118 protein-coding genes and 2 riboswitches (2 of these 120 cut by a window edge) are annotated in these 115,343 nt (G+C 34.0%); of the genes, 25 read left to right on the top strand and 93 right to left on the bottom strand.

From position 1 onward, the window contains the following. The 3 genes from argJ to O1A01_RS12765 form a co-directional block, all read right to left on the bottom strand. Positions 1–746, bottom strand: partial view of a bifunctional glutamate N-acetyltransferase/amino-acid acetyltransferase ArgJ gene (gene argJ, locus O1A01_RS12775; protein WP_066418860.1) — the 5' portion only. Its footprint begins 493 nt before the window's first position; the window shows 746 of its 1,239 coding nt (coding positions 1–746); the start codon lies at positions 744–746; the stop codon falls past the left edge of the window. A gap of 41 nt (positions 747–787) precedes the next feature. Then, complete coding sequence (gene argC / locus O1A01_RS12770; RefSeq protein ID WP_270066354.1) at positions 788–1,825, bottom strand: N-acetyl-gamma-glutamyl-phosphate reductase; 1,038 nt, start codon at positions 1,823–1,825, stop codon at positions 788–790. A 300-nt stretch (positions 1,826–2,125) separates the two neighbouring features. Continuing rightward, a complete protein-coding gene (locus O1A01_RS12765; protein ID WP_066418855.1) occupies positions 2,126–3,985 on the bottom strand; it encodes a flippase-like domain-containing protein in 1,860 nt (619 codons plus the stop codon). A 128-nt stretch (positions 3,986–4,113) separates the two neighbouring features. Between O1A01_RS12765 and O1A01_RS12760 the strand changes: the two genes are divergently transcribed. Next, positions 4,114–4,587 carry an Hsp20/alpha crystallin family protein gene (locus O1A01_RS12760; RefSeq protein ID WP_066418853.1) on the top strand — a complete coding sequence of 158 codons (474 nt, stop codon included), beginning with the start codon at positions 4,114–4,116 and terminating at the stop codon, positions 4,585–4,587. Between the two features lie 45 nt (positions 4,588–4,632). On the opposite strand, the gene O1A01_RS12755 is transcribed toward O1A01_RS12760, so the two are convergent. After that, positions 4,633–4,782: a hypothetical protein gene (locus O1A01_RS12755; RefSeq protein ID WP_169714879.1), complete on the bottom strand. Its 150-nt coding sequence runs from the start codon at positions 4,780–4,782 to the stop codon at positions 4,633–4,635. A 169-nt stretch (positions 4,783–4,951) separates the two neighbouring features. Between O1A01_RS12755 and O1A01_RS12750 the strand changes: the two genes are divergently transcribed. After that, positions 4,952–5,146, top strand: a complete 195-nt coding sequence (locus O1A01_RS12750; RefSeq protein ID WP_066418851.1) for a hypothetical protein — start codon at positions 4,952–4,954, stop codon at positions 5,144–5,146. Beyond that, positions 5,139–5,393, top strand: coding sequence for a sporulation protein (locus O1A01_RS12745; protein WP_270066353.1), 255 nt, complete (start codon positions 5,139–5,141; stop codon positions 5,391–5,393). The genes O1A01_RS12750 and O1A01_RS12745 overlap by 8 nt, the downstream gene beginning before the upstream one ends. A 462-nt stretch (positions 5,394–5,855) precedes the next feature. On the opposite strand, the gene O1A01_RS12740 is transcribed toward O1A01_RS12745, so the two are convergent. Further along, complete coding sequence (locus tag O1A01_RS12740) at positions 5,856–6,332, bottom strand: YppG family protein (protein WP_066413740.1); 477 nt, start codon at positions 6,330–6,332, stop codon at positions 5,856–5,858. Positions 6,333–6,511: 179 nt separating this feature from the next. Here O1A01_RS12740 and yppF point away from each other — a divergent pair, with 179 nt between their 5' ends. Beyond that, the gene (yppF, locus tag O1A01_RS12735) at positions 6,512–6,712 is read left to right on the top strand and encodes a YppF family protein (RefSeq protein ID WP_066413737.1); all 201 of its coding nucleotides are present in this window, start codon (positions 6,512–6,514) and stop codon (positions 6,710–6,712) included. A 94-nt stretch (positions 6,713–6,806) separates the two neighbouring features. Continuing rightward, positions 6,807–6,971 (top strand): hypothetical protein, encoded by a 165-nt coding sequence (locus O1A01_RS12730; RefSeq protein WP_157076609.1) that lies wholly within the window; start codon positions 6,807–6,809, stop codon positions 6,969–6,971. A gap of 43 nt (positions 6,972–7,014) precedes the next feature. On the opposite strand, the gene O1A01_RS12725 is transcribed toward O1A01_RS12730, so the two are convergent. The 3 genes from O1A01_RS12725 to O1A01_RS12715 form a co-directional block, all read right to left on the bottom strand. Beyond that, complete coding sequence (locus O1A01_RS12725; RefSeq protein WP_066413733.1) at positions 7,015–7,383, bottom strand: YppE family protein; 369 nt, start codon at positions 7,381–7,383, stop codon at positions 7,015–7,017. A gap of 41 nt (positions 7,384–7,424) precedes the next feature. Continuing rightward, on the bottom strand, positions 7,425–7,670 hold the full coding sequence (locus O1A01_RS12720; RefSeq protein WP_066413729.1) for a hypothetical protein: 246 nt from the start codon (positions 7,668–7,670) through the stop codon (positions 7,425–7,427). A gap of 461 nt (positions 7,671–8,131) precedes the next feature. Further along, positions 8,132–9,154: a DUF2515 family protein gene (locus O1A01_RS12715; RefSeq protein WP_084380286.1), complete on the bottom strand. Its 1,023-nt coding sequence runs from the start codon at positions 9,152–9,154 to the stop codon at positions 8,132–8,134. A gap of 73 nt (positions 9,155–9,227) precedes the next feature. On the opposite strand from O1A01_RS12715, the gene recU reads away from it, so the two are divergent. Further along, positions 9,228–9,836: a Holliday junction resolvase RecU gene (recU, locus tag O1A01_RS12710; RefSeq protein WP_066413726.1), complete on the top strand. Its 609-nt coding sequence runs from the start codon at positions 9,228–9,230 to the stop codon at positions 9,834–9,836. A gap of 35 nt (positions 9,837–9,871) precedes the next feature. Then, a complete protein-coding gene (locus O1A01_RS12705) occupies positions 9,872–12,454 on the top strand; it encodes a PBP1A family penicillin-binding protein (protein WP_066413724.1) in 2,583 nt (860 codons plus the stop codon). Between the two features lie 28 nt (positions 12,455–12,482). On the opposite strand, the gene O1A01_RS12700 is transcribed toward O1A01_RS12705, so the two are convergent. The 11 genes from O1A01_RS12700 to O1A01_RS12650 all read right to left on the bottom strand — a co-directional run bounded on the left by O1A01_RS12700 (position 12,483) and on the right by O1A01_RS12650 (position 25,462). Next, a complete protein-coding gene (locus O1A01_RS12700; RefSeq protein ID WP_066413721.1) occupies positions 12,483–12,989 on the bottom strand; it encodes a YpoC family protein in 507 nt (168 codons plus the stop codon). Next, a complete protein-coding gene (gene nth, locus O1A01_RS12695) occupies positions 12,990–13,643 on the bottom strand; it encodes an endonuclease III (RefSeq protein WP_066413718.1) in 654 nt (217 codons plus the stop codon). It lies immediately after the preceding gene. Positions 13,644–13,666: 23 nt separating this feature from the next. Next, positions 13,667–14,374 carry a DnaD domain-containing protein gene (locus O1A01_RS12690; RefSeq protein WP_066413716.1) on the bottom strand — a complete coding sequence of 236 codons (708 nt, stop codon included), beginning with the start codon at positions 14,372–14,374 and terminating at the stop codon, positions 13,667–13,669. A gap of 141 nt (positions 14,375–14,515) precedes the next feature. After that, positions 14,516–15,811: an asparagine--tRNA ligase gene (asnS, locus tag O1A01_RS12685; RefSeq protein ID WP_213083730.1), complete on the bottom strand. Its 1,296-nt coding sequence runs from the start codon at positions 15,809–15,811 to the stop codon at positions 14,516–14,518. A 202-nt stretch (positions 15,812–16,013) separates the two neighbouring features. After that, positions 16,014–17,198: a pyridoxal phosphate-dependent aminotransferase gene (locus O1A01_RS12680; protein ID WP_066413711.1), complete on the bottom strand. Its 1,185-nt coding sequence runs from the start codon at positions 17,196–17,198 to the stop codon at positions 16,014–16,016. 45 nt (positions 17,199–17,243) lie between these two features. Further along, positions 17,244–17,717, bottom strand: a complete 474-nt coding sequence (locus O1A01_RS12675) for a cell wall elongation regulator TseB-like domain-containing protein (RefSeq protein WP_066413708.1) — start codon at positions 17,715–17,717, stop codon at positions 17,244–17,246. A 14-nt stretch (positions 17,718–17,731) separates the two neighbouring features. Beyond that, on the bottom strand, positions 17,732–17,902 hold the full coding sequence (locus O1A01_RS12670; RefSeq protein WP_084380284.1) for a YpmA family protein: 171 nt from the start codon (positions 17,900–17,902) through the stop codon (positions 17,732–17,734). Positions 17,903–18,138: 236 nt separating this feature from the next. Then, positions 18,139–18,975 carry a ComEC/Rec2 family competence protein gene (locus O1A01_RS12665; protein ID WP_157076608.1) on the bottom strand — a complete coding sequence of 279 codons (837 nt, stop codon included), beginning with the start codon at positions 18,973–18,975 and terminating at the stop codon, positions 18,139–18,141. A 25-nt stretch (positions 18,976–19,000) separates the two neighbouring features. Continuing rightward, entirely contained in the window at positions 19,001–21,544 is a 2,544-nt protein-coding gene (locus tag O1A01_RS12660) for an exonuclease domain-containing protein (RefSeq protein ID WP_066413703.1), read from the bottom strand. 305 nt (positions 21,545–21,849) lie between these two features. Then, positions 21,850–23,658, bottom strand: coding sequence for an ABC transporter ATP-binding protein (locus O1A01_RS12655; RefSeq protein WP_066413757.1), 1,809 nt, complete (start codon positions 23,656–23,658; stop codon positions 21,850–21,852). Between the two features lie 49 nt (positions 23,659–23,707). Next, positions 23,708–25,462 carry an ABC transporter ATP-binding protein gene (locus O1A01_RS12650; protein WP_066413701.1) on the bottom strand — a complete coding sequence of 585 codons (1,755 nt, stop codon included), beginning with the start codon at positions 25,460–25,462 and terminating at the stop codon, positions 23,708–23,710. A gap of 474 nt (positions 25,463–25,936) precedes the next feature. On the opposite strand from O1A01_RS12650, the gene O1A01_RS12645 reads away from it, so the two are divergent. Further along, positions 25,937–26,773, top strand: coding sequence for a mechanosensitive ion channel family protein (locus O1A01_RS12645; RefSeq protein ID WP_270066352.1), 837 nt, complete (start codon positions 25,937–25,939; stop codon positions 26,771–26,773). A gap of 61 nt (positions 26,774–26,834) precedes the next feature. On the opposite strand, the gene O1A01_RS12640 is transcribed toward O1A01_RS12645, so the two are convergent. From O1A01_RS12640 to O1A01_RS12620, 5 genes are all read right to left on the bottom strand, one after another. Beyond that, entirely contained in the window at positions 26,835–27,080 is a 246-nt protein-coding gene (locus tag O1A01_RS12640) for a YkuS family protein (protein WP_066413695.1), read from the bottom strand. A gap of 75 nt (positions 27,081–27,155) precedes the next feature. Next, complete coding sequence (locus tag O1A01_RS12635; RefSeq protein WP_066413694.1) at positions 27,156–28,277, bottom strand: N-acetyldiaminopimelate deacetylase; 1,122 nt, start codon at positions 28,275–28,277, stop codon at positions 27,156–27,158. Positions 28,278–28,341: 64 nt separating this feature from the next. Continuing rightward, complete coding sequence (gene dapD, locus O1A01_RS12630; protein ID WP_066413692.1) at positions 28,342–29,052, bottom strand: 2,3,4,5-tetrahydropyridine-2,6-dicarboxylate N-acetyltransferase; 711 nt, start codon at positions 29,050–29,052, stop codon at positions 28,342–28,344. Between the two features lie 88 nt (positions 29,053–29,140). After that, positions 29,141–29,971, bottom strand: coding sequence for a DUF368 domain-containing protein (locus O1A01_RS12625; RefSeq protein ID WP_270066351.1), 831 nt, complete (start codon positions 29,969–29,971; stop codon positions 29,141–29,143). A gap of 86 nt (positions 29,972–30,057) precedes the next feature. Then, on the bottom strand, positions 30,058–30,939 hold the full coding sequence (locus O1A01_RS12620) for a transcriptional regulator CcpC (RefSeq protein WP_066413687.1): 882 nt from the start codon (positions 30,937–30,939) through the stop codon (positions 30,058–30,060). 100 nt (positions 30,940–31,039) lie between these two features. Here O1A01_RS12620 and O1A01_RS12615 point away from each other — a divergent pair, with 100 nt between their 5' ends. Together O1A01_RS12615 and O1A01_RS12610 are read left to right on the top strand one after the other, a co-directional pair. After that, a complete protein-coding gene (locus O1A01_RS12615) occupies positions 31,040–31,774 on the top strand; it encodes a sulfite exporter TauE/SafE family protein (RefSeq protein WP_084380282.1) in 735 nt (244 codons plus the stop codon). A 36-nt stretch (positions 31,775–31,810) separates the two neighbouring features. Then, positions 31,811–32,176 carry a VOC family protein gene (locus O1A01_RS12610; protein ID WP_084380280.1) on the top strand — a complete coding sequence of 122 codons (366 nt, stop codon included), beginning with the start codon at positions 31,811–31,813 and terminating at the stop codon, positions 32,174–32,176. Positions 32,177–32,288: 112 nt separating this feature from the next. On the opposite strand, the gene O1A01_RS12605 is transcribed toward O1A01_RS12610, so the two are convergent. The 11 genes from O1A01_RS12605 to fadH form a co-directional block, all read right to left on the bottom strand. Further along, entirely contained in the window at positions 32,289–33,797 is a 1,509-nt protein-coding gene (locus O1A01_RS12605; RefSeq protein WP_066413752.1) for an MDR family MFS transporter, read from the bottom strand. A 254-nt stretch (positions 33,798–34,051) separates the two neighbouring features. Beyond that, positions 34,052–34,495, bottom strand: coding sequence for a cyclic-di-AMP-binding protein CbpB (gene cbpB, locus O1A01_RS12600; protein ID WP_066413683.1), 444 nt, complete (start codon positions 34,493–34,495; stop codon positions 34,052–34,054). Positions 34,496–34,616: 121 nt separating this feature from the next. Beyond that, on the bottom strand, positions 34,617–35,186 hold the full coding sequence (locus tag O1A01_RS12595; RefSeq protein WP_412766286.1) for a ribonuclease H-like YkuK family protein: 570 nt from the start codon (positions 35,184–35,186) through the stop codon (positions 34,617–34,619). 123 nt (positions 35,187–35,309) lie between these two features. Then, positions 35,310–35,453 carry a hypothetical protein gene (locus O1A01_RS12590; RefSeq protein ID WP_169714861.1) on the bottom strand — a complete coding sequence of 48 codons (144 nt, stop codon included), beginning with the start codon at positions 35,451–35,453 and terminating at the stop codon, positions 35,310–35,312. Positions 35,454–35,467: 14 nt separating this feature from the next. Continuing rightward, positions 35,468–35,857: a YueI family protein gene (locus O1A01_RS12585; RefSeq protein ID WP_270066350.1), complete on the bottom strand. Its 390-nt coding sequence runs from the start codon at positions 35,855–35,857 to the stop codon at positions 35,468–35,470. Between the two features lie 15 nt (positions 35,858–35,872). After that, positions 35,873–36,109 carry a YkuJ family protein gene (locus O1A01_RS12580; protein WP_066413677.1) on the bottom strand — a complete coding sequence of 79 codons (237 nt, stop codon included), beginning with the start codon at positions 36,107–36,109 and terminating at the stop codon, positions 35,873–35,875. Between the two features lie 481 nt (positions 36,110–36,590). Beyond that, positions 36,591–37,256: a DUF3993 domain-containing protein gene (locus O1A01_RS12575; RefSeq protein WP_066413675.1), complete on the bottom strand. Its 666-nt coding sequence runs from the start codon at positions 37,254–37,256 to the stop codon at positions 36,591–36,593. A gap of 172 nt (positions 37,257–37,428) precedes the next feature. Further along, positions 37,429–37,671, bottom strand: a complete 243-nt coding sequence (locus O1A01_RS12570) for a hypothetical protein (RefSeq protein ID WP_066413673.1) — start codon at positions 37,669–37,671, stop codon at positions 37,429–37,431. Between the two features lie 66 nt (positions 37,672–37,737). Continuing rightward, the gene (locus O1A01_RS12565) at positions 37,738–38,946 is read right to left on the bottom strand and encodes an EAL domain-containing protein (protein WP_066413671.1); all 1,209 of its coding nucleotides are present in this window, start codon (positions 38,944–38,946) and stop codon (positions 37,738–37,740) included. Between the two features lie 82 nt (positions 38,947–39,028). Beyond that, complete coding sequence (locus O1A01_RS12560; protein WP_066413664.1) at positions 39,029–39,622, bottom strand: LysM peptidoglycan-binding domain-containing protein; 594 nt, start codon at positions 39,620–39,622, stop codon at positions 39,029–39,031. 105 nt (positions 39,623–39,727) lie between these two features. Then, positions 39,728–40,486, bottom strand: coding sequence for a 2,4-dienoyl-CoA reductase (gene fadH / locus O1A01_RS12555; RefSeq protein ID WP_066413662.1), 759 nt, complete (start codon positions 40,484–40,486; stop codon positions 39,728–39,730). A 136-nt stretch (positions 40,487–40,622) separates the two neighbouring features. Between fadH and O1A01_RS12550 the strand changes: the two genes are divergently transcribed. The 3 genes from O1A01_RS12550 (at position 40,623) to O1A01_RS12540 (ending at position 42,372) form a co-directional block, all read left to right on the top strand. Beyond that, on the top strand, positions 40,623–41,501 hold the full coding sequence (locus O1A01_RS12550) for a metallophosphoesterase (protein ID WP_084380276.1): 879 nt from the start codon (positions 40,623–40,625) through the stop codon (positions 41,499–41,501). 144 nt (positions 41,502–41,645) lie between these two features. Further along, positions 41,646–41,855: a hypothetical protein gene (locus O1A01_RS12545; protein WP_157076607.1), complete on the top strand. Its 210-nt coding sequence runs from the start codon at positions 41,646–41,648 to the stop codon at positions 41,853–41,855. A gap of 37 nt (positions 41,856–41,892) precedes the next feature. Beyond that, positions 41,893–42,372 carry a YkyB family protein gene (locus O1A01_RS12540; protein ID WP_066413660.1) on the top strand — a complete coding sequence of 160 codons (480 nt, stop codon included), beginning with the start codon at positions 41,893–41,895 and terminating at the stop codon, positions 42,370–42,372. A gap of 118 nt (positions 42,373–42,490) precedes the next feature. Here O1A01_RS12540 and O1A01_RS12535 read toward each other — a convergent pair whose 3' ends face one another. From O1A01_RS12535 to O1A01_RS12450, 18 genes are all read right to left on the bottom strand, one after another. Then, positions 42,491–43,387: a chemotaxis protein gene (locus tag O1A01_RS12535; protein ID WP_270066349.1), complete on the bottom strand. Its 897-nt coding sequence runs from the start codon at positions 43,385–43,387 to the stop codon at positions 42,491–42,493. A gap of 201 nt (positions 43,388–43,588) precedes the next feature. Beyond that, positions 43,589–44,242, bottom strand: a complete 654-nt coding sequence (locus tag O1A01_RS12530) for a glycoside hydrolase domain-containing protein (RefSeq protein ID WP_066413652.1) — start codon at positions 44,240–44,242, stop codon at positions 43,589–43,591. 204 nt (positions 44,243–44,446) lie between these two features. Next, positions 44,447–46,156, bottom strand: coding sequence for an alpha,alpha-phosphotrehalase (gene treC / locus O1A01_RS12525; RefSeq protein ID WP_066413651.1), 1,710 nt, complete (start codon positions 46,154–46,156; stop codon positions 44,447–44,449). Between the two features lie 36 nt (positions 46,157–46,192). After that, the gene (gene treP / locus O1A01_RS12520; RefSeq protein WP_270066409.1) at positions 46,193–47,596 is read right to left on the bottom strand and encodes a PTS system trehalose-specific EIIBC component; all 1,404 of its coding nucleotides are present in this window, start codon (positions 47,594–47,596) and stop codon (positions 46,193–46,195) included. A 27-nt stretch (positions 47,597–47,623) separates the two neighbouring features. Then, complete coding sequence (locus O1A01_RS12515) at positions 47,624–48,133, bottom strand: PTS sugar transporter subunit IIA (RefSeq protein ID WP_270066348.1); 510 nt, start codon at positions 48,131–48,133, stop codon at positions 47,624–47,626. Between the two features lie 214 nt (positions 48,134–48,347). Continuing rightward, positions 48,348–50,570, bottom strand: coding sequence for a poly(ethylene terephthalate) hydrolase family protein (locus tag O1A01_RS12510; protein ID WP_270066347.1), 2,223 nt, complete (start codon positions 50,568–50,570; stop codon positions 48,348–48,350). A gap of 230 nt (positions 50,571–50,800) precedes the next feature. Beyond that, positions 50,801–52,015: an EAL domain-containing protein gene (locus O1A01_RS12505; protein WP_270066346.1), complete on the bottom strand. Its 1,215-nt coding sequence runs from the start codon at positions 52,013–52,015 to the stop codon at positions 50,801–50,803. Between the two features lie 242 nt (positions 52,016–52,257). After that, positions 52,258–52,701, bottom strand: coding sequence for a PNPOx family protein (locus O1A01_RS12500; RefSeq protein WP_066413638.1), 444 nt, complete (start codon positions 52,699–52,701; stop codon positions 52,258–52,260). A gap of 105 nt (positions 52,702–52,806) precedes the next feature. Further along, positions 52,807–54,012 carry a D-alanyl-D-alanine carboxypeptidase family protein gene (locus tag O1A01_RS12495; protein WP_066413636.1) on the bottom strand — a complete coding sequence of 402 codons (1,206 nt, stop codon included), beginning with the start codon at positions 54,010–54,012 and terminating at the stop codon, positions 52,807–52,809. 190 nt (positions 54,013–54,202) lie between these two features. Beyond that, a complete protein-coding gene (locus O1A01_RS12490; protein ID WP_066413634.1) occupies positions 54,203–54,946 on the bottom strand; it encodes a polymer-forming cytoskeletal protein in 744 nt (247 codons plus the stop codon). A 200-nt stretch (positions 54,947–55,146) separates the two neighbouring features. Next, entirely contained in the window at positions 55,147–55,695 is a 549-nt protein-coding gene (locus tag O1A01_RS12485) for a GNAT family N-acetyltransferase (RefSeq protein WP_066413631.1), read from the bottom strand. A gap of 7 nt (positions 55,696–55,702) precedes the next feature. Continuing rightward, positions 55,703–56,044, bottom strand: coding sequence for a hypothetical protein (locus O1A01_RS12480; protein ID WP_066413628.1), 342 nt, complete (start codon positions 56,042–56,044; stop codon positions 55,703–55,705). A gap of 147 nt (positions 56,045–56,191) precedes the next feature. After that, positions 56,192–56,719 carry a FixH family protein gene (locus O1A01_RS12475; RefSeq protein ID WP_066413625.1) on the bottom strand — a complete coding sequence of 176 codons (528 nt, stop codon included), beginning with the start codon at positions 56,717–56,719 and terminating at the stop codon, positions 56,192–56,194. A 17-nt stretch (positions 56,720–56,736) separates the two neighbouring features. After that, the gene (locus O1A01_RS12470) at positions 56,737–58,143 is read right to left on the bottom strand and encodes a sensor histidine kinase (protein WP_066413623.1); all 1,407 of its coding nucleotides are present in this window, start codon (positions 58,141–58,143) and stop codon (positions 56,737–56,739) included. Continuing rightward, on the bottom strand, positions 58,140–58,811 hold the full coding sequence (locus tag O1A01_RS12465; protein WP_066413615.1) for a response regulator transcription factor: 672 nt from the start codon (positions 58,809–58,811) through the stop codon (positions 58,140–58,142). The genes O1A01_RS12470 and O1A01_RS12465 overlap by 4 nt, the downstream gene beginning before the upstream one ends. After that, positions 58,808–59,761, bottom strand: a complete 954-nt coding sequence (locus O1A01_RS12460) for a YncE family protein (protein WP_270066345.1) — start codon at positions 59,759–59,761, stop codon at positions 58,808–58,810. The genes O1A01_RS12465 and O1A01_RS12460 overlap by 4 nt, the downstream gene beginning before the upstream one ends. 223 nt (positions 59,762–59,984) lie before the next feature. Continuing rightward, positions 59,985–60,617 (bottom strand): NUDIX hydrolase, encoded by a 633-nt coding sequence (locus tag O1A01_RS12455; protein ID WP_270066344.1) that lies wholly within the window; start codon positions 60,615–60,617, stop codon positions 59,985–59,987. Further along, positions 60,607–61,101 carry an NUDIX hydrolase gene (locus O1A01_RS12450; RefSeq protein ID WP_066413611.1) on the bottom strand — a complete coding sequence of 165 codons (495 nt, stop codon included), beginning with the start codon at positions 61,099–61,101 and terminating at the stop codon, positions 60,607–60,609. The genes O1A01_RS12455 and O1A01_RS12450 overlap by 11 nt, the downstream gene beginning before the upstream one ends. Before the next feature lie 134 nt (positions 61,102–61,235). Between O1A01_RS12450 and O1A01_RS12445 the strand changes: the two genes are divergently transcribed. Further along, the gene (locus O1A01_RS12445) at positions 61,236–62,081 is read left to right on the top strand and encodes a hypothetical protein (RefSeq protein WP_270066343.1); all 846 of its coding nucleotides are present in this window, start codon (positions 61,236–61,238) and stop codon (positions 62,079–62,081) included. 16 nt (positions 62,082–62,097) lie between these two features. On the opposite strand, the gene O1A01_RS12440 is transcribed toward O1A01_RS12445, so the two are convergent. The 9 genes from O1A01_RS12440 to O1A01_RS12400 all read right to left on the bottom strand — a co-directional run bounded on the left by O1A01_RS12440 (position 62,098) and on the right by O1A01_RS12400 (position 69,044). After that, positions 62,098–62,634 carry a GNAT family N-acetyltransferase gene (locus O1A01_RS12440; RefSeq protein ID WP_270066342.1) on the bottom strand — a complete coding sequence of 179 codons (537 nt, stop codon included), beginning with the start codon at positions 62,632–62,634 and terminating at the stop codon, positions 62,098–62,100. A gap of 13 nt (positions 62,635–62,647) precedes the next feature. Further along, on the bottom strand, positions 62,648–63,037 hold the full coding sequence (locus tag O1A01_RS12435) for a hypothetical protein (RefSeq protein ID WP_066413605.1): 390 nt from the start codon (positions 63,035–63,037) through the stop codon (positions 62,648–62,650). A 198-nt stretch (positions 63,038–63,235) separates the two neighbouring features. After that, the gene (locus tag O1A01_RS12430) at positions 63,236–63,796 is read right to left on the bottom strand and encodes a hypothetical protein (RefSeq protein WP_270066341.1); all 561 of its coding nucleotides are present in this window, start codon (positions 63,794–63,796) and stop codon (positions 63,236–63,238) included. A 100-nt stretch (positions 63,797–63,896) separates the two neighbouring features. Further along, positions 63,897–65,186: a glycoside hydrolase family 18 protein gene (locus tag O1A01_RS12425; RefSeq protein WP_174522358.1), complete on the bottom strand. Its 1,290-nt coding sequence runs from the start codon at positions 65,184–65,186 to the stop codon at positions 63,897–63,899. Positions 65,187–65,366: 180 nt separating this feature from the next. Then, positions 65,367–65,915, bottom strand: a complete 549-nt coding sequence (locus O1A01_RS12420; protein ID WP_157729280.1) for a YdcF family protein — start codon at positions 65,913–65,915, stop codon at positions 65,367–65,369. A gap of 136 nt (positions 65,916–66,051) precedes the next feature. Continuing rightward, a complete protein-coding gene (locus tag O1A01_RS12415) occupies positions 66,052–66,564 on the bottom strand; it encodes a hypothetical protein (RefSeq protein WP_066413596.1) in 513 nt (170 codons plus the stop codon). A 134-nt stretch (positions 66,565–66,698) separates the two neighbouring features. Continuing rightward, positions 66,699–67,409, bottom strand: coding sequence for an N-acetylmuramoyl-L-alanine amidase (locus O1A01_RS12410; protein ID WP_066413595.1), 711 nt, complete (start codon positions 67,407–67,409; stop codon positions 66,699–66,701). Positions 67,410–67,539: 130 nt separating this feature from the next. Further along, a complete protein-coding gene (locus O1A01_RS12405; RefSeq protein ID WP_084380270.1) occupies positions 67,540–67,656 on the bottom strand; it encodes a YjcZ family sporulation protein in 117 nt (38 codons plus the stop codon). Positions 67,657–67,811: 155 nt separating this feature from the next. After that, the gene (locus tag O1A01_RS12400) at positions 67,812–69,044 is read right to left on the bottom strand and encodes an aminopeptidase (RefSeq protein ID WP_270066340.1); all 1,233 of its coding nucleotides are present in this window, start codon (positions 69,042–69,044) and stop codon (positions 67,812–67,814) included. A gap of 193 nt (positions 69,045–69,237) precedes the next feature. On the opposite strand from O1A01_RS12400, the gene O1A01_RS12395 reads away from it, so the two are divergent. Then, on the top strand, positions 69,238–70,167 hold the full coding sequence (locus tag O1A01_RS12395) for an ABC transporter ATP-binding protein (protein ID WP_066413589.1): 930 nt from the start codon (positions 69,238–69,240) through the stop codon (positions 70,165–70,167). Further along, complete coding sequence (locus tag O1A01_RS12390; protein WP_066413587.1) at positions 70,160–71,404, top strand: ABC transporter permease; 1,245 nt, start codon at positions 70,160–70,162, stop codon at positions 71,402–71,404. The genes O1A01_RS12395 and O1A01_RS12390 overlap by 8 nt, the downstream gene beginning before the upstream one ends. A gap of 724 nt (positions 71,405–72,128) precedes the next feature. Here the strand turns inward: O1A01_RS12390 and O1A01_RS12385 are convergent. Then, positions 72,129–72,926 (bottom strand): hypothetical protein, encoded by a 798-nt coding sequence (locus O1A01_RS12385; protein ID WP_270066339.1) that lies wholly within the window; start codon positions 72,924–72,926, stop codon positions 72,129–72,131. 146 nt (positions 72,927–73,072) lie between these two features. Here O1A01_RS12385 and O1A01_RS12380 point away from each other — a divergent pair, with 146 nt between their 5' ends. Beyond that, positions 73,073–73,210, top strand: coding sequence for a hypothetical protein (locus O1A01_RS12380; protein WP_157076644.1), 138 nt, complete (start codon positions 73,073–73,075; stop codon positions 73,208–73,210). A 74-nt stretch (positions 73,211–73,284) separates the two neighbouring features. Here the strand turns inward: O1A01_RS12380 and htpG are convergent, their stop codons facing one another. The 4 genes from htpG to O1A01_RS12360 all read right to left on the bottom strand — a co-directional run bounded on the left by htpG (position 73,285) and on the right by O1A01_RS12360 (position 79,304). Next, on the bottom strand, positions 73,285–75,165 hold the full coding sequence (gene htpG / locus O1A01_RS12375; RefSeq protein WP_066415764.1) for a molecular chaperone HtpG: 1,881 nt from the start codon (positions 75,163–75,165) through the stop codon (positions 73,285–73,287). A 243-nt stretch (positions 75,166–75,408) separates the two neighbouring features. After that, complete coding sequence (gene metX / locus O1A01_RS12370) at positions 75,409–76,479, bottom strand: homoserine O-acetyltransferase MetX (RefSeq protein ID WP_066415766.1); 1,071 nt, start codon at positions 76,477–76,479, stop codon at positions 75,409–75,411. Further along, a complete protein-coding gene (locus tag O1A01_RS12365) occupies positions 76,463–77,791 on the bottom strand; it encodes an O-acetylhomoserine aminocarboxypropyltransferase/cysteine synthase family protein (RefSeq protein ID WP_066415769.1) in 1,329 nt (442 codons plus the stop codon). Before O1A01_RS12365 ends, metX begins: the two co-directional genes overlap by 17 nt. A 120-nt stretch (positions 77,792–77,911) precedes the next feature. Continuing rightward, positions 77,912–78,017: riboswitch (SAM riboswitch) on the bottom strand. A gap of 121 nt (positions 78,018–78,138) precedes the next feature. After that, positions 78,139–78,244, bottom strand: a riboswitch (SAM riboswitch). Positions 78,245–78,356: 112 nt separating this feature from the next. Next, the gene (locus O1A01_RS12360) at positions 78,357–79,304 is read right to left on the bottom strand and encodes a hypothetical protein (protein ID WP_066415771.1); all 948 of its coding nucleotides are present in this window, start codon (positions 79,302–79,304) and stop codon (positions 78,357–78,359) included. Between the two features lie 225 nt (positions 79,305–79,529). Between O1A01_RS12360 and O1A01_RS12355 the strand changes: the two genes are divergently transcribed. Then, positions 79,530–79,721 carry a hypothetical protein gene (locus O1A01_RS12355; RefSeq protein ID WP_066415773.1) on the top strand — a complete coding sequence of 64 codons (192 nt, stop codon included), beginning with the start codon at positions 79,530–79,532 and terminating at the stop codon, positions 79,719–79,721. Positions 79,722–79,775: 54 nt separating this feature from the next. On the opposite strand, the gene O1A01_RS12350 is transcribed toward O1A01_RS12355, so the two are convergent. Next, positions 79,776–80,822, bottom strand: coding sequence for an ATP synthase beta subunit C-terminal domain-containing protein (locus tag O1A01_RS12350; protein WP_066415774.1), 1,047 nt, complete (start codon positions 80,820–80,822; stop codon positions 79,776–79,778). A gap of 228 nt (positions 80,823–81,050) precedes the next feature. On the opposite strand from O1A01_RS12350, the gene O1A01_RS12345 reads away from it, so the two are divergent. Beyond that, positions 81,051–81,383, top strand: coding sequence for a YckD family protein (locus O1A01_RS12345; protein ID WP_066415777.1), 333 nt, complete (start codon positions 81,051–81,053; stop codon positions 81,381–81,383). 59 nt (positions 81,384–81,442) lie between these two features. On the opposite strand, the gene O1A01_RS12340 is transcribed toward O1A01_RS12345, so the two are convergent. From O1A01_RS12340 to O1A01_RS12310, 7 genes are all read right to left on the bottom strand, one after another. Continuing rightward, positions 81,443–82,075 carry a response regulator transcription factor gene (locus O1A01_RS12340; RefSeq protein ID WP_066415780.1) on the bottom strand — a complete coding sequence of 211 codons (633 nt, stop codon included), beginning with the start codon at positions 82,073–82,075 and terminating at the stop codon, positions 81,443–81,445. Next, positions 82,068–83,108: a sensor histidine kinase gene (locus tag O1A01_RS12335; protein ID WP_066415782.1), complete on the bottom strand. Its 1,041-nt coding sequence runs from the start codon at positions 83,106–83,108 to the stop codon at positions 82,068–82,070. The genes O1A01_RS12340 and O1A01_RS12335 overlap by 8 nt, the downstream gene beginning before the upstream one ends. Further along, positions 83,105–83,821: a cell wall-active antibiotics response protein LiaF gene (liaF, locus tag O1A01_RS12330; RefSeq protein ID WP_235858116.1), complete on the bottom strand. Its 717-nt coding sequence runs from the start codon at positions 83,819–83,821 to the stop codon at positions 83,105–83,107. The genes O1A01_RS12335 and liaF overlap by 4 nt, the downstream gene beginning before the upstream one ends. 126 nt (positions 83,822–83,947) lie before the next feature. Next, positions 83,948–84,598 (bottom strand): PspA/IM30 family protein, encoded by a 651-nt coding sequence (locus tag O1A01_RS12325; RefSeq protein WP_066415785.1) that lies wholly within the window; start codon positions 84,596–84,598, stop codon positions 83,948–83,950. 14 nt (positions 84,599–84,612) lie between these two features. Beyond that, positions 84,613–84,966, bottom strand: coding sequence for a lmo0954 family membrane protein (locus O1A01_RS12320; RefSeq protein WP_066415788.1), 354 nt, complete (start codon positions 84,964–84,966; stop codon positions 84,613–84,615). A 208-nt stretch (positions 84,967–85,174) separates the two neighbouring features. Continuing rightward, entirely contained in the window at positions 85,175–85,702 is a 528-nt protein-coding gene (locus tag O1A01_RS12315; RefSeq protein ID WP_270066338.1) for a DUF6944 family repetitive protein, read from the bottom strand. Between the two features lie 369 nt (positions 85,703–86,071). Further along, positions 86,072–86,863 (bottom strand): RDD family protein, encoded by a 792-nt coding sequence (locus O1A01_RS12310; RefSeq protein WP_066415797.1) that lies wholly within the window; start codon positions 86,861–86,863, stop codon positions 86,072–86,074. A 119-nt stretch (positions 86,864–86,982) separates the two neighbouring features. On the opposite strand from O1A01_RS12310, the gene O1A01_RS12305 reads away from it, so the two are divergent. Continuing rightward, on the top strand, positions 86,983–87,969 hold the full coding sequence (locus O1A01_RS12305) for a stage II sporulation protein M (RefSeq protein ID WP_066415800.1): 987 nt from the start codon (positions 86,983–86,985) through the stop codon (positions 87,967–87,969). Here the strand turns inward: O1A01_RS12305 and O1A01_RS12300 are convergent. From O1A01_RS12300 to O1A01_RS12280, 5 genes are read right to left on the bottom strand one after another with little or no spacing between them, the layout of a single operon-like run. Beyond that, positions 87,936–89,303 (bottom strand): DUF58 domain-containing protein, encoded by a 1,368-nt coding sequence (locus tag O1A01_RS12300; RefSeq protein ID WP_443081805.1) that lies wholly within the window; start codon positions 89,301–89,303, stop codon positions 87,936–87,938. The two genes, O1A01_RS12305 and O1A01_RS12300, sit on opposite strands and share 34 nt — an antisense overlap. Beyond that, positions 89,245–90,180, bottom strand: a complete 936-nt coding sequence (locus O1A01_RS12295) for an AAA family ATPase (RefSeq protein ID WP_066415803.1) — start codon at positions 90,178–90,180, stop codon at positions 89,245–89,247. The genes O1A01_RS12300 and O1A01_RS12295 overlap by 59 nt, the downstream gene beginning before the upstream one ends. After that, on the bottom strand, positions 90,177–91,307 hold the full coding sequence (locus O1A01_RS12290) for a DUF4350 domain-containing protein (RefSeq protein WP_066415805.1): 1,131 nt from the start codon (positions 91,305–91,307) through the stop codon (positions 90,177–90,179). Before O1A01_RS12290 ends, O1A01_RS12295 begins: the two co-directional genes overlap by 4 nt. A 13-nt stretch (positions 91,308–91,320) precedes the next feature. Beyond that, the gene (locus tag O1A01_RS12285; RefSeq protein ID WP_066415807.1) at positions 91,321–91,932 is read right to left on the bottom strand and encodes a DUF4129 domain-containing protein; all 612 of its coding nucleotides are present in this window, start codon (positions 91,930–91,932) and stop codon (positions 91,321–91,323) included. Between the two features lie 35 nt (positions 91,933–91,967). Beyond that, positions 91,968–92,879 (bottom strand): DUF7847 domain-containing protein, encoded by a 912-nt coding sequence (locus O1A01_RS12280; RefSeq protein ID WP_066415809.1) that lies wholly within the window; start codon positions 92,877–92,879, stop codon positions 91,968–91,970. A 177-nt stretch (positions 92,880–93,056) separates the two neighbouring features. On the opposite strand from O1A01_RS12280, the gene O1A01_RS12275 reads away from it, so the two are divergent. After that, complete coding sequence (locus O1A01_RS12275; protein WP_066415810.1) at positions 93,057–93,446, top strand: VOC family protein; 390 nt, start codon at positions 93,057–93,059, stop codon at positions 93,444–93,446. A gap of 97 nt (positions 93,447–93,543) precedes the next feature. Continuing rightward, complete coding sequence (locus O1A01_RS12270; protein ID WP_066415812.1) at positions 93,544–93,723, top strand: H-type small acid-soluble spore protein; 180 nt, start codon at positions 93,544–93,546, stop codon at positions 93,721–93,723. Between the two features lie 9 nt (positions 93,724–93,732). Here O1A01_RS12270 and O1A01_RS12265 read toward each other — a convergent pair whose 3' ends face one another. The 8 genes from O1A01_RS12265 to O1A01_RS12230 form a co-directional block, all read right to left on the bottom strand. Then, positions 93,733–94,251 carry a mismatch-specific DNA-glycosylase gene (locus O1A01_RS12265; RefSeq protein WP_094366111.1) on the bottom strand — a complete coding sequence of 173 codons (519 nt, stop codon included), beginning with the start codon at positions 94,249–94,251 and terminating at the stop codon, positions 93,733–93,735. A 3-nt stretch (positions 94,252–94,254) separates the two neighbouring features. Then, a complete protein-coding gene (locus O1A01_RS12260) occupies positions 94,255–94,542 on the bottom strand; it encodes a hypothetical protein (protein WP_066415814.1) in 288 nt (95 codons plus the stop codon). A gap of 124 nt (positions 94,543–94,666) precedes the next feature. Further along, positions 94,667–96,538: a PTS fructose transporter subunit IIABC gene (locus tag O1A01_RS12255; RefSeq protein ID WP_066415823.1), complete on the bottom strand. Its 1,872-nt coding sequence runs from the start codon at positions 96,536–96,538 to the stop codon at positions 94,667–94,669. Further along, on the bottom strand, positions 96,535–97,467 hold the full coding sequence (gene pfkB, locus O1A01_RS12250) for a 1-phosphofructokinase (protein WP_066415824.1): 933 nt from the start codon (positions 97,465–97,467) through the stop codon (positions 96,535–96,537). Before pfkB ends, O1A01_RS12255 begins: the two co-directional genes overlap by 4 nt. Further along, the gene (locus tag O1A01_RS12245) at positions 97,464–98,216 is read right to left on the bottom strand and encodes a DeoR/GlpR family DNA-binding transcription regulator (RefSeq protein ID WP_066415877.1); all 753 of its coding nucleotides are present in this window, start codon (positions 98,214–98,216) and stop codon (positions 97,464–97,466) included. Before O1A01_RS12245 ends, pfkB begins: the two co-directional genes overlap by 4 nt. 206 nt (positions 98,217–98,422) lie before the next feature. Beyond that, the gene (locus tag O1A01_RS12240) at positions 98,423–98,707 is read right to left on the bottom strand and encodes a hypothetical protein (RefSeq protein WP_066415826.1); all 285 of its coding nucleotides are present in this window, start codon (positions 98,705–98,707) and stop codon (positions 98,423–98,425) included. 530 nt (positions 98,708–99,237) lie between these two features. Then, complete coding sequence (locus O1A01_RS12235; RefSeq protein ID WP_066415828.1) at positions 99,238–99,969, bottom strand: YwaF family protein; 732 nt, start codon at positions 99,967–99,969, stop codon at positions 99,238–99,240. Between the two features lie 32 nt (positions 99,970–100,001). Beyond that, positions 100,002–100,388, bottom strand: coding sequence for a thiol-disulfide oxidoreductase DCC family protein (locus O1A01_RS12230; RefSeq protein ID WP_066415831.1), 387 nt, complete (start codon positions 100,386–100,388; stop codon positions 100,002–100,004). Between the two features lie 631 nt (positions 100,389–101,019). Here O1A01_RS12230 and O1A01_RS12225 point away from each other — a divergent pair. Further along, a complete protein-coding gene (locus tag O1A01_RS12225) occupies positions 101,020–101,817 on the top strand; it encodes an alpha/beta fold hydrolase (protein WP_066415832.1) in 798 nt (265 codons plus the stop codon). Positions 101,818–101,865: 48 nt separating this feature from the next. Here the strand turns inward: O1A01_RS12225 and rsgA are convergent, their stop codons facing one another. The 4 genes from rsgA to O1A01_RS12205 all read right to left on the bottom strand — a co-directional run bounded on the left by rsgA (position 101,866) and on the right by O1A01_RS12205 (position 113,068). Beyond that, positions 101,866–102,924, bottom strand: coding sequence for a ribosome small subunit-dependent GTPase A (gene rsgA, locus O1A01_RS12220; protein WP_066415833.1), 1,059 nt, complete (start codon positions 102,922–102,924; stop codon positions 101,866–101,868). 292 nt (positions 102,925–103,216) lie between these two features. Beyond that, positions 103,217–103,648: a hypothetical protein gene (locus tag O1A01_RS12215; RefSeq protein ID WP_066415834.1), complete on the bottom strand. Its 432-nt coding sequence runs from the start codon at positions 103,646–103,648 to the stop codon at positions 103,217–103,219. Next, positions 103,629–103,850 (bottom strand): helix-turn-helix transcriptional regulator, encoded by a 222-nt coding sequence (locus tag O1A01_RS12210; RefSeq protein ID WP_066415835.1) that lies wholly within the window; start codon positions 103,848–103,850, stop codon positions 103,629–103,631. The genes O1A01_RS12215 and O1A01_RS12210 overlap by 20 nt, the downstream gene beginning before the upstream one ends. 110 nt (positions 103,851–103,960) lie before the next feature. Next, positions 103,961–113,068 carry a carboxypeptidase regulatory-like domain-containing protein gene (locus O1A01_RS12205; RefSeq protein WP_270066337.1) on the bottom strand — a complete coding sequence of 3,036 codons (9,108 nt, stop codon included), beginning with the start codon at positions 113,066–113,068 and terminating at the stop codon, positions 103,961–103,963. Positions 113,069–113,346: 278 nt separating this feature from the next. Here O1A01_RS12205 and O1A01_RS12200 point away from each other — a divergent pair, with 278 nt between their 5' ends. After that, positions 113,347–114,375, top strand: a complete 1,029-nt coding sequence (locus O1A01_RS12200) for an NAD-dependent epimerase/dehydratase family protein (protein ID WP_270066336.1) — start codon at positions 113,347–113,349, stop codon at positions 114,373–114,375. Positions 114,376–114,495: 120 nt separating this feature from the next. After that, the gene (locus O1A01_RS12195; RefSeq protein WP_270066335.1) at positions 114,496–115,185 is read left to right on the top strand and encodes a muramidase family protein; all 690 of its coding nucleotides are present in this window, start codon (positions 114,496–114,498) and stop codon (positions 115,183–115,185) included. 97 nt (positions 115,186–115,282) lie between these two features. On the opposite strand, the gene O1A01_RS12190 is transcribed toward O1A01_RS12195, so the two are convergent. Then, positions 115,283–115,343 carry the final stretch of a PAS domain-containing sensor histidine kinase gene (locus O1A01_RS12190; RefSeq protein WP_270066334.1) on the bottom strand. The gene runs 1,367 nt beyond the window's last position, so only the last 61 of its 1,428 coding nucleotides appear in the window; the start codon falls outside the window, past its right edge; the stop codon is at positions 115,283–115,285.

Raw genomic sequence — 115,343 nt, 5'->3', positions numbered from 1 at the left:
CCTGCCAACCCATTTGCTAATAAAACAACGGTATCATTTGTACTCGTGTCTCCATCTACCGTAATCATGTTAAACGAGTCGTTCGTTACTGTTTTTAAACAATACTGTAGTGCTTCTTGACTAATATTTGCGTCCGTTGTGATGAAACCTAACATTGTAGCCATATTTGGTTTAATCATGCCAGATCCTTTTGCCGCTCCACCAATCGTAATAATATGGCCATTAATTTCGACCTGCACACACGCACTTTTTCTAAAAGTATCTGTTGTTAGTATTGCTTTTTCAAAGTTCTCAACACTGCTATCATTTTCAGCAATTTCAATTCTATTAATTCCTTCATTTAGTTTCTCCATGTTTAACTGTTCACCAATTACACCTGTTGATAAAACTACAACATCTTCTGGAGTTGAACCGATTTTATTCGCATACCATTCTCTCATTATGTATGCGTTTTTTAGTCCTGTTTCACCAGTACAAGCATTTGCATTTCCTGAGTTCACGATAACACCTTGGATAAACCCATTTTGTTGAATGCTATCTTGGGTAACTTTTAACGGAGCCGCTTGAAAGACGTTTGTCGTATATACTGCTGCAGCCTTGGCTGGTACAACCGAATAGAGCCAAGCTAGGTCATGTCGTTTTCTTTTTAAACCACAGTGTAACCCTCCGACTATATATCCTTTAGGGCTTGCAATGTTTCCATTTTCGATTTTTGTAATGGCTGTTGAAGCTTCTGTATTAATCATCTGTTTTTTCCTCCATATTCAAATTCACACAATCTATAAAACTATGGAAATAACGGCGTAGTTTGTAGCCCTGTCTTTTCATCCCATCCATACATGACATTCAAATTTTGTATCGCCTGCCCAGCTGCACCTTTTACAACGTTATCTATTACTGCAACAATTATTAGCTTATTCGTTCTTTCATCTACTGTAATACCGATGTCACAGAAATTTGAACCTGTCACTTCTTTTGTAGCTGGCCAGGTTCCACCTTTACGTATACGAACGAAATAATCATCTTTATAGTAATCTTCGTATAGTGAGATTACTTTACTCTCATTGATTGGCTCCTTCAAATTCGCATACATCGTGCACATAATTCCTCTCGTCATTGGCACTAAATGAGTAGAAAAAGTAACCGTAATATTTTCGTTTCCAATTTGTGATACGATTTGTTCTATCTCTGGAATATGCTGATGTTTTCCTAATTTATAAGCTTTTACATTTTCATTGATTTCACTATAATGCGTTGTAGCGGATGTTTTTCTACCAGCACCGGATATACCAGATTTACCATCAATGACAATGGAATTACCATCGATCAATTTATGTTGTAATGCTGGAATTAAACCGAGTAATGTTGCTGTCGGATAACATCCTGGGTTCGCGACCAATGTTGCTTCTTTAATCAATTCTCTATTTAATTCTGTTAAACCGTATATAGCTTTGTCTAAAGCAAAAGGTGGTGCTGGTGTATTTTTATACCATTCCTCGTATAAAGAACCATCCTGTAATCTTAAGTCGCCTGATAAATCAATTATTTTTATTCCTGCTTCGATATATTGAGGTATTAATTCCTTTGAAACGCCAGACGGTGTGGCAAAAAATAATACATCTATATTTTCTTTCACATCTTCTATGTTTAACTCTGAAATATTCATTTCAAGTATTCCTTGTAAATGTGGGTATTGTTCTACGATAGAATTTCCATTAGATGAATGTGATGCTAAAAGTTTAATTTCAACGTATGGATGGTTTACTAAGTAACGAATAAGCTCTACTCCACCGTAACCATTTGCTCCAACAATTCCAATTTTCATAATTCACCATCCCCTTTTCTTTGTATTATTATAATTATTAATTCATAAAAATACAACATTTAATTGTTATAAAACTGAAAAAATATGAGTTTTCATAAAAAGAAGATGTATAAAGCTATTGATCGTTTTATTTAAGCATTGTACTTAAGTGGTTAATTTCTTTAACTAAGTATTTTTTTCTAATAGTACATAATCATCTAATAGTACATAATCATCTAATAGTACATAATCATCTAATAGTACATAATCATCTAATAGTACATAATCATAAAAAAATACAAGCATTTCTGCTTGTATTTTTTATGAATTATACTTTTTTATTGCTTTTATATATAATTTTGCTACAAATACAGGTATTTCTTTAGGAAATCCGTAATTTTCTATTATATAGAAGTTTTCCTTCTGGATCCATTCCATTTCAGTTTTTGGAATTTGTACGTAAATAATTTTATAACCGTATAAATCAATATTTTTTTGAAAGGTTAGTAAGCTAGTTCTATCAATATTATTGCTTTCCTTCATATTTATTAATATTTTATCCATCCATTTTTCATAGTACCAGTAACTTCTCTTCTCTCTATGGATATACATGGCACCTTTTGGCAGAAAGTAAGTTTTTTTAGTCTTTGATTTCGTGAAACGGTATTTTTCACCCTTCCAAAATAAGCTTATGTATGCTAATGCAATAGAAAGTACAACGCCAATCACAATATCTACCATTAGCTCTGTCATTTGAAGTGAAAACAATTCTTGAAACCTACTCGGAACGTACCGTTTAATAATTGGTATTTGTAAAACACCCACTCCTACATATAAGCTTGAAAGAAAAAATACAATAACGCCATCTACTATTCCTTTACCAAGAGTATAAGGGCTACTCTTTCGGTAAAATTGATTTTTAGAAGTTCTTAATAAAAGGGCGGCGATTAATAAAATAACCGATTCCCCAAACTGAAATCCTTTCGAAAAGCTAAATATTACGCCAATAAGTAAAATGATACTAGTAGCGTAATATGCTCTCTTTACTTGGTCATACAACGAACGTGCTAATACAAGTAATAAAATCCCTATTATAATAGAAACTTGCTGGGAGACTTGCATCACTTGCAAGGATAGAAACTGATCTGCCCATTTTAACCGATGAACGATGGCAGGTGCTACCGGAAAGACAAGGAGAAGCATTCCTACTATTAAAACGAAAACAACAGATATACGGTACGCGCTTTTTTCAAAGCTTTCTTTACTAGGAATAAATAGACCCCATCGTTTTTCCTTTTGCATAAAGTAGCCTAATATAATAGAACTAAAGATAAACGGAAGAAAGTAATATACTATTCGATACAATAAAAGTAATGCAACCGTACGTTCTTCCGTAACCCCAAAATGGGATAACCCTACTAACATGACAAAATCAAAGGCACCTAGACCTCCTGGCACCGTACTAATTACACCAACTGTTGCTGCTAATATGAATAAAAGTAGTAATATACTTATATTCATATTGATATGTAATGAATACGCTACTAGAGTAAAGAGAATTGCAGCTACTATCCATTCTAATAACGAAACGGTAATTAATTTTATTTGTGTGCGGAAATGGACCTTTTTTGTCCAAATACTTCCAATCAATAGCAGCGGTGCAAAGATACACATTAAGGAAAGGGGTATTTTTAAAACCGGATATGTCTCTAACATAAACGGTTTTTTCCACTCCGTAACTAGGACAAAATACGCTAATAAAGATAACCCAGTTAACATAAACGGAAGAATTACAGTTGCCCACTTTAATAGTTGCGATAACTTATCTACTCGCTCTCGATAAAAAAATGTACGTAATCCTACCCCAGCAAATCCACCAAAGCCAAAAAAATTTGCATATGAATTAAAAGCAAATGATTTTATAAGGTAATGTTTTGGTTTTATATTTAATTCTCTTACTATAATCACATCATAAAATATCATTGTACATACAGCTAAAATACCGAAAAGCACAAGACACAAAAAGGAGAATAAACCTATCTCCTGTATTTTATAAATGGCAAGTTCAAAGTCAATTTTTGAAAAAAGCCTTTTTGCCTCCATATAAACAAATAATAGCACTGTAATTGGAAAAAACACTTTCCAAACTTTATAAATATATGTGTTTTTTAGAACATTCATAATTTTTCTTCCTCTAAAGGTTGTTTTGTTTCAAAAGTACCATATAAAAGGAAATGTGACTATTGTTTTTTTATCTTCACTAATGCCTACCCTTAAACATATACATAATATCGGAAGGAGTGAAAGGAATGGAGCAAAAGGATAAGAAGGAGCTACAAGCTAAAAAACAAGGAGAACCTGTTATTAGAGACATATTAAAAAGTATGGACGATTTTTTTACACATTCACCTCTAAAAAATATTGTGAAACAAATGGATGAATTTTTTACAAATGCTTTGCAAGAAAATACACTATCAATAGAAACTACAGAAACAGATAATGAATTTCTTATATTTTGTAAGCTTCCTGGGGTAAAGAAAGATCAAATAACGATTGAAACATTTGATAAATATGTCACAATAACTGTAAAACATGAAGAAATTAGTGAAATGAAAAAAGACCATCACCTTTTAAATAAAAGCATTTCATACAAACATGCATCTAGAACTATTCCCGTTCCCCCATATGTAAAAACACATCAATTAAAAGCAAACTATCAAGATGGTTTACTTAAAATAATCATACCTAAAAAACAAAGAAGGAAATACGAAATTGAAGGATAAGGATGTAACGATGGTTCCCCATCATTTACATCCTTTTTTAATTCATTAGTTTTTATGATTATGTGTACCGTATTTTGGGTTTTCTTCGGGCGTTGGGTCATTTTGTATACTTGTTAACTCTTTACCCATCTCTGTTTGGTGTTTATTATATGGATATTTATTTTTTCGTTCTCGATTATCATTTTTATTAGTCATTTTCTAACCTCCTTTTTTATAATCATTATATTTTTCTTACTTTCCATTAATATTAGTATAGAAATTTTTTACTTCTTACCCTTTATTTATTATTTTCTTTTTACATAGGAACTATAAAAAATACTTACGTTAATAACGTGTAGAAAAATTTCTGTGGAGGTGGAATTCGTTGAAGAAAGAAAAAGGAAAGCGACTCTATGTGGAACCTTCTAGTTCCCCATCCATTACAATTAAAACGAACCTTGATGATAGTACAGGGATTCAAGATAATCCTTATTACACATCATCTATGAATCATGAGGAAGCTGAAAAGTTTGAAGAGTACTTTTTTGAAGATAAAAGAAAAGGTGAATATCATGAATAAACCTTTAGCTTACTTAAGAGAAGTATTAAGTAATTATACGAATGAAGGTCAACATTACCCGTCTCAGTTATTAAGTAAAATTGCAAACAATCACTATAACACGGAACGGGATTTTGTATTAGACTTATCCGAACAAGAAATACAATATTTAAATTCAATCTTACCAAATGAACTATCTCACGCGATGGAAAGCGAAGACTTCCCCCGTGTACAACAACTAAATGAAGTTTATGAACTTTTATTTTAGTTAAGGTAGAAACTCTTAAAGCGATATGCAAGAAAAGCAGCTAAGGTACAGATACTAACTTTCAATGTACAGAACCGAGAGTGGAACGGAGCGGAAGACACTTGACTCCAGCGGGATGTAGAGGGAAGGTCGAGACCCCACAGGCGAAGTCGAGGAGGCTCGACTCCACGAAAAGCGTAAGCGCATCGATCTGGCCCGTACAAACTGGAGCAGTCCGGTAGGAGATAAAGGAAACACAACGAAACGTTAGTTGAGTTGATGTTGACTTATCGTACGGACGGACTGGGAAGTTTGATAGGGCCAATGCGCTGGAGCTAGACATCTCCCCGCGGAAAGCAAGTGTCTGCAGCGAAGTGAAACGGATTAACTTAAGCCGTATAACAACATTCAATGTTGTATAAAAGATATTTTCAGAGTAGACCTAAGAAATTAAAAAATGAAGATGCAAAATCTGCATCTTCTTTACGCTTTAAATGTACTTGTAATTCCTTTAATTAAACCATTCAACTGATTAACAGTATTCATCATCTGTCCCGCAGTATCCATCATTTTTTTCATATCTAAACTTCCATCTTGCCCTTTAAATTGATTTAAAAAAGTGGAAAATTGCTTTTGTTGTTGTTGAAACTGTTGTTGCGTTTGAATCGGATACGGATTCATAAAGCCGAAAGAATTAGCTCCCCAATTTTGTTGGTCCACTTGCCCTGATTGCATAGAATATGGCCCGGCAAAAGGTGAGTCCGTATATTGTTGTCCTTGAGACTGAAATGGAAATGACATTTGATTAAACATCCCCCACCCACCACTGCTTTGCGGATTAAATGGAGTAAACATCTGTGGATTATTAGGAACATACTGATTCCAATCGTTCATCCACCCCATCTGCCGATTGTACGCATATAAATGTCTAGGTGTTCTCCTATAGTGTCCCCTAAACATTTTTACACCTCCTCAATATATCTCTATCTATATTCAACTTATGACAAATACCCAAAAAGGTGCAGTCTCCAACAACTCCAAGTTTGTCCTAATTTGTCGCAATTTAACTCCATTTTTCATCTATTTCCTATATTCTTCTCATGTTATGATAAAAGTAACATAGGAATGGGAGGGGTACGATGGTATTAGAAGACTTAAGAAAACGTTTTATGAATGGTAAGAGTTATGAACCTATGAATGTGAATGAGTTGCTCGATTATGCACGACAGCTTTATTTAAAAAATGAATTAACCATTACTCAATACCGTAAAGTCATCAAAGAACTTGAAAATAAAGGTGCCTATTTTCCGACTATTGAAGCGGAAGTTGAAATTTCTTAAATCTTCTTTCCATTATTGCCAATTTCTTATCAAAATGAAAAAGGTGTATGTCGAGAACAATAAAAGAGTATTAATCCTTTAAGGAGGTATTCTTTTGAGTAGAGGAAAAGCATACAATCATAAGAAAAAAGGACATGCATCTTTGTCTAGCGCACAACCTGCTGAGAAAAAGGTTTTTGAAAAAGTAGAATATGCAATTGAGCCAGTAGCTAGTGAAGGTGATAGACCTGTTACAGTTAAAGTTGAAAAAGAAAGATAATTTATCGTTTTCTTCGTAATACTTTGTAAAAAATGGGAAAAGACTATTTTGTCTCTTCCCATTTTTTTATAATATCTTCTAAAATGTACGTTATGGATTGGCACATATCAAAAAAACGCTTTTTGCTAGTATTTTTAAAAAAACATTGAACAGCAATTAAATTTATATTTTCTGCAGTTGCATCAATTTGATTAGCATGTATATATTTTGGACCATTTTCTATAATCCATTTTTTCGTTTCTCTCACCCATTCTTCTGTACAGGAGTGAATACGATCCGCTTCTGGTTTAACAGTTGTAAAAAAATCATATTCCTCTTCTCTTTCTCTTGTCTTCCAAAACTGTTGTTGCATTCCGTCCACATCTTTTAATAGTTGTTGTGAAAGGGCCTTTGCATTAACTAACTCTGGCATGTTTTCTCACCTCATTACAACATAATAACATAAATCTTATATTATGTTGAAAGAAGCGTCTCTCTAAATTGATAAGTCTTTCGCGATTTATTTGTCTCGTGCTTCAATACTCGTTCTATTTCATCTAATGTACAATGTAATCGACTTATTTGATCTCTCATAACTGCTTCCATTTCTTCCCTTTCTGTATCGGTAGCTGTTTTTTTTACGAATTCTATATGTTCTATATCATGTAATAACTTGTCCAATACTTTTATAGATTCTTCTTTTGAAACTAATTTTGTCATCGTACTTCCCTCCAAAATAAATGTTTATATATACATTCAACGAATAAAAATGTTCCCCTTCACACTTGACAAAACTAGAATTAATTCGGCAAAGAAAATCCTTTTTTGCGCGTTTTCCATCATTTTTCGCATCATATAAAAAATATTTAAGTACATTCTAAGTAATGGAGGTGTTAACAAATGTCAAAAACAAAAAACAATAAACAAAAAAATGGGAAACAACGTAAACAGGAAAATCCTCCTGAGCAGTTAGATAAAAAATTAGGCGGGCCTAACCGTCCAGCAGAGTAACTTAATGAAAAAAAGGCGTTCTCTCGTTGATTGGAGAACGCTTACTTTTTTTACATAAATATACTTATTATTTCATAATAACTACTTTGAAAATGACTAGTTGTTCATATTCATATTTAAACCACGGCAAATGGATTGGTTTTAGTTTTACAAATAAAGTAGCCGTCTAATTACTCCTTCTTTAATACCCAATGGTTAAGTGCAATAAGACCATGCATTTGATGCTGTTTATGAAGGAACCACTTTGTTATCTCGTTAATTTCCTCTTTTGAGATTCCTCTCCCCCACTTTTTTACTTTCTTTTCGTTTTTACATAGCCAATCTTCATCTATTAGCTTTTCGTGTTGAATGATTGGGTAACATGATCTTAAAAATGGAGTCTCCCTTGTAAAACGTGGATGAATAAATTTTTCATAATCATACCTAGAACCTGTATGTTCGTTTTTTTTTGAAAAATGATAAAAAGAGTGATAATGTTCTTCTGAAAATAAAATAGCTGCAAGGCGCTTTCCTAGATTTATCCGATTATCTATTTTCTCAAAACCATGCACAGACGATCCGTATAATTTCCCTTGTAATGTTGGGAAGATAACACAACTAAAATGTCCAAGCTCTTGTAGTTTGTAAGGAAGTGATTTAAAGACTTTTTTGTGAAATACTTTATTTTCGATAACTGGTTGTTGAATCATATTTTGTTCATTAATAATAAGTGAATACATTATTCGTTCATAATCTCTATATTCCCAAAACATATTCCATTCATATTCCATGAAAACAGATACATTAAAGGCTTTTAATAAGTGAAACATTGGCTTATTTAACTTTTTGGAAAGTTCGTAAATTAATAGTTGTGGATATGCATCTTGAAAGATGATCCAATTTGCTCTTTCAAACGTTAAAAAGAACAATCTCCTTACCTCAAGTTCTAATGCAAGTACATACCATTTATTCCATAAATCAGTCATATTCCATCCTGCATTCCTTGAGACCATACTTGCTAAAAATGCCCATTTAATTTCCTTGTTATTTTCATAAAACATTGCGTAAGCATTTGTCCTAGCCACATTATCGACATTATATTTTACTGTATTTTTTCTTATTTCAATGATAAACTTATTGTCTTGATAGGAGTATTTTTTTAAGCTACGTCTTTTTAAAATTGGTTGATATTGGGAAGAGCGTCTCTTAAACAACACTTCATCCTCCTTGGAAGAAGAAAAATAATAATAGATTTAACGGTTAGGTTTTGCTAATAGGGGGAATTTTATGAATATAAGATATCCAAGTGGTAAGGTATATAATGGAAATGGAAATAATAAAAATAAACGTAATACAAAATTAAGTTCAATACAATATGGAAATCGCGGAATGACGTTGGAAGAAGATTTAGATATTACAAATAAATTTTACTTACAAGAAAATATAGCTGTTATACATAAAAAACCTACACCTATACAAATCGTATCAGTAGATTATCCACAGCGAAGCGCAGCAGTTATTAAAGAAGCTTACTTTAAAATAGCATCTACAACTGACTATAACGGTGTTTATCGTGGGAAATATATTGACTTTGAAGCTAAAGAGACGAAAAACAAAACTTCTTTCCCACTATCTAACTTTCATGACCACCAGATTAAACATATGAGACAAGTTGTGAAACAAAATGGGATTTGTTTCGTCATATTAATGTTCACTCTTTTACAGGAGGTATACTTATTACCAGCTGAAAAGTTATTTGAATACTGGGACAGAAAAAACAACGGTGGAAGGAAATCTATAACGAGGGAAGAGATTATGGAACATGGATATGAAATTCCTATCGGTTACCAACCTCGAATTGATTACATTAAACATGTAGACGAACACTTTTGTTGATTGTCTACTTATCGAGGAGAAAGGCAGGTTATACTATGAGCGAACAATATAAATCAAGAGAACAACGTAGAAAAGCTTTAGAAGAAAAGAAAAACAAAAAAAATGGTAAAAAAAGCGCTAAAGGTTTAGTTAAAAAGACATTTTTAGCACTTGTTTTAGTAGGTCTAATCGGATTGTTAATCGGAATTGGTACTTTTGCTTATTTCGTTAAAGATACTCCTCCACTAGACGAGACGTTATTAAAAGTTCCCGTTCCATCCAAAGTAATGGATAAAAACGGTGAACTAGCTGCTGAAATTGGTGGTAATGAAGCTCGTGATTACGTAAATTATGATGATATACCCCAGCTTGTTATTGACGCATTTTTAGCGACAGAGGATGTTCGGTTCTTTGAACATAACGGTATTGACTACCGTCGTTTAGGCGGTGCAGTATTAGCGAACGTATCTAGAGGTTTTGGAGCTGAAGGTGGTAGTACCATTACACAACAGCTCGTAAAACTAAGTTTCTTAACAGAAGAGAAAAAACTTTCTCGTAAAGCGCAAGAAGCATACTTAGCTTATCAATTAGAAAGTAGATTTACTAAAGAAGAAATTTTAGAAATGTATTTAAACCGAATTTACTTCTCTAATCGCGCTTACGGAATTGCAAGGGCAGCACAAAATTATTATGGTAAAAAACTTGATGAATTAGAATTACATGAAGTGGCAACGTTAGCTGGTTTACCGCAAAGTCCTAACAACTATAATCCAGTTAAGTATCCAGAAAATGCGGAAAGACGAAGAAATATCGTTCTAACATTAATGGTTAAACACGGAAAGATTACGGAAGCGGAAGCAGATGAAGCTAGAGCAGTAGAGATCACTTCTACTTTAGTTGACGGAACTAATGCTCCCACATTCTCAAATCGTTACAACGCATTCGTAGACCAAGTTGTCGAGGAATTACAAGAAAAACTTGGTGAGAATATAGATCCAAGATCTGATGGATTGGTTATTCATACAACACTTGATACGAAGGCGCAAGAACAAGTGGAATTCTTACTTTCTGATGAAGGTCCTGTTCCTCATGTTGATAACGAAGATTATCAATCAGGAATTGCTTTAGTTGATACGAAAACTGGCCAAATACGCGCACTTGGTGGTGGTCGTAATTATGTGAAAACTGGTTATAACTACGCTACTGATACGAGAGTACAACCAGGTTCTGCAATAAAACCAATACTAGACTTCGGTCCTGCAGTAGAGTATTTAAACTGGTCAACATATCATCAAATAAAAGATGAGCCTTATACGTATTCTGATGCAAATAAAACGCCAATCCAAAACTGGGATCGTAAACATGAAGGTTGGTTGACAATGCGTCAAGCACTAGCTAGATCTCGTAATATTCCGGCATTAAAGGCGTTCCAAGAAGTAGGAAGTGAACGAGCACGAGAATTCGCTGTGAACTTAGGTATTCCATTAGAAGAAACGATACATGAATCATATTCAATCGGTGGATTTAAAACAGGTGTATCCCCCCTTCAATTAGCTGGTGCATACGCAGCCTTTGGAAATGAAGGTATTTACACCGAACCATATGCAGTATCGAAAGTACAATTTCCTGACGGTACTTCCGTTAATTTAGCAAATGAATCAAAAGTCGGAATGAAAGATTCTACTGCTTTCATGATTAGTGATGTATTAAAAACTGCAATGACCTCAGGCGGAACAGGTAGACTAGCTCAAGTTCCTGGCTTACACATTGCAGGGAAAACTGGAACAACTAACTTTGACCAAAATGATTTAGCAACATACAACGTCCCTTCCGGCGCTGCTCCTAGTACATGGTTCGCTGGTTATACACCTACGTATTCTATAGCGGTATGGAATGGTTTTTCCAAAATGGGAGAAGGTAATTTTTTACGTTCTCCAACACAAGGGTTTCAAGATCAATATTACTCAAGAATGCTATTTAAGGAGCTTTTACAGCATGTTGCTACAACAGATGAGGACAAAGTAGATTTCCGCGTTCCAAATAGTGTAGTCCGAGTTGGTGTGGAGTCTGGGACTAACCCTCCCCTTCTAGCTAGTGAATTTACACCGAAGGATAAAATTATTTACGAGTATTTTGTAAAAGGTACAGAACCAACTACCGTATCTAAAGAATTTGACAAAGTCGATAACCCGAAAAATGTCACGGCAGTTTATGAAGAAGAGGCAAATCAAATCGTCATTAATTGGGATTATAACGATGATCGCTTAGCTGATATTAGCTTTGAATTAACAGCACAAAGAGATAATGGTGATGCGCAAGTGTTAACTGTTACAAAAGACTTAACATTTACAATAGATAATCCTGAGCCTGGTTCCACTTATACTATATCTATTACTGCTATATCAGATGAGAATGAACAAAATAGAAGTGAGACTGTTACAAAATCTGTTCAAATTCCTATAATACAAGAAGAAGAGGAAGAAGAATTAGAAGAGATCATTCCAATTCCTGAGCCGCCTGTTGATGAGGAGGATGATGGTGAGGAAGATGGTAACAGACCACCAACTGAAGGAATTAACCCACCTCCACGTGATGATGAAGAAGAGGAAGACGTCGAGGAAGATGTAGAAACTGAATAATTAAAAATGAGAATGTAAAGAGCCAAAATCAAGTTGATTTTGGCTCTTTTACTTTTTCTAATTGTCTTTTCTTATAATATAACTTCTCTAATTCCGTATACAATTCAGAAAGCTGAATCCATGCGTGGTATTTTTTATAATGAGCAATAATATATTCTAATCTTTCCGAACTATTAATTGGTTGCCATTTAAAAAGACTAATGGAATCGCCAAGGACGTGAAGGTCAAGGATTACCTCATCATTTATCCAAAACAGTACTTCCGTAAAATGGGCAATAAATTTCCGCATTACGTTACTAATATATTCCCCATTTTTCTCTTTGAATAACGTTTGAACTTTTCTTTTCTCTACCTTCCATTCCTCGAACAGCTTTATTAGCCATTCACTATTAATATTTGATTGTTGTTTAGTTATATTGAAATAAAATGATGGCAAATCTATAAATAAACCGTTCCATTGTTCTGATGTCGTTATTGTGTCCCCTGTTTTATAAAAAGGTTCGCGTTGAAAAGAAGTAGGTACTGTTATATCCATTTATGCGCTTTTCCCCTTCATACGCTTCTTTCCTTCTCGACATAAATCTAATAATGGGCATTTATCACATTGTGGAGATTGTGCTTTACAATGATAGCGGCCAAAGAAAATCATACGATGATGAGTATCTGACCACTCTTCTCGTGGTACTTTTCTCATTAAAGTCTCTTCTACTTCTAGTACGTTATCTTTCCAACGACAAATGCCTAGTCGTTTACTAATTCTCTCTACATGAGTATCTACAGCAATAGCAGGTATTCCAAAAGCAACAGATACGACTACATTTGCTGTTTTTCTTCCTACACCAGGTAATTTCATTAGTTCATCTCGTTCATTTGGTACTTGTCCATTATAGTCATCTAATAATAGTTGGCATAGTTTTTGAATGTTTTTCGCTTTATTTCGATAAAGGCCAATAGAGCGTATATCATCTTGTAATTCTTCTAATGAAACTGCCAAATAGTCTTCAGGTGTTTCATATTTTTGGAATAATTCTTTCGTTACTTTATTAACTAATACATCTGTACATTGTGCAGATAATAGAACAGCAATTACTAGTTCAAAAGGGTTTTTATGAACTAATTCACAATGCGCTTCTGGAAACATGTCCTCAAAAGTATCTAAACAATGTCTAACTTGTTTTAAATTTAACATAATAATTACACCTCAAAACTACTTTAATCGAGCCAGTTATAAAAAGGGACTGTATTAGTTTGTTCCTTTTCATGTCCAACTGCCGTTTTCTTTTGTTGTAATTGGTATTTTCGAAATTTCTTACTGTACTCTTTTGCTTGATCAACCGTTTTTATACCATTCTTTTTCCACTCAAATAAAATTCGATCGATATAACGGAAATTTAATTTTCCACTTAAAACCGCTTCTCGCAATGCTGCTTTAATAACGGAAGTATCGTGTTCATCTTGATCAATCCACAACGATAACGATTCACATTCAAATGGTGAAAGTGGCCTAGCAAACTCTTTTTCAAAAATAGTGTATAGACTTACCTCTTCCTCTTCGGTATGTTGAATTTTTTCAATTTGCTTTCTTTCCATCATGTATTGAATCATTTTTTCCCATAGCGGTTGTAACGAATATCTCTCATATTTTATATTTAACTCATCCATCTCATCTGAAATAGTTAAATATCCTTTTTTCAATAAATGACGAATGGTTTCCATGCAATCGGATGGAGAAATTGTCATTAAGTCGGCAATTTCCATTGGAGTTGGGAAAGTTTTACCACTTTCTAAAAAGGAGTGTATGTGTAATAGCAGGATAAATTCTGTTTCGTTTAATCCTAGTTTCGTATAGTTAGATAATAAAAATTTTGGAATCGATAAGTTCCCTTCTTCTAGGAACTGAATAAAATCATCTTTTATCATGTGACAAAACACCTCTACCTTAGTATAACAAATAAAGAGGAAAGCTTCTAAGGAAATATTAGTATACTAGCATTAAGTAAAAATAATGAAAACTAAGAAACGACCACTAAGCAATGTATAGTGGTCGTTTTTCCTTATATATTATGGATATAGACGATTTAACAATCTTGGGAACGGAATTGCTTCCCTAACGTGTTCAATACCACTAATCCATGCTATCGTACGTTCTAGACCTAGACCGAAGCCAGAGTGAGGTACGGAACCGTATTTACTCAATTGTAAATACCAGTCATATGCTGCTGGATCTAAATCATGCTCTTCCATACGTTGTTTCATTAACTCGTAATCGTGAATTCTTTCAGAACCTCCGATAATTTCTCCATATCCTTCAGGAGCAATTAAATCCGCACATAAGACAACATCTTCACGTTCTGGATGTGGTTGCATATAAAACGGTTTTAATGCAGTTGGATAATGAATGATGAAAACCGGTTTATCAAATGATTCTGCAATAGCCGTTTCATGAGGAGCACCAAAATCATCACCCCATTGAATATCATCGAAACCTTTCTCGTGCAATAATTTAATTGCGTCATCATATGTAATTCTAGGAAATGGAGCTTGTACTTGTTCAAGTTTTGAAGTATCTCTTCCAAGTACACCTAACTCTAATTTGCAATTTTTTAACACGGATTGTACAAGATATGAAACGTACTCTTCTTGCACCTTTAAACTTTCTTCATGTGTATAAAATGCCATTTCTGGTTCAATCATCCAAAATTCAATTAAATGACGTCGAGTTTTAGACTTTTCTGCACGGAAAGTTGGTCCGAATGAAAATACTTTACCTAACGCCATAGCTGCAGCTTCCATGTATAACTGGCCACTTTGAGATAAATAAGCATCTTCATCAAAATATTTTGTATTAAAAAGTTCAGTTGTTCCTTCTGGTGCACTTCCAGTTAAAATTGGTGGATCAACTTTTGTGAAACCATTTTGATTATAATATTCGTATGTTGCACGTATAACTTCGTTACGGATTTTCATAACAGCATGTTGTCTTTTAGAACGGAGCCATAAATGACGGTTGTCCATTAAAAATTCAGTGCCATGATTTTTTGGTGTAATTGGATAGTCAACTGCCTCATGTATTACTTCCATATTCGTAACAAGAAGCTCGTAACCTAAAGGTGAACGCTCATCGACTTTTATCATCCCTGTAACATATAAAGAAGATTCTTGTGTTATACTTTTAGCCTTTTGGAATACTTCCTCGTTAACTTCTGCTTTTACAACTACTCCTTGAATAAAACCTGTTCCGTCACGTAATTGTAAAAATGCAATTTTACCACTAGAACGTTTATTTGCAATCCATGCACCGATGGTTACTTCTTGATCTACATACTTATGTACTTCTGCAATAGTAGTTTTCACTATATATTTCCCTCCGACAAATTATTACTTTTGCGTATACAGTCTATTATACAAGTGACTTAAATTCGACGCAATGCAAGAATATACACTAAAGTATTTCCTAACTAATTGTCAATAATATTTTAAGTATTTATACTGTAAACGCGTCTAAGTTGTTAGTCCAACTAACAATCAGTGGAGATTAACCCCACTGATTGGTTAGATTTTATTTTGTTACTTTGTTCATATACTTCGCTATACGATCTACTGCATTTTCTAGCTGCACAAGTGATGTTGCATAGGATAAACGAACATAATTAGGTGCACCAAAGCCTGAACCAGGAACGAGTGCTACCTTTTCTTCATCTAATAACACTTTTACAAATGAATCCACATCTTCCAAACCAGCTAGTTTAGCTGCTTCTGATACATTTGGGAATAAGTAGAAAGCTCCTTGAGGCTTAATACAAGAAAAGCCAGGAATATTATTTAATTTTTCAAATATAACATTTAGTCTTTCCTCGAACGCTGCTCTCATTGTTTCAACATCATCTTGAGGACCAGCATAAGCAGCTATCGTAGCATATTGTGCAATCGAAGTAGGGTTTGACGTACTGTGACTTGCTAAGTTTGTCATTGCTTTTATTATTGTTTCGTTTCCTACAGCATAACCGATTCTCCAACCTGTCATGGAATGAGATTTAGATACCCCATTAATAATAATCGTTAAGTCTTTTAATTCTGGAGATAATTGTGCAATAGAAATATGTTTATTTCCATCATATAAAAGCTTTTCATAAATTTCGTCAGAAACAATTAAAACATTATGCTCTTTACAAACTTCTCCAAGTTCAACTAGTTCTTGTTCTGTATATACCATTCCAGTGGGGTTGCTTGGAGAATTAATAATAACTGCTCGTGTTTTCGCTGTTATCTTTTCTTTTAGTTGTGCTGCTGTTATTTTAAAGTTATTCTCTTCTTTTCCTTCCACATAAACTGGAACACCGTCTGCAAGTTTAACTTGTTCAGGATAACTTACCCAATACGGTGTAGGAATGATTACTTCATCACCTTCGTCTAAAATAACTTGAAATAATAAATAAAGTGCGTGTTTAGCACCTGAGCAAACGACAATTTCTGAAGGCTTATATTCAATATTGTTATCTACCTTTAATTTATTTGCAATTTCATTTTTTAAGGCTGGAAGTCCTCCAGATGGTGTATATTTCGTAAAGCCTTTATCCATTGCATCCTTTGCAGCATTTAAAATATGATCTGGTGTGTTGAAATCAGGTTCTCCTGCTCCTAAACCAATCACATCATGACCGGCATCTTTTAGAGCTTTTGCTTTAGCTGTTATTTCTAACGTTGTCGACGGAGTTAATGTCATTACTCTTTTAGCAAGTTTCATTTTAATATCCTCCTATAGCCATATCCTAAAAATGTTTCCCCAATATTAAAAGGTAATTCTTTGAAAAAATTCTCCTTTTTCAAATGTTATATAATATAAATTATAACGATTTGCTGCATCAGTGAATTTTATTTCCCATAGTGGTAAATTATTTTCCATAGCGAGTGAAATGGAATGAATTTTTTGCGGATTTCTATCTGTTTGCAAATAATTTAACACTTCTTCTCGTGGAATGCCGTCAGAGGAATTTTTAGTTTCTACTATTTTTTCTTCTTCATCAATCCAAATAACTATTGTTTCATCAGAAGCTGTTAATCCTTGCACAATCATATAAAAGGTAGTTCCCCTATAAATATCAATTTGCTCCACTTTTGTTATGTCACTTAATTCATATGCTAACTGCGTTGCCCTGCGTTCATCTTGTTTTAATGAAGAAGTTGCAGATTGATACGTAGAGATTGATTGCCATAAAACAATGCCAATGCCTATTACTAAAATTGAAATAATCCATTTTTTCATGTAGTTATCACTCTTTATGTACGATAAATGGTAAAGATAGCTTTATCTTTTTCATTTTTATCTAATGCAAGACCAAACATTAGGTTTTCTCTCTTCAGCGTTCTATTTAAGGCATCTACAATCTTATATAGATCATTAGAATTCTCTACTTTAACTGAGGAGAGAACTTCAATTTTACTTTCCATTAAAAAATCCCCTGCCTTTAAAAGCAATTTTTGTTATTCATAAGAGTAGCTCTTCTCGGCAAAAATAACATTACTGAAACATCAATAGCAACCCAAAATCATTATACCGCTAACATTCCATTTCGTACAACAGTTTATAGCCCAATCAAAATCTTTCCTAACCCCACACCTTTTACGGCTCACTCAAAAGAGAGGGCCTTTCTTTTATATCGGTTGATTACAAGCAAAAGGGTTCATTAACGACTTTTAGATAACATATTGGTACTTCTTATAGGTATTGTAAACACTTGATAATTAGTTTTTGTAAGTTTAACGGTAACATTACCAACTTGTTTTGTTTGATAAATGTCAATCCATGTGTCTTGCAAACGTTCTAATACTCCTGTATCTGGACTTGTCGAACCCTTTTTAAAAATGATTGCAACTTGGGGATCTGTTTCTTTTAAAAACTTCCCATGCGTGCCTTGTTCGCTACCAAAATCTCCAACCTTTAAGACATGTACATTTTTTAATGCATATTTTTTTAAAAGTTGTTGTTCTATTTCTTTATTTGCTGATGTCATGTACAGTAGGTCATTTCTACCAAATTGAAGTAGTAAGTCCATTCCTATATGGTCGCTTATACTATCTGTTAATACAGAAACGGTTACTCCATTAAAAAGCTCCATTTTTTCTTCTTTTTTCCAAAACTGTACTGGTAAAGTCGTATCGTTCCAAGTTCGTTCTAAGCTACTCGGTAAAATAATACTTCCTATCTCAATATTTGTGAATAACCAGCTTGTATTGCCGATATACTCATCTCGGTCACTCGTAATGATAAGAAGATCAATACTTTTCACATTATACGTATCGAGATAATGTTCTAGTTCTTCTTCTGATTTTGCCCCACCTGTGTTTATTAAAATAGAGTTACCTTCACTATCTAATATTAACGTACTTTCTCCATCGACCAAATCAAAAAAAGTAAAAGCAATTTCATCCTCTGATAGCTTTAAATTGATCTTTTCTATGCCAGTTGGTTCATCGTTAATAAGTGAGAAGAAAAGTACACTCACCATCATCCACTTCCACATTCATACTCACCCGTTCTTGAAAAGTCTATCTTTTAATCCGTTGTAGAGTTGAATAAAATGGTTCTTTCCATATGTTCCAATTCGGAAGAGATTTAATAAAGGAATCACCATATTTTTTATGAGCAATTCTCGCATCTAATATAATACAATCTTGCTTTATTTGTTGATGTATAAACGCTTGAATAATGTATTTAAAACGTAATATTGAAAGTGGTAAAGATACTTCTTTAAATGAATTTCCGTCCTGAGCCTCCACATTTTTTATTTTCGCTGCTATAAGAGGTTCATCTAAAGAATGAAATGGAAGCCTCGCTATTACTAACGTCCCTAATTCTTCGTTTTCCATCGAAACTTCTTCAAAGAAGCGATGGCTAACGAGAACGATAACATGTTCAAAATTCAACATGTTTTTCAATATTTTTTGTTTGCTACCACCAATATTACTCTGGCTTATTATGACATACTTTTCTGCTACTGATAAATCTTTAAGTTGCTCGTAAACTTTAACAATCATCTCAACTGATGAAAATGAAGCGATAATTTTCCCACCCTTACTCCCTGTAATTTCTTTTAATTGAAGAGCAATATTTTCAATGAATTCCTCTTCTTTAACTTCCGATATTAAAGGAGTATCTGTTGGAATATGAATAGTAACTTTACTTTTTTCTTCATTTAACATGGAATAAGTGGAAGGATAAAAGTCAGATAATCCTAACTCATTAATGATAAATTGGTAATCGTCTTCCGCTTGTAGAGATTGATCTAGTAAAAGAACACTACTCTTCTTTTGAAACAACTGTACTGCAAGTTTTTCCGATATATCTATTGGCATTCTTCTTATAGAGATTGCATTTTTGGCACCTTTAATATCTGCTTCTAACCATGTTTGGCTCTTATCGTCTTGTTCAAAAACAACTACCTTTAAATCTTTCTGATATTGAACTAGCTCTGTAATTGTTGTTTCATGTTCTTCACTTGCTCTTTCTAATTGGAGAATAAGTTCCGTTATCTTTAAGAGAAGACGATTAACAGCCTCCTGAATTGCGCCCCACCCAGGAGCGGTAGCTAAATCCGCTGGAACTGTGTACGTCGAACGAGTTGAACCACTTTTACCTTTCATTAGGCAATAGTCTCTCATTAATGTAAAAGCTTCATTTAGTTCTTCTTTTGTACTCTCCACTAAGCTATTTTGCTCTAATCTTGATAGGATAAAATGTAAATTCAAATAACTTATATTTATACCGTAATATTTCCTAACGTTTTTAATAAATGAATTTGTTTCGTCAATTACGACATATTCACATTCGAGTAATAATTCCTCTTCTGATTGCAAGCTTTCTATAAAATAAAAATGATCCGTAATAATGATATCTGATTCCGTCATTTTTTTTACAGCCTGCTGAAAATAACAAATCGGTGCTTTACTGTATATTGACTGTTCCCACCGGCAATTTATTGTATCCCATAGTAACCTTCCACCAGATGTTAAAGATAATTCTTCAACGTCACCTGTTTCTGTTTCCGTTAGCCATACTAGTATTTGGGCTTTTGTTAATATAGTATCGTAATTATTATCTTTTGCGTGTAACGAACGTACAAATCGATCAATGTTTAAATAATTACTTTTATCTTTTATGATTGTTGCTAGTAAACGATTATCTTGTTGAAGTAGTAGATGAATATTAGCTTGTATTTGTGGTGTGTTGGCTGTTATAAGTACTTTTTTCTTGTGTTTCTTTACGAAAGACGTAATACCTGCTATATATTTTTGTTTCCACTCTATTGTTTTTGGTATTTCTAAAAGTGCATGTTCTCGATTATGTAATAACATTTCAACTTTGCTTGTAATTTCAGCTTCATTTTTTTCAAGATGCTCATCACTTGAAACAATAGCTTCATCAATTCTTTGTTCTATCTTCTTTAATGCAACTGATTCATAAATGAAAAATAGTTCTTCTGATGGTTCTGAACCATTTTGTTTTTTAAATACATAATATACATCACTTTTTAATAATTTACATAGCTTTCTTATCTTTTTCACCGTTTTCACAGGTAACTTTTCTATTTTTTTTAGTAATTCTAAAAAAATAAATGCCGTTACCTCAGCGTCACTATCTGCTCTATGTGGATTGTCATGAGTAAATGAATAAAAGGTTGCTAAATCTGTTAATTTATAACTACTTTGAGTAGGTAAAAGAATTCTTGACAGCTCTACCGTATCAATTGCTTTCCCTTTAAATGGCTCAAATCCATTCTCTTTTAATTCATATTGTAGAAAGGATAAATCAAATGGGACATTATGGGCAACTAAACTAGCTCCCTCTAACATATCTATAAGCATCGGCGCAATTTGTGAAAATGTTGGCGCATTTTTTACAAGTTCATTTGAAATTCCAGTTAAATGTTCAATAAAAGGGGAAATAGAACAACCAGGGTTAACAAAACTTGCAAATCGTTCTGTAATCTCTCCATTTTCTACAAGGACGGCTCCTACTTGTATTATTTTTTCATTTTTTTTCGGCGAATTCCCTGTTGTTTCCAGGTCTAGCACGACATACCGATGATTCATTGAAAGAACACCTCAAAATCCTAATCTCTATCCTTGTTCGTATTTCCTAAAAGTAACATTTATAGTTTTCCCATCACTTTAGAGAAAAAACCGTACTGAACAACTATTACTACTAGTTTAAAGGTTAAGAAGAAATATTTCTATAACGAAAAATATTTTCTTTTATTCTTAAATAATATTTTTTGCAAATCAGTATAAAAGCGGATGCGGCAAACTAAATCCAATCAACCTGGATTATTTCTGCAGGAGGAATTCAAAATAAAGAGCTCCTAATCTCTTTAAAGAATTAGAAGCTCTTCCAGCATTTATTTATCTAACATTTTGAATTGTGCTTTTACTAAGTTAAAATATATACCTTTATGTTGCATTAATTGTTCATGATTTCCTTGTTCCATAATATTTCCATGATCTAATACAATAATATTGTCTGACTCCCGAATCGTTGATAGTCGATGGGCTATTATAATGGCAGTTCTACCTTTTAATAATTCACGTAGTGCTGCTTGAATTTGTACTTCTGTCTCCGTATCAATACTTGCCGTTGCCTCGTCTAATATAATGATTCGCGGGTCTGCAAGTAAGGCACGCGCAAAGGAAATTAATTGGCGTTCTCCAACTGAAAGAACATTCCCTCTCTCTTCTACTTCTGTATCGTACCCGTTCTTTAATTTAGAAATAAACGTATCCGCGCCAACAGCCTCTGCTGCTGAAATCGCCTCTTCCCTAGATGCATTTGGTCTTCCGAAAAGAATATTATCCATTATTGTTCCAGAGAAGATGAACGTGTCTTGTAGTACGACACTTATTTGTGATCGTAAGCTAGTAACAGATACGTCTCGAATATTATAACCGTCAATTTTAACAACACCATCTGTTGCATCATAGAAACGACTTATTAAATTCGCAATCGTTGTTTTCCCTGAGCCAGTATGACCAACTAAAGCTACTGTTTGCCCCGCTTCCATTTTTAAAGAAATACCGTTTAATGCTTTTCTTTTTTCGTCATAAGAAAATTCAACATTATCAAATTCGATCTCTCCACGAATGTTTTCTAAGTGAACAGCGTCTTCTTTCTCATCTACTATTGGCTTTTCATCAAGGAATTCAAATATACGTTCGGAAGAAGCCATACCAACTAATAATTGATTATACACTTGACCTAGGCGGGAAATTGGTTCCCAAAACATTCCTAAATAAAACGCAAACGATACGAATACACCGACCGTTAATCCACTCGTAGGTGATTGGATTAAATACGCTCCTAGCCATATTAATATGACAGTTCCTACAGCATTTGTCATTTCTACAAAAGGACGAAAAATGGCATTTTGCTTTGTCGCATTTTTCCATGATAAAAAATTCTCCGTGTTTATTCCATCAAAGAAAGACATATTTTCTTTTTCTTGCGTAAACGATTGAGTAACACGTATCCCTTGAATACTTTCATTAAGATGTGAATTTAATTTTGCTTGTTTAATACGAACATCTTGCCATGCTCTTCTAATTTTTCTTCTTAAACTTGTTGAAATGAAGAACATGATCGGTAAAATGATTAAGATCGCTGCCGCTAACTCTGGACTTAAGGCAAACAATATGACCACTATCCCTATTAATAATACAAAATCCATTAATAGATTAATAACACCGTTCGTAAACAATTCTTGTAATGAGTTAATATCATTCATAATTCTAACTAAAATAGAACCAGCTGATCTTTGGTCAAAAAAGCGATGAGATAAGCCTTGAACATGCGTAAATAAGTGTTTACGTATGTCGTATATAACATTTTGGCCTAACATATTCATCCACCTTATTCTTAATACGTTCGCTACGTAGGATAATGCATATAACCCTGCAATAATCGCTACTAAAATGATGATAAGGTCAACATCCTTATTAGCAATGGCATGGTCCATTAAATAAACCCCGATAACAATTGGAACAATCAATCTTACAGCTGTAGAAATTAACATCGTAATAATCGCTAGCGGCAATAAGTTTTTTGCATATGGTGTCATATAAGAAAATAATCTTAACATTTGCTTCCAGTTAAATGGCTTTTCAATTGCTTGATCTGTTGAATAAAAGAACCGCTTTTTTACGTTATCATTCATTTCAATTTTTCTTGTTTCAGTACTCACAACATTTCACCTGCCTCACGATTTACCCTATTTGAGCTTCTAATATTACTTTTTGATCTTTATATTGAATATCATATATTCGTTTGTACGGACCACTTTTTTCAATTAATTGTTCATGTGTCCCTCTCTCTACAACTCTTCCTTCTTCTAATACTAAAATTTCATCAGCATGTTTAAGCGAAGAAATACGATGAGCAATAATGAAGGTCGTTCTTCCATGTAGAGCTGATTTTAATTCCTGTTGAATTTTTGCTTCTGTTTGCATATCTACAGCACTTGTTGCATCATCAAGAACTAGAATACTAGGGTTTAATATTAGGGATCTAGCAATTGCAATCCTTTGCTTCTGACCACCAGATAAACCCATTCCTCTTTCGCCAAGAAGTGTATCGTACCCGTCAGGTAACTCCATAATAAATTCATGTGCTTGAGCCATTTTTGCCGCTTTTACAATCTCATCCATAGTAGCATCTGGTCGACCGTAAGCGATATTGGACTTTATCGTTGAAGAGAACAAGAATGATTCCTGTGGTACAAAGCCTATTTGATTGCGAAGAGAATGCAATGTATAATCTCTCACTTCTCTACCATCAACAGTAATAACTCCTGTTTGCGGCTCATAAAAACGGGTAATTAATTGTGTAATACTTGTTTTTCCAGAGCCAGTTTCACCGATTAAGCCGATTAATTTTCCTGGTGGTGCATCAAAACTAATACTTTCTAAGGCATATTTATCTTCATTTGGATATTTGAAAGTAACATCTTTAAATGTAACATGCCCTTGCATATCCTTAATTTCTATTGCATCAGGTAAATCTGTTATATCTTCATCAGCCTCTAATATTTCTAACAAACGTTCTCCAGACGCTTTTGCCTGTGAAAACTGGTTAATAACAAACCCTAAGTTCGCAATTGGCCACACGATATACCAAACTAAGCTGAAAAACGCAACGAGAGCACCTGGATTTAGTTGTTCTGTAATTACTAAATAACCTCCAAAGCCAAGTAAACCTACTACACATGCATTCCCGATAAATTCCATTAGCGGGAAGTATTTAGCCCATACATTTGAAGTTGTTAAATATTTTTCCCGATAATCACCATTTGAATTGTTGAACTTATTTATTTGATACCCTTCTCTTGATAGTGATTTTACGGTATTAATCCCACTAATATTTTCTTGTACATTTGTATTCAGCTTACCGAAAGATTTCCGTATTCCTCGAAAGGCTGGATGCACTTCTTTATCAAATCGATAGGTGACAAATGCTAAAAATGGCATTGCTGCTAATGTTACTAGTGTTAATGGTATAGAATAATAAAACATAACAGATAAACTTAATCCAACGATTAATACAAATCGGATTAATTCTGCAAACCCGAAAGATAAGAAAAAGCGAAACCCTTCCACATCTGCTGTTAAACGTGACATTAAGTCTCCAGTTTTTGCATTATCGTAATATCTGAAAGGCAAATATTGTAGTTTCTTATACAATTCATTTCTTAATCGATAAACAGATGTAATTCCAAAAAGATCCGCTAAATATTGGTTGAAAAATGTGAATAACCCTTTTAAAGCCATAATAAAAATAAAACCGATAGCTAAATAAGGTACGAAGTGATATTTAGAGTTATAAATAACTTCGTCAATGGTAATTTGTAAAATAATTGGATAAACAACTGTAATTGCTGTTACTAAAATTAAAAATATTAATGATATATAGAATTGTTTTCTATAAGGCCAATAAAATTCTTTTAGCTTTTTAAATGTTTCCATTTTTGTCCCTCCCTTTGCTCCATTTGGAAACGTTGAAATTTAAATAATAGCTTCTATCCTATGGACAGAACTCCCATGTCGTCATTTTTTCACTACCCCTTTTCACTAGCATAGTAATAAATATATCGAGTTTCGAAATATATTTCCACCCTTTTTTTAAAAAATTTAAATATTTTATATTTTTATTATAGACATATGTGAAATATGGCACAGCGGATAGAAGACTGATTTCCTCTCCAACTTTTGTCGTAGTTAATTAATTTTGAATACCAGTAAAATCCAATGATTTATTAAAGCCATAGCTTTCTATGTAAACTAAGCTGATGAATACTTGAATACTGTTTTGTTTTAACGCTCTAAATAAGGGGAATATATGAAATATCGACATTTTCTTCTAAATCTTGACTGTTGGAGTTTTTTCAGTAAATAAGATATAATGAGAAACTTATTATTTGTATTGGAAAGGAGTATGTTATGTTTGATTTAACGAATTACAATTTATGGGCTATTTTAGCTGTGGTAGGTACCGTTATTTTAAAACTTGTCATAATATTAATTGCGTACGGGATCGTAAAGTCGCTCGGTACAAAATTAATAAAATCTTTATTTGAACGAGCAGAAGAACGACAAAACTTGACACGTGGTCGGTCCAAAACGTTAGAAAAATTAGTAATAAATATTTTTACATACACGTTAATGTTCTTTCTGTTTATTTTAGTATTAGAAAATGTATTTAAAGTAGAAGCAACTCCCATTTTAGCGGGTGCAGGTATTGTTGGACTTGCTATCGGTTTTGGTGCACAAGGATTAGTAAGTGACGTTGTAACTGGATTTTTCCTTCTTCTTGAAAAGCAAGTAGATGTCGATGACTATGTTACTACTGCAGGATTTTCGGGAATTGTAGAAGAAGTAGGTTTAAGAACGACGAAGATTCGTGATTTTGATGGTACCCTACATTACATTCCAAACCGCGAAATATCAAGTTTAAGTAACCATTCTCGTGGAAATATGCGAGCACTAGTGGATATAAGCATTTCATATGACGATAATATCGATAAAGCGATGATGGTATTACAAAAAGTTTGTGATCGTTTTGCTCAAGAGGAAGAGGCAATTAAGGAAGGTCCGAATGTCGTTGGTGTTCAAAGTCTAGGGGATTCTGACGTTGTGATTCGAATAGTAGCAAAAACGGAAAATATGGAGCAATGGGCGGTTGAACGAAAACTTAGGAAAGCTATGAAAGAAGCATTAGATGCTAATGGGATTGAAATTCCTTTCCCGCATCAAGTTTATATTGAAAAGAAAGCATAAGAAAAAAGTGCCTATCTCATTAGGCACTTTTTTTGTCTTTGTTCCGCATATGCTTTTCGGATTACCCTTGGATTCTGCTTTCTACTTGTTGACATACTTCTTCTGCCGAGAGGCCGCTTGCTTCAATTACTGAACCAGCCGTAACAGCGTTAGAAATGCCCATCACATTGTTATCTATACCTGTTACAACACAACAGTCGCAGCCTTTAGCATCATTCTCATTTTTCAATTGAACAACATCATATCCTCTTTCTTGTAACGCTTCTTGAACTTGTGTTAAAGATTGTTCTACACCGATTTTTGGCATATGTAACACACCTCCCATGAGTATAATTTGTTCTTGATTAAACAAAATTATACGTAGAGAAGTGAGAGGAAATTTTTACGCGGTTCCTTTAAAATTAATATATTTTGTTAATAATGATACTGCAACATCAAGTGCATTTTCATCAGGAGTAAGTTTTGCATGATGTAGGCCATAAGGGGAATTTACACCTAACCAAAACATAAAACCAGGAATATCTTTAATCATATAGCCGAAGTCTTCCCCTGTCATCGCTTCAGAACAATGAATTACATTTACATCCGTTTCAGTTGAAACAAACTTCATAAATTCACTCGTTACTTGTTCTTCATTGTCTACTTGATGGTACATACAACCGTAATCAATTGTTGCTTGGCAGTCATATCCAATTTCAATCCCTTTTACCATTGCTTCAATCCGCGCCTTCACTTTAGACATGGATTCGACAGAAAGTGTTCGAATTGTTCCTTCTAATCTTGCTCTTTCTGCAATAATATTTTGAACGGTGCCACCTGTAATTTTTCCAATCGTAATCACTGCACTATCAAGCGGGTTAACGTTTCTAGAAACAATAGATTGTAATTGTGTTACTAGCGAACAACTAGCTACTACCATATCGTTTGTCTGATGTGGGAAAGCTGCATGTCCACCTTTTCCTTTTAAATCGATAAATAATTCAGACGTATTCGCAAAAAGAAGTCCAGGTTTTGTTGCAATTGTACCAACTGGGTACTCTGGGGCGATATGAAGAGCAATAATCATATCAGGCTTCCATCGTTTAAACACTTCCGTTTGAATCATTAATTCCGCACCACCAGGACCTTCTTCTGCAGGTTGGAACATAAATAATAAATGATCATTAACTGGATTGGATGAATAATGCGTTAACAAACCTAAGGCAATGGTCATATGAAGATCATGCCCACATGCATGCATCATTCCTTCGTGTGTAGAGCTAAACTCTAATTCTGTTTCTTCTTCAATAGGTAATCCATCAATATCTGTCCGGTACCCTATTGTGTTATCTCCAACTTTTCCTTTGACTCTAACAAAAACACCCGTTCTCCACGTCTCTATTTGTAAATGTTCTTGTGGTAATTTGGAAATATAATTTAATAGGTAACGTTGCGTTTTTACTTCTTCGAAACCTTTTTCGGGAATTTGATGTAACTCTCTCCTAATTTGTAATAAGTGATTCATGTTTGAATAGTTCCTCCCTATAGGAAAAGCGTGGAGATATTAATCCACGCTTTTTACCTTATCCTTATAGTTGACGAAGTTCTTGTTTGATTTCTGTTTTTGACTTTGTTTTTTCATCGATGTCTTTAATTTTTCTTGCTGGAGTTCCAGCAACTACTGTATATGGAGCTACGTCGTCGATAACGATAGCGCCGGCAGCAACAACCGCACCTTTACCTACTGTTACTCCTTCTAATACAACAGCATTTGCACCAATTACTACATCATCTTCAACGATAACCGGTTTTGCAGAAGGTGGTTCAATTACTCCCGCTAAGACTGTACCTGCACCGATGTGGCAATTTTTACCTACTGTAGCACGGCCACCAAGAACGGCATTCATATCAATCATCGTTCCTTCTCCAATTACTGCTCCGATATTGATGGAAGCTCCCATCATAATAACAGCATTGTCACCAATTTCTACTTGGTCACGAATAATTGCACCTGGCTCAATACGAGCTTTAATGCCTTTCATATCTAATAACGGAATCGCTGAGTTGCGACGGTCATTTTCAACAACAAAGTCTTCAACCTTTGCTTCATTTTCTTTTAATGCTGCTTCAATTTCAGCCCACTCACCGAAAACAACACCAGTGTCCCCAGTAATAAACGCCTTAGCAGAAGCACCAAAGTTAATACCTTCTATATCACCTTTGACGTATACTTTCACTGGAGTTGATTTTGTACTATTTTGAATAAAAGAAATAATTTCGTTTGCATCCATCATTTTCATGTATGTATCCTCCTATGTAAGCTATATAATCTTTATTACTTTACTCTATCAAACAACATTTTACGTGACAAGTAAAAAATATATGAGATTACATACCTTTATTTGTTTTTCCAATAGTCTGTACGACAATTAAGCCTATAAGGAAAGTTATAACACTAATTACATTTGTAATTAAACTATTCGACAATCCAGGAAACACAGCATAAGTCGAGCCAATCACTAACCCAATGATGACAGCAAATGTCGCTTTGGGGAACGTATAAAGGAGAAATTTTATTATTTTACTACTTAATATAAAGCCCACGATTACTCCTAATCCGATCGAGACTATTATGGGGAAATTTAGCTCACTTAAAGCTGTCGTTGCTGTTGTATACATTCCTAAAATCACTAGTACTAGAGAACCACTAATCCCTGGTAACAACATTGCCATACTAGCTAACCAACCAGATAAAAAAAGATATCCAAAAGTAGATAGATTGCTGATTTCCACTATAGTTGCTGCTTCTGGTTCACGTAATAGTTCCAATAAAATAACAGGAATTATTGCAATAAACATCAGCGTATAATGTTTCACTTTGAAACTATTTCCCATATCTGATTCTCGGTACAATAATGGTAAGATACCAATTATTAACCCCAAAAATAAAAAATGCGTAGGTTGCTCATGGTTTACTAACAAGAATTTCATTATTCTACTAAACGCAACTAATGAGATTACCATCCCTAAACCAAGTGGAATTAAAAAGGTCAAATGTTTCCTCCAATTTTTACTAAAAAAACCACTGATTGAATCTATTAGTCGATCATAAATCCCTAGGATAAACGCCAGAGTACCACTACTTACTCCAGGAACGAGTTCGGTAATCCCCATTAACATCCCTCGGAATAAGTTTTTCCATTCTAATTGTTTTAACATGTTTTTTACTCCCTAACATAAAATTGTACAATTCTACTCTATACCAAGTATTTATCATACTATTTTTCATGAAAAAATGCTATCAATCACGAATGCCCTTGTTCTTCTAATACTTTATCTAGTATCTCCATAAATGCTTCCACTTGTTTTAATTGAAAGGATGATTCATATCCAATTAACCACGTATCCCGGTGCATTTCTTCCTTCCAATCACTAAGAGGAATGATGTTAATCTGGTCATACTCTTCTTGTAATGTTATTGAAGGTAAAATCGCGTACCCTACACCGTTTAGTGCCATCTGTTTGCAAGTTTCAATTTGATCAACAACGATTGTCCTTTTCGGTGCTGTTTGAAATTTTCTATGCCACCATACTTGGATTTCTTGGTAATAGGTAGAATCACTTTTAAATTGAATAAATGGGCGATCCGTATTTCTTAAATCTTCAATTTTTTCAATTTCTGTATCTACCAAAAACAATTTATCTGATAATAGATGTTGTTTAACACCTTTCCATTCAGGATTTCCCCTAATAATTCCGATATGCGCTTCATCTTGATAGAGACTTTGAAGTATATCACTGCTCCAACCAGTAATAAGAGATACTTTAGCGTGTGGGTATGTTTGAATAAATCGTTTTAAAACTTTTGGCAACCAATATTGACCTACAATTGTTGCTACAGCAATTTTTAGCGTACCATATACATGTTCCTCTAATGAATAAATTTCTTCTTTTACTTTTGCTTCTTTTTGGATAACATCTTTTGCAAACTCGACAATTTTTTCACCAGCGGGAGTAATTAATAACCCTTTTTGAGTACGATGAAATATTTTTGTATTCCATGCTTTTTCAATCGTTTGAAGTCTTTGGGAAAGTGCTGGTTGAGAAACGAATAATCGTTCTGCTGCTTTTCGCATATTTTTTTCTTTCGCTAACACCGTTAATATATAAAATTCTGAAGTACTCATTTTCCACCTACATATAAGTTTTTCTTATATTATATCTTAATTTTTTTGATATTTCATTATCACTATTATAAAAATACAATAGTTGTAGGAAGGATGGTGAATGATGGACTCTATTCTTTTATTACTGTTCATTGGATTTATTGCTACTTTTATTGGGACGTTAGGTGGCGGCGGAGGGTTAATTAGTTTACCAGCTATGCTTTCTCTTGGTGTACCAATTCATGCAGCAATTGCTGCAAACAAATTTTCTAATACATTTAGTTCGCTTGGTAGCTTCTATACACTATGGAAAAAGAAGGAGGTGAAATTCCTTTTAGCGTGTTCACTTTTACCTTTTACGGTTGCTGGTGGAATAACAGGAGCATATTTGGCCTCACAATTACAAGAAGACACATTGTTAACCATTGCCTTAGTGTTATTAATCTTTTCTACTTTTCTCAATCTGTGGAAGGAATATATAAAGAAATGGAGAAATAGGAGGAAACAGAAGAGTCTTTTTCGCCCCTATTATTTTTTCATAGGCGCTTTCGATGGTTTCTTTGGGCCAGGTCAGGCAATTTTACTTATGCATTCTTTTCTTACTGCTGGATATAGTTATGTTACATCGATTGGACTAGCTAGATTACAAACTTTTGCAAGTTGTATTGTATCCTTTTCTGTTTATGCGTATTTAGGATTTTTTCAGCCTGTAGTTGGAATTCTGCTAGCGATTGGATCATTTTGTGGAGCACAACTAGCAGTTAAACTAGCACCAACATTATCCCATCTCCCTTGGAAAAGCATCTTAACTTTTGTTTCTTTACTTTTGATTATTTACATTTCAGTACAAATCTAGCTCACAAATCTATATTTATATGTAGGAGGTTCTATTATTATAAACTTTAAAAGATTACACCATATTCAATTATGTATTCCAATAGGTGATGAAGATAAAGCTAGAGACTTTTACGGTCGTATTTTACAGTTAAAAGAAAAAGAAAAACCTGAAGCTTTAAAAAAGAATGGCGGATTATGGTTCGATGTTGGTGATATTGAACTTCATTTAGGTGTTGAATCCATTAATTCTAGTCCAAGTAAACGCCATCCTGCTTTTGAAGTAGAAAATATTTTGGAAGTGAAGGAGTACTTGAAAGATAGAGGCGTGAAAATTAAGGAGGAAATTGCAATTCCAAATATTGAACGTTTCACCTTTACTGACCCATTTGGAAATCGTATCGAATTTATGGAAACAACTTAATTTATTTTAACAAAAAGAGAATTTTGAGTAAGACCTAGCCACCGAAGTTAAAGGTAACACAGTTATAATATTCTGATAAACGAAAAAAAGTTGAGGGAGATTCCCCAACTTTTTATTCTTTTTTCGGCAAAAGTATTATTAGGACAAAACTAACAACGGCAAACAAGGAAACTACGAAGTAGACTGTATTTAAAGAGGTTGTTAATCCTTCTTGTAAAACCATTTTCGTTGCGTCTGTTAATTGTTGTCTACTTTGCTCATCCATTAAGGCCGTTGTAGAGTCCACAGTTAGCTGATCTGCCATTCCACTTTCTTGAAAATGCTTTTGTAATTTTGAGTTTAAAATACCACCTAACAGTGCAGCCCCTACTGTACTCCCAAGAGTTCTCATAAACATATTTGCAGCCGTAGCGGCACCTCGCTGTTTCCATTCAACATTACTCTGTATAGAGACAATGAATGCTGTAGTAGAAAATCCCATCCCTACACCAATCATAAACGAACCGAAAGCCGCCCATAACGGCCCATCCTCAGGGTTTAATGTCATGAAAATTATGCTACCAGCTATTAAAGCAATTCCACCAATAATAGATGTAGTCCTAAACCCAACTTTCAATAGTATTCTACCTGCAATAGTAGCCGCAATTGGCCAACCAATCGACATCGTTGTTAGCGTAAAACCAGCAATAATAGGTGGCTTTTCCATAACTCCTTGAACAAACGCAGGAAGAAAACTCGATATTCCAATTAACATCACACCAGTAGTTAAAGATGTGACATTAGCAATTAAAATAGGACGTTCTTTCCATATATTGAATGGCATCATCGGGTCAACAGCTTTCGTTTCTTGGATGATAAACAGCAGAAAAGTAATTGCAAAAATAAATATACACGTTATGATTACCATTGAGTTCCATGCCCAATGTACTCCTCCTTCTACAAGGACGAACATTAGTGAGCTAATCGAGACGAATAATAAAAACGCACCTTTATAATCAATGGATGGTTTCTTTTTTTCTATCCCTTCATGTAAATACAAGGAAATTACTAGTATTGCTAATAATCCTAACGGTACGTTTATCCAAAAAACATAACGCCAACTAACAAATTGAACTAGTAATCCTCCAATCGCTGGTCCAAGAACTGCTGATATTCCCCAAACACTAGATAAATATCCTTGTATTTTAGCCCGTTCTTCTTTCGTATACATGTCCCCTACGATGGTGGATGCAATTGGCATAACAGCTCCCGCTCCGAACCCTTGAATAAAACGGAAAAGTATTAACATTTCAATCGAAACTGCTAGTCCACATAATATAGAACCTACTAAAAAAATAGAAATACCAATAATGATAATTGGTTTCCTACCAAAAATATCGGACAGTTTTCCATATATGAGTACTGTTACAGCATTCATTAATAAATATGATGAAAAAACCCAACTATAAAGAGAAAATCCACCTAAATCTGCTGCAATTGCTGGCATAGCTGTTGATACAATTGTTGCTTCCACTGCAGCCATAAACATCGCTAACATTACAGCAGCTAAGACAAATGGACGGTGTGTTTTTTTCTTCTCACTTTTTAATTTTTTGTCATTTTTCTCAAGTGCTACCCCCATTTTTTCCCTAGCAACCCCTTTTGCTTGTCCACATTTGTTTAGAAAGACATAGCATTTAAAGCTTAACTTATGCTTCTGTCCTTTACTTTTAACCATAATATGTACGTTCCACAACCAATTAATTATTAAAGTATTATTTAGAAAATAATAGTTAAAGAAAACCCGCCAAAGGGCGAGCATCTTTTAGAATAAGTTGTAGAACATAGTTGTAAAACCTGTAAGCGTTTCCTTCATAAAAAAGGGTAACGCAATTATTATTTGTTTAATCGTCGAATATGACTATTTAACCTTTTTAGTATTGATCGTCTAGTTAGGATTCCTTCTAAAACTTGGTCATCATTTACAATACAAATAAAAGGATGATCCACTACTAACTCTAATGCTTTCGTGACTTTATCATTAATATGGAGTTTAGCAATATTGGTAGTCATAACATCTTCCACAACCATTTGATCTAGTCGATCAAATTCAATTCTTTCAAGGCCTAGTATACCATCAAGAATTACTGTACTACTAATCAAACCTTTTAACTTATAAGTTGGATCTAGAACTGGTACTGCTGTGTATCCAGTTTTCGTAAGAACTAATAGAGCGTGCTCTAAATTATTTCCTACTTGAACATGCGCAACTCTTTCTGACGAAACAATTAAATCTTTAATCGTTGTTTCTAAAAACTCACCACTATGGAGACTGATCATACTATTTCTTCCTCTCCGTAAATGTACTCTCTTTTAGTATATGAAGAATTATTCTTCTGACCATTTCCATTGTAGCATATTTTTTATTAAATTTATTTATTTCTACACAATAACATAATGTTTACTTAGTAAACCTGTTAGCGTAGGAGAACGCTGCATACGATTCAGGTTTAATTTTAGCTTCTACCCCCATCGCCTCAATTCTCCCGGTCATTTCTTTAATAAGTTCTTTTGTCATACCATTTGTTCCAATGTCTAAATGTATCTCAAAATGAAAGTCTGCCCCTTCATTTAAAAAAGGTAACAGGAGGTTTTCAATACATAGTAGCCTTTCCTCTGTATATAAAAAGGCAACCTCTTGACTTAATATTGTTTCTAACGATATCTTTTCGCGAATACTTTCTATTTTTCGATTGACCAAGTGAGTTTTTAAAAAACCTATAGCGCCTTTTCCGACACGATGGATATGTATTGCTGTAACAAACTTTGTAACGGTCGCATGTACTTGCGAATCTGTACCGATACTTAAACGGTAACATGCTTTAGGCTCTTTTTTTATAAATTCGATTATTTTGTCGAACATTTGATCGAATGTCAATTCTTTAAATATTGTATTATAAAAAACAAGTGAAGTCTCCAATATAAACCACTTCCCTTTTTCCGGTTCATAATACATATATGATAAAAACATAAAAAGTAGCACCATATCCTCTATGTGCAAAAACAACAGTGTTGGCTCGGGCCAGTTTTCGGGGGTCCTTGACAAAACAATTAAAAAGAAGACCAATACAAATATTGGTCTTCTTTTTTAGTCTTAACCTTTACTTGTTTTAATGTTTCTTTTAATAAAAGAACAATGAGGACAAGTAAAGATAACATTTTGATTTGACTGCGCAGTTAAAACACGCTCCATTGATTCTTGTTTTAAGCATTTTGGACAATGAACATATGGCATCATATCCATATTCACTCCTATCTTAAATGTCTTAAAAACTCTTCCTGTTCTACAAATATATTTTCTTTATCTATCGCTGTTGCGTTAGATAATACAAGCCCAATTTTGGTTGAAAACTGTTTATCATCTACCATCGTAAACGGAACTTTGTTTGCATTAGCAAGTCGGACATATTTGGATAGATTTTGATAACCTAATTCGCCATCTAAATATAAATGACATTGAGGGTACCTTTTCATTAAATCTTCTAACGGGTAGTACACTTTTTTATTTAACACTTGACCGTTCGTTAACGCAATAATAATTCGTTCCCTCAGTTGCGTTAAATACTCTCTTCTTTCACTTGGCTTTGTTTCTGGATTCCCTTTCATTCCACGATCTAAATAATCATCGATGTTTTTACTCATAGCAAACTCCTTTAATTAATCAAGCAGTTCGAAAATTTCAATCGCGATCATATCGATATTGTCGAACTGATAAGTGCTAGGGGTATCTCCACGATATACCTCTAATTCATATGTATCATTTTTAGGAAAATATTTAACACTACACACCTTTTCACCATTTACTTCAAAAAAGCGTTGTGATGGTTCGTTGTTTTCTGTACCTACTTCTTTTAAATCTTTTAAACGTTTAACTATTCCAACTAATACTGACAACGTTCTCTCACTCCTTTTTAATCCTTCTATCTTTAGCATTCGCATTCTTAATTTCACACATTCTTTTTTGTTCAAAATTAAAAAGTTTTATGTGAAATAAAAAAGACGAAGCTTGTTCCAAATAGTATTGTAACGAAAATTGATATAAAAATCATAAATAAACATCTAAAAGAGGTCTATAAATGAATATACCATTAAATACGCTTTTCCATATGCTCCCCATGAACAGTGGTAAAAAAACATTTTTTATAAATACGAACTATTCTATAAAAAATGAATAATACAACATTTAGCGAGCAACATTACTAACTTTTTTCCAGGCTAACTTTTGTTTACATACAGATGTAGTAATTTCGCTAATAATTACAAAAAGCTAGAGCCAATTTTGGAACTTAGGTACATAATTATAAAGGAATAATAGATGTAACACAATAAATGAAACGAAAACAAGCCCATATTTTTTGGGCTTGTTCACATTATGTTAAAGATTATAATAATATCCAGAAGCAAATAACAATAGAGGCTTGGCAGTGTGATATGGAACATATGTTAAAGACAATACAGATTGAATGGTTGTTCGCTGCTCAAAAGGAGTAATAGTTTTTACAAATTTTATACTCTCTTTTTTAGCAGTCGGTTCACTTAATATAGCCGGCTTTTCATAAACAAAATCGTATTGAGTAATTTTCCATTCATCGTCAATTTTCCTCATCGTAATAGATTCATAATGGTCCTCATATAAACTAAGGTGTTCCAAATCTTTAGGGAAAAATTCAATAATATGAATACTTGATTCCTGTTCATCATAAATTATTTCCGTTTGATCAGTGTAGGTGAAAAAAGGAACATAAAAAATTGTAAAATCTGTACCTGATGTCCGATATCCTCCTCTTTCCTTTTGTAAATGTTCTTCTAAAAAGTATTGAATATACAAATTTGAAAAGTAAGGGTTTAAAATGGCTTCTACTTCTTGAAGTGAACGGTTTTTTTCGGTTAATGAAAGTTGTGCGTTTGAGGCATTTTTCACAAAATGTATAACTTCTTCTTCCGTTAGGTATTCATTTGCCAATATGCGCGGTGAATTAATAACGAATAATAGTATTATACAGCTACTAAACACTACTACTTTTTTCCACATCGACTTCATCACTTTTCCTCCCATAGCTTGTCTATGTTTATTGTACAACCGTTATGCCAACAAATGATAAAGAACCGTTCGTAAAATTCTACTCCCTTTTGACAAAATAGACGAAAGAAAACGTAAAAAGAATAGAAAAACCTCGAACTTCCTTGTAAGAAATTCGAGGTTAACAAGCTTATCAATAAGTTCCAAATCTCATCGCTGCATAAGCAATATATAATAGCGCAAGTACTGCTGCAATAATATATGCTAAAAATACAGGATTTTTCGTTGCGTAATGAGCTCTTACATCTTTATCCACTTCGGAATCATGTTCCGTTGGATGTGCATATCTTCTTCTTCCTACAGAAAATGTATAAAGTAAGGAGGCACCCAAAATAACAGAGGCTAAAATTAGTAAAGTGAAGTCAAAAGCACCCATCTTTATTCCACCTACCTAGAAATGTTGATAATTTTATTTTTCACAAAAATAGGTAGGATATTCATTTTATAATAAGTCATTTATTTCATATAAATACTCATAGGACAAATCAACATATAAGTACAAATTACGAGTTATTGGATAAGAAAATGTACGAATTGGCTCTTTCGTTTCAATATCATTATAAACGTCAGATAATATCCCTTTCCTGTCCACCCTCATCTTCATAATATTTTCCAAAAAGTACGGTCTCCAGCTCCAGTTTTTATTTAAATAATGTTGTTGAGCTAGCCATTTCCCATCAAGGTTTACTATATTGGAGGATAATTGAAAACCGTCTTCATCGCAAATATACATACGAAAACTTTGCTTATGAAACGGTGTAACAAGACCTAATAACCACTCATCTAATTCCGCACCAGGTCTAAGTTGTGTAAGATATGTTTGAACTTTTTCTTGCAATTCTTCTGTCAAACGTTGTATTGCTTCTAATTTTCTCTTTTCATACCTAATAAACTCATGAAACTTACCTTTTAACTTTTCTTTGGCATACTGTTTTTCTACTAACGTCGCAGATGGTTTATGTAGGTAGTAACCTTGATAATAACGACCACCGTTACGCCAAGCATATTGAAGTTGAAAAGACGCTTCCATATTTTCATAGAGTAATGTTGATCCCATTTTCCTTGCCAATACTGAAATGGAATGTAAAACGTCTTCGTGAGTACTCATCTCATACGATTCACGTAATATTTTTACATCAATTTTTAATATGGTAGGTTCAAGTTTAGCCAAAAAGGATAAGTGAGTTCCGCTTATTTTAGTAACTGCAATTTTTATTCCATATGTTTTATAATATTGAATTAAATTAATAAAAGAATCCTTATCAGTTAATGTTTCTGTACCAGCTATTTCCAAAACTATATTATGTAGAGATAACCCTTTCTCCTCATATTGTAATAATAATTTTAATATTTTTTCTTCCTTATCATCTAATAAAATTTCTGCGTGTTGGTTAATGAATAATAGTGTGTTTTCACCAGTAGAGACAATTTTCTTAAGAGCTTTTTCAATTATTACTAGGTCCACTTCTTGTTTAAATTCGTCAGGAACGGTCTTATCGAGAAAAAATCCTCCTAAACTTTTCAACTCTTCATTTAAATGAATCCGACCTAATACCTCATATCCTATTACCTCTTGTTTATCTGCACTAAATATTGCTTGATAGTAAGGAAATACGTCATCAATATTTCCAATAATATCTAAAGGATCCATCGTTTTTGCCTCTTTCCATACACAAATAATACTTATTATACCATGGAAACTTAGTTATTCGTAGATGAGATAACCTCTAAACTTAGATTGGTTTTGGAATAACGATTTGTTGTCCTAAACTTAAGCAATCTGTTGAAAAATTATTAATCACTCTAATCGACTCCTTTGAAACATTATATTTTTGAGCGATTCGATGTAAGCTATCAGCTGTTACGACTGTATGGTGATATACCGGGATTTTCAACTTCATTCCTGAAGATATGTTATCCTCTGTCAAACCATTGTACGCTCTTATTGTCTCTTCTTTCACATTTAGGAGGTTGCATATCTCTTTTAATTTCTCGCTATCCTGAACAATGTAATAAACATAATCAGTATATTGGAATGATTCATTATTGCCAGTTGTTTCATTAGAATTTGCTACTTTATTTTTTGGTAATACTGCTACAAGGAAATTTTGAAATTTTATTCGATACGTACTTATTTGATTGAAAGAACCTATATTGGTCTGTACATATTCTTTCGCAGCTTCCAATAACGTATTTTTCGCATTATTATTCTTCAAATTTCTTGGCAAAAGCTCTGATGCAAATTCCGAAAAAGCGACAGTCTGATTAATATATAACGTAAGTTCTTTATTTTCTTCGTCCCATTCGTGTTTATAAAATAAGCTCATTTTATTCCTTACTCCCTTACTAACAATTAGTTATTGTTAGTATGTGTAAGTGTATAAAATAATATTTTTGTATGTTGTGTATGCTATACCGACAGTATTACGTTTTTAAAAAGGAAATGGTTGCAACCATTGACCTCCGTCTAATGTAACACATTCTCCATTCATGTAGCTTGCTTTCTCAGAACTAATAAAAAACGCAAGTTCAGCAATTTCTTCTGGTTTACCAAAACGTTTTAAAGGTACACTTTCTTTTATTTTTAACATATCTTCCTCTGATTGTAATAATTTATCTGCACCTCCAGTCCGTTCAATCGGACCCGGTGCAATCGCATTAACTCTTATCCCATATTTAGTTCCCCATTCTACAGCTAATGTTCTCGTTAACGATAATACACCTGCTTTAGCAGCAGCTGAATGCGCTACACCAGCACCTGCATTCCATGCATATGTTGCTACCATATTAATTATGTTGCCAGTTACCCCTTTAGCAATCCAATATTTCCCTACCTCAGAAGAACAGTAAAAAGTTCCATTTAATACAATATCTATGACAGAGTTCCATCCATTTGGTGATAGCTTTTCAACCGGGCAAACAAAATTGCCTGCAGCATTATTAATTAATACGTCTATTCGTCCATATAATCGATCAATTTCCTCTACCATTTCTTTTACTTTTTCTAAATTTCGAACGTCCATTTCGAACGGGATAGCGTTTTCCATCTGTAATTCTTCAATAGCACCCATCAATCTTTCCTTACTTCTTCCAGTTAGAATAACGTCATATCCTTCATCACTATATTTCTTACCCATGTATTTCCCCATTCCGCTTGAACCACCTGTTATTACCGCTACTTTTCTATTCACATTAATCTCCCCTTTCTATTCAATAGTACATAAAAATCATAATATTTGAAATACATTACATATTTATAGTAAGACAAATAAAGAAGAAAAATGCTATAATAGTCAAGTTAATTACAATACGATTGGTTTGATGGACATGAAAAAGACAATTACACGACGTAGCTTTTTTAAAGGTATATGGAAACTAATATTTACAACTTTAATTGCAAGTACAGTTGGATATATATATTCTCGTTTTATAGAGCCAAAACAAATCAAAATGAATTATTATTCTATTCAACATAACCTCATACCGAAAAGCTTCTCTAATATGAAAATCGTTCAATTTTCTGATACACACGTTGGACATTCTTTTACCGAAGAAGATTTAGTAGAAGTTGTAAATAAAATTAATAAGGAAAAACCCGATATTGTCTTCTTTACTGGTGATTTAATGGATGACCCGTTACATTATGAGAGAGCAGAGGATTTAATTGCGATACTGAAAAAAATCAATGCTCCTTACGGCAAGTTTTCGATTTATGGAAACCATGATCACGGAGGGTATGGTACGGAAATATATGAAGAAATAATGAATAAAGCTGATTTTAAACTATTAAAAAATGAAAATGTTTATATTGAAGCGATAAACTCTGAAAAAATTTATATTGCTGGTGTAGACGATTTAATGCTAGGACGTCCCAGCTTCACTGAGGCTTTGGATAATATACCGAGTGAAAATTTCACGATTCTTCTAGTACATGAACCCGATATTGCAGATGAAATATCAAGACAATTTCGTGTTCAATTGCAGCTTTCAGGTCATACGCATGGTGGACAAGTACAAATTCCTTTTGTTGGACCAATTATAACGCCTCCTCTAGGTTCCAAATATGTAGAAGGTTTCTTCTATATAAACGATTTGACCTTATATGTTAATCGTGGACTAGGAACAACTAGACAACCGTATCGATTTTTTGCACCACCGGAAATAACAGTTTTTTCACTGCAACATGTTGATCGTGATTCAGAATAAATATAAAAGTGGTTGGGACATAACTATTTTATCATGATTATTTTAGTAGTTTTGTCTCACCCTCTTTTATATGTAAGAACATGCTCGATAGTAGACGTAATTTCATAAAATATACTGACTTATATAAAGGAGGTATATATACGGATGTATTTTCGTCAGCCGCAACATACTCATGACAGTAGATTTTTCCCTTTTTTTCCGTTTTTAGCAGGTTTAGCAGTTAGCCCTTTCTTATTTAGACCAAGACCTATTTATTATTACCCACCATATCCTTACTATCGACCATTTTATACACCTTACCCATATTTTTATGTTTTTTTGTACAACCAATATTCATTGCATTTACTTGATTAGTAATAGTATAATGTATGGTAAAGAAAGGAGATAGAAAATGCATAATAAATCATATGAAAATAAATCCTCTATAACGCCTTCCATTGAAAACCTCTCTCGAGCAATTTTCACTGTAAACAGACATGCTAAAACAGCACCTGATCCTAAATACTTATACTCACTTAAGAGAAAAGCATTAGAAAAATTAATTAGCGAAGGAAAAGCAGTGAAAAAAGGGTTGCACTTTTCGAGAAACCCCAAAAAAAGTAGACAACAATCTGATGTGCTCGTGTTGGCTGGTGAATATTACTTTCATATACCTGCACATAAAGATGATTTTCATTCATTACCCCATTTAGGTGTTTTAAATGATCATTATCGAAACCCAAAAACAAATATGTCATTATCTACTGCGAAAAAGTTATTACAAACATATACTAATTTTTATCCTACAAATGATACATATGGTAAAAAAGGTACTTTCCAACCTAAACATCAAAAGCCAATCTTTAAACGACTTGGTGAAAGCTATCGTTAAAATACATAGAAATAAAAGTAGCCAACCACTAGGCTACTTTTTATTTTCGTGCATAGCTCCTATCTTAATGTTGTTCATCTATGCCTCTAGTTCTCTAGGTGTAAATGCTGAGGATTTACTATGATTTTTGTAAAGATGCATGTTTATCTAATGTATCGATAAGTTGAGAAAGCTGTGGCTTACTAATTTGGTCATCGGCCCCAACCTTTTCTCCTTTATGACGTAATTGATCGGTTATTAGAGATGAAAAGATGATTACCGTAATCTCTTTCAAGTCCGAATCTTCTTTCACTATTTTTGTTAGTGTTAAGCCGTCTATTAATGGCATTTCAATATCAGTAATCATGACATCTAACTGTTCATTACCTTCTTTTACAGCGGATTGTAAATATGTCAACGCATCTTGTCCATTTTCAAATAAAATTAAGTTTTCGTAACCTGCTTCAAGTAATGTTTCTTGTAAAAGTTGGCGTAACATTGGTGAATCTTCTACAATCACTACTTTTTTATTTGCACGTTCTACATTATGTTGTATAGTAGGTACTCCAAGGTTAGGGTATATTTCATATAGTATTTTTTCCACATCTAATATTAATACCATTTTTTCTTCCAACTTCAAGACACTTGTGACGTAAAGGTCGAGCCCATCTCGAATAGATTCCGGTTTTTCCATACGATCCCATGAAAAACGATTGATTCTTGATACATGATCTACTCGCATCACGACTTTCATACTATTAAACTCAGCTATTATGAATTTTTCTTCATTTTTTTCTATATTAGGATCCATACCTAATGCTACTCTTAAATTTATGACAGGAAGTACTTCTCCCCGTAGTTCGATTATTCCCTCTACGTGTTGGTGAGAATGCGGAATTTTCGTTACTGTTGATGGTAAGATAATTTCTCGTACTTTTAGCACATTAATTCCGAAGTCTGTGTTATCTAAAGTAAATTGTAATATTTCAACTTCATTTGTTTTTCTTTCTTCTATAACTTCTTGTTTCCATTCCATATAGGTTCGCCTTCTTTCAAATCTCTTGAATCATTTTACCTATACTTAATATCGGTATTTTGTTTAAAGGGTTTATATATAATAGATATTTCTTTTTTAAAAAAACTTTATTTGACAACCTTGAGAAGATGCTTCGAAAAAGTAAAATAAAAAAGGGTCTTAAAAGTCAGTCTTTACTGACTTTTAAGACATCCCAGTTTGTCAATATAAATAGTTTACTAATTTTCTATCTGCTAAGTTTGTATTTATTGGACATTGTGGTGCATTCCTTCCATATTGCCAAGCCCATACATTGGACCGACAACGGGGGCTTGCTGGTTTATACCTTGGGGCCCTATTTTCTTTTGTAACCCCTTGTTCTGGCTCAGCACTCCATAAAATTGATTGAACTGCTATATCTGCATTATTTTTAATCGCTTCACAGTATGCAGATGAAAACTCTCCTGCTACTGGATCAACATAGAAGCCTGATCGGTAGCCAGTTGGTAGAATTGTTTCAACCCAAGCTCGAATGAATGCTTCGTCTACTTCTAAAGACTTTTCTATACTTGCAAAGATGACCACATTTTCCGGAATCCCTAATTTTCTTACATGAAAAACTGCATTTCTTGCCATAACTCTTCCTTGTTCGTACCCAACAGCGCTAGCATGAATATTATAAAGGGGCATCACTTTTATACCTTTGTTACGAATTAATGTAATTTCTTCTTTCGTAAGTCCATCCGAAACATCTGCTACTTCTGCTAAATATCTACCCCAATATTTTGGATAACCGAAGTTACTTTTTACACATTGAAATAACTCTTCCGTTACAGCAACTGCGGAGTCAACACCCCATATTTTATTATTAGGCATTCTATCACCCCCATAGCCCTAATCCTTAAAGACCTTTATCGGCTAACTAATTTATCTTTACTTAATAAATATATGTAGGATTTTTACATCCATAACTATAATTTATGAATGTACTATTATAAAAATGACTATTATAGATGAACCTATAATAGTCATTAAATAAATATGTTTTTAAGTTAGCCGTTTTTTATGTTAGTAAATTTGTTACTTAGTTAAATAGTAAACAATAGACTCATACGGTCTTAATGTAAGTTTTTTATAGTTAATACTTGAATCATCATAATTTGTAAGTAGAATTTCCGCCTGCATATTTGATGCATCAACTTCATTAGGTAACGTAAAATCTGTTTCTTTTCCGTAAAAATTGTTAACTACTAACAATTTTTCATCTTGCCAATTTCTTACATAGGCGAATATTTCAGGGTGATTTTTATAAATTAACTGAAAGTCGCCCCACGTAATAACATCGTATTGTTTACGAAGCTCAATTAATTGTTTGTAATGATAAAAAATAGAATCTTTTTCATTTAACGCTACAGCAGCATTTATTTCATTAAAATTTTCTGCTACATCAATCCAAGGTGTTCCTTTCGTAAAGCCAGCATTAGGAGTACTATCCCATTGTACAGGCGTTCTCGAGTTGTCACGGGATTTATGACGGAGAATATGAAGAACCTCTTCTTCCGAAAATCCTTCGTCTATCTTCATTTTATACAAATTTAATGATTCGACATCCCGGTATTTAGAAATATCATTATATCCAGGGTTTGTCATACCGAATTCTTCGCCCTGATAAATATAAGGAGTTCCTTGCATCATATGCATACTCGTTGCCAACATTTTTGCCGATTGCTTATGGTACTTTTTATCATCACCATAGCGCGATACAATACGAGGTTGATCATGATTACACCAAAATAAAGCGTTCCATCCTCCCCCTTTATGCATCTCGATTTGCCATGTTGATAGGATGTCTTTAAGTTGTTGAAAATCAAAATCAGCTACAGACCATTTTTCACCATTAGGGTAATCGACCTTTAAATGGTGGAAGTTGAACGTCATACTTAATTCGTTTCGTTCAGGTTGTGTATACTTTATACAATGATCAATCGTTGTAGATGACATTTCGCCAACCGTCATACTATCATATTTCGAAAAAACTTTTTGATTCATTTCATTCATAAACTCGTGCACACGAGGACCATCTGTATAAAATTTCCTACCGTCCCCTGGCGCTACACTACCGTCATCATCCGGGAAGTTTTGATTCTTAGAGATTAAATTAATAACGTCTAAGCGGAAACCGTCAACACCTTTGTCAAACCAGAAGGTCATCATTTCATAAACTTTTTGTCGAACTTCTTCATTTTCCCAATTTAAATCTGCCTGTGTTACATCAAATAAGTGTAAGTACCATTGACCTGTTTTTTTATCGAATTCCCATGCGTTGCCACCAAACTTCGATTGCCAGTTCGTAGGTTCACTTCCATTTTCTTTTCCATCTTTCCATATATAAAAATCGCGGTATTTATTATCCTTTGCTTTCTTTGATTGTTGAAACCATTCATGCTCTGTTGAAGTATGGTTCACCACTATATCCATAATTACTTTTATGTCACGATTATGTGCTTCATGTAGGAGGCGGTCAAAATCTTCCATCGTACCATATTCTTCATGTATGGAATAATAATCACTTATATCATATCCATTGTCTCTCTGGGGTGATTTATATATTGGAGTTAGCCAGATAACGTCGATACCTAACTCTTTTAAATAGTCTAGCTTACTAATAATCCCTTGAATATCACCTACGCCATTTCCAGTCGTATCGTGGAAGCTTTTTGGATATATTTGATAAACAACAGACCTTTTCCACCACGGTTCTTCTTTTATTAAATGATTCTTTTTAGACATAAGCTACACCTCTATTTATCTATATAACCGATATAATTATTTTTTATCTTTTACTTTAGCAATTATTAGCGTAATGATGAATGGAACAATTAACACTATTCCCATACCAATAAAGAAAATTCCCCAAAAGGTAGTTGGGATAGAGAAGAATGCTGGTAAGCCACCAACACCAATTGATGGAGCATATACACCTGCTAATGTGATAACAATCCCCGCAATAGCGGATCCTATCATCGCAGCGATAAATGGATATCGATATCGCAAATTCACTCCAAACATTGCTGGTTCTGTAATTCCAAGCCACGCAGAGATAGAAGATGTTAAGGCCAATCCTTTTAGCTTTTCATCTTTAGTAGCAACCATCATTGCAAAGGCAGCTGAACCTTGTGCAATATTCGACAACGCTACCATCGGCCATAAAAATGTTCCACCAATAGAAGCAATTAACTGAAGATCTACCGCTAAAAATGTATGATGCATTCCAGTGATGACAAGTGGTGAGTAAAAGCCACCATATATAAGTCCACCTAACACTGGCACCGCTTCAAAAATCGAGACAAACCCACTAGTTAAGAAATTACCAACTGTAAATGTAATAGGTCCAATTGCTGCAAACGTAATAAAACCGGTTAACAATAGTGTTACTGGCGGTACAATCAATAAATGAATAGAATCCGGCACTCTTTTTGCAAGGAATTGCTCAACCTTTGCAAGTAGGTAAGCGGCCACTAGTACTGGTAACACTTGTCCTTGGTATCCAACCTTTTCTATTTCAAAACCGAAAAGATTCCAAGTACCTACCGCTCCTTGCTCTTGAGCTTCAGCGTAACCCCAAGCATTTAATAAATCTGGATGCACTAGCATTAAACCTAATACAATCCCTAACAATTCACTTCCACCGAACCTTTTTACAGCTGACCAACCAATTAAACCAGGTAAGAACACGAACGCTGTATTGGCAATTAAGTTAATGATGCTTGAGATATCACCAAATTGTGGATGCATATCTACTACAGACGCATTGCTATAAAAAATTCCAGGGTTTGTTAATAAGTTATTAATCCCCATTAATAACCCAGCTGTTACAATGGCAGGAAGAATAGGGATAAATATGTCAGCTAATGTTTTGATCGCTCTTTGAAGCGCATTCATATTGGATTCTGCTGCTTTTTTCACTTCATCTTTAGACGCTTCTCCAACACCAGTTAGTGCAACAAAGTCTTTGTAAACTTTATTTACTGTCCCATTTCCAATAACTATTTGATATTGACCATTTGTTGAAAAAGCACCTTTTACTACATCTATCTCTTCTAACATTTCTTTATTAACTTTGCTTTCATCATGCAATGCTAGCCTTAATCTTGTAACACAGTGAGTAGCTGCGCTTACATTTTCTTTTCCACCAATGGCTTCGATAATCTCTTCTGTTGAGCTTTTCAAGTCCAAAACATTACCTCCTCGCCTTGTTTAATTATTTGCCTTTACATATAAAAATTCACTTTCACCTTTTATAACGTTTCCACTTGCTTTCTTTTCTATTTCTTTCATGTTATCGCTATTTGTAATAACAACTGGAGTAACTGTGCTTGCTGCTTTCTCTTTTATTAAATCAATGTTAAAAGTTAATAATGTTTGTCCTACTTTAACTTTGTCACCTTCTTGTACATGTCCTTCAAAACCTTCACCATTCATAGAAACCGTTTCTAATCCTACGTGTATTAATATTTCTGCCCCACTTTCTGAACGAATTCCGATTGCATGTTTTGTGTGGAAAAATTGAATAACCTCTCCGTTTACAGGTGAAACAACAACACCTTCTGTCGGTTCAATCGCAAGTCCATCCCCCATCATTTTTTGAGAAAATGTTGGATCAGGAACAGCTTCTAAATCAACTATATTTCCTGTAATTGGAGAAAATAGCATCTCTTCTGTTTTCTTTTGTTCTTCTTTTTTTAGGCCAAATAATTTTTTAAACATAAATAACCCTCCATTATGTAATAACTATTACTTTTGATTTTACTGTGTATCTTACGAACATTATATTAACTTGTATATACAAGTTAGTCAATTATTTTCACTTAAGAAAATTATGATACTAATAATTTCCCCAATTTATATCATTTCATTATCCTTCTTTCACAGTACTTCTTGTATATCCTTCCTTTTATATAAAAAAAGCTCATTAACTAAGTTAATGAGCTTTTTCGGCAAAACCAATATTATCTAGAATAATAAGACCACTGTCTGTTTCATTTAGTGAGAATACAATTTCATGAATAGAGTCAAATGCAATATTAGGAAATTCCTCTTGAAGATAACTTATTGGTATTTCATACGTTTGTAAGATATGTTCGTAATTTGTTCCTATTTTCTCGTTTCTCCAATCCCAACGGTAAAGGTCTGAAGTAAAGGTAGGTTCAATATGAATAGTTTTTTCAATTCTTGCATCATATTGGTGAATTCCTTTCGGCTTCATACTAACCTTTATCGGTATACTTTTCTGTCTATATTGTTCATCGATCGGTAATCCTCTAAATGTATACCGACTTTCATGAGCGTGAACTGCGTCAAAGCGTAAAACAGTTTGATCAGTAAATGTGTTAGAGATATCTTCTGGTACATTTATAATGTATCTACTTGAAGACTTTAACCATCCAAGTTTCACTGCCCGATTATGTTGTAAATCACCATTACGTAGCGTTAAACCGACTTCTCTCCAAACTCTTAAACTTCGTCCATCTATTTTTCCATTTGGTACTGTTACCGTTGTAACATCTACATCTTCTTCAAACGTTGCTATAGCTTGAAAGTCACTATCTTCAAATTGAATACGCAATGGATCTGTTGGTACCCATGCACTAGAAATCTCTTTATTTGAAAATAACTCGCGATACTCATCTTTTTCTTTCAACGAAGCTTCTAAAAATGCTGTTACGTAAAATTTCGTAATATGTTGTTGCATTTCTGGTGAAAGCAACGCGCTTCTATTAATGAACCATGAATATGGTGGTGAACGGTCAACAATCCAATCTTTGTTAAATTGTCCATGATTTCCACCGTAAATATATATTGAACTTTTAAACCCATCATAATTTTCTGTAAAAGTTACTCGGTTAAAAGTTTTTATACCGTGGTACGATGTGTGGTCCGTATCGTGTGAGCCTTGAATTGTTAAGTAATTGATATTTTCCAAACTTATTGGTTCATCACCAGGATTAAATCTTCCTTCACCAGGTGATAATCCAATTAGAGCTCGAATGGAAAAGTCAAAATCCATTTTTACTCTCGCATTGTTAGGAAACCTTTCTAATTCATTAAGCACAGCTGCAATACTAACAGCTTCACCACCACGTGAATGGCCAATTAATGCAATATTATTCATATCTACTTTCCGATATAAGTCGTGGTCCATTTGGACGTTCCATTTTGCCCATTGCTCCAAATGTTTAAGTAACAACCATGCACGTCCAGCATTATCCCAACCTATATGACCAAACTTACTAGAATTTAGGAAATTTTGGTCTACCGATACAGCGATATAGCCTTTTGAAGCTAACAATTCACCTAAATAGGAATAACCTCTATCTGAATGTTCTACCATATTATGGTTACCATGAACAATTAATACAAGCGGATGTGGGCCATCCCCTTCTTTCGGCATCCAAACACGACCATTTAATGGTGCTGAATTTAGTTCAAATCCCCAATACCATTTACGATAAAAACTATTTATTCCTTTAGGAGTAACAGTTACTGGAGACATATTTACAGTAGATGTCTCATAAGTTACGTTATCTCCAAACTCATCCCTTCTATTGTCATTCCCACTACCATATGTAAAATATTGAATAGTATATTGACCAGTTTCAGCAGGATTTACTAAATTAGGGGGATCACCTATTAACTCTACGTTCCATTCTCCTCGTTCACCAGGAGTTATTACAATTCCAATAACGATAGCATGAATAGTAATCGTAAATAATACTGTACTAACCTTCCATAAAACGGATATATTTTTTATTCTTAAAATGGATATTGTGAAACCAATAATTGCACCTAACAATAAAACCATGTACGCTAAATAGCGGAAATACGGTCCTAAATAAAGTCCAACCATATAAATAGCAGTTAGTAATCCTACAGTTATATAAATAAATGTATATGGAATCTTTTTCACCATTAAAAGAATAATTCTTATTATTATGTAACTTGTAACAAACCCTATAATCCCTAAAACAGATATAAATAATATATCAAACCATTTCCCAACCCCTAATACTAAAAAGTACCCCATTATAAAAATGAATATCGGTACATATAATAACATTCCTTTTGTTATTGCCACCCAACTATTAGTAAAAAACGAAATAATTATTTGCAAAAGTTTATTTATACCTATGTATAGTTTCATCATTCTTTTTCACCTTATTGTATTTTACTTTTACAGCATTCCTTCGAGCTATATAAATTCTCCAATTCTCCATCTTTTGGAATACATATCCTACTATCATTGTATCAAAATTTTTCTAGCAAAATAGTTAAATAATGAAAAAATAAAAAAAGTATATAGTTTTTCAAAAAAACGACAAAAACTCGCTCTAATTTAGCGAGTTTTTTATTTTGATTATATTTTTGATACAAAAGTTAACTATTAATCAAACGTTTCAAGTTTTCAGGTATACCTTTTAATAGGAGCTTTTTTTCTGTAGGTTTTCCTAACCAAAAACCTTGTAATTCATCACAATTATAAGATTTTAAAATTTTTAATAAAGATTCATCTTCTATTCCGACAGCTGTTACTTCTAATCCTAAAGAATGGGCAAAATCAATTATTTTTTGTAATACACGTCTTTCATCTATAACGGTTTGAATATTCTTTGTAAATGATTTATTAATTTTTATTTTTTGACATTGGATTTCCCTCAAATATTGAAGAGAAGAATATTTAGATCCGAAGTCATCCAAAGTGACAGCGAAACCTAGTTCAGAAAGTGTTTTTATTCCTTTTTTAGCAGTATCCAAATCTATTAAAGAATGCTCTGTAATTTCTAATTCGATATTTGATAAATCAATATCATCACGCTTTTCTACCATTTCCTTTAGTTGTTTAATCCATTCTTCATCTTTCAAAAGAAGTGATGATATATTAACGGAAAGAATTGTATCTTTATAAACGTTTTCTAACTCTTTATAATCATTAAAAATCTGCTTTAATACTATATTTGTAATTGGTCGTATTATTTGAAACTTTTCTGCCAACGGTATAAATTCTGAGGGCTCAATCCCACCTAATCGAGGATTAAACCAACGTATTAATGCTTCAATATTAACTTTCTTTTGTTTAACATGTAGCTTAGGTTGGTAGTACACTTCAAACTCGTTATTTTCGATAGCCCGATGCATTTCATATTCTAAAAGTAGTGTTCTTTGTACTTTTTTTAAGCTATCATTATTCGAATTTTCTTGATGAACTTGAGTAGTAATATCTCTAATTAACGTTAAAATATATATTTCTTTTTCGATTTGAAGTGGTACTAATTCCATTTCTATGTAAGTCAATTTTCCGTTTATCGAAATACCTTCACGATATTTCGAAGATTTTAAAGAAAAAATACAGTTTCTTAACTTTTTCCTTAAACGATTATAAACGCTTTCATCTTGAAAAATTGTATGTACACTAAGAGTCGTCCCTTTTTCAGGTAAGAATTTTGACCATGTTTCATTATGTTCACTTTTTCTTATAAGTTGGAAGTCGTTTGGTGGTAAAAATGATAATAAAAACCAGCCATCGTATAAATCGCCTAAGTTTTCAATAAACATGAACAACTTATCTTCGAATTGTTCATTTAAACTTTTCATAAATGATGTCACTCCTAAAATCTTTCTATATAAAAGAACACAAACTTCATTTTACCAAAGATTCGATAAAAAGTGACAAAATTCAACAACTTTTTAAAACTAAGCGCAAAAATAGGCTAATTTAACCATAAAATTAACCAATATTAACCTATTTTCTTATACGTTTTTTTTATTTTAATAATTATACTTATATTTAATAAATAAGCCTACTGGAGCATTTGCTACAATAGGCTTCATTCTACTTATTTTAATAGTTCATAAACTTCACTATCAAGCTTTTTAGCTAATTCTTCATCATACGTTTTCACATATTCTGGTTCTTTCGTTAACTTCCCACCGTAAAACATTACATCTTCTACAGAATCAATTGCAACAGTAACGACACGATATTTCATTGATTTAGTAATAACATCAGAAACAGTTCCCTTACCGTTAATAGAATAACAAGAATCCGCTCCGTAAACGCCTAAAATTAGATTTGAATTCTCCATAATATTAAATGCACTCTCAGCATTATGACCTAGTGCAAATTTAATTGTTTTACCATCTTGATGTGCAACAAGCCATGAAACAATACTTAAGTTAGGTTTATTTGTATCTTTATCTGTCGTAATTAAAGATACAATTTTCTCCCCTTGAAGAGAATCGATAAGTTCTTGTTGTAGACGATCTAAAACTTTAGCCAATGTACTTCCTCCCTTTTTATCATGTACCAATATTATATACAAATAATAGTTATTACGCCAAATGTTTCAACTTATTCCTTGTTTTTCTTAATTTGTCTACTCGCATTATTTTAAACTTCTAAGTGAATAGTCCATTTTAGTTTTATTTCGTTTTTCTTTTAATCGAAAGTTAAGTAGCAAAAATGCTGCAAACAAACTCAATAAAACAATTGCAATCCACACTAACGAAAATGTTGGGTTACTTTCTGTTTGTTTACTATTCTCTTTTTCTTGAATTGGTGATATAGCACCTCTAGTAAGTTGTTCTGATGATTCTAGTTCAACACTATCTAAAATAATGTCTGATTCTTTTCCATTTGTAACGATAAATTGACCTTCATCATCTACCTTATAGGAGATCATCGTCTCTTCTTCAGTAGTAATCCAAATATCATTTATCACGTTATATTTCTCTCCATCTTCTGAAGTTAATACATCTCCAGCAGAGGCAATTTTCTCCGTTGAGAAGTTAAAAAATCCGTAATCTAGTAAGGCCATCGTGTCATAATATGCATTTTGTGCGGAAGGAGCGTTTAATGTAACAACAATTAATTCTTGTCCATCTCTTGTAGCTGACGTAACTAAAGTATGTCCCGACTGTTCGACCCAACCATTTTTAATCCCGGTTGTTCCTTCGTAATCCCAAAGGAGTCGATGGTGGTTATAAAGTGTTGTTTCCCATCCTTCACCAACCCAATCCATTTCTTTCGTACTTACTATTTCGCGGAATTGATCGTTTTTCATTGCATATTGAGCAATTTTAGCCATATCTTTAGCTGTCGTAACATGTTCTTCGTCGAATAACCCGTGTGGATTTTTAAATACTGTGTCGTGAACACCGATTTTTTCTTTCACGAATTTCGTCATTCTGTCTGCGAATGCTTTTTCGCTACCGTTAAAATATTCTGCTATTGCTGTACCTGCATCGTTACCGGAATTAATTAAAAGTCCTTGTATTAATTTTAAAAGTGGTACTTTTTCTCCCTCTAGTAAATATACTCTCGTACCGACTTGATTTCTTGCGTTTTCACTAATCGTTACTATATCATCTAAGTTTCCTTCTTCTATAGCTATAATGCCAGTTACTATTTTTGTAATACTTGCTGGATACATCATTTGTTCACTATTTTTTTCAAATAATACATTTCCAGATTTCGCATCTATTAAAATAACGGCTTCACTATATAAATCAAGGTCTGCTTTACTTTCTTTTGGAAAAATTGTAGCAAAAAAGAGTAACAAAACTGCTACCATTATAATTAATTTTCTCATCCTATCTACCTTTCACTTTTCTTGCACTTGTATTATTATGCAATTAAAAGTGTAACTGATTCATGCGCATTTTTCAGTAAGTTAAGATTATTTGTTACATAACTTTAATATAGGAAAATAATAGTAAACAATAAAAATATTTAAAAAACTAAAAAAAGGACTACTTTACATCGAGTAGTCCACAAAATATTTATACTTTTTTACTTTCTATTACACGCGCTTTCCCGACTATTTCTAAGCTTTCCGTATATTCCACTAATTCTATATCACAGCCATCATTTAGTGTAATACGATCACCTTTTACTAATTTTGCTTTCGTCGCTGCTAATTGTATGTCGTTTCCAATAATTTCATTTGCTTTTAGTGTTCCTCTATCATCTCCAAAAGAAAATAAACTTTTGAGTACTTTTAAAAATCCTTCCTCTCCTTTTAGTTTAACGGATACTTGCTCTCCTTTTATTACGTTTGCGGAGCATTTTCCACCATTTATCGTAACATCTATTATTTTTGAATCTAGTGTATCATTGATATCGAAAACACCTCTTGCAATAAAATTATCAGCCCGACAACTATCTCCCACTTTTAATCGGCCGTATGGTTTGATTACTTCTGCATTAATTGATTTTTCAACAGAACAAGAACCTTTTACGTTAAATAATGATGTATATAAATTTCCTTGTAATGTAGCATTTCCATATACACTAAAATCTCCGATGTAAAGATCTTCTTCTACATTAGTGTTTCCTCGAATGACTCCTGTTTCAGCCTTTAGCTTTCCATTAACATCACATGCTCCATTTATTTTAAATTCTTTACATTGAACATCTCCGTTAATTGTCCCTTTTCCATTAATGGAAACTTCGTTAAAGGAACCACCTGAGACTACCATACTCCCGTTAATCTTTAAGTCTTGTAATACTTTTTGCTCTTCCATAGAAACTTCCCCTTTTTAACGATTATTTGTTACTGTTATTATAACAATCTATTATTCGTTATTAATCAGTCTGCGGGTGGAAATGTGTTGAGACCTTTTGATAAAATCAGTCTCTATCAATGGAAATAAGCTTGTTATGAAAAGTGGCGTTTCATTTTTTAAGTAATCGACTTACAATCGCAAAAAAAAGAACTAGGATTCTAGTTCTTTTTTTGGTGAAATTCATCTTTAAGGATGGAAAAAACGTTAGTGTCGTGGGCAATTTTCCCTTGTTGGATATATCCACGCAGTCTACCTTCATGTGTAAAACCTAGTTTTTCTAAAACACGTTGGGAGCCTTTATTGTTGGGATAAACGTTTGCTCCGATGCGGTTCCATTGAAATTCTTCAAAGCCGTATTGAACTAAACGACTCACTGCTTCTGTCGCATACCCTTTTCCCCAAAATGGTTTCGCTATTTCGTATCCAATCTCTGCGCGTTTATGGTTTTCAGAAATTGCATGAAAACCGCAAGTTCCTATAAGTTCGTAACTTCCTTTTTCCACAATTCCCCAACGATAAATTAATTTGTAATCATCTAAGAAATCTTTTACAAACTTTTCTGCCTCTATAATATTCGCAAAAGGTTCCATTCCATAATAACGTAACATTTCTTCCTCAGAAAAATAGAGATAAATCGACTCCGCATCACTAACTTTTAATGTTCTTAATAATAATCGTTCTGTTTCTAATGTTGGTGTTTTTTTCATATGATACCTAACCTTCCGTCATTTCTGCTACAACAAAATAGTCTGTCCACTTCCATATGTTCACGACTAATGTTCTATCATTATTAGTAAACATAAATGCAGAGCCGAAATGGTCTTCCATCATCCAACCATCATTTTCTAACTCTTCTAATAATGTTTGTATACCTTCTCCCTCATCCCAATGAGCCATCACCTTTTTGCTACTAGATGACTCTTGAACCTCAACAAATGGATCTTCTGCAACGACTAATTTTACTGCACCTCTTATATGAGGATTTAGCATTAATAGTAAAGCTCCTACGATAATTAGAACACCTAATCCACTCATAAAAAACCTTTTGAACTTCATGCCTTCCTCCTAAATTCCTTTCTATCAATCTATGCAGTAACCCTTTTTTCTAGTATATTATTTTCTATCATAATTTTGTTAATTTTTTTTACAATTAATTGTTACAAAAAAACTACACTATTCATTAATAGTGTAGTTTCTGATTTTTTATCCTTCATTATGGTTGGTTTCTTCTTCCGTTTCATGAGAATCATCATTGTGGTGATTACTATGATCATCCTTTTTCATTTCGTACTCATGTAGTAATGCTTCCACTTCTTCCTCTGTAAAATCTCCAACAACGAAATGCTTCATAGGCATTACATGCAAATTTCTTGCTGTAACATGCACTTGCACGAAATATACGTTCTCGTTAGTTAAAGTATGCTCTATTTCATATAATCCATTCCCACTATGGAGCGCTTCAATCATCTCGCTTTTCTCTCTACCATCTTGTACATTCCATATTTCATAAACAACTTCATCTGCATCATCAACATTTTCATTGCCCTGTGTTACGAAAGTTTTAAACTGTATTGGTTCATTAGGAGTCACTCTATCATCTACTTGTAAATCTACTTCTACCATTTTCGGGATTTCGTTATTATTGTCACCAGTTGCTCCATCCCCACCTCCACAAGCAACTAACACGATTAGTAATGTAAAACTAGTTAATAAAAATTTTAATATTCTCATTGTCCTTCTCCTTTCGTTCATTCTAATTCAAAAATAGGTAACGATATTGTTACAGTAGTACCTTCATTAATTTTTGAATGGATGTTAATTGATCCTTGATGTTTCTTTATTATTTGTTCAGCTATAGCCAACCCTAAACCTGTACCACCATCAGCCCTAGTTCTAGCTTTATTGACGCGATAAAATCGTTCCATTATATGAGGTAGATCCTTTTCAGGTATACCGATACCTTCATCACGTATAATTATGTTAGCCTTTCCATTGTTGGTAGTTAACTCGATGAATATACTTGAAAATTGTTTTGAATAAGTGATAGCATTCTGAACGATATTCGTTAACACTTGGTCCAATCTATCTCGATCTGCAAAAACAATTATTTCTTCATTTAATGTATGTTCAAAACTAACATTTTTCTCATTGGCTACCCATTCTAATCGGGAAACAACATCAACAATGAGTTCAGATAAAACGAGTGGATGAAATTCTATCGGATAGGAATCACCTTCAAGCTGAGCTAAATCAAGTAAATTATGAACAAGTCTTTCCATTCTATCCACTTCTTTTTGTACCGTAAGTATATACTTCTCTCTATCGACTAAACCTTCCTCAAATCCTTCTGTATAGCCTTTCATATAACTTAACGGTGTTCTTAACTCATGGGACACATTTGCTAAAAATCCCCTTCTTTCTTCTTCTACTTTTTCTAACGTGTATGATAGCTTATTTATAGAGAGCGCTAGGTGAGAGAGTTCATTTTCTCTTTTTACTTTAATGCGACTAGAATAATCACCTTTCGCCATCTTTTCGGTCACATTTTTTATATCCAAAATAGGCTTCGTTACATAATTTGATATTGTAAAACCTGCTAGTAAAACAATGATAATTGCTATTGGTATACCAACATATAAAACTAGACGTATAGGTTGAAACACATTAGAAATAGCTTCTAACGGTAAATATAAGAAAATAGCTCCTACAAGTTGATCTTGAGATAAGAGGGGAACAACTACTGCAAGTATTTCTTGATTTAATCGTTCATGCAGCCGTACTATTTGCACCGTTTCTCCTTCAAGTAATTGCTGCCTTTCTTGAAAAGAAATTAAATTTTGTCCTTCAAACATATGAACTGGAGATCCACTTCCTAATAACATAGGGTCGTCTGTATAAATAATCGATGACTCAAGACTCTCATCTAACACCTTTAGTTGCTGACTAAAGGTTTCAAGACTCGTCTCATAATACATATCCTTCAATTGCACACCTTGAAGTTGTAATGCTTCCACTTGTTTTTCTATGTATAGCTTTTCATACATATAATACGTGAATGAAATAAACAAAAGACTAGTAAAAGTTGTTACTATTAAGATGGATAGCCATATTTGTTTTTTTATTGAACTATTCATAAATTTGTATGATATTTTCATTCAAATTTGTACCCTACTCCCCAAACTGTTTTAATTTGAGAGCCTGCAGATTTTAGTTTGTAGCGTAACGTTTTTATATGCGTGTCTACTGTACGTAATGTACCTATATCATTTTCATTTCCCCATACTGTATCGTATAGTTGATTTCTTGAAAAAACTTGACCTTTATGCTCAAGTAAAAATAATAGAAGATCATATTCTCGTCTCGCTAGTGAGAGTTCGTCATCATATAAAAACATTTGTCTTGCATTTTTTTTTACTTTAATTGGTCCTACTTGGAAAGTATCAGACTGAACGATTGCTGTTCTCCTTAACAAGGCTTCAACCCTTGCAACTAACTCTTTTGGGCTAAAAGGTTTTAACACATAGTCATCAGCTCCAATTTTCAAGCCCATTACTTTGTCATGTTCATCACTTCTTGCAGTTAACATAATAATCGGAGTAGTTGAGAATTCCCGAATACGTTGGCAAACTGTAAAACCATCAACCCCAGGCATCATAACGTCTAGTATTATTATGTCATAATTTTTTTCCTTTGCTAAAGTTACTGCTTCCTCCCCATTAAAAATGGTGTCCACATAATGACCTTCTTTTTCTAAATAGGCACGAACTAAATCACACATTTCTTTTTCATCATCTACTACTAATATTTTTGTTGAAAGTGTCATAATTCTCCTCCTGGTATTACAACAAATGGACCGTTATCAATTGTAAATGTATCTATTACACGGAAGGTAGATAGGTTAATAATCGTTAGTTCATTTCCATCTAAGCTTGTAACGTATAAATAATTTTCATCACTATTAATAAAATTGGGATTACTCGCAACCGTTAACTTATCCTTTACGATTAAATCTTGACTGTCTATTTTTATAACTTCATTCGACCCATGGCAAACGACATAAATATATTCCGTATTGTTGTCAAAAGAGAAATCGATCGGCATTAACCCCACCTCTTTTGATCCCATCATTTCTCCCGTTGTCGCGCTATATATATAAATTTGGTTGTTAAGCACACCACTTTTCCCATGTCCACCGATATATAAAACGTCATTCACTAGTAACATTCCAGAAGGTCTTTCTAGTACTGGAAAATCGAACAGTACTTCTTCCTTTTTTAAATCAATTACGGAAACAGAGTGACTTTCACTGTTTAACACGTAGCCCATTTCCCCACTCACAATCATATCTATCGGGTATTGCCCAACTTCTATCTTTGTTAAAGTCTGTCCGTTTTCTACATCGACAAGTTCTACACTATTTTCAAGAGCATTCACAATAAAAAGAACTCCAGTACTTTCCTCGTAATACAACTTTGATATCCCTTCGCTTTTAGAAGTGAGAGAATCAATCTTATTCTCTTCAAAATCGAGTTTATATAAGACCCCATCATTTTTACTTCCTATTACTACAAAATTGGTTGTTTCGACTATATCTGTAATGGTAAAAGAGAGCGGTATAGTGGAGATTTTTCCGTTAGATATAAAACTAATATCGGATGATTTTAAATGACTAACGATAATAGGTTTCTCCTCAAACTCTGGAATAGATATTTGCTGATTTGAACACCCAATTAAAGTTAAAAAGCATAATAGAAAAAATATAGTACGTATCATTACATAAGCTCCCTAGGTAGTTTAACTAGAAAATAGTTTATTGATTACATTTTTGACGTTGTACTTCGCTACGGACATGTGCTTCCCACTAATATTCTTGCATGATATTCTATATTAAATATAATAGATAGTTGTGAAATTTGTGTGAGACCTTTTTGACAATTATACTATTGATTATAATTATTTTTAACTTACAAAGAAAGAAAAGACTAATCTTGGTGAATTAGTCTTTTCTTTCTATATGTTCTAATATTTTCGTGGCAATTTCTTGATAATAAGCTGGTACGTGAGGAACAATTTTATCGATTGAAACTTCCTCGTCAATATTTAATTTTTCACCGTTTTCTCCAATTTTAAAGCCTGTTACATTTATTGAGTGAATTCGATGAAAGGAATAGTCGTAAAATTGCTGAAAAGGGACTTTTACCAATCCCACTACTTCTTCTAATTGCAATGCAAAATCATCAAACGTATATTCCCCCACAACAAGAAAAACATTAGCAAATTCATTGTCAATTATATTACCTTTTTTTACACTATAAGGTATAACTCCTAATTTGGTTAAATTATTATAATTTAATTCTAGTCCAATTTCCTCTTTTACTTCTCTAATTCCGTCCTTCATATGTTCATTAGCTAGAATGTGGCCAGCAGCTGTTATATCTAAAAGATTTGGATACATATCTTTTAACGAACTTCTAAGCTGAAAATATATATAATATTCTTCCTTTTCCTTTCCAACAATCCAACAGTGAAAAGTTTCATGCCAATGTCCTACTGCATGTACATGTTGACGTGTCGCTACACCGATTTCTTTATATGTTTTGTCAAATATTTTTAGTAATTCATTTTTCATTATGTAACCCCAACTGTTCTCTTACTTTTTTATTATGTAGTAACGTAAAATCTTCAATAATCGCTTGATGGCTCCCAACCATTTCAGAAGGTAAATCATTTAAATGAAAGTATTCTATTTTCATTGATTCTTTCGCATCTACCTTTATTACACCTTTAACATTTGTAGTATAGTAAGCTACGGTCACAACATAAAACTCATCGCCGTTTTTCGCTTTAATAAAATGATTTTCTCCAGAGTAGACATTAATTAATTTTAAATCTTCTATTTGAAGTGCTGTTTCTTCAAAAACTTCTCGTTTTGCAACTTGTTCCGTCGATTCCCCTAATTCCATAAGACCACCGGGTAACCCCCAAACACCTTTTGGAAATTGCCGCTGTTGTAAAAGTATATGCCCTACATCATTAATAATAACCGTAACAGCACCTACAAAAATTAAAGGTCTATGGCCTACAATTTTTCTTAAATCTTCAACATATCCCATCATTTATCCCTACTTCATTTTTCTGTTTTCATAAATAGTGTATCATAATTTTTTCTCTACGATGTCAAATAGAATAATAATTACGCATTTGTAAAAAATATAAGGAAAGTTCTATTCAAAAAGAAGGAGAATTTATGAAAAGAAGATTTTCTAACAAAGTTCCTTTTATTTTGTTAACAATTATACATTTATGTATGTTTTTATATAATTTCAAAAAACATACAGCTACGACAATTTTCACATCATTATTTACTAATATTGGGATGGCATATATTTTTGAATATGTCGTTTTTACTTGGTTAAAAGCTTACCACTACTTTCCAATAATTTTTAAAAACAGGGATTTTGATAATGCTTTCGGCGCATTACTTTCTCAGGCTATTTTCGTCCCTATTACCGCTACATTTTTAACATTAAATAAAAAGAGCTGGTTTTGGAAAATGATCTTCACTCTTTATTTTTCTATTATCGAGCGAATGTTTTTACATTGGAAGTTGCATCAAAATAGATGGTGGAATACTACTCTAACAACATCCTTAATATTTTTATATTTTTTTATTAGTGATTTTTGGTTAAGGAACATTACAAAAAAAATTGTCCAAGTCATATCGTACGTACTAATTAGCCCATTATTTATTATGCACTATTTATATGCTCTCATCTTCTTTAAACGCATTACATTCGGATATAAAAAATATTCATGGGAAGAAGCATTTAAACTTGTCCCTCTTTATGGTTTAGTTCAAACATTATTTTATATGTTCATTTCTTATAAAAGGACACCTTTAGTTTTTCTAACTTCTATTTTTAGCATTTTTGTTATAGATTTTTGTCTAATAAAGTTGAAATTAATGAAAGTAAAACGATATTTATACTTATTAATACTTCATATGTATACTCTTGCTTTAAATTCATATTCATATTACGCCATCCAAAACACGAGAGAATGGAAAGAAGCCCCTAAAGAAGAAAATCTTTAGAGGCTTTCTTTATCCATTATTTCCAGTCACTCTCTACTATTCCGTATAAAATATGGTCTAAAAATCGATCATTTACCCACTCCGCTTGTTTTAATCTTCCTTCTTTTTGATAACCTAACTTCTCAGGAATAGCTCTACTTTTTTTATTTTGAACAGCTGCACGTATTTCTACTCTATTAAGTTTTAAATTTTTAAATGCATAGTCTGTTAACGTATACGCAACTAATGTAGTAATGCCTTTCCCTTGATATCGTTGATCAATCCAATAACCGATTGAAGTCGTCCTGTTCATCCAATCAATCATATTGTATCCTGCCATTCCAACTATTTTTTTGTTAAATAGAATTACCGTATTAATTATTCCGTTCGCTTCGTAACCGTAAAAACAATTTAAAATAAATAATTCCATATCATTTTTACTTTTAATCCGATCGATCCAAGGTAACCATTCTCTTAAATATGCTCTTGATTCATTTATTAGTTTATATAAAATAGGTGCATCCGAAAGTTCAACTAACTTTAACCCTACCTGTTTATTTATAGAAATATACATAACATCACCGCCGCTATACTTCTCTGATCAAAAACATAATTTGCAAAATAGGATAAACTAAAATAACAAATGTTAAATGTATGTGGAGAACCATTTCAATAGACATAATGTCCATCACAAGCATAATTACCGAAACGAGTGTTGCAGTAACGATAAATAAATAAGTGTAATGGCCACTTTTTTGATTTATTTCAACCTGTTGTTTTTTCGTTAATTGGTTTCGCTGACGTGTAATCGATCTGATTAGCTCTGCTACACCAAGCAAAATAAATATAACTGGTATAAACTGCATTTTCCCTTCCACTTCTGTGTTAACAATTAAAAAAATTCCGAGTGCCATAATAAATATTGGTACTCCGACAGCTATTAATGGTTTTTCCACATTACTCTGATTTTTCCCCATATTTAATAATCCCCCTTGTATGATTGTTACTTCAAATATATGAAAACGAATAGTTATTAAATTGCTATGTATTTTTATATACAATATAAGAGCGATAGAGTTAATTGATTCTGCTTAAATGGGAAAACTTTTCTTACTCTAAAAAACAATAATCGCTACATTATATGCAGCGATTAATAGAAATATTGATAGAATATTTTATTTTGCAGGAGTTTCTCTTACAATTGCTACTAAATAATGGTGTCTTCTTTCTTTTTCGAATACGAGCCTAATTGCTTGCCAATTGTCCTCATCGTTAGTGGATGGCGGACTATAATATTCAACAAATTGAGCGTCCGGATAAGCTTCCTCGATATTATTTTCATCTATATTATTAGGTACTTGTGATTGATCAAATGAAGATACTGTGTATTCCACCTGTACTCCCTCTTTTGATAGCAGTTCATTGTTTATAAAGTTGGCTGGAGTTGTTTCAATTTGTGGTGAAAAACTATATTCCTTTTCATCTTTGCCGAATAGCGCTACTTCTTCATTAGAAAATAAAACATCGTCAACCTCTATTTGTGCATTAGCAGAAAACAACAATCCCTTTTCAGGATGCACTAATTGTGCTAATTGATCCCAATCATTTGTTTGCAAATAGCCAATTGTGTCTATTGATTTATCTATAATATTATCTTCGTCCTCAATAGCAGCTCCGCAAGCTGATAATACGATTAATAAAAATATTAATAAATAGATTTGAATCCTTATTTTCATGTAAAATCCCCCTTTTCTTTCTACTAGAAATATTACATTACTTTTATATGAATTTCTAGAAAAAGTAGAAAAGTGGGAATATGTTCGCTTTAATTTACTATTATCTTTTCACTACTTCAAAATTTTCACCGATTAATAACCAGTTTTGTGGGAATGGTAAACCTAACTTCCAATAACTAATACCACGCAAGTTTAGCCTTTTTAAAAGGTCAAACTTCGCTTGTATACTTCGTGCATCTTCAAACCAAACTTTGTGCGCTCGCCCACTTTCATCCGTGTAGTCAAAATGCGGTGCTTGTGCCACAGTGTCGTATTGAATTTCAGCATTGTTTTCTTTTGCAATTTGTATTGCTTGTTGTGGACTAACGGCTCTCGCATAAGGACCACCTGGAACATACGGTAGCGTCCAATCGTAACCATATAAATTTTGTCCCATCATAATTTTAGATGCTGGCATTTCAGTTAACGCATATTGAAGTACCTCCTCAACAGGACCAATTGGTGATACAGCCATCGGTGGTCCGCCAGAATACCCCCATTCGTAAGTCATTAGCACGACAAAATCAACAATTTCACCATGAGCACGATAATCATGCGCTTCATACCACTGACCTGGCTGATCTCTTCTCGTTTTCGGTGCAAGAGCACTAGAAATTAATAGTCCTTCAGCTCGTAACCTCTCAGCAGCTCGTCGAAGAAAATTATTATACGCTTCTCGTTGATCACCAGGTAAAAATTCGAAATCAAAATGAACATCTGTATAGTTTCCAACTCTTCTCGTTTCAGCAATAATATTATCTAATAGTCGTTCTTGTACTGCTGTGCTTTGTAAAATATCCCTTCCTAATTCACCACTAAATTGACCTTCCTCTAAATTTGTGACAACCATCATTAAAGAAGCCCCTGTCTCCCGGGCTATTTCTGGGATTCCCTCTAAAGGCATCGGGTTTAACGTACCATCCCTCCGTGCTTCATAACTAAATGGAGCTAAGTACGTTAAATATGGTCCAGCACGTCTTGCGTCGCTTAATAGAGCCTCACTAACAGAAGTACCTCGCGGCTCAATATATGCGTTTGTTTCAATTCTACTTTTAGGTGTTGGTGGTATATATAACCTTAAGCCGATTGGTAATGGTTGGTTCACATCTAGTCTATTGACCTCGGCTAATGTTGTGTAGTTAACTTGAAATCGTTGTCCAATAGACCATAAACTATCCCCACTTCGTACCCAATAAAATCGCCCATATATAGGAATTACAAGTGCTTGACCGACAACTAGCTGATTCGGATCAGGAATTTCATTTGTAGTAACAATTTCTTGTACTGTAGTACCATACGCCTGTGAAATTCCCCAAAGCGATTCCCCTTGTCGAACGACATGAATTTGCAAGGGCATTCCCCTCCATGTTAGTTTTATACATTTCACTATATGAATGGATTGGCTGAAACATGTAGAATCGATAAAACTTATGTGAAAACATTTTTGCGTTTCTTTTCTCATAACAAATTAGCGAAATAATTTAAGTAAAGGAGTAGTTTGTTTGTATACTCCAGTATTGCTCTATTCTAGTTATCTATCTATAAGCCATGATTTTAAAACAGCAAAATACTCCCGAAACCAGAGCTTTACTTTTGCTACTTTTGGCGTTTCAGCCGAAAGTGTAGAAATATTGTTGAAACCTACTCTTTCTGCAATCATTTTTGCTCGAAACAAGTGAAAATCATTACTTACAATGACCACCGTTTTATTGTCATCTTCTATAAATGAATAGGAGTTCATCAAATTTTCATATGTGGTCGTTGATGTATCTTCTAGTATTATTCGTTCTTGTTCTATCCCGTGTTCTAACATAAAGCGTTTTATCGCTTCCGCTTCTGTTATGTCCTCACCGGGACCTTGACCACCTGAAGCAATGATAATTGTGTTTTGGTTTCCTTCAACATATTCTAAAGCCTCTAGAGCACGATAGTAAAGTGATAATGACATTCTTTCCCCATGAAGACGCGCTCCAAGTATTATGATGTAATCTGCATTTTCTTTCGGCCTTTCTGCAGCTGTGTTACTAATGAGTAGATGGACAATAATAAAATAAATGGCTAGTAAAATGGTGAATATCATAAAGATGCCCCTCAGTTTTATTAATATATGTTTGTTCATATCAAGTACCTCAATTTATGATTTATTGTGCTGGGTGATTATACATTTTGTTCAAGAAAAAAACGCACGATATATGCGCGTTTTTTAGTTCTATGTATTAATTGTTATTCCATCTTGCTACATTGTACTCTGTGAAATTAGTTGTTTTTACATCGATAATTTCCCATGTATTCCAACTTGCTTTTATTAGTTGAAACGAAATATTGCCTTGGAACTTTCGTTCTAATATAAATTGATCGTTCCGCATGAGTTCGTCTTTATTATACTCATCAAAAGAAAAGGTTACGGTCACATTAGCTTTATTTTCTTCCACATCTTTAATTGGATGGACATTAATAAATGTGTGTTGCACGATATGAGGATCGAGTTGATGTTCTAATACGGTATGCAATTCAATATTAGGAAGATTATATGCATTAGGTTCTACAAGTAAATCAAAGATTTTTGAGGCATCACGTTCCTTTAACCCATAAACTAAATTACCATTCTTCAATTCTACAAACGCTTTATCAATAATATCTTCTGGTGTCGTAAAAAACTGTTTAATGCCAATTACAAAAACTAAAACAAGGAAAATACATAGTAACGAAGGAATTAACTTATTTTTCAATAAAGATCCTCCTAATTATAATAATTTGTAAAAATTCAAAAAATTCACCTTACGCAATCCATCATACCACACAATAACCATTAAATGGTTAAACTTTTACAATTTTTTAGGATTTTTAACATAGGAAAAAATGTTCAGAATCCTATTCTCTCCCATTCAAATAAACTTCCAGGATCTGATTTTCGGACAGGAGCGTATTCATCGTGTCCTACTACGTTCTCTCTGTTTCTTAAAACTTTTGGGTAACGCTCATACAAGTCTTCTAACAGTTTAGCTAAAGAGTCATATTGCTCATCTGTGTACCCTATATGAGATGTTGGAATTAGTTCATATTGACCTTCTTTCAAATTTAAACTCATTTCTTCTTTTGTTCCAATTGCCATAAGTTCAATTCCAATTGAATATTCATTCATATTATTTCGGTATTCCAAAAAATTAAGATCCATTCCTTTCCCTGCATGAAACGCTACTCTATTTTCATCTACTAATTGAAAGATATTACCTTCCCGATTAATAATATAATGTGCAGACACACCATATTCTTCAAACAAAGAGTAAATGTTTTCTAACATATATGGATTCTGTGGATTTCTTGCTGCGTTACTTGTGTAATGAATCATTACATGTGTAACTTCTGCAGTTCTCCGTCGCGAATTTTCGTCAGGTAAATAGTATGGTGTTATATGTAAAGATTCACTCGGATTTGTATTTGGCTTTTTATAAGTTAGTTCATCTTCTTTTTTAACTAATGAAACTTCCTCATCTCTCTCAACATTTGTGGTTGCAACGTTTGAACAACCGTTGACAAACATAACGACACATAAGATAGTTGCTATTTTCTTCATACATAACTCCTTTTTTAAGTCCGCAAATACTGTTTTATACCTTTATTGTATTATACTTATTACCTTCATACATCAAAAAAAGAAAAGCTAAGTAAAATACCTAGCTTTTCTTAATCACAATTTATTTATATTAGTAGTATCCGTAACCGCCACGGCCTACCCAGCTAGCACCAATAATAACTAAAAGGATAAACAATACTACCATTAACGCAAATCCTCCACCATGTCCTGCAACTGCTCCACTCATTGAACACCGCTCCTTTTGTTTTAATTTCGTTTACGGTTACAGTGTATGATGAAAATCTATATTTGTTTGGGCGCATTCAATTTTTAGGCGTTTTTTTATTTGCCTAAACTTAATATATAAAAAAGGAGTTGGCCATGAAGCCAACTCTAATTGTATTAAAACGCCCAATTTCCTTTACGGAATACTGGCTCTTTTTTACCATCTAGTGTAATACCATCTATGTTCATTTCAGCTGAACCTATCATAAAATCAACATGTGTTAAACTATCGTTTAAACCATGTGCTACTACTTCTTCATCACTCATGTTTTTTCCGCCTTCCACACAGAATGGATAGGCTTTCCCTAAAGCAAAATGGTTAGAGGCATTCTCATCAAATAATGTATTAAAGAAAATTAAATCTGTTTCTGAAATTGGAGACTGGTGCGGAACTAGAGCAATTTCTCCAAGATATGCTGAGCCTTCATCTGTCTCAATAAGTTTCTTTAATGTTTCTTCACCTTTTTCTGCTTTAAAATCAACTACTTTACCTTCTTTAAAAGTTAATGTAAAGTTTTCAATCAAGTTACCCGCATAACTTAGTGGTTTTGTACTAGAAACAACTCCGTTCACACCAGTTTTTGCATTAGCAGTGAAAACTTCTTCAGTTGGCATGTTCGCAATAAATGTAACACCGTTTTCATTTACACTACCGGCACTAACCCAAATATGGTCTTTTGCTAACTCAACCGTTAAATCTGTGCCAGGGGCTGTATAATGTAGTGCGTGATATTTCTTTTGATTTAAATGGTTAGCTTTAGAATCAAGTGTATCAGTATGTTTTTTCCACTCTGCAACCGGATTTTCTTGATCTACTCTAGTCGCTTTAAAAATCGCATCCCACAATGCATCCATTCTTTTTGTTTCATCTAATTCTGGAAATACTTTATCTGCCCATGCTTGTGTCGGCATTGCGATTATCGACCAACTATTTTTATCACTCATCATACGACTACGATATGGTTTTAGAACTTGGGATGCAGCCTTAGTAGCCGCTTGTATACGGTTTTGGTCAATGCCTTTTAATAAATCAGGATTTTTAGAATCAATATGTAAAAACGCTGCTCCCTCTTCTGCTAATTCGTTTTTCCCCTTAGACATCCAATACGGGAACTCGGTAAACGAATCTTCGGGAGCCATTTCGAATCTCATTTTTGTAAGTTCATCATCTAACCAATCAACCGCAACATGTTTTGCACCTTTTTCATATGCCTTTTTCGCAATGAGACGAACTAACTCAGCTGAAGAGATTGGGGCTGTTACTACTAACGTTTGCCCACTCTGAATATTAACCCCTACTTCAACAGCAAGAGCTGCATATTTTTCTAAATTACGTTGAAATGTCGACATGTATATTCTCCTTTTATGTCAATGTAGTTTAATATTATTTTTTTGGATAGCACTATTCTATTTTACATAAAAAATCGTTCCATGTTAACCGAAGTGCAATAGAAAAAAGATTGAAACTTTCCGACATTTTATTCGTATATACTTTTGTACATATGCTAGAAAAGAAAATTTTACACGTAGGAAGGTGAATATAATGGAAAAAATATTAACAGTTAGTCAACTTGCCAAATCTTTTAAAGAGAAAACTGTTATAAGGGACATTAGTTTTACTGTACACAAAGGAGAAATAATGGCCATACTGGGTCCTAACGGGGCTGGTAAATCAACAACTATTCGAAACATTATGGGGATTATGTTACCCGACGAAGGCTCAATTCAATTCCATACCCACACAGGAAAAGAAATTCCCCGCCATAAAATCGGGTATTTACCAGAGGAACGGGGTCTTTATAAAAATGTAAAGGTATTGGATTTATTATTATACTTTGCAGAATTAAAGGACTATCCAAAACAAAAAGCGAAAGAACGAGCACTAGCATATTTAGAAAAGTTTGATTTAAAAGGGAAAGAAAAAAGTCCTATTGAAGAGCTATCTAAAGGGATGGGGCAAAAAGTTCAATTTATCGCCTCTATTATACACGAACCTGAACTTTTAATATTAGATGAACCTTTTTCTGGTCTCGACCCTGTTAGTCAAGATGTTTTTAAGCAAGAAATAAAAACATTAGCACAAAATGGAACTGCAATTCTACTATCCTCCCATCAAATGAATCTAGTGGAGGAGTTATGTGACCGTTTATTCATGATACATAAAGGTAGTAAAGTAATATATGGTTCAATTAGTGAAGTAAAAGAGCAATATGCCAATTTCAAATGTACAATAAAGGGACGGAATGAATTGAACGAACTTCAATCATTACCAAATGTTACTAGTGCAGAACAAAACGGTGATGTTTCCATTCTTTACTTAGAGAAAAATGTACACATACCAGCATGGTTAAAGTATATTCCCGAACATATCTCTATACAAGAATTATCTGTTGATAGAATCTCCCTTCATGAAATATTTATTGGTATTGCAACAAATAATTTAGGATATAAAGAAGGTGTTATTCATGAATAATAGTTTTAAAGTTGCAAAATGGGAAATTAAGAGAAATATGATGAATAAATCGTTTCTCATATCGTTAATAATGACACCTGCGCTTTTTCTTCTTTTCTTTACAATACCAATGTTGTTTTCTAACAATCAATCTGATCAAATATCTATTCTTGTATATGATGAATTAGGCATTTGGGACGAAGTGGCACCGCTTTTAGAAACAGATACAATCGACGCGGTTGTGGCTCCTCCTTTTGAAAATGAAGAAATAATGAAAGCTAATTTAGAAAATTCTAGTAGTACAGCTTACATTTATATTACGGAAGAAGCATTCCAAAATGGCGAAATACCTATTTATACGTCTGATGATGTTTCCAACATGTTTGTTTATGAGGTGCAACCATTAGCGACGTTACTACAACAGCTTAAACTGGAGTCTATTGGACTAACAGACAGTCAATTAGAAGCCGTTTCACGAGGCGTAACATTAAACGCAATATCAGTGGAAGATATGACGTCTGAAGCCGATAGTACAACAGAACTATCCGGAGGGAATGAAGAAGCTACAGATCCTTTTAAACGTCTCATTCCGGGAGCTTTTGCAGGATTAATTTTATTCTCGATTGTTATAACAGGTATGATGATTTTCCAAAGTGCTTCTCAAGAGAAAAAAGAGAAAGTCGCAGAAATGGTTCTATCATCTGTTACTCCAAACGAACTTATGCAAGGAAAAATATTAGGTTATTTCGTATTAGGGTTAGTTCAAGTAACGGTCTGGCTTGCAATTGCCCTACCTGTCGTTCAGTGGAGAACAGAGATACCAATTTTTGAGTACTTGTTCGTTCCAGAATTAATTATACTAGTGTTTATTGCGGTAGCTGGTTATCTATTGTTTGCTTCTATTTTCGTTAGCATGGGGGCAACAGTCGAAGATATGACGGCAACTAGTAACTTCCAAGGAATTGTGATGATGCTACCATTTATTCCTTTTATATTAATAGGACCAATCCTTTCGGACCCTTCTGGAATAGTTGCAAAAGTAGGATCGTATATCCCTTTCTCAGCTCCAGGCGTTCTACTAATTAGACTTTCGACAATGGAAGATTGGCCATGGATGGACATCATCATTTCATTAGCCATTTTATTAGTTAGCATCTGGCTATTTATGAAACTAGCAGGAAAAATCTTTAAAACTGGCATACTCATGTACGGCAAAAACGCCACCCCAAAAGAAATCTGGAAATGGATCCGTCAATAAGAAAAGCGGAGGCGGCTCGTTCTGGCCCGTACAAACTGGACCGTTCCGGTAGGAGATAAAGGAAACACAACGAGCCAGAGGGCGAGTTGATGTTGACTTATCGTACGGACGGAACGGGAAGTTTGATAGGGCCAAGCCGACGGAGCTGGACAAGGAAAAGCGGAAGGGGCTCGTTTAGCGGCGACAAGCACAAGGCAAGCCGGCTAGAAGGTCGCTTTTTGACCTTCTGGACGGATTGACTTGTGACCTCGAGCCGCTAGCCCCTGCAGCTGGACAAGAAAAGCGGAGGCGGCTCGTTCTGGCCCGTACAAACTGGACCGTTCCGGTAGGAGATAAAGGAAACACAACGAGCCAGAGGGCGAGTTGATGTTGACTTGTCGTACGGACGGAACGGGAAGTTTGATAGGGCCAAGCCGCCGGAGCTAGATAAAGAAAAGCGAGGGTAGTACTAAAAGTCAGTAGAAACTGACTTTTAGTACTATTTTGTTCGTTACCCCTATATAATTCTAAATATTTATTAGTTGTAAGTTCAAATTATTAATTATAAGGAGTTGCTATAGATTGAGATTAAAACCAATTAACAAAGGATGAACACACGTATATTGATTCTACCTCGAATGAAATCTATACAAACAAAGTGGTGGAGAAACGATAGAGTTTTCTATTGAGTCTTATTGGACAGCCCTCTCTTGACAAAATATTTATCTATATAGGTAACTTATCATCAATCATGCTCATATGTTTCGTCATAAATAGTTTCTTCTATCGAAGTGCCGTCTGCATAAATAACTTCTACGTTAATTTTTGAAACTCCTTTTTCTTCAAGACTGAAATACCATTCGGTAATACCATGTTGATTCATTTTTATTAATGGTACTTCTTTTATTTCTGAATTTTTATAATATACATGGGCCATTACTTTTTCATATTGTAAAAAGGAAAAAAGGGCTGGTTCTTCACTTAATGTCCATTCAAAAAATAAAGTGTCTGTACTCTTCGTGTAACCATAGCTAGAACCATATGAATAGAATGGGGAATGGCGATACAATTCTGAAGGAATGTAGCCAATTTCAGAACTCTTTATAATTGTTCCATCTTGTACTATTTTATACAAATACGTATCACTTGGAGTTAAATATATGATTGCTTCATATATTCCGTCCAGCTTCTTTTCACTTTCTGCTTCCTGCCAATGACGATTTTCTTCAGACTTATACAGAAGTTTAATATTTGCATAACTTTCCACTTCTTTCAAACTAAATGCAGCCGTAAAAATCATCTTGTTCGGTTCAGAATTTACTGTGTCTGCAATGAACTCAATATGTTGTATCCAGCGGTCTTGTTCACTCCATTCATAAATCCTGTTTTGAACATCGTATAAATTACTCTCTATCCCACTCGTTACCATTGATATATAACTTTCAAATTCCATCTTCATTTTACCCATTTGCTGAATAGTGTAAAAATGAAGGCAAACACTAACTAACAGTAAAACTAAAGTTATTTTTAACAATTTATCCACGTTTCTCCCACCACCCTTTGTACGGTATATTCCTATATATTTAATATAGCAAACGATTATAACAGTAAATAGATAATTATAATTAATACAGTATGAGTCGTTCCTCTCTTGTAAATAATGAGAGAAACATAGTTTGGAGGAAATATATGAAAAAGCAATTTAATGAAGAAGTTTCAAATGAAATTAGACCTGTCGGTGGCTACACTGAGATATACCGTACACTATTTGGAGATAGAAATAAAAAAGACAACGATATTAGAAAAGTGATGGAAAGAAAAAAATAAATAATACTTTCTACTGAAGATAAATATTATAACAAAAGTAAAGACCCCTTATCGTTTAGGGGTCTTAACTTAATTCACACCATTACTTTACATATATCGTTTGCAAAATCTACAGGATCTTCAACGGATAAGCCTTCAATAAGTAGTGCTTGGTTAAAGAGAATGTTTGTAAATAATGCAAGCTTTTCTCTATCTTCCTTATAAGAAGATTTTAGTGAGTTGAAAACATCATGTTTTGTATTAATTTCTAAAACTTTATTCGCTTTTACTCCTTGATTATCAGGCATTGCATTTAAGATTTTTTCCATTTCAATTGTTATTTCACCGTCAGCAGATAAGCAAACTGGGTGTGAGCGTAATCGTTTTGATACTCGTACGTCCGTTACTTTACCACCAAGTATTTCTTTCATTGCATCAAAAAGTTCTTTATACTCTTCTAGTTCACTTTCTGTTTTGGAATCTTCTTTTTCATTATCAATACCTAAATCACCACTAGACACTGAACGGAATTCTTTCTCTTTATAAGTCATTAACATCTTAATCGCAAATTCATCAATGTCTTCAGTAAAGTAGAGAATTTCATATCCTTTATCAGTTACAAGTTCGGTTTGTGGTAATTTATCTATCCGCTCAATAGAGTCACCGGTAGCGTAATAAATATACTTTTGATCCTCTGGCATATTTGTTACGTATTCTTCTAAGGAAACTAACTTTTTCTCTTTTGATGAGTAAAATAATAATAAATCTTGCAACGTTTCTTTATTAGCACCGAAGTCTGCATATACGCCATATTTTAATTGACGACCAAAGGCTTTAAAGAAAGTCTCATAATTTTCTCTTGCATCTTTTAACATACTTTGAAGTGCACTTTTGATCTTTTTCGCTAAATTCTTTGAGATGAATTTTAATTGTCGATCTTGTTGAAGCATTTCACGTGAAATGTTTAAAGATAAGTCTTCGGAATCTACTAATCCTTTCACAAAGCTAAAGTGATCCGGTAATAAGTCTCCACATTTATCCATTATTAAAACGCCACTTGAATATAACTCTAACCCTTTTTCATACTCCTTTGAGTAATAATCAAACGGAATGTTTTCTGGAATATAAAGAAGAGCATTGTATCGAACTGTACCATCGACACTAACGTGAATATGTTTAAGCGGCTTATCAAAACCGTAATGTTTTTCGTTGTAGAAGTTTTCATAGTCTTCTGCCTTTAGCTCGTTTTTATTTTTGCGCCAAATTGGAACCATACTATTAATAATTTGTTCTTCTAGAACTTCCACATTTTCATTTTCGTTTTCTTCTTTCGGTTTTGATGTAGTGACATCCATTTTAATAGGATAACGAATAAAGTCTGAGTATTTCTTTATAATAGCTTTAAGGCGATACTCTTCCAAAAATTCATCGTAGTTTTCATCCTCGCTATTTTCTTTTAGCTTTAAGATGATTTCGGTTCCGATTGTTTCTTTATCTGTTCCTTCGATAGAATACCCATCTGCACCTTCTGATTGCCATTTATAGGCTTGATTACTTCCAAGTGCTTTACTGTTAACAGTTACAACATCAGCAACCATAAAAGCAGCATAAAAACCTACACCAAATTGTCCAATAATATCATGACCGTCTTTTGTTTCATTTTCTTTTTTAAATGCTAATGAGCCACTTTTAGCAATTGTTCCTAGGTTTGTCTCTAATTCCTCCGCAGTCATTCCAATTCCAGTATCCATAATGGTTAACGTTCTTTCTTCTTTGTTAGGGATAATTTTTATGTAATAGCTCTCTTTATTAAATGTAAGGGTAGCATCTGTTAATGCCTTATAGTACAGTTTATCGATTGCATCACTTGCATTGGAGATTAACTCTCTTAAAAACACTTCACGTTGAGAATAAATAGAGTTAATCATCATTTCTAACAATCTTTTCGATTCGGCTTGGAATTGTTTCTTTTCCATGATTTAATCTCCTCTCTTTCTGTTAAGTAATTACTTTAGCACTCTAATCATAAGAGTGCTAACCCACTATTTTAATAACATATTTTATTGATTTTTGTCAATAGAAGGGGTGAACTAAAAGAAGGTTAGTTGGAGAAATACATATAGCAATCAGGTAAAAAACTTAAAGAAGAGGCTGAGACTAATAAAAATAGTATGTCCCAACCTCTTCTGAAGTACTATTCAAATAACAGAATTTATTTTTTACCGTGTCTGCAATACCGTTTGTAACTGTAACGAAATCTCCGTTCCAAACTTCTCAAATTCTACTAAAAATCCATCATGCCCAAAGTCTGTTTGTACATAAATATAGTTTGCTACTTTGCCAACTCTTTTAAGTAATAATACTGTTTCTTCTATTACTGTAGGTGGATATAATAGGTCATGCGAAAAAGCCACCATCGTTAACGAACTCTCGATATTTTTTAATGCTTTTTCTATCCCATGTCTCTTAAATCCAATATCAAAAGAATCCATCGCTTGCAACAAACACAAATAACTATTTGCATCAAAACGTTTTACAAATTTTTCTCCTTGATATTTCAAATAGGAATCTATTTGATATTGGGATGCGTTCTTTTTTTCACGTTGGAAACGGTTGTTAAATAAACGTTGCGAACGATACGTAACAAGCCCTACCATTCTTGCTACTTCTAAACCTTTTATCGATTGTTCCTCATAAAAACCGTTGTTCCAAGCTGGATCATTTTGAATAGCGTGTCTTCCAATCGTATTGAATGCAATACCATAATCGGATAAGGTAGGGGTAACTGCCATCGGTATTAAATGTTTTGCAAAATGGGGATAAAGTATCCCCCATTCTAAAACTTGCATGCCACCCAATGAACCACCAATAATTGATAGCACTTCTGTTACTCCTATTTTTTCTAACGCTCTTTTGTGACTATGAACGATATCTCGAATGGTTATAGTAGGAAAATCCCCCCTATATTTTTTTCCTGTTTCAGGATTTATAGAAGTAGGACCAGTTGAGCCCGAGCAGCCTCCGAGCACATTCATCGTAATAACATTATATTTGTTCGTATCGATATAACGTGAAGGTCCGATAAGATCTCTCCACCAGCCAGGGGACACCGATGTCCCGACTGTTAAGTGGTTTCCTGTTAAAGCATGACAAACTATTATACTATCGCCATAAAGGTTCCCTACTCTTTCATAAGCGACTTCCACATCTTTTAAATGGACACCACTCTCCAATTCAAAGTCACCAATACAAACCTTTCCGACTTCGTATAAATTATTTGTTTGAAGCATCTCCAGCAATTGCCCCTTTCACAGTAAATCCAGTAGCTGAATAAAAGGCTTGATCTAAATCATTTTTTAAATCTTCAACGGATTCTATGCCAACCGATAAACGTATTAAATCTTCTGTAACTCCTGTTTTCTGTAAATCTTCAGAAGATACTTGCTGATGTGTAGTTGAAGCTGGATGTATAATGAGCGATTTAGCATCCCCGACATTCGCTAGGTGAGACCATAATTTTACACTATCAATGACTTTTCTACCTGCTTCTCTTCCACCCTTAATTCCAAATACAATAATTGATCCGTACGTATTGTTTAAATATTTCTTTGCTAAATGGTTTGATGAATGGTTTTCTAAACCTGGGAAAGTGACCCAATCAACAGCAGGATGTTGTTGTAAAAATGCAACTATTTCTTTCGCATTTTCATTATGCCTTTCCATACGTAAATGTAATGTTTCTAACCCTTGTAATAGAAGGAAAGCACTTTGTGGGCTTAAACATGCACCGATATCCCTTAATAGTTGAACACGTAGCTTTACAGCATAAGCTAATGGACCGAACGTCTCGGCAAATCGAAGACCGTGATAACTTTCATCTTTTTCTATAAAACCAGGGTATTTCGGTTGATCCCAATTAAAAGTTCCACCATCTACAACGACCCCACCGATTGTTGTACCATGACCTCCTATCCATTTTGTTGCAGAATGTACAACGATATCAGCTCCCCATTTAAGCGGTTGACATACATACGGTGCAAACGTATTATCAACAATTAATGGAACATTGTTTTCATGCGCAACGTTTGCAATCTCTTCAATTTTCAACACGTTTAAACTTGGATTGCCGATTGTTTCTGCAAAAACAGCTTTTGTGTTAGGGGTAATTGCTTCTCTAACTTTTTCTGGGTTTGTTGTATCTACAAAATGTACCTTGATTCCATATTTCGGTAGTGTGTTTGCGAATAAATTATATGTTCCACCGTACAGGTTTTCAGCAGCAATTATTTCATCACCAGCTTGAGCTATGTTTAATATGGAAAAGGTAATAGCAGCCATCCCAGAGCTTAACGCAACTGCCGCAACCCCACCTTCTAATAGCGCTATTCTTTGTTCAAAAACATCAACTGTTGGATTCGTAATTCTACTATAAATGTTTCCGAACTCTTTAAGTCCGAATAAGTTTTGTGCTTGTTCTGTACTCTCAAATACATATGAAGTTGTTTGATAAATCGGAACTGCTCGTGAACCTGTTGTAGGATCTACTTGTTGACCACCGTGTAATAAAACTGTTTCTAACTTATACTCTTGATTATTTGACATGTTACATTCCTCCAAAATTAATATTTTTTAAGTTTACTTTTTTTCTTGAATATCTATTGACTAGCCTACAATATCTACAAAAATAAAAACCTCTTCATAAGAAGAGGTTCATTTTCCCTCCTCTTATCTTCCAGACAAAAAGTGTCTGCAGGATTTAGCACCTTTCAAGTTTTTGAAGGTTGCTGGACGTCATCGGGCCTGACCCCTCGGTCACTCTTGATAAGAGTTTATAAAGTTGTAAATATTTTACGTTATGATGTCGTACAATAATATATTCCTAGTTGTCGCCACCTCCAAAAATTAAAAATCCTTTCTAAAAGATTAGAAAGGATTAATATGCAGTCCTCTCCTTATCTTTCAAACAATAATGTTTGCAGAATTTAGCACCTTTCAAATCGTTTGAAGGTTGCCGGGCTTCTTCGGGTCTGTTCCCTCCACCACTCTTAATAAGAAGTTTCATTTATTATTATGTTGTTAAATAAAATAATAACAATTTTAAATATTTTCTGTCAATAGTTTTTGTAATCTTTTTTAAAAACATACTTTTAATCTATGATTAGTATGTTCATTCTTCTGGTAATATTAAGTTTATTCCGCCGATTTTAGGGTAGAATTCACCTATAGAACCCATACCTCCAGAGTAATATTGATCTCCATCTTGATTACTAAACTGGAAGAATGGTTGTATATATACTATTTTCCCTTTTAGCTCATCAATATTTTTGGAGGATAATGGAATATATAGGAGCATTTCTCTTTCCGTCAATGTTAATGGTAAATTAAGAGGTTCACCATTAAATTCATCAAGTTCATTCGAGTATAATTCAAAATCATCATCAAATGTGTACATCATATTATTTATATCATTTTCTGTCATACCTGGTAGCCAAAACAGTATGCGTTCTAATACGTCTCCCTTTGGGCCATCTAATCTAAATATATAACCTGTTCCATTAAAACCTAGTAGGCCATTCATAACCCATCTATTATGACTAACTTGATCTTCATTACCTATTAACGTAAATTGGTACGTTTTATCCATTGAGAAAGTTTCTTCCATCCCGTTAACCTGTAATTGTAATGAATTCAGCATGTAGTTTTCATCAAAACTATCCTTTATCGAGGTCATTGTCCTTTCCCCAATTGTAACTTTAGATTCACCGTTTATCATCATTTCTACTTCTGAGTGAATGTTCCTTTTATACCACGGTAAATCCTCATCCACTTGTAAAATGTATTCCCCTTCCATTTTTGAGAAAACATTACCTTTGTCATCTCTAAAAATTAATTTATCAATAGTAGGCGTTTTTTGCCATGGATGAGCTTTTACCCACACAACAGGTAGTGAAAATGACGCAATTGGTATGTTCTCTTCCACTGTTAACACGATAGAGCCACCACTATTTAAAGGATATATTCCACTTGAAACATTTGATTGAGTACTCCACCAAACGATTGAAATAGTAAAACAAATAATCGTAAATAGGAAAACAATCAATATCCTTTTTAACATTGTGTTTCCCCCTTTCCTTATGTCATAATATTCAAACGTTTTAGGGTGGAAAAGGTTTCATTTTTTTTAATATAAAAAGCAAACTAATAATAGTTGAAACTTTTTTACCTAATATACCGTATATTAAGTAATCTTTAAAAAGGCTTGGCAACTACTTCTTAACCATTCAAATGGCCTTAGTATGTTAAAATATAAAAGAAATTGCACTTGAAAGGGTGTGGGTGGATGGATATTTATATTGCATCAACAATTATAGTGGCACTATCACTACTATATTATGGTTATGATAAGAAAAAAAGTTATGAATTAAAAGAAAAAGAATTAGAGCTTGAACATAAAAAATTGGAACTTGAAATTATGAAGCTCAATAAAGATGTGCAAACAAATAACGACGAAAGAAAAGATACACAAGTTTGATTGAATTCAAATTGTGTCTCTTTTTTTTGTCGTTACATCGCTAAACTATGAATATTAAAGCCTACCTACAAAAGTAACATCTTCTACTCTACGCCCATCTGCACCGCCACTTATGATTGTTTGAACATCTTGTATAACTTCTTGTAAAGAAACCGATTGTCCTTTTACTTTCGTATGCTCTTCCGCTACGAAAAAAGGTTGCGTTAAATATGCTTCAAGTTTTTCCCCTCTTTCGTACGTTTCTTTCTCTGAAATCGGGATTGCTTGATTTCCTCTTACTTGAACTAGCGCACGTAATTCACGATAACGACGTAATAATTTTTTTGCACGTTGTTGAACTGATAAGTGATTTTGATCAATATATGCTCCTTCTAATATAGACGAAGTAGAATAAATTGGATTTACGGCAGGGAATTTAAATCTTGCAGCTAAGTCCGCATCAAAGTGCCAAACAGTTTCTAACGGACCATATGGCATTTCTTCATCCATTACTTCTCCTTTTAGATCCAGAAGAATTGTCGTAACGTTTGAAATTCCTTCTTGCTCTAATCTCTCTTGTAACTCGAATGTCTCTCCAGTTAGTACATGCTCTCTATCGGTAGCAAAAAGAATATGATTGTTACTATTTGAACTATTTACTATTACTTCATGCGTTTCATTAATTGAATTTGATAGTATATCTACTAATGGATACAAATCTTGGAGCTCTGGATAAATGCCTTCTGGTTTTTGAAGTATTGTACGATATCCATTCTGTTTAAGATTATGAAACAACTCTGCAAGAACAACTAGTTGGCCCATTCCTGGACGAGCTACTAATCCGACCGTTCCTCCTTTCACTATAGGAGCAAATAAATCCACAACTTTAATACCCGTTTCCAACATTTCGATAGAATCTTCTCTAATTATTAGTTCGTCTAAACTACATTTCGCTAAAGATGCTAACGCAACAATTGTTCTAACTTCTGCTCTTCCAACTGGAATTTTTCCTGTACATAAATTAGAAACGGTAGCTGGTCGCAAGCCTACTGCTCGGGCAGCACTTGTTAAATTGGGAACCCTCTTTCTTAATAATGGGACATTAAGTTTTAAATTTTCCATCTTTTCTCCACTCCTTTTTTAATTTTAAGAAAAGTCTTGTTGTTACTTTAAATAGTAATTTATTTTACTATCTAAAGTCAACACATTATATGCGTAAACGTAATAAAAATTACCTCTTAAAGTAATTATTTTATAGTTTTATATTTACTCATAAAACACATGAGTTAATTATTTTACATATTTTCACATATATCAGACATAATAATAAAAAAGGAAAGGAAGAAACTAATGAGAAAATTTATATTTTTATTAAGTTTTGTCGTACTTGTCGTTAGTTTTGCTCCACTCTCTAATGTTCAAGCTCATTTCAACGGAGAAGGCTGGATAAACAAAGATGTAAAATTAACAGATTCTCAGAAAGAGGAGCTCGGGGCACTACATAAAAATGTGTTAATAGAGAAGAAAAACATCATTAACAAGTACGTTGAGTACGGTATAATACCACCTGATAAAGGGGATAAAATAATAGCAAAAATGGAAAAGCGTTATAAAAAAATGGAGGAAAATGAATTTATTCCTCAATGGGATAAGTATAAAAAGCATAAAAAGCACAATGAATAATATTAATTACATTTTTTAAAATAAAAAAACACTTGAGATCCTTTTCTCAAGTGTTTTACTTATTGAACGAGCGAGTGTTTAAACGCATATATGACTGCTTGTGTACGATCTTGGACATCTAACTTAGCTAAAATATTACTAACATGCACCTTAACCGTTTTAAGTGCAATAAACAATTCATCTGCAATTTCTTGATTTGTTTTTCCTTGGGCAATAAGAAGTAAAATTTCCATTTCACGATTTGTTAATTCTTCATGGGGAAGCTGTTTCGTTTTTTGTCGCATACGCTTCATCATCTTTCCAGCAACTTCTGGCTCCAATATAGATTGCCCATTATACGTAGAACGAATAGCATTAGCAATTTCATTCGCTTTTGATGTTTTTAAAATATAGCTTGTTGCCCCTGCTTCTAAGGCAGGATATACTTTTTCGTCATCTAAGAAGCTCGTAACAATAATTATTTTCGCATCTGGCCATTCTTCCATTATTTTTTTCGTTGCCTCAATTCCATCCATTTCTTTCATCACTAAATCCATTAATATAATATGTGGTTTATGTTTAAGAGCTAAGTCTATTGCAACTTTCCCGTCATCCGCTTCCGCTATAACTTCAATATCTGGTTGAGCAGACAAATAGGCTGCGACCCCTATTCTTACCATTTCATGATCATCTACTAGTAAAACTTTAATCATCATCTTCACCCTTTAAATCAATCTTTGGAACTTTTACTTCTAAACGAGTTCCTTGTCCTTTTACACTAACAATTTTCATAACGCCACCAATTTCAAGAGCACGATCATACATATTTTGCAATCCGTAGGAACCAGCTTTTTCAGACTCTACATCAAATCCAATCCCATCGTCCTCTATTCGCAATATAATGAATTGATCTCGTTCGATTAGGAGTACTTCCAAACTAGCTGCTTTGGAATGACGTAATGAGTTAGAAAAGGATTCTTGTACAATCCGGAATAGATGGTCCTCCACACCTTTATCCATTCGAAATTTTTCTAGTTTCCAACTAAGTTCCATTGGTATCTTATGTTGTAATTCGATTAACAACTCTTCTATTCCTTCTTGCAATGTTTTACCTTTTAAAGCAACTGGTCGTAAATGTAAAAGTAGTGCTCTCATTTCTAACTGAGATTGTTGTATCATTTGTTCAACAAGGAGTAGTTGTTTTGTTTGATATTCTGCAAGCTCCGAATTATTTTCTGTAATAGCAGACATTAACATAGAAGCAGCAAATAACTGTTGGCTAACCGAATCATGTAGTTCTCGTGCAAGTCGGTTTCTTTCTTGTGAAATGATTTCTTGTACTCTATTTTCCATATCAACTGCTTTTTCATTTGCCAGTTTTTGAGCTAATTTAGCTTGTTCTTTCATTTGCATATTTATTTTATGGAGGATTTGTTGTACCATATCTAATTCTGGAACGGCTTGTTTATCCATTAAACTTCTTCCTTGTTCAATATGTGTTACTTGATCGTAAACGGTTTGCCATTGTTTTTTTTCAAAAACTCCAGAAAGAAGTCCTGTTATAATTCCGATTAAGAAAATAATACAACTACTAAAAAGCATAAGCGGTAAATCAAAAACTTTTACTTCCCAAAAAGAAGCCCAGTTCATAAATGGAAAAGAATAAAACAAGATAGCCCCAATTGTTATTAAACTGAGTAACGATATAAGAAAACCGATGACAACATACCGTTGTATTATATTCATATTCTCTTCACCTCTAATTTACCGACAAGTATAGAGGTGTTTATTTTTACTTTTTGTTGAACTTGAATATACTTTTCTGTTTGATATCGAATTGATTGATTAAACCTTTTTTCGTCATCGTTACCTAAAATATGTGTTGTACCAACTAACGCAGAATGTTGGATAGAAATCTCTACTTCATACGGAACTAAAATTTGTACATTACCTATTATGTTTCGGACAAAAATAATTGCTTCTCCTTTTGGTAAAACTGTGTTACTCAAATCAATTATTGTATCACCAATACCCGTTTGAATGTTAACATCTTCCCATGTGTAGGAATGATTCGGTGTTTTTTGACTACCAAATATTTTGTTCGTAAACCAGGGTTTAATTGTTTGCAAAGGCTCTATAACTTCTTCCATTAAAGGTTCGATTCGCTCAGGTTGTTCCTTACTGCGAGCCACCTTCATAATTAAATACGCTATTGCAGCTAAAATAGCATACTTAAACGTTGTCATATTAATAACCGTAAAAAATACTGAAACTCCACCAATTACGAAAAAAACTTTTCCTAAAAAAGTATGTTGATATTTTCTACCGAAATACATAAATCCAGTTGAAAAAAGAAGGGAGATTAATAAGCCACTATTAAGAAATAAAATTTCTATTGCAAAGACTAATATACCAAACAAAAATAAATACATTGCATATTCTTTACTTTCTTTTTTCACTGTAGCTCCCCTCCTTTTTGTTACTCAAGTGTCAATTATTGTTGTGTAATGTATTAATATTGATTTTTACTAGCCAAAAAAGGCGTAAAATACGCCCTTTTATACTCCTTAATAGAATATCAGTTTTTACGATAGATTAGAAACAGTTTTCTCTTCATTTTGGAATTGTTTTTCTAGTTGAGCAATTTTCATATCGATCGTATGCTGGTGGTAGCTATTATTGACTTTTGTTTCTAATCGTTCTAAATAATTTTCCATTTCATTAAATTTATTAAGAGATTCAGTAGTGTCATTAGACTTTAAAATCGAATTTATTCGATGATTTGCTCGGGCAACATTTTCTCGTCCCATTAATTCCATTCTCTTAATGTACATATCTTTCAATTTATGTTTCATCACTTCATATTTTTGTTCAAGATTTTGTAAATCTGCCTTTGCCTTTTCTAATGAGGCGTGTAAATGACTTGCTCTTTCACTATATTGCGTTTGTTCTTGAATAGCAAACTCATATAATTCCATTTCTTCTGCTTTGAGAGCAACTTCCGCTTGATATTTTCGTTTTTCACTTAAACTTTTTGCTTGTTCATATTCTTTACGGAACTCTTCTTTTAATAAACCTTGTCGTTCTACTAATTGTTTAACCTTTTCGACTTCTTTTTCACAATCTCGTAAATATTGATTTAACATGGCAATCGGATTTTTCTCTTCTTTTTTGTCCAACACTTCATGAAAATCTGCAGCTATTGAATTTTTAATTCTTGAAAATAAATTACTCATTACTATTCCTCCTATTATTTAGAATTTAAGGCTTTCCATTGGTTTTCAAAGTTAGTAAACGGATCATTGTTATTCATTTCAGTGGAAACTTCTTCTTTTTCGTTGTTCAGCTTTTTATATACAACGTATAATACATAGGCCGCTAATATGGCAAGGATCGCTGGAACATTTGCTATTGTTATCGAAATGGCAAAAAATCCGATAATAGCCCACAATACTTTTGTTCCTGTAGAATTTGTTTTTAAAAATCCTTTTACAGCATAGTAAGATACAACAGCGCTAACTGCTAAACCGAATAGTGGTCCAATATTGCCTAACAATACGAAGAAGGCAACTAATCCTAATAAAAATAAACCTAATTTTTTCATTTGTCTTACTCCTTTCTTTTCTTATATTGTTCATGTCTCTATCTTATCTTGATATCTAACTTCCTATAAGGAGCCTTAGCTATATTTTGAAGTAAGACTTGGGGCTTATGAGGAATAGGCCTATAAAGAAACGCACAAAAAAACCTTGGAGCTAATTACTCCAAAGTTTTTTGTTAACTGGTTTTATTAATAGCAAAAGTTCATGTAGTTAAGTGATTGCGGAAATGATTGCACCAGTGGCTTGAATCCAACTTCCGGTCATATTTATATATTTTCCTTCATGCTCTTTATTTCGTAAACCGTAAATTCCACCGATTGCTTGTAATGAGTTACCGATAGCTTGAAGCATATACCCATTAATCTTTAAGACTCTTTGCACATTAAATTCACTCTGTAATTCATCCACAAAAGCTAAAGATGCACCTAGAGCTTGCATCCAGTTTCCAGAAATGACCAGTTCCGCACCGTCATCTTTATTTAAAATCATTAGTATTCCAATAATAACAGTAACATTACCAACTGCTTGTATTTCATTTCCAAGTTTAGTTAACGAAAAGTGTTCTATTACATCCGCTTCTACAGCGTTTCCCGTTGCTTGTAAAACATTTCCGATTAGATTCCATTCATTATGCGCTACAGAATCTTCTATAATTGGAGGTGTACTTCCTAGTGCTGAAATGATGGTACCTACTGCATTAATCCACCCACCGAACGTACCTAGTTCTTCGTTCGCCATTTACATAACCGCCGTTCTTTCTATAATATTCTATATTATTCAAAAACGACTCAGACGTTTATCATTATAAAAATGGTAACGAAAACAAACTAAATAAAAATATGAAAACGGAAGCTAATAAAAACGGATGAATATAGTAGCGTTCATTATCTTTTTTTTCGTTTTGGTGCTTAACTACATATATATTGCTGACATAAGAAAGAGCCATAAACAGTAAGCTTACACCAAAAGTTATATTAATTAATTTGAAAGGTAACAGCTTATATAAGACATATGTTGTCGTCATGATTATAAAAATAAAAAACATTGCAGATACTATATACTTTTTCATACACCCTCACCTATTTGTTTAGACTCTCCCTTAATGAGTTAAAGTTCATACTCCCACTCTTCTTTTAATAATATGTATAAAAATAGTAAATAGTTTTCCTTTTCGTTTTGAGATAATGTGCTTAAATTAACCCCAGCCTTCGGTAAAAGTATGATTGCTAACTTTTCCGTTATATCTACTCGTTCATTATATGGAAGTTGCAAGAAGCGATTATAATATACCTTTACTAGCTCCCAATCTTTTTGATTGTAGGAAGAAACCACATCTTTATCAAGTAATTGACTACCAATATAAAGTCCACGTAAGTTTAATTCTTCCTCCATTGAACTCTTTTTATCCTTTTTCTTCTTACTTCTTTCATGTACGACAATCGTTCCTGCGACTATGTCACCTACTCGTTTATGTTTTGAATGGAAAAAGACCATAATCATTCCAATAAAATATGACGTTGGTAAAGCGTCTATTATTCGTAATAGATTCCGTATAATGCTTGATAATAAAGTTAAACTATGACCGTTTTCTTGAATGACTCTAATCCCAATTAGTTTTTTACCAATTGTCCTTCCTCCATAAAAAAATTCTAAAACAAAAAAATATCCCCATTGAATAACAAATATACTAATAATTATTACTGCAAATAAAATCGAAGAACCATCTGCAAAAATGGATATACTTTCATCAATAAAATAAAATAGGAGGAATAGTAACAAATATGTAATTGTAATTATGGCTTGATCGATAAGAAAGGCAGCTGCTCGACTTCCTAATCCAGCAAGTGAAAATTGCACAGAGACAAATTCTGGTGTTTTAATTTCTAATTTATTTTCCATTTTCAACAACCCCTTTTCTATGGGTGCTTCCTATTTTTCTCAAAAATTATTATAATATAAAAAGAAGTAAATATTTTTTAAATGTTCCATTTTTTTAATAATGATAAGTGGGTGAAGGAATGAATGTTAATCAATACGTAAAGCTCCATCGAAACGATTGGAAGCTGTTAGAAGAACATATCCTCTTATTACAAAGAGGAAAACATTATGATACGACTAGTCTAGAAAACTATTATAAATTATATAGAAAAGCGACACAGCATTTATCGTATTGTCAAACATATTTTCCTAACGAAGAAGTAACTTTATATTTAAACGGGTTAGTTTCGAAAGCACATAATTTATTGTATAAAGACCAAGTTTCAAGTTTACAACAAATTAAAACTTTTTTTAGCACAACCTTTATCCGATTATTTATTGAACAATGGAAGTTTGTATTAGTTGCTGCATTGCTTTTTATTATAGGAGGGATTGGGAGCTTTATCTCTATCGTAACGGATCCCTTACATGCTTATACAATTTTACCAAGTTCTATGACAGACGCTATTGATCCAAGTAGCATTGGACAACATGATGGCGCTGTTGATTCTTCCCTTATGTCAGCAGCGATTATGACGAATAATATTCAAGTTGCCATTTTAGCTTTTGCTGGTGGCATTACATTAGGTATATTAACTACATACGTATTAATCTATAACGGTATTATCGTTGGTGCAATCGCTGCAATATATTGGAACGCTGGAAAAACATATGAATTTTGGGCATATATCGTACCTCATGGCATGATCGAATTAACAGCCATATTTATTGCAGGAGGTGCCGGTTTACTAATGGGCTATAAACTTTTTGTGCCAGGTGTCTATACTCGTGGGTATCAGCTAAAAGTACAAGCAAAACGATCTGTACAATTATTATTAGGAACGATCCCTTTATTTGTAATAGCAGGAATAATAGAAGGTTTCATTACTCCTGCCCCCATTTCTCTTGAATTAAAATATTTTGTTGCAGTTATTACTGTGATTGGACTAGTAATTTATATACTAGTCGGAAATGCACTTTGGAAAGCAACAGCTTATAATAACCCTCGATTTAATAGATCTATATAGTGTGAAACAACAACTGGAGCTAAACGCTCTTCTTTGGCCTCCATCATTTGGAGGCCGTGCTTTTCCCACTTAGCAATTTGATTACGCTTAAATAAAAATTGTTGTTGAGCAACACTCTTAATCATCGCTACTTTTTCAATTGTTAATTCACGCTTTATCATTTTTTGCAACGTTAAATCTTCTACACCAACTAATAAAAATAAGTGACGCTTCCGTAGACGAACTAAATAAGGTAAAACACTTTCTTCGTAAAGAAACGTACGTACATCACTAAATAAGATTAATAAACTCCGCTTTTTTTGCAACATTTGCAAATGCTGGAACATCAATGCGTAATTAGATTCAACTTGATCAACATGAATATTGTAAATCGATTTAAGTATAGTTTGTAAATGAGCCATTCCTTTTCCAGGTGGGACATATACTTTAACGTCTTTAGAAAATGCTAGAATAGAAACATAATCACCGTTATTTAACGCTGCGGTTGCTACCGTAATTGCTGCTTCCATTGATTTTTCTAAACGATTACTCTTCGTTAACTCCGTCCCCATCATTCTTCCACAATCAATAAGAAGCGTAATATATTTTCCATGCTCTGGCTCATATTCATTCGTCATTATTTCTCTTAATTTCGCAGTTTGCCGCCAGTTAATTTTCCTCGGATCATCACCTAGAGAGTAACTTCTAATTTTTGAAAATTCTCCTGCCCCACTAATTTGCTTTCTTATTTTTTCACCATCATATAATAAAAACTTTTGAGCATTTTCTAAATATCTCTTTGAGTCCGATAAATCCGGTATAACTCTAATACTAGCTGATTTATCAACAACCATTTGCTTTTCCCAAAGCCCTAAATTACTTTTATATCTTACATAAACTTTGTTTAGCGTATAATTCCCTCTTATCTGAGCACTTGTGTCATACAATACAATTTCTGTTTCCATCGGTTTTATAGTCCCTTGGAAGAGGCTGGAAGACCGAAAATTTTGGGGAAGTCCGTCTTTTAAAGTGTAGTGAATAGCTTTGTTAGAGTTGTTTATCATTTGAATTTGAAACGTACATAACTTACCTCTCTCTATTTCGTCCGGCACAATTCTATTTAAATGGATTTCCTTTCGCTTAGGTGTATAAGCTAAATCAATTAAACTAATAAAAAGTGCTAACAAACTAAACACGAATAGCATAATGGAGACTTGAATAAAAACACCGACCATTACAAATGTTACGTAAATAATGCTTAACAACACAATTAATTTTTTAGTGGGAACAATACCTCTATCTTGGAACAGGAATCGAGCCAACAATCTCTTCCAATACTTGATCAACGGTCGCACCCTCCAATTCTACTTGTGGCGATAATTGTACTCGGTGTCGCAAACTTGGACGGGCAACGATCTTAACGTCATCAGGCGTAACATAATCTCTTCCAGATAAAAACGCCCAAGCTTGTGCCGCTTTACCTATCGATATTCCCGCTCTCGTACTAGCACCTATCCGAATTGCCTCTGTTTCACGAGTTTTTCGAACAATTTGTAATACATATTGTAATACACTATCACTTATCGTGACGTCTTGAATCTGTTTCCGTAATACTAGGAATTCTTCCATTGATATAACTTCTTCTAACGTAGAAGTATTCCAATTATTTTCTAAAACTTGCCTTAACACTATTTTTTCCTCTTCAAAGCTAGGAAAGTTAACTAGTAGTTTAAATAAGAAACGGTCTTGTTGCGCTTCTGGTAATGGATATGTACCTTCGTATTCGATAGGATTTTGCGTTGCAACGACAAAAAACACGTCAGGTAGTTGATACGTTTCACCTTGAATAGTCACCTGCTTTTCTTCCATTGCCTCAAGTAGTGCTGCCTGTGTTTTAGCAGGCGTTCTATTAATCTCATCAGCTAACAAAATATTTGTAAAAACTGGCCCTTTTATCGTTTGAAAGCTGTTATTTTGCATATTATAAATCGTGCTCCCAGTAATATCACTCGGGAGTAAATCAGGTGTAAATTGGATTCTTTGAAATCTCCCACCTAAAAAAGTTGCAAGCGCTCTAACCATTTGGGTTTTTCCTGTGCCTGGTACTCCTTCAAGAAGGACATGTCCTCCAGCTAATGTAGCAGATAGTAGTAATTTCAAATTCATTTCTTGGCCAATGATTCTTTCTGAATATTTATCTAGTAAAGTTACTATTTTCGTATCATTCATCATTCTTCTACCTCTTTCCTTAATTGATCTATTTTCTTGGACCAAGTTAAGTATTCTTTCTTCGTTAACGATTTAGATTGTAATACTTTCGGCAATTGATTTAACAAGCTAGCTAATTCTTTATTAGAAATTTTCGAGCATTTTTCCTCTATTCTTTGCTGAACATCCTCCCACTCTTTATAAGTAGCTATTCCCCACTTTTCTTGCATAATAGCACGAACATAGCTTGCCTGATATTGGAGGGATTCTACATATTTGTTTCCGCGAATATACCAAGCTGATAACGCCCGAATACTTTCATCACTAAAACGTACCATTTCTTCACGTGGTGTTATAATCGTTCCAAATCGTTTTCCTTTATGTAATAACCATAGGAACACTATTATTATGCTATGCAAAAGTAATAATATAAACCATGTTGGATATACTTCCCAATAGCTCGTATTAGGATAATGAACGTAATCATTGAAATAGATAGCATTTGGTTCTTCCAATTCTTTTAAAAGTGTAACAAGGATTGGAATATGGTCTTGTTGTAGTATGGTTCGGTTTGTTACCCAACTACTACTATTTACAACAATTAATGAACCATTACCGTATTGACGTTTCAGCGCTACAACACCATATTCATCTTGTAATAATAGTTCATCACGTTCTTCATTTAAAACTAATCGATATGGAGATGTTATTTCTGCTGAGTACGTACGCTCTTTGTAATCAGATAAGGTGTTGACTATATTGGATGAGGTATCGCTACTTTTTACTTGTAATGAAAATAAATTTGCAGGATTGTCCTTCAAAAGTATAATCGTGTTTCCATTCTTTAAAAATTGCTCATAGTACATTAATTCATCACTATTTCCAAGCGATCCTACACCTATAAGAAAGAGAACATTGTTTGATGAATCTGGTAATAGGTCTGGTGAATAATTCCACCGTTGAACTGACTTGTACTCTCCTCCTAAATACGTATAAAACGCTTTCACACCAGTAGGAGATGGTGAATCCGACATAAATGGTACAAGCTGTTTCTCTTCTGGTGTAAAGGAAATATATGCCGCAATGAGAAGGAGAACTAGGAAAAGAGAAAGTATGAACCATGTCTTTTTTTGTGAGTTTAGTAGTTGCATATTATCTTCCTCCTTAGCTCTCTTTTATCCAACTAACAACTTCATCGCGAAATAATAAATATTGTTCTTTTTTCACATCTTTTTCTCCGTATGTCGCTTGATCAAATAATAGTGCGAGCTTTTGAAATAATTTTGCCACTTCGTTATTTTCCTTCTTTAACTCCTCATAATATTCCCAGTTCGTTTTCCATATTTTTGCTACAACCCATTCTCGTTCATGGAAGTATAAAAGAAAAGCTAGAAATAAATGACGTGTAGCTAAAGAATAGTTCCCCTCATTCTCTTGCTTTTCCGCTTCCTGTAAATGCTTATGAAAAGACCAATTTAGCTCATTTTCACGTTGAAGAGGTTGCGATAGCTCGAATGTTCTTTTTTCCATTCTCTTCTTTAACAATATGAAAAACAATACGATCACGACAATGACAATCATTCCTATTAGAATAAATCCAGGTATTCCGTTACTAGTACCTATCGGAGCACTCCAATTTAAGTTTTCTTCAAGCCACATTAAAAAATTATCCCAAAGTCTCTCTAATATACTTCTATTATCTTCATAATAAACTTGATATTCTTTTCCATTCAATATCGATTCCAGTTGTTTCCTTGCCTGCTCTTCATTTTGCATATTCTCACCTACTTTTGGGAAACAAAATTAATAGATTAATAATTATCAATTAAATCTTTTAAATCATCTGCATCATGTCTTGTTTTACTATCAAAATACATAACAGAATATCCTACCGCAAAAACCATTGTTGTAATTAAGTTCGTCACACTTAAAATTAGTGAGAATAACACACTACTCCCTAAAAAGGATCCGAACGTTACCTCAATAGCTGTTGATATTGCTGTAATAATTAAGAAAAACACGACGTATAACCCAATTAATGGCCATGTTCTTCCACGAGTTAATCCCCAACTTCTACTAAAGCCTGGTGCCTCCTCATCAATAACCGTTGAGCCAAAGTAAAAACCCCATCGTGTTAATAAATACAAAAACGGAATAGCTAATAAAAGCAAAAAGATAAAAATGAGGAAAATACTTGCTATCGGATTGATAAATATCATCGAGAATCCAAAGAAGCTAATTAAAAATATTCCTGCAACGAATAATAGGAACAAAATTAATCCAAATAAAATAGTACTACCCACCATTGGCCAAAAACGAGTAAAGGACTTTTTAATAAGTGTCATATATGTAAACTCTTCATTATTTCGAATGGCGTTTACTCCATGTAATATTGCACCGTGTGCTACTGGATAAACAAAAATACTAAGCAAACCAATTAATATAATTGCTAACTCAGAACCTAAGTTAGTATTATTCACTTCGTAATAATATTCGTCATCCACAAACGTATTAAACATTTGTTCAAACCAATTAGAACCCGCTGCTACATCGCGAATAAAACTAGTACCTGTAGCAAATAAAATGATTGCTTCCAACAATAATAAAGGACCTATTAATATGAGAAAAATTAATAAAAAATCTTTAAAGTTATTTTTACTAATCTGAAAAGTTACATCTAATATTTCCCCAAATTTTTTCGGTCTTGAAAATTGCTTGTTCATTGTCCCATCCCCCTATTATTTAAAACCCAAATGTTGTCAGTATTAGTTTATTTTATCATTAGTTAGGAAGATTGAAGAGTAGGAAAACTGAATTTTTTCATTATTTATTAAATTTTTTTGTAACACATAAAGGAATAGTGGTATCTTTCTTATAAACATGTATAAAGGAGAGATTTTATGCTTCATCATATTGAACTGTATGTTTCAAATTTAAATAGGTCAAAGCAGTTTTGGGGTTGGCTTTTAGAAGATGTACTACATTATGAAAAGTATCAAGAATGGGAAAGTGGAATTAGTTATAAATACGAAAGTATGTATATTGTTTTCGTTCAAACAGAACAACGATTTTTGGAGCCTTCGTACCATCGATGCAGAGTCGGTTTAAATCATTTAGCATTTCAAGTTCGTAATCGAGAAAAAGTGGATGAGATTACAAAGCTAATAGAACAACGTGAGCTGAAGATTTTGTATAAGAACAGCCATCCTTATGCAGGCGGGAATGATCATTATGCAGTATACTTTGAAGATCCTGATCGCATAAAAGTTGAAATCGTAGCAATGTCTTAACTTTTATATTCAGCTTGGTAAGAATTTTCTTATAGCATATTTTTCACTTTTTGAGTGATTCTATTAATAGTTTGAACATTATAAGGGGGCTTAAACAGTGAATATTCAACGAGCTAGAGAAATTGCAGAATCTGGAGATTTAGCAAAAGTAACATTAAATGGCATTCCTGTATACATACAGCATGTGGATGACGATGGAGATACAGTCCGAATTTATCCACTAAATGATCCGCAAAATGAACAAAACGTATCGGTTCAACAATTACAAGAAGGTTGAAATTTCGCTTCAACCTTCTTCTTTTAAAATTTTTAATTCGCTATAAATACTAATCGTATCCTTCATCTTCATTCTAACTAATCCACTTGAGGATGGTGCGACAAAATCAATTGTTCCTTCTACCACACAATCTTCTTGTTTTCCCCAAGGGGCTTTTTTCTTGCCGCTGAGCTGCAAATAAACACCTTTACCAACATAACAAACAATTTTCGGACGATATTTCTTTATTTTATTTTTCAATGTTTCTTTTCCTTCTGCATACTCTTCTTTCGTTATTTCATCGGCAGCTTTCGTTGGTCTAGCAACAATATTCGTTAACCCATATTGAAAATCTAAAACTGTGTAATCTTCGGATGGGTGCAATTTTTTAGGTGTTAAGCTTGATTCGTGAAGAATTTTCCAAAATCGATTATTCGGATTTGCGAAATGATGCCCCGTCTCACTAGACATAATACTCGGATTAAACCCAACAAATAGTATTTCTAAATTGTGTTTTATATGGTCTTGCACTAATTTTAGCTCTTCCACTTTTTACATTCCCTCGTGTTTTAGTTTCTTTCGTAAATATATTGTTCCTCCAACGAGTAACGCTAGTCCTATTAAGAAACTACCTATCAATATCATATCTAATTTATACCACGCCTCGATGAAATAAACCGCTATCGCAATTAGAAAAATACCAATTTGGTAACTAATAAAAGAGAATAAATACTGTTTATTATCTTTCATAAAAAAATCCCATTTAAACCAACTATATATTGCTGCACCTATTGCTAAATAAAATATCACTTGTAGTATTATTGGAGATGCTGTTTCCATTGTAGTTCCCACCCTTTTTATACGTATAAACTATTTCTGTTAAAGTATAGCATACGTACTTTTACTTTTACGCTTCAAAACATTGAAAAAAGCGATAGTTTTACCTATCGCTTTTTGTTCTCTCCTATACTGTTGGCTTTTTCTTTAATAATCCGACCATTAGTGCCGTTATGACAGAACCGATGACGATAGCTAATAAATATAAAAGCATACTTCCAGAAACGATTGGAACTACGAAAATACCACCGTGTGGAGCTGGTAAACCAATTCCGAAAACCATTGTAAGTGCACCTGCTACTGCTGAACCTACAACTGCAGAAGGAATTACACGCATCGGATCTGCTGCAGCAAACGGAATCGCCCCTTCTGTAATGAAACTTGCTCCCATAATATAATTCGTTTTTCCAGCTTCACGTTCTTGTTTCGTAAACTTATTTTTGAACAAAGTTGTCGCCAACGCTATTCCTAATGGAGGAACCATTCCACCTGCCATAATTGCAGCATGTGGTGCATAGTTTCCGGCGTCAATCATAGCAATCCCAAACGTAAATGCTGCCTTATTAATTGGACCACCCATATCAATGGACATCATTGCTCCAAGTATAAGACCAAGTAAAATTAAATTACCCGAGCCTAAACCACCTAATATTGAAATTAAACCTTCATTGAAAGCTTTTAAAGGAGTTACAATATATAGCATAAACATCCCAGTAATAAAGATACCGAAAAGAGGGTAAAGAAGCACTGGTTTTAACCCTTCTAGAGAGGCCGGCAAACCACTTAATGCTTTTTTAATTCCTAACACAATATAGCCTGCAAAGAAACCAGCGATGAGTCCTCCTAAAAATCCGGCCTCACCAGTTGACGCAATAAGTCCTCCAATCATACCTGGAGCTAGACCTGGACGGTCGGCGATACTCATTGCAATAAATCCGGCTAAAACTGGAATCATTAGACCAAACGCATTCCCACCACCGATAATCGATAGCGCTTCTGCAAACCAATGGTAGTCCGGGTGATCCGGATTAGCAGCTTCAATTCCGAACATGAACGATATAGCGATTAATATTCCTCCACCTACGACAAACGGAAGCATATTAGAAACACCGCTCATTAAATGTTTATAAAACTGTGAGCCGCCTTTTCTATTTCCTTTTTCCTCCTCGTTAGAACTCTTGCCACTACTAACAAAAGTTGTCCCTTCCCCACGCTTAGCTTTTTCTAGCAATTCCTGTGGCTTCCTAATCGCTTGTGCAACTGGGACTTCAATTATTTTCTTTCCTGCAAATCGTTCCATCTCAACTTGCTTGTCAGCCGCTACAATGATCCCTGCTGCCGCCTCGATATCACTAGCTTTTAATTTATTTTTAACACCACTTGATCCATTCGTTTCAACTTTAATGGATAATCCTAATTCTTTTGCTTTATTTTTTAAAGCATCAGCAGCCATATACGTATGGGCGATTCCAGTTGGACAAGCTGTTACCGCCAAAATCATACCAGCTTCTTCTACTACTTCTTTTTCCTCTTCTTTGAAAAGTTCTTTTTCCTTTTCATTTATTATATCGATTATTTCTTGTTTACTATTTGCTTGTAACAATTGATTTCGAAAATTAGTATCCATTAGCATCGAGGATAACCGAGATAACGTTTCTAAATGTGCATTGTTAGCTCCTTCGCTTGCAGCTATCATAAAAAATAAATGACTAGGTTGAGAGTCTAGAGATTCATAGTCTACTCCTGCTTTTGAAATTCCAAATGCAATTGCAGGAGTTTGAACTGCCTTAGTTTTTGCATGTGGAATCGCAATACCTTCTCCAATTCCCGTCGTACTTTGGGCTTCTCTTTCTTTTATTTTCTGCTCAAATTCTACTTTATCTTGAAGTTTTCCCGCTCGATCTAACGTATCAACAAGTTCGCGAATAACACTTTCTTTTGAACTTGCCTTTAATCGAAGGGATATCGTTTCTTCTGTCAATAATTGTGTGATGTTCATTTTTTAATGTCCTCCAAATTTACTTCCTGTAATACTACTTCATTAAGTAATCTCTCAACCTCTTCTTTTTCACAAAGGTCATGAGAAAATGCAGTCGCGCTACCAGCTGCAATTCCATTTTGTAATGCATGCAAAATATTTTTTTCTTTACTGTATCCTGCTAAGAAGCCTGCTACTAACGAGTCTCCCGCACCTACAGAGTTTTTCACTACACCTTTAGGTGCTTTTGCAAAATACGTTCCTTGCTTCGTTGCTAAGATGGCGCCATCTCCGGCCATAGAAACGATAATATTTTCTACCCCTTGCTCTAACACTTTCTGTGCGTAATGAATCGCTTCTTCTGTTGATTCTATTGTTACATTAAATAGATCACCAAGCTCATGATGGTTCGGTTTTATTAAAAACGGCTTCCAATCGAGTAGTTTAGTTAACATTTCTCCACCAGTATCAAGTACCACTTTAACGTTATTTTTTGCACATACGCTCATGAGCGTTTCATAAATAGTAGAAGGCATTGTATTAGGAATACTTCCAGCTAGCACTACAATATCCCCTTCATTTAATGATTGTAGTTGTCCAATTAATAGGTCGATGTTATTCTCTGACACTACCGGTCCAGTTCCATTTATTTCTGATTCCATCTTGGCTTTTAGTTTCACATTAATTCTTGATACACCTTCAACTTCAATAAGTTTTTCATTAACTTGTTCCTCTAATAATTTTTCTTTAATGAAGTTTCCCGTGAACCCAGCTACAAACCCTAGAGCAGTTGTGCTTGTCCCTAATTTTGTTAGCACTCTCGATACGTTAAGCCCCTTTCCACCCGGATAATACATAGTTTGGGAGGCTCTGTTGACAACACCTTCCTGAAATGAAGAAATACTCATTACGTAATCAATCGAAGGGTTTAATGTTACGGTATAGATCATTGTTGCACCACCATCACTGTTGTTTTTTGTTCATAGGTTGTCTTTACATCTTTTTCGATTTGGTTCGTTATTATCGTTGCTTCTTTTAAATCGGCAATTTTAATAAACGTTATATCATTCATTTTTGTATCATCAATCAAGACGTAAGCTTGTCTTGATTGTTTAATTGCTAACTGTTTGACGTTTGCTTCTTCTGGATCTGGTGTTGTATAGCCAGCAGTTGGATGAGCACCATTTGCACCAATAAATGCTTTATCAAAGTAATAACTACTTAAACTTTCTACTGCCTTACTTCCCACGATCGCCCCTGTTTTAGGCTTCATATAGCCCCCAACTACATAAGTAGGAATTCCTTTTTCCGTAAGGATTTGAATATGGGCAAATCCATTAGTAACAACGGTTATATTTTTTTTCGTTATTTTTGTAATGAGTTGTAATGTCGTTGTTCCAGCATCAATATAGATGCAATCTCCGTCTTCGATAATAGAAGCTGCTAATTCAGCAATTTCCTTTTTCTTAGTGAGATTTTGAGAAGATTTCTCTTGAATACTTAATTCTTCGCCTTTTTGATGAAGTCTAGAAGCTCCACCATGAACTCGCTTTAATTTTTTTTCTTGTTCGAGCTGACTTAAATCTCTACGGATTGTTGATTCTGATGCGCCTGTTATATCAATTAACTCTTGAATTTTTACTATTTCTTGTACTTGCAACAAATCTAATATTATTTTTTGTCTTTCTGGTGTTAACATTCCATCACCTTTTCTAACGACGATTGTATTCATTATCGAGAAGATACCTTATCATTTAACTTTCACTGTATATTGTATTGTAAGTGTTTGCATAAATCAACCAAAAACATTCATTTTCCATCAACTTCTTTCAAAATCAATCACAAACCATCAATCAGTAAAACAAAAAAACACCACTAATGGTGTTTTTTGTTAGTATTCATCTTTTATGAAGGACTTCGAAATTCTGGAAAATCAAAGATCCATTTCATCCAAAATGACTGAACTCTTGAAAGTTGTCGTTGATACGTATTATATTGTCGTTCATAGTCTTGCCGTAATTTAGATGGAACTTCTCCTTGTGCTTCTCTCTTATCATATTGCTCTTCTAATTGTTGGAGTTTAACAATTTGCAGTTGTATATTTTGATAAGTCATAACCGCCAAAAAACTATATAAAAATACAATTAAAACAAGCGTCAATCCTAAATATTTCATTAAAGTTGTTTTCATAATATCCCCTACCCCTTCCATTTATAATATGTAAAATAGAAAGCAAGGGCACGGCGTTTAATAAATTTTTGTATTTTCAAATGATTTCGAGGGAAGAGGATAAGACAAAACTAAATTGATCATGATAAAAAACGAACTAATGTAGGATTAGCGGAGGAAATATACGGAGACTCCAGCGGGAAGAAAGGCATAGGTGAGACCCCGCAGTGCGCAACAGGAGGCTCACCAGCCGCCCGCGGAAAGCGAAGTATATTTCCGAAGCGGTTTTTCCCCGTATATGTATTGCTTCTTTTTTACTTTGATGAAAATAGTTATGTCCCTATCTCCTCTACTATTTACTCTAAAAACGTTTAAATTGAAATCAGAGTAAACTATTAGTAATATAGAATCATGTTAAAAACGGAGGTACACCTTATGACTACAGTATTAGATATTATTATTGTGGCGGCATTCGCCTTTATCTTTTTCGGTGCATATCGCTTTATAAAAAACAAACTAACTAAATAATTAGCGCATGAGAAAACGGCTACCTAGAAATGAGATAGCCGTTTTTCTTCATATTTTTTTGTCATTCTAAAAGGTAAATATAAGAGGAGAAAAATGATAAAAACTACTAATTCAAGGAAAATAATGTAGATAGGATAAGGTCCTAACATATCTAAAAGAGTTGGATTAGCAGGCTTTCCCATTAAAAACATATAATTCCCACCAGTAACAATGTTAATGACATAAACAATGAGCGCAATACATTGCAAACTTATAAATGCTTTCCACAAGGAAGAAAAAGAAATCCTGTATTTTTCTACCCAAATCATATATAAAATGGCCAGTATAATCATACTATGTGCAAGGAAGAATTGGATAAAACGGAAATGCGGGAATCCGTAAAACAGTTCCGGTGTCAGCAACGCTTGTATAGCACCACCAATGCCTAAAAAATAAACGACTTCAAGAATAATTTTTTGTTTCGTCAGCATCATCCAACAACATAAATAAAGACTGATAGAGCATAGCTGTAATGGTAACGTATCTTTAACATTCCATACATTCATAGATAAATACCAAACGTTCAAAGATAGTTCACTAATAATTAGCAGAAATAAAATGAACCATCTGACATATCGTGTGATAAAAGGACTGTTTCTAAAAAGATATAAGGCTACTACAGCAAGCAATATAATTATAAGAACGAAAATATGTGTGGTAGAGAATATAAGTGATCCCTTTAATACATTGTACGGGTCTAAAAATGTTTCTAACATTTTTTTCTATCCCTTCTCTTTAACTTTTACTTTTACTCTAAAAAGCGCGCTCGTTCTTCTGGCGTAGGTAACATACAAGCAGCTTTCTTTCCGAACCATTTATAACGATTTTTTGCAAACTTATCATAAATCCAATCACGAATAGCTCGTGGAATAATGATAAAGACATAAGCTAACTTCCACGGAAACGTTAAATGCTTACAAATTTTTAAGGCAGCATCAGATTTTGTAAAAATGCCTTTTTCTGTTACTAAAACTACACTATCCGTTAAAATTGAATGTTGTTCTATCAATTGTTGACCAGTTTTTCCTTGTAACGATGCAAATAAAAAAAGTTCCTTAGCATCACGTTTCATAATAAATTGCACGGATGATTCACAAAAGTTACAAACACCATCAAAAAGTATGATTGGTCGCATATTACTCCCCCCACTTTTACTACCTAATTCTTTATTCCTATTATAAGAGAACAATTATAAGAAATATATGACTATTTATTAAAAATACTTGAATCAAAAAGCTGTTTTCGTATATGATAAAGTATATATTTAAGAAAAAAAGAAGCAAAGTGCGCCAACACTTTGCCTCCTGACTTGGATAATGTCCGCGGAAAGCGCGGCTACTGTGGAGCACAAGTAAATAATCCACCCGGCTACCTTAACAGCAATTAAGTCACGGGTGGATTATTTTTTTGTGATTTCCTTTATTAACACTATGACAATATTTAAGAACGCCAAAATAAACATTCCGGTCAACAATGCCACTTGGATCTCACTCATCGGCACCACCTCCATTCCCACAGAGGCTTTAGCCGCTCCACCCGTCTATTATACAAGTCTTACCTATTATAACATGTCCACCTTTTCAGGAACATGTGTTTGTAGACCTATTTTGTATTAAATTCCTAACAATTAATTATATACGATAATTGTTCACAATTAATTTCCTAATATAGTTGTGACGTACCATATACATATGTATACTGTTATTTGTATACTTTTTTACTAAGCTCAAATGAACTTAAAATTTTCTACGTAAGCGAGGAACGTCATGTACTACAAAACGATTAAACACCCGTCTTCGAAAGAATGGATTGTTCTATTTCACGGCTTCGGTGGAAACGGTACCATTTTCTATAAACAGTTAAAAGCATATCGCTCCAATTATAATTTACTGTTATTAGATCTTCCTGGTCATGGGAAATCACCATTACCTCAAGGTGTAGATTTAATGGAATATTCTGCTCAAAAAACAATCACTATATTAGAAGAGTTAAAGATTTGTTCCGCTCATTTTATTGGACTATCTTTAGGAACGATTGTTATGCAAGAAGTAGCATTATTGAACCCAAAAAAAATCAAATCAATGATATTAGGTGGGGCTACTCCTAAATTAAAAAAATGGGGAGAGCTGTTATGTCGAACATCTATGCTTTATCCAGTTCGAACACTATTACCTCATATGGTTCCGTATAAAATATTTGCAAGAGTATTGTTACCGAAAAGTAATCATGCAGATTCCCGTAAAGCGTTTATTCAAGAAGCGTACAAGCTTTCAAAAGAAACATATATAAAATGGATCATTGATGGGGTTTATAAAAAAACTGCATTTTATAAGTTAAATCAACATGAAAACAACATCCCAAAACTGTATATTTCAGGTTCAGAAGACCATATGTTCCTTCAAAATACAATAGATTACGCTACAAAAGAATCGAATGCACGGATGGAAATTATTCCGAATTGTGGTCATGTGTGTAATATTGAAGAAAGTAGTAAATTTAATGATCTATCACTTTCATTTATGGAAGAGGTAAATGAGCAAAAACATTCTCGTCAAGTTGTTTAATGATAAAAAGCTGCCCACTCCCTCACAGGAAATGGACAGCTTTTTTTATCATTTTTTCGAACGGTTTACTGTTTTATGGACTTTTTTCCATTTATCCTTTTCGACACTTTGGGCACGTTTATCATTCTTTCTTTCTAAATAAGCAAGCTCTCTTTGTAGCTTTACGTAACTTTGAAACCTGGAGAGGTCCAACTTTCCTTCTTGAATCGCTTCTCTCACAGCACAATTCGGCTCTCCATTATGCGTACAGTCTCTAAATTTACAAGCTTCTGCTAACTCCTCTATATCTTGAAAACTACTTTGTAATCCACTTTCTACTTCCCATAATTGGAGCTCTCTCATTCCAGGAGTGTCTAGAACAAGTCCACCATCGGTAAGCACGTGTAATTCTCTATAAGTAGTTGTATGTCTACCTTTATCATCATCTTCTCGAATCCCTTTAATGACCATTTTTTCTTCATCTAGTAAATAATTCGTAAGCGTTGACTTTCCTGCCCCGGAAGAACCAAGCAATGCGACCGTTTTTCCTCGTTGGAAATAATGTTGAAGTACTTCTAAACCTATTCTTTCTTTTACACTAACAACATGTATTGGTACACCAAATGCTACCGTTTCAATTTCCGCAACTGCATTTCCTATATCATTACAGAGATCGGCTTTCGTTAATATGACGACTGGGTTTGAACCACTTTCCCAAGCTGAAATTAAATAGCGTTCTAACCGCCTCACATTTAAGTCATGATTTAACGATTGAACAAGGAAAACAGTATCAACATTAGCTGCTACAATCTGTTCTTCGGTAGTGGTGCCTGCATTTTTTCGAGAAAACTTACTATATCTAGGTAACACCGCATTTATTATTGCTTTTCCTTCCCCTACGCGTTCTGTCAGTACGACCCAATCTCCAACTGTAGGGAATTCTTCCCTAGACTCCACTTCAAATCGATATTTACCTGAGATCTCTGAAAGAAGTTCACCTTTTTCTGTCATCACTCTGTATAACCGTTTATGTTCTAACATGACGCGTCCTACTAAACTATTTTCATTATCTGTTCTTATTAAGTGTTGCTGTAAAAAATCATTCCATCCTAAATCGATTTTGTTCAATGTTAATTCCTCCAATAAGTTGGTTTTTTCAATAAAAAAAGACCGCAAACAGTTGTTCACGGTCTTTCTGTTCCAAAAATAAAATCCATGAGCAACACACAGCCCATGAACTACATACCAACTTATTTATAGAAATAAACAAATTATAAATAATAGCGACAGGGCTGTGTTACATTATGAAATTGAGCTGTACTCGTTACAATTAACATTTTCATAAAACATCCCTCGCTTTCCTTTTTATGACTATACGGTTATTTTATGTTATTTGATTATAAATGTAAAGAGTTTTTCGTTAATTCTCATCCAAATCATTTGCTTGCTTTAAACGTAATTTATATATGTAGAAGATTGGGATAAATCCACAAACGGATATAATTGCACCAACAACTAGTCCATTTCCCCAATTGAAATTTGGAGTGATGGATGTGAAATAAGCTATTCCGAAAGAAATAAGCAACAAAACAATTAGAGAAATATAGAAAGACTTTTTCGGATTTTTTATACTAGTTTCATGCTCTACACTTACACTCATTGTTAAATAAGCATAAACGATAGTAGTAATCATAAAAACTGCCCATAATGGATTTTGGCGCATTCCGTCAAGACCGCCAACAATTAACTCATAACATAAGATCGCTAGTATCCCCACAGTTTGAACGATATAAGCTATTTTTATATGCTGTAAGTTTCTTAATACAAGTCTTTCATCTGTTATCTTTTTCATAAAATGCCTCCTGATCCACCCAGAAAATTTCGTCGAGCTTTGCATTGACCGCATAACAAATTTGTAAGCAAAGCTTTAGAGAAGGGTTGTATTTTCCTTTTTCTATTAAACTAACCGTTTGTCTTGTTATACCAATACAGTCTGCTAATTGTTGTTGCGTTAAACCTGCTTTTACTCTTGCAACCTTTACATTATTTCTCATACTCAAACCTCCAACATAATAGTAACATATATATTACATAATGCAATATATATGTTGCGAGTTATTTAAAAAAGGACTGCATTTCCATTTTAAAATGCAGTCCCAAAATGTTATCGTGGTTTTCCAGTTATAATTAGTTGAAGTTTTTCACTCCATTCAGATAAACCTACTTCGTTTTCAGCTTGTGCATATAAGAAATGGTTACCGTTTCCATACTGATCTGTATAACTAAATGTACCATCTTCTAATACTTCCACTGACTCTAGTAATGTTCGTTTCTTTCCTTTCTCTTCATAAATGTGAACGATAGAACCAACTTCTCCTTTACCTGTTATCGTAACCGTTGATTCATTAGTTTGAATTCTTGATTCATCCCACGTTGGTGCTGCTGGAATTGTCGGAGTAGGTTGCTCCTCTTCTATTTCAGCATCCCTTGCAAATTGTAATGACTGTATAAATAATTGTTTTCCTTTTTCTGTCCACCCATAATCAGGTCCGATAATATTCGTAACGGCGAAAGAAGATAAATACAGGTGCATATGGTTCGTTCCTTTAAACTCATATGCTACAGAAGCGCCTTTATCGTCACCATCTACATTTATATTACTTATCACTTTACCAGGAAGATCCTGATACGTTGCATACGGACTTTGATTCGCATGTATTTCTATATAGCCATCGTCATCCGTTAACCCTTCAAATATTGGATGCTGTTCATTAAGTTTTAACAAAACTGCTCCTTCGTTATAACCATGCTTGTCGAGTATTGGCGTTGAAAAAGCTTTTTCTAGTAGTGAGATAGAGCCTTCCCCAGCCCAAGAACCTACAAAAACTATACTTACTTCATGGACTGCCGCTGCATCAATTAACCGCTCCAATTCTTCTTTCGTCCCTTTATTAGAATTCACAATAACCAACTCATAGTTTCCAAGATTATCACTAACATTCCAATCTTGACCTTCAGCGTATACTTCTTCGCTATTTAAGAAGTTTACAAGATTGTTATTCCAATCACCAATAACCGCTACTTCAATGGCATTCATCGCAAGAGTGATAGTAATGTCTTCCTCTTCTACGACAACTACCGTAGAAACAGAAATATAACCATCCATATGAGCCGTTATTTCATATTCACCTTCTAAAAGATCCGCAAATTCAAAATATCCATCTTCATTTGTCGTTAATTCCTCTAAAAGTATCGAACTAGAAACTTCTGTTAATGTTACTTTTGCTTCCGTAATACTCTCTTCAGTACGGTTGTTTATAACTGTCCCAGTAATCGTCATACCATCTAGTTTAGTTAATGTAAAATTAGCTTCTACTGATTCTCCTAAGTTTTCGACAACAACCGTTTCTGTTTTCTCTTCATAACCTCTTGCTAGCGCTTTTACTTCATACGTACCGGAGCCTACTCCTAGTCGATACTGTCCTTGCGCGTTTGTTTTTGTTTCATAGCCAAGCGCTTCAATAACAATTGTTGCATTAGAGATTGGTTCACCATCTTCTGTAGTTACAGTACCAACTATTTCTCCTAAACTAGCAGAAATGGCCCAATCGATTGCATTCGTATAAAGTTGTTTTCCTTCTTCTGTCCATCGCGTTTCCGGTTGTCCGTAAGAGCCAACTCTCATTCCAGACAGTAAAATATGGACAGAGTTTGCACTTGCGAATTCAAATCCAATTCCTTCTCCTAATACCCCGCGTTCATCATGTGAGATGGAACCAATTGTTGTACCACTATAGCCAGAATAAACTGCATATTGTTGGCTACTAGTACCATTATTTAAAATTTGAATTTCATCTTCTGTAAAGCCAGCAAAGATTGGATGTTCATGTAACACTTTCACGTTCACATGACTAGGTACGAAAGCCCAACTTACGTTTGCTGGGTTCCCAACAGCATCGGACAAATCACGAATTGTACCTCCACTAAATTGAGAACTAAATATAATACTTACATCATTTTCTGATGTTGCTTGTAAAAACTCATTAAACTGAGCTTGACTCATATTAGAATGTTTGTCGTTGAATATAATGACTGCATATTCACTTAAATTGTCCATTAATGGTGATAAATTACTATTTACAATAACTTCCGAATCGTAGCCTCTATCTGAAAGAAATTGTTGTATCCGATCCCCATATGTGGATGTGGCGACAATTGCAACCTTTTCAGAAGTTTGAAGTAAAAACGGAACGACTATGCTTTCGTTTTCTTCTACTACAACATTCGCTTGTACGACAGACGTATGTCCAGGAGCTGATGCACGAACAGAATAAGTGCCAACAGGGACATCGACTTCATATTCTCCGTTTTCATCTGTCATTGTTGTAATCGGAGTACCCATAATAGTTATGGTTGCACCTTCAATTGGAGTTTCATCTTGTCCATGTAAGACAGTTCCTTTCACTAGTCCAGCACGGTCTGTCGATAACTGGAATGTCCTATTTATCGTTTCTCCATTTTCTAATTCTACTTCAAATTGATCTGTTACATGGCCGAACGCTTCTACCTTTAACGTATATTGTCCAGATGGTAGCCCTAAATAAAAGTTGCCTTCTACATCTGTTTCTACTATTTTACCTGTCTCTAGTACGGTAATAGTCGCTTTGACATTCCGTTCTTGTTGATTTTTCACGCTACCATATAATTCTCCGACTAGCGCTTCTTCATTTTCTAACGCCCAATTAATAGCATTTAGGAAGATCGTTTCACGATTCTCATCAAAGTGTTGGCGATTACCTGGATGGAAATTGGAGCTAAAAGTGAAATTCGCAAGTAAAATTTCAACAGATTCACTTGTTCGACCTTTATAAGCAATAGCACTACCTACTCTTCCATCTGTATCGTGGATCACATCAGCTATTACCGTCCCGTCATATCCATCAAACGCATAATAATAATTCGATCCAGCTAACATTGAAAACTCCGTCGGTACACCTTCTAATATTGGATGATTCTCCAATATCGCCCCTTTCATTCCTGCCTTACTTCCTCTAATCTCAACTGGAGGATTGTTCTCATATTCGTATAAATAACGAATTGCTCCTCTCCCACCATGTTGTCCTGTCCAAATGACTGACGTATTCGTTTCATTTAAAGCTAGTTGGAAGGCTGAAAATTCATCTTTAGTTGGAATTAAGCTATTATTATAATCAGAGTTCGCTATAACTAAATCTATCTCTTGTAATAGTTCTAAATCCGTATAGAACATGTTTACTACGTTATAACCTTTTCCTTCTAAATAATCTTCCATCGATACAGCACTAGAAGCTGTAGCGTCTACAATTACCCCAATTGTTGGAGAAGGTTTTAATTCAATCGATAAATTTAATTGTTCGGACTCTTCGATTGTAACTTCCATTTCTTTATGAACATAGCCGTCCTTAACCATTTTCAATATATAATCCCCAGGCTCTAATCTAGAAATAGAAAAGTTCCCTTGACTGTTCGTTACACTCTCTCTTGGTATTCCTACGATATTTACTTCTACGCCTTCTAGTGCTGATCCGTCTTTTTCATCCTCTATCGTACCAACGATGGAACCAACATTTTCAGAAACAACCATTTCAATTTCCAGTGGTTCAAAGTTATTATCTAGACGGATTTGTTCTATCTTTCTATCATATCCAAAAGAGGTAATTGTAACGTCATAATCACCATCTTTTATAGCGATAGAAAATTCTCCTGTTGAAGGGTCTGTAGCGGTATCAAATGGTACTCCGTCCACTTCTACACTCGCATAAAGGGGATTAGCTTCTTCATCTGTAATTACACCAGAAATCACATTAAACTGTGTATAAGCAGCCCATACAACTGCATTCGTTAGCAGTCGAAGCCCTTCTTCCGTATAGTGTTCAAAATGATGGTACAAACCAAATCCGTGACCACTCATAAGTAGTTCTACACTATTATCCGTTCTAGGCTTATATGCAACTCCTAAACCATGTGAATCTGCATTTCCTTCATGTGTAATCTCCGCTATCGGATAACCACTATAATCATCAAAGTAACTAATTCGGCTACCACTTGGCAACAATAACTCTACTTGTTCCCCGACTTCTATTCCTTTAAATATAGGATGTTCTTCTAAAAGAACATAATTTGCCGCTTTTGTCGTATCTGCTACATTTCTTCTAACTTGTGGATCCTCTCTGTAATTGACTAAATGATTTATACCCGAACCTGAAGAATATACGTCACCAAGTATAACACTCGTTTTCGCTTCGTCTGCTTTCTCCATCATATTTTCAAATATTGATTTGTTAAAACTACTACCCGAAATGTCATTAATAAAAATAACATCGTAATTACCGACTTCTTCGGCTACATTTTGAACGGATAATGGTGTGACAGGAATTCCTGCTTGACTCATTGTATATTGGAAATTTCGATTTTGACTGAAATAGTCCCCTAATACCGCTACTTTTGGCGTTGGATATAGACCTATTTCCAATTCATCTTGTACTCTACCTACTTCGATATTTTCTGAGTGAAAAATGTATCCTTCCTTTTCAATTCTGAGTTTATATTGTCCATACTGTAGACTCGTAAACTCAAATCTTCCGTTAGAAGTTGTTTCCTGCTCAACAATAATTTCTTCATTTTGAATTAACTTTACTTCCGCATTTGCTATTCCTAGTTGTGTAATACTATCGGTTACATTACCAGATAACCGATCTCCATTTGAGTGGTGTAATACAATCGTAAGCTCAACCGGTTCACCATTTATTATTGTTACTTGTTCTCGTTGCGTTGCAAATCCTGGAGATCTTATTTCTAACACAAAGGTTCCTACGTCATGATAAAATTGAAATTCACCTTCTACATCTGACTTTTCTTGTTGGTTTGTTTCCACTATTATAACTTCCGCTTCTACTGGGTTACCTTCAAAATCTACAATCGAACCACTAACTTCACCAAAGGTAGCTTCTTGTAAATAACGGACACCGTTAAAAAGAATCGATTGCATGTCAGCTAACCAGCCTTGGAGGGGCGATACCCACGGTGAAGCGGCATGACTTCCTAATAATAAATGAGCACTGTTTTCTGAAACTGCCTTATAAGCTACCCCAGTACCTACCATTCCTTGTGTTGTACTTCCAATGGAAGCGAGATGTCGACCTGAATAACGGTTAAACCATGCAAAGTCACCTGTTCTCGTATAAAGTGTAACTCGCTCTCCTTTATTCATGCCTTCTAGAATTGGATGCTCTTCATCAGCTTGCAACCTAACTTGCCCAGACCCATAATAATGCGCAATTTCTTTTGGATCTTGTGTGTATTCAGTTAATTGACGAATAGAACCATAATTAGATCCCCACGCGTCCGCAAAAATTAAGCTAACATCATGCTCTTTTGCTACATCAATTAATTGATTAAATAACGTTTCATCAGGTTTCCAACCACCAGAACCGTAGGCGCCATTTAAATAAACAACATCATAACGGTAAATATCATTAATAATATCCCACTCGCGTTCTTCTGCTAGGAATCCATTCATATTTAATAATGCAGTTACTTCACCTTGAAAGTCATTCAACACAGCAATGTCAAAAGGTGAAAGTTCCACTGTCATCACTGCTAATTCATTAGGAGCAACAGTTACTGGTAGTAGCACTTTCTCGTAACCGTTTAATAAAAATTCAACATTATATGTTCCTTCAAAAATTTCTTCCACATGGAGCTCACCTTGTTCATTAGAGACTCCTTGTAAACCTGTATCTTGAATGACAATATCAACATTAGGTAAACGATTACCTGTTCGTTTATCTTGTACAGAAATTTGCAATGCTCCTATTTCTGCATCCTCTAATTCATAATTCAGCGTTTCTTTGTAACCAGAAACGATCATCACTTCATCTTCTATTTGTTTCTTCCCATACGATGAAACCTTTAATGTGTATGTTCCTGGTTCATGCTGTAACGAAAATGCACCTTCATTAGATGATTGTGTTCGGTAATTTGTTTCCGCAATTGCAATAATCGCTTCTGTACCATTTCCGTCCGAATCCGTGATAGTACCTTCTATCGTCCCGTTAGAAACATAACTATCTATCCCACTACGATGTGGTACGATTACATTTCCAGGTACAATAGGTATGCCAGAAGTACTATAATCTTGTAGCGACATTTCTTTAAGAATAGAACCGCTATATACGTCTAGCGCGTAAAGCGTACCGCTAGTCCCTGCAAAAAATAGGATTCCATTTGCACTTACAGATCCGTTGTGTACACCGAAACCTACGAATCGATTACTCCAAAGTTCGGTACCATTTTCACGATGGAAAGCCCGTACAATAGGTTGAGTCGAGGAATTAACGATTACAAATTCTTCATATACGATCGGAGAACCTGCTTGAGTATCTCCTATGCCGCCAACTTGCCATACATGTTCCCCATTCACTGCGTTTAACGCGTGCAATGTACCACTACCATTGCTAAAGTTCGCACTTGTCACGTAAAGCGTCCCTTCCTGATATACCGGACGAGAAGCAAACCCTTCGTTCGATAGTGTAATAGACCATGCTTCAGATCCATCTTCCACACGTAAAGCACGTAACGTCCGGTTGTCATACGTACCTATAAAAATTAGCCCTTCACCTAATGTTCCACCAAAATAGGAGGCTCCACCAAGTTCTTTTCTCCAAAGGGTTTCACCATTGTCAGCATTTAGTGCGTAAAAAGATGGATTATCATTTAAACCAGACCCAATGTATAAAACTCCATCCTTATAAATGGCAGATTCATATACAGCCGGTTGTCCAATAGACTTACTCCATATCGTTCTACCAGTTTTTAAGTCTAATGAATACATCGTTCCATCTTGTCCACCTGATACAAATACTTTCCCGTCCGCAATAGTCGGGGTAGAGCGATTTGTAGCACCGAGTCGAACACTCCAAATTTCTTCACCAGTCGACCGATTTAACGCTGTAATCCATCCACGATCCGTAGTAAATACAACCGTATTTTCTGTTACCGCAGGAGTAGAAAACAAAATTTGACCTTTTGAGCTTGTTGAATATGTCCACTGTTTTTGCATTCCGTCAATATCAATCGCATTTGGTGATACCGCATTTCTTTCATAACTATAATTCGCTGTTGACCAATTGCTATTGGATGATAGGTTATGCTCGTCTACGTACAAATCAAGTTCTACATTGTTAGTTATCTCAACTTGTTCCGTATGTCCTTTAATTCCTTCCCCTGTAATAATTAATTCGTAGTTACCTATCGGAATATTTGAAACAGAAAAAGCTCCACTTTCATTCGTTCGTACTGCCGCTAAAGGCGTCCCTTTCATTCGAATATATGCAAATCGTACCGGTTCATTTGACGTAGTCTCTCTTACAGTACCTGTAACCGTATATCTCTCCGAAGGTTGTAACACCCATTGCACTTCTGTTGTTTCCCCTTTTTTCACTGTCACTTCTGTCTGTAACAAGTCATAACCAAAGGCAGAAACTAGTACTCTATGTGTTCCTTCTCTTACAGAAAATTGAAAAGTTCCGTCGTTAGATGTCACTTCCATATTTTGTGTTGGAATACTAATTTTAATTGGTACCTCAATAGATTCTTCAGATTGAATTGTCCCACTAATATTCCCTGCAAATGCTGCTTCCGTTACAGCTTGGTAAACATTAATAATCCCATGTCCGTAAACATCATTAGGAGTATTCCCCATGAAAGACTCGACTCTAGCTGTTCTTTTTAATATATCCTTAACTTCCTCAATCGTTAATTGTGGGTTTGCTTGGTAAATTAATGCTATCGCACCAGAAACATGTGGTGCAGCCATCGATGTACCACTAATAGTATGGTATTCTCCAGCTCCTCTTACAGAAGGCCAAGCTGAATAAATTTGATGACCAGGAGCAGACACATCTGGCTTAATGATTCGTTGTTGATTTCCGTCTTCATCTGTCCAATAAACAGGACCGCGGCTACTAAATGAAGCAATTTGATCATTTACATCCGTTGCCCCTATTGCAAAGCTTTCTGGAAAACTACCTGGTGACCCGACCGTTTGGGAACCAGGTCCTTCATTACCTGCTGAAAAGAGTGGAAAAATACCAGCTGCAACCCACGCTTGAACATCTTCATAAAATTCAGTATTATACGCATTTGCATTGCCCCAAGAATTGTTAACAACATGCGGAGCCTTTGATGGGTCTCCACCCGGAGCCATAAACCACTCAAAAGCTTGGTGTATTGCAGATAACGTCGTAGAACCACCATCATTGAAAATTTTAGCAGCTATCCATTCAGCTTCAGGAGCAACCCCTATTGGCTCTCCTTCGCCACCACCTACAGCTGTTCCAGCAACGTGAGTCCCGTGCCCGTGACCATCCGCTGGTGTGGCATAATTGTTACCTGAGAGATCTATCCAAGAATATTGATGATTTCCATCTCTACCACGATAATTATGTCTCAGTGCTTCATGGTTTCCATCCACACCAGTATCCATTATCCCTACGACTATTCCTTCACCTTTTAAGCCATAATCCCCCCATACTTTTGGAGCGAAGATTTTCTCTAACCCCCATTCTGGTAAGCGCGGCTTCGACTGTTCAACCGTAATCTCAGGCAATGGAACTTCTTTATCCAACGTAATTCTTTCTATTTCTTTATGATTCTTTAACTCTTCTAAACCATCTTTCGAAACCGTTAAAGTTATTCCATTAATAATCCAAAGTGTATCTTTCTTTTTTGCTTTTCCTTTTATCTCTAATGATACAATAGCCTTCTCTATTCCTTGTTGAGAGGTTTTTGCATTTTGTTGGAGAGAGGTTACTACTTCTTTTGCTTTAGTAGATTTTCCTTTCCCTTTTGTATCGGCATATATTTTATTATAATCTGCTTGTCCTTTAAGCCGAACTATTACATCTACTTCCTTTTCCTCTTCTAACGCCTCATAAACTGCTTGTTCGATTTTGTCTTGTGTATCTACTTCTACATTTATTTCAGGTACGTCCCAACCTATAGCAGAAAGTAAATGTTCAAACTCCCCTTCCTCCAGTGCAGTAGAAGCCACTTCTTGTTCATAAAATTCAGCCTCTCTCTCTTTCTCAAATTGTTCATCTTTCACTTGCAAATCAATTACTTTATTTTCATTTTCGTTTGCAAAGGCAACATGAGGTAAAAAACTACTAACCAATAAAAGCATAATAAAGAACTTGGTAAGCATTTTACTTAATCTCTTCCTTTTGTACACTCTATCCACCTCCATTTATTCATTCGATTATCTAAATACTGCTTAAATATCCGTTATCCTTTTAATATTTATAATATTATAAATATTTAGATTAAATTGCTTCCTTTATCCTAAGACTAATGTCGAACTTGCCATACAAAAGACTCAAAACTTTTTGTAGAATTTTGACTACAGATTTTAAATATGGAAAATCATTTACCATTTTATTAATATTTCAAAAAGAGGAATGTCATATAGTAATAGAGAAATAGTAATTATTAAAAGGAGGGTTAGCTAAAATGAAAGTATTAGTTATAGGTGGTACTCGTTTTTTAGGACGTTTTATTGTGGAGGAAGCGTTAAAACAAGGTCATGAAGTTACATTGTTTAACCGCGGAAACAATAAGGAACTATTTCCACAACTTGAAACAATTATAGGGGACCGTACAGAGGATCTTTCTTTATTAGATACCGGTAAATGGGATGCTGCCATTGATACTTGTGGCTTTACCCCTAGAGCTGTAGACGAAATGACTAAGATGTTAGCCGATAAAATTGATCATTATACATACATATCTAGTATTTCAGTATATAAAGATTGGGCAGTTAATAATATTGATGAATCATACGATGTACAAACCCTTTCTGATGATCAGGTGAATGAAATTGGCTATGGTACTTCAGAACAAATTAATGAACATTATGGGGCGTTAAAAGCACGATGCGAACAAACTGCAGAACAAAATTTACCTAACAAAACATTTCATATTCGTGCAGGCTTATTAGTTGGACCTCACGACTATACGGACCGATTTACTTATTGGGTTGAAAGAATTCAAAAAGGCGGAAAAGTATTCGTTCCTGGTAGAAAAGACCGGCCATTACAATGGATTGATGCCCGTGATTTAGCTAGTTGGATTGTGAAAAAAGTCGATGAGAAAGTTACTGGCGTTTATAACGTAACTGGACCTGCTGAAATGTTAACGATGGAAAACTTTCTAAAAGCATGCATTGAAGTTACGAATAGTTCTTCCCAACTTATATGGGCGGATGAGCAATTTGTTACACAAAAGGAAATTGCGCCATGGTCTCAATTACCTTTATGGATTCCAGAAACTACACCTCTCCCTGGACAAAAAGAACCTTGGATTGGTACGTTCACAATAAATATTAATAAAGCTTTACATTTAGGGCTAACATTTCGACCAATTGAGGAAACAGTCCACGATACACTTCAGTGGGATTTAACTCGTGGAAGCCGAAAAAAAACTGCTGGTTTAACGTTACAATTAGAGAAAGAACTTTTAGAAGAATATTTAAACGAATAGTGTAATACAACTTATAAGATAAAAATAGGCTCTACATATTTAATAAGACAAGTATCGAACGAAGGTCATACACCGTCTAACTTATTGTAAAGAAAAATATTAAGTTGAGGTGTATTTTTTATGAAGAAAAATAAATTATTATTAGTTTGCATTATGACGTTAGCAATAAGTAGCAGTATTGGGTTTTCTACAAAATCCGAAGTAAATGCTTCCTCCTATCCACAATTAACTGAAGAAGCCATTGTTATTAAGAAAGGAGATACGTTATATAGTTTGTCAAAAAAATATAACGTTTCTATTAAAGAATTAATGAATCGAAACAATTTGTCTACAGATAAAATTATTGCAGGCAAAAACTTGATCATTCCTGCAAAAATTCAAAACGTTATTACCATTAACCGTGGAGATACACTATACTCTATCGCAAAGAAACATAAAACAACAGTAGAAGAACTTAAAAAGTGGAATAAACTTTCAACTGATACAATTTACGAAGGGCAAAGTCTAATTGTAGCCTTAGATGAAATGAACGTAACTGTAAAAAAAGGAGATACGTTATACGCTCTAGCAAAAAAATATGGGGTTACAGTTGATGAGTTGAAAGCTTGGAATAACCTAAAAGATAACACGATATTCGTTGGTGAAACGTTAATCGTTAAACAAATACCATCCGTTTATATTCTTATCCAAAAAGGCGATACTTTGTACTCTATAGCTCGTAAGTATCAAACGACTGTCAGTGATTTAAAAGACTTAAACAACCTTTCCTCTAATACGATTGTTGTAGGGAAAAAGCTGCGCGTGAAATAAGGTCAAACGTAACGATACGCCTTTTACACTACAATAAAAACTATAATAAAAAGAGTAGCGAAATATCATTCACTACTCTTTTCAACATTCCAGCACTTTATTTTATAAATGGTAACTGTATTATGGAAGTGGTTCCATTCGGACCTGTATTAAACGTT

It is taken from the genome of Sutcliffiella sp. NC1 (assembly GCF_027594365.1).
GTDB classification, from domain to species: domain Bacteria; phylum Bacillota; class Bacilli; order Bacillales; family Bacillaceae_I; genus Sutcliffiella; species Sutcliffiella cohnii.
The sequence above is the reverse complement of the archived record's forward strand: the minus strand, read 5'-3'. Positions and strand labels throughout refer to the sequence as shown.

Excerpts from the sequence above, each read along its gene's own strand:
- argC (WP_270066354.1), bottom strand. The coding sequence starts at position 1,825 with ATGAAAATTGGAATTGTTGGAGCAAATGGTTACGGTGGAGTAGAGCTT.
- O1A01_RS12765 (WP_066418855.1), bottom strand. The coding sequence starts at position 3,985 with ATGAATGTTCTAAAAAACACATATATTTATAAAGTTTGGAAAGTGTTT.
- O1A01_RS12760 (WP_066418853.1), top strand. The coding sequence starts at position 4,114 with ATGGAGCAAAAGGATAAGAAGGAGCTACAAGCTAAAAAACAAGGAGAA.
- O1A01_RS12755 (WP_169714879.1), bottom strand. The coding sequence starts at position 4,782 with ATGACTAATAAAAATGATAATCGAGAACGAAAAAATAAATATCCATAT.
- O1A01_RS12745 (WP_270066353.1), top strand. The coding sequence starts at position 5,139 with ATGAATAAACCTTTAGCTTACTTAAGAGAAGTATTAAGTAATTATACG.
- O1A01_RS12740 (WP_066413740.1), bottom strand. The coding sequence starts at position 6,332 with ATGTTTAGGGGACACTATAGGAGAACACCTAGACATTTATATGCGTAC.
- yppF (WP_066413737.1), top strand. The coding sequence starts at position 6,512 with ATGGTATTAGAAGACTTAAGAAAACGTTTTATGAATGGTAAGAGTTAT.
- O1A01_RS12725 (WP_066413733.1), bottom strand. The coding sequence starts at position 7,383 with ATGCCAGAGTTAGTTAATGCAAAGGCCCTTTCACAACAACTATTAAAA.
- O1A01_RS12720 (WP_066413729.1), bottom strand. The coding sequence starts at position 7,670 with ATGACAAAATTAGTTTCAAAAGAAGAATCTATAAAAGTATTGGACAAG.
- recU (WP_066413726.1), top strand. The coding sequence starts at position 9,228 with ATGAATATAAGATATCCAAGTGGTAAGGTATATAATGGAAATGGAAAT.
- O1A01_RS12705 (WP_066413724.1), top strand. The coding sequence starts at position 9,872 with ATGAGCGAACAATATAAATCAAGAGAACAACGTAGAAAAGCTTTAGAA.
- O1A01_RS12700 (WP_066413721.1), bottom strand. The coding sequence starts at position 12,989 with ATGGATATAACAGTACCTACTTCTTTTCAACGCGAACCTTTTTATAAA.
- nth (WP_066413718.1), bottom strand. The coding sequence starts at position 13,643 with ATGTTAAATTTAAAACAAGTTAGACATTGTTTAGATACTTTTGAGGAC.
- O1A01_RS12690 (WP_066413716.1), bottom strand. The coding sequence starts at position 14,374 with ATGATAAAAGATGATTTTATTCAGTTCCTAGAAGAAGGGAACTTATCG.
- O1A01_RS12680 (WP_066413711.1), bottom strand. The coding sequence starts at position 17,198 with ATGAAACTTGCTAAAAGAGTAATGACATTAACTCCGTCGACAACGTTA.
- O1A01_RS12675 (WP_066413708.1), bottom strand. The coding sequence starts at position 17,717 with ATGAAAAAATGGATTATTTCAATTTTAGTAATAGGCATTGGCATTGTT.
- O1A01_RS12670 (WP_084380284.1), bottom strand. The coding sequence starts at position 17,902 with ATGGAAAGTAAAATTGAAGTTCTCTCCTCAGTTAAAGTAGAGAATTCT.
- O1A01_RS12665 (WP_157076608.1), bottom strand. The coding sequence starts at position 18,975 with ATGTGGAAGTGGATGATGGTGAGTGTACTTTTCTTCTCACTTATTAAC.
- O1A01_RS12660 (WP_066413703.1), bottom strand. The coding sequence starts at position 21,544 with ATGAATCATCGGTATGTCGTGCTAGACCTGGAAACAACAGGGAATTCG.
- O1A01_RS12655 (WP_066413757.1), bottom strand. The coding sequence starts at position 23,658 with ATGAATGATAACGTAAAAAAGCGGTTCTTTTATTCAACAGATCAAGCA.
- O1A01_RS12650 (WP_066413701.1), bottom strand. The coding sequence starts at position 25,462 with ATGGAAACATTTAAAAAGCTAAAAGAATTTTATTGGCCTTATAGAAAA.
- O1A01_RS12645 (WP_270066352.1), top strand. The coding sequence starts at position 25,937 with ATGTTTGATTTAACGAATTACAATTTATGGGCTATTTTAGCTGTGGTA.
- O1A01_RS12640 (WP_066413695.1), bottom strand. The coding sequence starts at position 27,080 with ATGCCAAAAATCGGTGTAGAACAATCTTTAACACAAGTTCAAGAAGCG.
- O1A01_RS12635 (WP_066413694.1), bottom strand. The coding sequence starts at position 28,277 with ATGAATCACTTATTACAAATTAGGAGAGAGTTACATCAAATTCCCGAA.
- dapD (WP_066413692.1), bottom strand. The coding sequence starts at position 29,052 with ATGAAAATGATGGATGCAAACGAAATTATTTCTTTTATTCAAAATAGT.
- O1A01_RS12625 (WP_270066351.1), bottom strand. The coding sequence starts at position 29,971 with ATGTTAAAACAATTAGAATGGAAAAACTTATTCCGAGGGATGTTAATG.
- O1A01_RS12620 (WP_066413687.1), bottom strand. The coding sequence starts at position 30,939 with ATGAGTACTTCAGAATTTTATATATTAACGGTGTTAGCGAAAGAAAAA.
- O1A01_RS12615 (WP_084380282.1), top strand. The coding sequence starts at position 31,040 with ATGATGGACTCTATTCTTTTATTACTGTTCATTGGATTTATTGCTACT.
- O1A01_RS12605 (WP_066413752.1), bottom strand. The coding sequence starts at position 33,797 with ATGGGGGTAGCACTTGAGAAAAATGACAAAAAATTAAAAAGTGAGAAG.
- cbpB (WP_066413683.1), bottom strand. The coding sequence starts at position 34,495 with ATGATCAGTCTCCATAGTGGTGAGTTTTTAGAAACAACGATTAAAGAT.
- O1A01_RS12595 (WP_412766286.1), bottom strand. The coding sequence starts at position 35,186 with ATGTTTTTATCATATATGTATTATGAACCGGAAAAAGGGAAGTGGTTT.
- O1A01_RS12590 (WP_169714861.1), bottom strand. The coding sequence starts at position 35,453 with ATGATGCCATATGTTCATTGTCCAAAATGCTTAAAACAAGAATCAATG.
- O1A01_RS12585 (WP_270066350.1), bottom strand. The coding sequence starts at position 35,857 with ATGAGTAAAAACATCGATGATTATTTAGATCGTGGAATGAAAGGGAAT.
- O1A01_RS12575 (WP_066413675.1), bottom strand. The coding sequence starts at position 37,256 with ATGAAGTCGATGTGGAAAAAAGTAGTAGTGTTTAGTAGCTGTATAATA.
- O1A01_RS12570 (WP_066413673.1), bottom strand. The coding sequence starts at position 37,671 with ATGGGTGCTTTTGACTTCACTTTACTAATTTTAGCCTCTGTTATTTTG.
- O1A01_RS12565 (WP_066413671.1), bottom strand. The coding sequence starts at position 38,946 with ATGGATCCTTTAGATATTATTGGAAATATTGATGACGTATTTCCTTAC.
- O1A01_RS12560 (WP_066413664.1), bottom strand. The coding sequence starts at position 39,622 with ATGAGCTTATTTTATAAACACGAATGGGACGAAGAAAATAAAGAACTT.
- O1A01_RS12550 (WP_084380276.1), top strand. The coding sequence starts at position 40,623 with ATGAAAAAGACAATTACACGACGTAGCTTTTTTAAAGGTATATGGAAA.
- O1A01_RS12545 (WP_157076607.1), top strand. The coding sequence starts at position 41,646 with ATGTATTTTCGTCAGCCGCAACATACTCATGACAGTAGATTTTTCCCT.
- O1A01_RS12540 (WP_066413660.1), top strand. The coding sequence starts at position 41,893 with ATGCATAATAAATCATATGAAAATAAATCCTCTATAACGCCTTCCATT.
- O1A01_RS12535 (WP_270066349.1), bottom strand. The coding sequence starts at position 43,387 with ATGGAATGGAAACAAGAAGTTATAGAAGAAAGAAAAACAAATGAAGTT.
- O1A01_RS12530 (WP_066413652.1), bottom strand. The coding sequence starts at position 44,242 with ATGCCTAATAATAAAATATGGGGTGTTGACTCCGCAGTTGCTGTAACG.
- treC (WP_066413651.1), bottom strand. The coding sequence starts at position 46,156 with ATGTCTAAAAAGAATCATTTAATAAAAGAAGAACCGTGGTGGAAAAGG.
- O1A01_RS12515 (WP_270066348.1), bottom strand. The coding sequence starts at position 48,133 with ATGTTTAAAAAATTATTTGGCCTAAAAAAAGAAGAACAAAAGAAAACA.
- O1A01_RS12510 (WP_270066347.1), bottom strand. The coding sequence starts at position 50,570 with ATGATGAAACTATACATAGGTATAAATAAACTTTTGCAAATAATTATT.
- O1A01_RS12505 (WP_270066346.1), bottom strand. The coding sequence starts at position 52,015 with ATGAAAAGTTTAAATGAACAATTCGAAGATAAGTTGTTCATGTTTATT.
- O1A01_RS12495 (WP_066413636.1), bottom strand. The coding sequence starts at position 54,012 with ATGAGAAAATTAATTATAATGGTAGCAGTTTTGTTACTCTTTTTTGCT.
- O1A01_RS12490 (WP_066413634.1), bottom strand. The coding sequence starts at position 54,946 with ATGGAAGAGCAAAAAGTATTACAAGACTTAAAGATTAACGGGAGTATG.
- O1A01_RS12485 (WP_066413631.1), bottom strand. The coding sequence starts at position 55,695 with ATGAAAAAAACACCAACATTAGAAACAGAACGATTATTATTAAGAACA.
- O1A01_RS12480 (WP_066413628.1), bottom strand. The coding sequence starts at position 56,044 with ATGAAGTTCAAAAGGTTTTTTATGAGTGGATTAGGTGTTCTAATTATC.
- O1A01_RS12475 (WP_066413625.1), bottom strand. The coding sequence starts at position 56,719 with ATGAGAATATTAAAATTTTTATTAACTAGTTTTACATTACTAATCGTG.
- O1A01_RS12470 (WP_066413623.1), bottom strand. The coding sequence starts at position 58,143 with ATGAAAATATCATACAAATTTATGAATAGTTCAATAAAAAAACAAATA.
- O1A01_RS12465 (WP_066413615.1), bottom strand. The coding sequence starts at position 58,811 with ATGACACTTTCAACAAAAATATTAGTAGTAGATGATGAAAAAGAAATG.
- O1A01_RS12460 (WP_270066345.1), bottom strand. The coding sequence starts at position 59,761 with ATGATACGTACTATATTTTTTCTATTATGCTTTTTAACTTTAATTGGG.
- O1A01_RS12455 (WP_270066344.1), bottom strand. The coding sequence starts at position 60,617 with ATGAAAAATGAATTACTAAAAATATTTGACAAAACATATAAAGAAATC.
- O1A01_RS12450 (WP_066413611.1), bottom strand. The coding sequence starts at position 61,101 with ATGGGATATGTTGAAGATTTAAGAAAAATTGTAGGCCATAGACCTTTA.
- O1A01_RS12445 (WP_270066343.1), top strand. The coding sequence starts at position 61,236 with ATGAAAAGAAGATTTTCTAACAAAGTTCCTTTTATTTTGTTAACAATT.
- O1A01_RS12440 (WP_270066342.1), bottom strand. The coding sequence starts at position 62,634 with ATGTATATTTCTATAAATAAACAGGTAGGGTTAAAGTTAGTTGAACTT.
- O1A01_RS12435 (WP_066413605.1), bottom strand. The coding sequence starts at position 63,037 with ATGGGGAAAAATCAGAGTAATGTGGAAAAACCATTAATAGCTGTCGGA.
- O1A01_RS12430 (WP_270066341.1), bottom strand. The coding sequence starts at position 63,796 with ATGAAAATAAGGATTCAAATCTATTTATTAATATTTTTATTAATCGTA.
- O1A01_RS12420 (WP_157729280.1), bottom strand. The coding sequence starts at position 65,915 with ATGATATTCACCATTTTACTAGCCATTTATTTTATTATTGTCCATCTA.
- O1A01_RS12410 (WP_066413595.1), bottom strand. The coding sequence starts at position 67,409 with ATGAAGAAAATAGCAACTATCTTATGTGTCGTTATGTTTGTCAACGGT.
- O1A01_RS12405 (WP_084380270.1), bottom strand. The coding sequence starts at position 67,656 with ATGAGTGGAGCAGTTGCAGGACATGGTGGAGGATTTGCGTTAATGGTA.
- O1A01_RS12400 (WP_270066340.1), bottom strand. The coding sequence starts at position 69,044 with ATGTCGACATTTCAACGTAATTTAGAAAAATATGCAGCTCTTGCTGTT.
- O1A01_RS12395 (WP_066413589.1), top strand. The coding sequence starts at position 69,238 with ATGGAAAAAATATTAACAGTTAGTCAACTTGCCAAATCTTTTAAAGAG.
- O1A01_RS12390 (WP_066413587.1), top strand. The coding sequence starts at position 70,160 with ATGAATAATAGTTTTAAAGTTGCAAAATGGGAAATTAAGAGAAATATG.
- O1A01_RS12380 (WP_157076644.1), top strand. The coding sequence starts at position 73,073 with ATGAAAAAGCAATTTAATGAAGAAGTTTCAAATGAAATTAGACCTGTC.
- htpG (WP_066415764.1), bottom strand. The coding sequence starts at position 75,165 with ATGGAAAAGAAACAATTCCAAGCCGAATCGAAAAGATTGTTAGAAATG.
- metX (WP_066415766.1), bottom strand. The coding sequence starts at position 76,479 with ATGCTTCAAACAAATAATTTATACGAAGTCGGAAAGGTTTGTATTGGT.
- O1A01_RS12365 (WP_066415769.1), bottom strand. The coding sequence starts at position 77,791 with ATGTCAAATAATCAAGAGTATAAGTTAGAAACAGTTTTATTACACGGT.
- O1A01_RS12360 (WP_066415771.1), bottom strand. The coding sequence starts at position 79,304 with ATGTTAAAAAGGATATTGATTGTTTTCCTATTTACGATTATTTGTTTT.
- O1A01_RS12355 (WP_066415773.1), top strand. The coding sequence starts at position 79,530 with ATGGATATTTATATTGCATCAACAATTATAGTGGCACTATCACTACTA.
- O1A01_RS12350 (WP_066415774.1), bottom strand. The coding sequence starts at position 80,822 with ATGGAAAATTTAAAACTTAATGTCCCATTATTAAGAAAGAGGGTTCCC.
- O1A01_RS12345 (WP_066415777.1), top strand. The coding sequence starts at position 81,051 with ATGAGAAAATTTATATTTTTATTAAGTTTTGTCGTACTTGTCGTTAGT.
- O1A01_RS12340 (WP_066415780.1), bottom strand. The coding sequence starts at position 82,075 with ATGATTAAAGTTTTACTAGTAGATGATCATGAAATGGTAAGAATAGGG.
- O1A01_RS12335 (WP_066415782.1), bottom strand. The coding sequence starts at position 83,108 with ATGAATATAATACAACGGTATGTTGTCATCGGTTTTCTTATATCGTTA.
- O1A01_RS12325 (WP_066415785.1), bottom strand. The coding sequence starts at position 84,598 with ATGAGTAATTTATTTTCAAGAATTAAAAATTCAATAGCTGCAGATTTT.
- O1A01_RS12320 (WP_066415788.1), bottom strand. The coding sequence starts at position 84,966 with ATGAAAAAATTAGGTTTATTTTTATTAGGATTAGTTGCCTTCTTCGTA.
- O1A01_RS12315 (WP_270066338.1), bottom strand. The coding sequence starts at position 85,702 with ATGGCGAACGAAGAACTAGGTACGTTCGGTGGGTGGATTAATGCAGTA.
- O1A01_RS12310 (WP_066415797.1), bottom strand. The coding sequence starts at position 86,863 with ATGGAAAATAAATTAGAAATTAAAACACCAGAATTTGTCTCTGTGCAA.
- O1A01_RS12305 (WP_066415800.1), top strand. The coding sequence starts at position 86,983 with ATGAATGTTAATCAATACGTAAAGCTCCATCGAAACGATTGGAAGCTG.
- O1A01_RS12295 (WP_066415803.1), bottom strand. The coding sequence starts at position 90,180 with ATGATGAATGATACGAAAATAGTAACTTTACTAGATAAATATTCAGAA.
- O1A01_RS12290 (WP_066415805.1), bottom strand. The coding sequence starts at position 91,307 with ATGCAACTACTAAACTCACAAAAAAAGACATGGTTCATACTTTCTCTT.
- O1A01_RS12285 (WP_066415807.1), bottom strand. The coding sequence starts at position 91,932 with ATGCAAAATGAAGAGCAGGCAAGGAAACAACTGGAATCGATATTGAAT.
- O1A01_RS12280 (WP_066415809.1), bottom strand. The coding sequence starts at position 92,879 with ATGAACAAGCAATTTTCAAGACCGAAAAAATTTGGGGAAATATTAGAT.
- O1A01_RS12275 (WP_066415810.1), top strand. The coding sequence starts at position 93,057 with ATGCTTCATCATATTGAACTGTATGTTTCAAATTTAAATAGGTCAAAG.
- O1A01_RS12260 (WP_066415814.1), bottom strand. The coding sequence starts at position 94,542 with ATGGAAACAGCATCTCCAATAATACTACAAGTGATATTTTATTTAGCA.
- O1A01_RS12255 (WP_066415823.1), bottom strand. The coding sequence starts at position 96,538 with ATGAACATCACACAATTATTGACAGAAGAAACGATATCCCTTCGATTA.
- pfkB (WP_066415824.1), bottom strand. The coding sequence starts at position 97,467 with ATGATCTATACCGTAACATTAAACCCTTCGATTGATTACGTAATGAGT.
- O1A01_RS12245 (WP_066415877.1), bottom strand. The coding sequence starts at position 98,216 with ATGTTAACACCAGAAAGACAAAAAATAATATTAGATTTGTTGCAAGTA.
- O1A01_RS12240 (WP_066415826.1), bottom strand. The coding sequence starts at position 98,707 with ATGAAAACAACTTTAATGAAATATTTAGGATTGACGCTTGTTTTAATT.
- O1A01_RS12235 (WP_066415828.1), bottom strand. The coding sequence starts at position 99,969 with ATGTTAGAAACATTTTTAGACCCGTACAATGTATTAAAGGGATCACTT.
- O1A01_RS12230 (WP_066415831.1), bottom strand. The coding sequence starts at position 100,388 with ATGCGACCAATCATACTTTTTGATGGTGTTTGTAACTTTTGTGAATCA.
- O1A01_RS12225 (WP_066415832.1), top strand. The coding sequence starts at position 101,020 with ATGTACTACAAAACGATTAAACACCCGTCTTCGAAAGAATGGATTGTT.
- O1A01_RS12215 (WP_066415834.1), bottom strand. The coding sequence starts at position 103,648 with ATGAAAAAGATAACAGATGAAAGACTTGTATTAAGAAACTTACAGCAT.
- O1A01_RS12210 (WP_066415835.1), bottom strand. The coding sequence starts at position 103,850 with ATGAGAAATAATGTAAAGGTTGCAAGAGTAAAAGCAGGTTTAACGCAA.
- O1A01_RS12200 (WP_270066336.1), top strand. The coding sequence starts at position 113,347 with ATGAAAGTATTAGTTATAGGTGGTACTCGTTTTTTAGGACGTTTTATT.
- O1A01_RS12195 (WP_270066335.1), top strand. The coding sequence starts at position 114,496 with ATGAAGAAAAATAAATTATTATTAGTTTGCATTATGACGTTAGCAATA.